Consider the following 115,343-nt stretch of genomic DNA (forward strand, 5'->3'; position numbering starts at 1 on the left):
AGCCGTGGGCCGGGGTGGCCGGTGGCCGCCGGTCAGTTGGTGATGGCGAAGATCCGGCTGAAGCCGCTGACCGCGCCGTCGGCGGTCGCCACCTCCAGGAAGTAGCGCTTGCCGGGCGGCACCCGGGGCAGCGTCACGAGTGCCTCGCCGGCCCGCCCGGCACCGGCCTTGGTCGCGACCAGCGCCACCCGCTCCGACCGGCCCTGGCCCGTCGCCGTCCGCAGCCAGACGTCCACCTCCTCGCCCGTGCTGTTGTTCCAGGCCACCACGAAACTGCCGTTTGCCTTGTAGTCGACGCCCGGCTCCGGCGCGGTCACCTCGATCCGCCCCGTCGTGGGCGAGGCGAACTCCTCGGGGTCGGCGCTGGCGGCGGGGGCGCCGAGGGCGGAGGTCGCGGCCCGCGCGGCCGAGCCCGCATGGCCGGCCGTGGCGGCCATCGCCCGGCCGGCCGCGGGACCACTCTTCCCGGTGTCCGGGCGCGACGGCGCCAGCGAGATCACCAGCATGCAGCCGACGGCGGTGGTGGCGACGGCGACGGCCAGAGTGGTGGCCATCGAGGTGGCCCTGCACATCGTCTCCTCGTTTCCTCGGGGGAGGGGCGAGCCGAACATCCCCGGCACTCCGAGCATCAAAAACGACGCGCTGAGCGATCACCTGGATGGACAGTTCCGGCGCGACAGCCCCCTGGACGGGAGGGAGAATCCACCGCTCGGGACGGAATTGATCCCGGCTCCGGTGATGTCCTGAAAGTGCGGTTCGGGTAGCGTCGAACACATGAAGACCGCAACTCGTCGTGCGCTGATCGGACCAGTCCTCCTGCTGGTGGCCGCACTGCTGGCGGTGGTCGCCGCGATGGCACCGGGTGCCCGCGCCGCTGGGGGGCTGGACCAGGCCGCGGCGGCCCTGGAGAAGGGCCCGGTCTACGTCGATCCCCGCGCCACGGACCAGTTCTCCCGTGCCCAGGCGGACGCGCTGGCCAAGAAAATCAAGGACGCGGACAAGCCGATCTTTGTCGCCGTGCTGCCCCGGGCCGCCGAGTACCAGCCCGGCACCCTGCTGCGGGACCTGCGCACCAAGGTCGGCATCAGCGGCGTCTACGCCGTCGAGCTCGGCAACGGCTTCAACGCCGGCGCCGACCCGCGGGTGATGACGCGCGACTCGGTGCAGAACCTCGTCGGATCGGTCAAGAGCTCCGACTACCCGACGGTCAACGAGCGCCTGAACAGCTTCGTCGACACGGCCGCACGGTCGGCACACGGCCAGGCCCCCGCCTCCTGGGGCGGCTCGGGCGGCAGCGGCTTCGACACCGGCACGGCGATCGGGCTCGGGGTGCTGGTGGCCGTCGGAGGCGGCGGCGCGTACGCGATCGCCCGCCGCAACCGCAGAAGGCGGATCGAGGCGGAGCGGGCCGCGCTGGAGGATCTGCGGGTCGTCGTCGACGAGGACATCACCGCCTTCGGCGAGGAGCTGGACCGGCTCGACTTCAACCCCGCCGAGCCCGGCGCCGACGACGCGATGCGCGCGGACTACAGCCATGCGCTGGACTCCTACGAGAACGCCAAGTCGGCGATGGCGTCCGCCCAGCACCCCGGCGACGTCCAGGGGGTGACCCAGGCGCTGGAGGACGGCCGGTTCTCGCTGGCCACCCTGGCCGCACGACGGGAGGGCGAGCCGCTGCCCGAGCGCCGGCTGCCCTGCTTCTTCGATCCACGGCACGGTCCGTCCGTCGTGGACGTCCGGTGGGCCCCGGAGGGCGGTGCCGAGCGCACCGTGCCGGTCTGCGCCGCGGACAAGAGCCGGATGGACGACGGGCGGGAGCCGCTGGCCCGTACGGTCAGGACCGCGCACGGCGACCGCCCCTACTGGGACGCCGGCCCGGCCTACGGCCCCTGGGCGGGCGGCTACTTCGGCGGCGGCCTGCTGCCCGGCCTCCTGGTGGGCACGCTGCTCGGCAACATGATGATGTCGTCCGCCGCCTACGGCGCCGACTTCGGCGGTGCGGGCGCCGGCGGCGGTGACTACTCCGGATCGGACTTCAACGGCGACGACTTCGGCGGCGGCTTCGGTGACGGCGGCGGCTTCGGCGACGGTGGGGGCTTCGGTGGCGGCGGCTTCGACGGCGGAGGCTTCTGAGCGCTCAGCACCTCCTGGGCCCGCCCGGAGCGTCCGGCGCCCTTCGGCCGGCCCGGAGCGCTCAGCGCCCCCTCGGCAGCCCTCGTCGGCCCCGGAGCGCTCAGTACCCCTCGGCCCGCCCCGCCCGCTTGACGCCGAGGAAGCGCCCGTAGCGCGGCCGCGCCGCGAAGTCCGCATAGCGCCATACGGCGGGCCGGCCGGCCTCCCGGCACAGGTGCAGGACCTGGTCGGGGCCCAGGTGCACGCCCACGTGCGCGCCGTAGCCCGGTGGCCGGCCCGCCGCCGGGCCGCCGTCGAACAGGACCAGATCCAGCGGCCGGGGACGGTCCACCCGGTGGGTCGCCCGTGCGTCGGCCCAGAGTTCCGCCGAGCGCAACGGCGGGATCAGCAGGCCGAAGTGGCGCAGCACGGCGTAGGCGTAGCGCTGGCAGTTCGCGCCCCCGGCCAGGTCGTCGAAGGGGCCCGGGGCGGGGTGGCCGGGGGCACCGGCTGCCCCGTCCGCCACGTGTGACGGGCATTCAGGTGTCGTCGCTCCCGGATGGCGGGCACCCGAGTAGGTCACATTGCGCAGCGCCTCGGGAAGCTGCACGAACGCCACCGCGCCGTGGACGGTGGGGACTTGACGGCCGGGTTCACGGAACACCGGGACATGATGCCGGGGACCGCCCTCATGCCGCACACCGCGGTGTCGAGCACGCTCACCACATCGGATCCGACGTGCACTCGACACCGCGAGGAGATCCCCGATGGAACGCCGCTTTCGCAAGGCAGCCCTCTGGGGCGCGGCCGTCGCCACCGTCGTGGCGGCGGCCGGCCCGTTCGGCCCGGCGCACGGCGTGCCCCGGCCCGACCCCTCGCCCCAGCCCACACCGCGCGGCATGCTCGACGCGATGCGCCGGGACCTCGGGCTGAACGCGGTGCAGGTGCGGACCCGGCTCGCGCAGGAGACCGATGCGCACCGTGCCGCGGCGGCCGTGCGCCGGACGCTGAGCAGCCCGCCCGCCGGGATGTGGTTCGACCGGACCACCGGCAAACTCGTCGTCGCGGTCACCGGCGCCGCCGACGCCCAACGGGTGCGCGCCGCCGGGGCGGTCCCCAAGACGGTGCCGCACAGCCGCACCGCGCTCACGACCCTGGTGGGGCGGATCACCGACCGGGCCGGCGACGGGGTCCCCGGCATCACCGGCTGGGGCGTCGACGAGCGCGCCAACGGTGTGGTGGTCCGCATGGACCGCACCCGGCGCACCGCCCGGACCGCCGCCTTCGAGACGTCCGTGCGCGCGCTGGGGGCCCGGTCGCGGATCCCCGTCACCGTCGAGCGCAGCGACCAGACGCCGCGTCAGCAGGGCGGCACGGTGGTGGGCGGTGAGCGCTGGATGCCCGGCAGCGACGGCATCTGTTCCATCGGCTTCTCGGTGACCGGACCGGGCGATTTCCAGGGCTTTCTGACGGCCGGTCACTGCACGCTCACCGCCGATCAGGCCGCGTTCGGCAAGGACGGCAGCCGGATGGGGACCTCCAACCCCGGCGGCGGGTACAGCGTCAACGACCGCGAGGGGGACTTCGGGCTGGTCGAGGTCGACCGGCCGGACTGGACGGTCAGCGCGGACGTGGCCGGGCAGGGCGGTACGCCGGTCACCGTCACCGGTGCGCAGGAGGGCCTGGCCGGCATGTCGCTGTGCCACTCCGGGCAGAGCAGCGGCTGGCACTGCGGGGAGATCACCCGGGTCGACCAGACCGTGGACTACGGCAACACGGTCATCGAGGGCCTGTCGTTCACCAACGCCTGCTCGGCGCCCGGCGATTCGGGCGGTTCGTATGTCACCCAGCCCAGCGCGCCGAAGGCCCTGGGCGTGCACTCGGGCGGTGGCGCCGCCGGCTGCGGCAACTTCGGCGGTGCCACCCTCACCATCTTCCAGCCGGTGGGCGAGATCCTGGACAAGTGGAACCTGCGGCTGAAGACGGGCAGCCCCTGACGCGCCCGCCCCTGCCGTCAGCGTCCGGTCCCCGGCCGCCGCACACGGGCCGGGGACCGGTCCCGGGAAAGACCCCCGGCCCCGTGACCGCCACACCTACGATGTGAAGCCAGTGGCCAATGAGGCCCCGGGGGCCCACGTGGCGGACCGGCGCCGATGGGGGAGCGGGGAGAGCGCGCATGACAGAAGCAGCGGAGCCGGCAGCCGGTACGGACGCGGCGGAGCCGTTCGCCGTCGGGATCACGGTGCGCGGCTACGAGACGGACACCCAGGGCCATCTCAACCAGAGCGTCTACCTTCAGTACGCCGAGCACGCCCGCTGGTCGCTGCTCCAGGCGAGCGGCATCCGCCAGAGCACCATGGTGGACCGCCGCGTCGGCCCGGTGACCGTCGAGACCACCATCCGCTACCGGCGCGAGCTGCGGGCCGGTGACGAGGTCGAGGTCAGCTGTGCGTTCGTCTGGGGCGAGGGCAAGACCTTCCGGATCGAGCAGACCGTCCGCACGACGGACGGCACGGTGGCCGCCGAGGTGAGCGCCGTCTGCGGGCTGCTCGACCTCACCGAGCGCAAGCTGCTCCAGGACCCGCGGGCGGCCTTCCGCGACCTGGCCGACAAGCCCGCGCTGCTGGGGCTCGCCGACGACTGACGAGGGCGGTCCGCGGCGCGGCGCCCGCTGCGTACGGCGGCAGCGGGCCGGGCCGCCGACACGAAAGGGTGAACCCGTTCATCCATTGCGATGCCTGGAGGTCACGGCGGGCACCGGGCTGATCCACGTTTGAGCCGTCGGGGGGCAGCACACCCGCCCAGCGAAAGGCTCCTCGATGGACACGCAGATAGTCCAGGTCAAGATCCATCCCGCCATAGGCATAGCCCGGGTCGGCAACAGCGACAAACCGCCCTTCATCGGCCCGGAATCCCCGGACCAGCCGCCGCTGCCGCCCGGCTCGTACAAGGACAGCTCGGGGAAGGTCATCCGGCAGGCCGCCCGCTTCCGGGTCTACGGCTACAACCAGGCCGGGGAGGCCGTCCGGGAACTCAAACTGGGCGAGGACGGCGTCACCGAGATCAAGTGGTCGGTGCACCTGGCCAACAAGAAGGCCGCCTGGTACCAGTTCCACCTCCCGCTCGACATCCCCGAGGCGCTCAGCCTGCCGGAGGCCCAGCGGCGCCGGCGGAACTTCGACGTCCGGGGCGCCGACCGGAAGAAGCTCGTCATCGACGCCGGCCGCAAGCAGATCCGCGCCTCCCTGCACGAGACCGCCGCCTTCGCCGGGAAGATCATGAACAAGCCGGTCTCCCTGGGATCGATCTCCGCCCAGGAGGACGGCCGCCTGGTGGTCGTCGGCGGCGTCGGCAAGTCGGCCTCCTACGCCAGTCCCGAGAAGCCGATCTCCGGCGTCGCGAACAATGACACCTGGTACGACGACGTGTCCGACGGTCCGGTCACGGCGGAGGTCACCATCGGCGGCGTCACGAAGACCGCGAGCCCGGCCTGGGCCGTGATCGCCCCGCCGCACTACGCGCCCGGTGTGAAGACCGTCCGCACCCTCTACGACCTGCTCTACGACGTGTTCGTCACCGAGCAGACCCTGCCCGCCGTGCAGCAGATCTCCTACCCGGAACACATCGAACCGCTGCTGAGCCGCTTCTGTGAGCTCCAGTGGACCAACCACGGCTTCGCCACCCAGTTCGGCTGGGCAGGCCCGCACGACTTCCTGGACCCGGCCATGCGCAAGCGGCTCGCCGACCCGGGCCCGGCCAGCCGGGAACTCCGCCGCCAGGTCTATATCCACATGCGTGACTACGAGCGGGACGGGACGTCCCCGCTGCCCTGGCCGTGGCTCTACGGCGACAACATGTCCAGCAGCACACCCACCTCCGTCCGGCAGCACATCAAGATCTCCTCCGAGCAGGACCGGATGCTGGCCCAATGGGCCGACGGCCGCTTCACCACCGGCCCGCCCCGTAAGGGCCACCCGGACGTGGACGCGGCGCCCGTCGCCCTGCGACCGGGTCTGCTGGACCGGGCCGCGCTGGACAACTGCGCCGCCGACGCGTTCCACCCGGGCTGCGAGGTCACCTGGCCGATGCGGCACAAGACCATGTACGCCGAGCCCTTCCGCATCCTGCACCGCACACCGGAGAACCCGGAACCCGACTACGGAGACGCGCTCAGCGTCCAGGAGGCCCTGGGCAAGAACGGCCCGCTGCACGCACAGGGACCGGGCGACCTCACCCGCTGGATGGCCGCCCCCTGGCAGTGCGACACCGCGAGCTGCCGCTCCGGCTATCAGGTACGGTCCGGGCTCGGCCCCCGCTACAGCCCCTACCTGCCCACCTTCTGGCCCGCCCAGATGCCCAACCACGTGCTCAAGCAGTCCGACTTCGCGACCGTCAACACCCCGCCCAGCGGCTCCGACGACAGCGCCAGGGAGAAGGCGTTCGAGCACCGGGCGGTCTGGCTGCGCGGCCTGAAGGGCACTGACTTCAACAAGCAGCGCCGGCAGATGATCGACGACTGGTACAAGTTCGGCATCGTCGAGCCGCACGAATACACCGTGGGCGACAACAAGTTCCCCCGGTACATCCAGGTCGAGTCCGAGCCCGGCTACCCGCCGGCCCCCGACGACGCCAACCTCTTCAACATCCAGGTGCCCGAGGCGGGCGTGCCCCAACTGGCGGGCGCGGCCGAGATCTGGACCGGCAAGATCGCGGCCGAGACCGTCGAAGCCATGCTCGTCCAACAGGCCATCCAGGAGGTCATGGAGACAACCGGCCGGGACGAGTCGTCGATCGCCGCCGGATACCTGGAGAAGCTCGACCCCTTCCACGGCACCCCGTGACCCCCGCCCCCGCCTACGACGTCGTGGTCGCGGGCGGTGGCCCGGCCGGCTGTGCCGCCGCGCTCACCCTCGCCCACGCCGGCCGGACGGTCCTGCTGGCCGACGCGGGCACCGGCCCGCCCAAGGCCGGTGAGGCGCTGGTGTCCATGGGCCGGCTGCTGCTCGCCGACCTCGGTGTCGCCGAACCGGTCCTGGGCAGCGGCCATCTGCCCTGCCACGGCAACCTGTCCGCCTGGGGCTCGCCGGAGCTGCACGCCGTGGACTTCCTCCACGACCCCTACGGCCACGGCTGGCACCTGGACCGTCCGCTCTTCGACCGCCGGCTGCGCGCCGCCGCCGGTGCGGCGGGCGCCGAGGTCGCCGAGCACACCGCCGTACGGAGCCCCTCCCGGCAGTCGGACGGCACCTGGCGGCTCGCCCTGCGCGACCGGGCCGGCCGGGCCGGGGAACGTACGGTGCGCTGCCGCTGGGTGGTGGACGCCACCGGGCGCGGCGCCGCGATCGCCGTCCGCTCCGGCGCCCGGCGGCGCACCGGCGACCAGTTGACCGCCCTCCACCTCACCCTCGACCCGGCCCCGCAGACCCCCCTCGACGGCCGTTCGCTGGTCGAGTCCGACCAGGACGGCTGGTGGTACACCGCGCTGCTGCCCTCCCGGCAGCGGCTGGTCGCCTACTTCACCGACCCCGACCTGCCGGTCGCCGCCGGGCGCGGCGCCGAGCGGTTCCGTCAACGGCTGCTGGCCACCCGGCACATCTCCCGCCGGGCCCGCCCGCACGGGCTCACCACCCTGCGCCCGCCCCGCCGGGCCGCCGCCCACAGCGCGCATCTGGACCGGGTGCACGGCGACGGCTGGACGGCCGCCGGGGACGCGGCGGCCGCCTTCGACCCGCTCAGCTCCCAGGGCATCCTCACCGCCCTCTACACCGGGTTGAGCGCCGGCCAGGCCGTCGACGCCCGGCTGCACGGCGAGCGGGGGGCCCTGGCCGACTACGCGGCCAAGGTCAGCACGGCCCGTACCGCCTACCAGCACGGCCACCGCGCCGTGCACGCGCAGGAAGCCCGCTGGCCCGACCGGCCCTTCTGGTCCCGGCGGCAGCGGAGCTTCCACCACAACCCCCCACCCACGAAAGGCGAGAACTCATCATGACCCCCACCCCCGCATCCGACTCCACGGCAGCACACGAGCACATCCACCGCTTCCTGCTGCTGGGCAAGAAGAACCTGTTCTTCTACCACCTGGCGCTGTACAACCCCCAGTCCGGCCACAACTTCCAGGCGGTCTTCAACTTCTCCATCAAGGACAACGGCGAACTGCGGGACAGGTACCTGAAGGATCTGGCCCAGCACGAGAACGAGCGGGTCTTCTACTCCCTGCGCTGCCCGCACCACTTCGAACTCCCCGAGCTCCAGCAGGGCAAGGAGTTCGGGGTCCATCTGGAGCGGGTCGTCGTGAAGCCGGACGGCAGCCGTGACTTCCAGCAGATGACCACGGCGGAGACCATGGTGGACTGCAAGCCGGAGAACGTGCTCTCCTTCCGCAAGCTGGGCAATCTGCCCTACCCCGAATACCTCACCTACCTGGTGTTCGGCGCAGGCGACGAGGTCCACATGGCCCACCAGCTCGCGGAGCGCCCCAACTGGGACGAGGCCATCACCGTCACCCCCAGGCAGCCGATCGATCCGGCGCTGCTGAAGAAGGTCCCGACCCTCGTCATCGACTCGATCAGGGACGCCCACGACAAGCTGATCGAGAGCCCGCTGAAGAAGGGGCAGCAGTACCAGGGCAAGATCGACGGGTCCGGCCCGGCCGTCGACTTCACCGTCGGCCGCCAGGGCTGGTGGAACCACACCAGCCTCAACGGCTGAGCCGCCGGGGCCTGTTGGCGTCCTGACCCGGCCCGGCCCGCGACCTCGTCGCGGGCCGGGCCGACCGAAGGGCAAGCCCTGGTTCTAGCCGGTGGCGCGACCCCTACCGCTCGAACCGGCCTGCTGCGACGGCGCTCCGGAAGGCGGTCCAGGTGTCCGGGGCCAGCTGGAGTATGGGGCCTGCGGGGTTCTTGGAGTCGCGTATGGCGATTGTGCCCGGGATGTTGGTGGCCACCTCCACGCACTCTTCCTTGTGATCGCTGTAGCTGGACTTGCGGTAGCTGTAATCGGTCATGGCTCACAGTTCTTTGCTGAGGCTGCTGATGAACGCTCGCGAATCACCCTCCCTGAGGGCATGCTGTGCGATTCTCTCGAACAGTTCATCATGTTGAGCAGCCCCTTCTCCGCCTTCGAGCCACAGCGGATGAAGCGGGACATCCTTGTAGAGCACGTCCATCGCTCCGGGTTCGGCAAATGAGATGACGCTGAAGCCGCAACCCATACCAAGTTGGGCTCCTGTGCTGAACGGGAGTACGCGGACACTGACATTCGGGAGCTGGGAGACGGCAGTGAGGTCTTCGAGCTGCCCGCGCATCACGTCCGCGCCGCCGACGAGAGTCCGGAGCGCGCCCTCGTGGAGGACCGCCGATAGACGGAGCGGAGGGTTGTCGACGAGGCGGCGCTGTCGTGCCAATCGTGCGGTCACGAAGTGATCGTCCGAGTTCAGCGCGCGCACGTAATCGGAGGTTTGCAGCAACCCCGGGATGAAGGCGAGCTGCCACGTCCTGATGGCCGTCGCCGCGCTCTCCAAGATTGCGTATTCCTTCATCGTGGGAGAGAAGGGCGCATCGTTCCACCAGCCCTTGGCCTTACGCCGCTCGCGATCGACGCGCGCCACCTCAAGCAGCCCGCCCACGGCAGCTGGTTCGTCCACGCCGTACAGCGCACACAAGGCGCGGATGTCCGGGTCGCGCATGGGGACCCAACCGCCCTCCATCTTCGCGACCTTGTTGGTGGAAGCGCTGAGCGTCTTGGCGGCCTGAGTTTGCGTCAGACCAGCTGCTGTCCTCAGGCGAGTGAGTTCCCCACCCAGCCTGCGACCCAGGACAGTTGACGTGCTGTTTCCCTGCATTGGCTGGCTTGCTGTCACGCGAGCAGTCTGGCGCCGGCCGTACGGAGCTCGCAACTCGCGCGGGTTAATTACCCCAAGGTGAATTGAAACGATCTCGCTCGAATGCCTACCTTGCGTAGTGAACCGCTCGCGCAGCGAGACCAGTCGGTGACGGCTGCCTCCTGCCCTGAACCGGAGGTGGCCAAAGATGATCGCCCCACATCCCAACCCGGCAGAAGTGGTCCTCCATGAGGACGTGCTCGACTACACCCCACGCCCCAAAAGCATCGCCCTGGCGCGTAACCGCGCCGCCCGCCTCATCGCCGAATGGGGCCACGACCAACTGGCCGACGACGCAAAACTCCTGGTCTCCGAACTGGCGACCAACGCTCTGCGCCACGCCCGCGTCCGCGGCCGCCTCTTCCGCGTACGCCTCACCCACACCGACTCCGTACTCCGCATCGCCGTAACCGACGCCCGCGGCGAATGCCTCCCTTGCGTCAGCGAGCTCCCGCCGTACGCGTCGCACGGCCGCGGCTTACTGATCGTCCGCACGCTCTCGGCCCGCTGGGGCATCCACGTACTCGGCGTCGGCAAGACGGTCTGGTGCGAGCTGGAGCTCAAGCAAAATCAGCTCGCATAGCGCGCTCGCACACTGTCCCCGGGGTGCTGCGGGCGGGTTGAGGGACCGGGGGGCGGGTTTCGGTCGCCGACGCGGCGGCGGAGCGGCCCGGCGGGCCCGGTACGGCGGCGGCGCGGGGCAGTAAAGCGCAGGTCAGTGCGGGGGCGGCGGGGGCACGGGGTGGTCCGGGGGCCGCCGTCGTGACCTTGGCGCATTCAACAACTGCCTGTTGCAGTTGCGTTGACAGTGCACGGGGGTGGCCTCACGATGCAACGCGGCATCAGCGGTGGCTACCGCTGGTTACCGCAGGTGGCAGTGGTCAGCGTGTTCGCCCCCGGCAGAAGGAGCGCCCGTGGTCCCCCGGCCCCCGTTCCCCGGCACCCCCCTTTCCAGAACTACCGGCCCGGACGCTCCGCCCGACGGTCCGGAGTCCGGCGGGCCTTCCGGCTCCGGGCCCGCCGCTGCCGCCCGGACCGCCGGTGCCGCACACCCGGGGACCGCTCCCGCCGGGCCCGAGGCCGCCGGCCGCGATCTCGTCGTGGCGCTCTCGCCGTTCGAGGAACCGGGCGAGCGGATCGTCCTCGCGGCCGCCCGCGCGGGCGCGCTGGGCCTGCTGGACCTCGGCCGGGACCCCGGCCCGGCGCACGCCGCGCTCGCCCGGCTCGACGGGCTGTCCCACGGCGTACGGATACCGGTGGGGTGCCCGCTGACGCCCGCCGATCTGCCCGTGACGGTCGACACCGTGCTGCTCGCCGACCCACGGGCCTGGGCCGCCGCCGAGCCGGAGGCCGCCCACGGCCCGGCACCCGGGCGGCCGGCGGACTGGGCCGACGGTGGGCGGCGCCGCGTCTGGGCCGAGGTCACCACCCCTGAGGAGGCCGCCGCAGCGTGTGCCGCCGGGGCCACCGCGCTCGTCGCCCGCGGCCATGAGTCGGGCGGCAGGGTCGGCGAACTCACCACCTGTGTCCTGCTCCAGCGCCTGCTGGCCGACCCGTCCGTGACCGTCCCCGTCCTCGCAGCCGGGGGCATCGGCCCGCACACCGCCGCCGCGGCCGTGGCCGGCGGGGCGGCCGGTGTGCTGCTCGACTCCCAGCTCGCGCTCACCACCGAGGGCGAGGAGCGGCTGCCCCGGGCGGTCGCCGCCGCGATCCGCGCCATGGACGGCAGCGAGACCACCCTCGTCGCGGGCCACCGGGTCCTCTCCCGCCCGGACCTCCGCCCGCCCGTGGTGGGCGGCGAAGCCGGGGAGGCGCAGGACGGGGGAGCGGACGGCGGGGGAGCGGAGGCCGGAACCACCGGCCCCGCCACCGACCCCGGCCCCGCCGCCGGCCATGGCCCCGCCACCGACGCCGATCCCGCCCGGATCGCCGCCCGCCTCGGTGCCCGGGACCTGCGCACCCAGCTGCTCCCCATCGGCCAGGACGGTGCGTTCGCCGCCCGGCTTGCCGCCCGCCACCGCACCACCGGCGGCATCGTGCAGGCCGTACGGGCCGCTCTCACCGGTCATCTCGACGCCGCGGCGCGCCTGCGCCCGCTCGCCCCCCGCCCCGGCGCCCGCCATCTCCCGGTGGCCCAGGGGCCGATGACCCGGGTCAGCGACGAGGCCGCGTTCGCCGCGGCCGTGGCCGACGAGGGCGGGCTGCCCTTTCTCGCGCTCGCCGTCATGGACGGCACACAGGTCCGCCGGCTGCTGGCCGAGACCGCCGAGCGGCTGGGCGAACGGCCCTGGGGCGTCGGCCTGCTCGGCTTCACCCCGCCCGGACTGCGACGCGAACAGCTCGCCGCGGTGGCCGAGTTCGCCCCCGAGTACGCCCTGATCGCCGGGGGCCGGCCCGCCCAGGCCGCGCCCCTCGAAGCGGCCGGGACCCGGACCTACCTCCATGTCCCGGCGCCCGGACTGCTGGAGCGCTACCTCGCCGAAGGCGCCCGCCGGTTCGTCTTCGAAGGACAGGAGTGCGGCGGACACATCGGCCCCCGGGCCAGCTTCCCCCTGTGGGACGAGCAGATCGAGCGGCTGACCGTACATGCCCGTACGCACGGCGGGACGGCCGAAGGGCTGGACGTGCTGTTCGCGGGCGGTATCCACGACGCCCGCTCGGCCGCCATGGCCGCGGCCGCCGCCGCCCCGCTCGCCGAACTCGGCGCCCGTATCGGCGTCCTGATGGGTACCGCCTACCTCTTCACGGAGGAGGCCGTGGCCACCGGCGCCGTCCTCCCCGGCTTCCAGGACACCGCCCTGGCCTGCGACCGGACCGTACTGCTGCGGACTGCCCCGGGACACGCCACTCGCTGCGCCGACACCGCCTATACCGAGGACTTCGCCGCGGCCGACCGGCGCCTGGCCGCTCACGGCACCGACCCCCGGGCCCGCTGGGAGGAGCTGGAGCGGCGCAACCTCGGACGGCTGCGGATCGCGAGCAAGGGCCTGCGGCACACCGACGGCGGGCCGCCCGCGCCCGTGGGGGAACGCGACCAGCGCCGGGAGGGCCTGTACATGCTGGGCCAGGCCGCCACCGCCCGCCGCGCCACCACCACCGTCGCCGCGCTGCACACCGCCGTGACCGACGGCGCCACCGCACAACTCGCCGAGCAGGCCCGGGAGTTCCGGCCACCGGCCGGACAGCCGGAGCGGGACGCGGCGCCGCTGGACATCGCCATCGTCGGCATGGCCTGCTGCTATCCCGGCGCGCCCGACGCGGCCCGCTACTGGTCCAATGTGGTCACCGGTGTCGACTCCGTCACCGAGGTGCCCGCCGACCGCTGGGACGCCGCCACCTACCACGACCCGGACCCCGCACGGGCGGGCGAGCGCACCCCGTCGCGCTGGGGCGGCTTCCTGCCCCCGCTCCCCTTCGACGCCCTCGCCCACGGCATCCCCCCGGCCTCCCTCACCGGCATCGAACCGGTGCAGCTGCTCGCCCTCGACGCCGCCGCCAAGGCCCTGGCGGACGCCGGATACGCCGGCCGGGACTTCGACCGCGCCCGTACCAGCGTGGTGTTCGGCGCCGAGGCGGGCACCGAACTGGCCGGCGCCTACGGGCTGCGCGCCCTGCACCCGGCCTACCTCGGCGACCTGCCGCCCGCCCTCGACGCCGAGCTGCCCCGGCTGACCGAGGACTCCTTCCCCGGCGTGCTCGCCAATGTCATCGCCGGACGCATCGCGAGCCGCCTCGACCTGGGCGGCGCCAACTGCACCGTGGACGCCGCCTGCGCCTCCTCACTCGCCGCACTCGACCTGGCCTGCCGCCAACTGCGCGACCACGACGCCGATATGGCGCTGTGCGGCGGCGCCGATCTGCACAACGGCATCAACGACTACCTGATGTTCGCCTCCGTACAGGCACTGTCCCCCACCGGCCGCTGCCGGCCCTTCGACGCGGCGGCCGACGGGATCGCGCTCGGCGAGGGCGTCGGCTGTCTGGTCCTCAGACGCCTCGCGGACGCCGAACGGGACGGCGACCGGATCTACGCCGTCGTCAAAGCGGTCGGCACCTCCAGCGACGGCCGGTCCCTCGGGCTGACCGCCCCACGGCCCGAGGGCCAGCGACGGGCCCTGGAACGCGCCTACGACCGGGCCGGGATCAGCCCCGCGCACGTCGGCCTCCTCGAAGCCCACGGCACCGGAACCGTCGTCGGCGACACCACCGAACTCGCCGTCCTCACCGAGCTGTTCGAGGCCGCGGGCGCGGCACCGGGCAGCTGTACCCTCGGCTCGGTCAAGTCGCAGATCGGGCACACCAAATGCGCCGCCGGCCTGGCCGGACTGATCAAGGCAGCGCGGGCGGTGCACGCCGGAGTGCGGCCGCCGACCCTCCATCTGACGCGGCCCGCCGAGGCGAACACCGGCCCGTTCCGCTTCGACACCGGACGCGCCCGGCCATGGCCGGTCCCCGTGGCACGCCGTATCGCGGGAGTGAGCGCCTTCGGCTTCGGCGGCACCAACTACCACGCCGTGCTCGCCGGTTACGACGGCGCCCCGGAACCCGCGCACGCCCTCACGGACTGGCCCGCCGAGCTCTTCTGCTTCCGTGGCGCCGACCGGTCCGCCGCCGTACGCGCCATGGACCGTCTCGCCGCGCGGCTGGCGGCGAACGACCAGGCCGGACGCCCGTGGCCGCTGCGCGACCTGGCCGCCGAGACCGCGGCGGCGGACGGGCCGGTCCAGGTCTGCGTGGTGGCCGAGGATCTCGACGATCTCGCCGCCAAGCTGGTCCCCGCCCGCCGGTTCACCGCCACCGACGGCGTCCACCCGCGCCTCCGCGACGCCGACCCCGGGCTGCTCGCCTTCCTCTTCCCCGGCCAGGGCAGCCAGCGCACCGGAATGCTCGGCGAGCTGTTCCTCGCCTTCCCGGCGCTGCGCGGCCTGCTGGACGCCGCCGATCCGGACTGCGTCGCGGCCATGTTCCCGCCCGCCGCCTTCACCCCCGAGGACCGGGCCGCCCAGCAGACCGCCCTCACCGACACCCGGGTCGCCCAGCCGGCGCTCGGCCTGGCCTCCGCCGCCGCACACCGGCTGCTCACCAGCCTCGGAGTACGCCCCGACTGCACGGCGGGACACTCGTACGGCGAGCTGACCGCCCTGTGGGCCGCGGGCGCCTATGACACCGCGGCGCTGCTCCGGCTCAGTGCGCGCCGCGGCGAGGCGATCCTCTCGGCCGCCGGCGACGACCCCGGCGCGATGGCCGCCGTCGTGGCCGCACCGGACCGGGTACAGGAGCTGACCCGCGACACCGGTGTCGTCGTCGCCAACCACAACGCACCCGAACAGAGCGTGATTTCCGGCCCCACGGACACCGTGGAAGCGGCCGTGGCGGCGCTGCGCACGGCCGGCACCGAGGCGCGCCGGCTGCCCGTCGCCTGCGCGTTCCACAGCCCGCAACTCACCGCCGCCCGCGACACACTCGCCGCCGAACTGGCCGCGACCGAGGTCACCGCGCCCGCCCTCCCGGTGTGGTCCGGTGCCACCGCGCGCCCCTACGCCCGCGAGGCGTCCGCGGTGCGGGACACCCTGGCGGGCCAGGTCGCCGCGCCGGTGCGCTTCGTCGCGCAGATCGAGGACATGTACGCCGCCGGGGTGCGCACCTTCGTGGAGGCCGGTCCCGGCCGGGTGCTCACCGGTCTGGTCGGGCAGATCCTGGGCGAACGTGCGCACACCGCCCTCGCGCTGGACGTACCGGGCGAGTCCGGGCTGGCCCGGCTGCCACACGTCCTGGCCCGGCTCGCCGCGGCCGGGGTTCCGGTCGACCCGGAGGCGCTGTTCCGCGGCCGCGCGCAACTCCTGCCCGACGCGCCGCCCCGCCGCCCGGGGTGGCTGGTGAACGGCCACACGGTGCGCACCGCCGACGGCGCCTGCCTGCCTGGCGGACTGCGCCCGGCCCGGCGGGTGGACACCGGGCGGGTGGACACCCGGCGGAGCGAGGAGGGCGTGGTGCGGATGGTGGGCGGGGAGAGCGCAGCGGTCGGCGGTGGTGGTGCGGCTGCCGGTGGCGGTGTGGCCCCCGGTGGCAGTGCGGCTGCCGGTGGCGGTGCGGCTGCCGGGGACGCCGCCCGGCGCGACGCCGTGCTGGAGTATCTGCGTACGACGCGGGAGCTGGTGGCATCCCAACGGGATGTGGTGTTGCGGTACTTGGGGGAGGCTCCTGCGCCCGTCCGGCCGGTCGAGTCGGCTTCCGTGCAGGAGTGGGGCGGCCCGCCGTATACCGAGGCTGCCGGGGCCGGGGCCGGGGCCGGGGCCGGGGCCGAGGTCGGAGATGGGGTCGGAGCTGGGGGCGGGCCCGTGATTGCCGCCGACACCGCCGCCGCCCAGCCTCCCGCCACCGGCCCACGGCCACTAAGCCCCGCCGAACTCCTCGATGCCGTAAGGGAGATCATCCACCAGCGGACCGGCTACCCCCACGAGATGCTCGACGCCGGGCTCGACCTGGAGGCGGACCTTTCGGTGGACTCCATCAAGCGCGTGGAGATCGTCGGCGCGCTGGCCGACCGGATCGGACTGCCGCAGGACGCGGACGGGGCCATGGAGTCGGCCGTGGAACAGCTCGCCCGCGTCAAGACCATCAGCGGCATCGTCGACTGGATCGCCGCCGCCCGCCCGGAGCCTCCGCCGACGCCGGCCGAAAGCGTGCCCGGGCCGGCCGAAGCCGGGCCCGCCCCGGTCGCTCAGGTAGCTCCGGCCGCGCCGGTGCAGCCCGCAGCGTCCGCGCCCGCCACCGGAGCACCCTTCGCCCCGGAGGAGGCATCTGACGTCGGCCCGGTGCCGCTGCGCCCCACCCGTTCCCTGGTCCGGGTCACCCCGCTCGGCCCGCCCGCGGCAAGGCCGCCCGCCGAGGTGGTGGCGGGCAGCGACTTCGTCGTGGTGGAGGACGGTCAGGGCGTGGCGCTGGCCCTCACGGCCCTGCTGGAGAGCCATGGCGCACGGGTACGCACCGTCCCCGCCGAGCGGTTGGAAGGGTGCGCCGCCGACGGGACCGGCGGAGTGGTGGACCTGAGCGCCCTGCGGGCGGGCCGCGGCGCCGCATTGCCCGGACAGTTCGCGGCATGGCGCGCCGCCCTGACCGGTGGGGCCCGCCGTCTGCTGCTGGCCACCGCGGCCGGTGGCACCTTCGGCCAGGACGCCACCGCGGACGCTCCCGACCCGCTGCCCGGTGCCGGGCTGCGCGGCTTCGCCCGTACGGCCGCCCTCGAATACCCCGACGTCCTGATCCGCGCCGTGGACCTCGACCCCAAGGACCGCCCGGAACGCATTGCCGCCCACCTCCTCGCCGAACTCTGCGCCCCCGGGGAGCCGGTCGTCATCGGCCGTACCAACGGCACCCGCACCACCCTGCGCACCGTCCCCACGCCCCTGCCGGACGACCGGACCGACCCCGGCCGGCCGTCGCTCGGCGCCGGTTCCGTGGTGCTGCTGACCGGCGGGGCGCGCGGCATCACCGCCCGTACGGCCCTCGCCCTGGCCCGCGCGCACGGGTGCCACATCGAACTCCTCGGCCGGACGCCCCTGATGGAGACCCCTGAGGACCCGGCCCTCGCCCATGCCCATGACCGCATCGCGCTGCGTGCCGCGCTGCTCGCCCAAGGGCTGCGCAGACCCGCCGAGATCGAGGCGGCCGCCGGCGCAGTGCTGGCCCGCCGCGAGATCACCGCCACCCTCGCCGCCCTGGCCCCGTTCGCCGCCTCGGTGCGTTACCACGCGGCGGATGTCAGCGACGAAGCCGCCGTACACGCCGTGGTGCGGGACATCCGGGCCCGGCACGGCCGCCTCGACGGGATCGTGCACGGCGCCGGCACCCTGGCGGACAAGCTGCTGCGCGACAAGGACCCGGCCTCGTTCGCCCGGGTCTTCGCCACCAAGGTCGACGGTGCCCGCCATCTGCTGTCCGCAGTCGGTGACGACCCCGGGTTCCTCGTCCTCTTCGGCAGCGTCGCCGGGGTCTTCGGCAACCGCGGCCAGGCCGACTACGCCGCCGCCAACGACGCCCTGGACACCCTCGCCACGGCCTGGTCGGCCCGCTCGTCCCGGCGCGTCCTGGCCGTGGACTGGGGCCCGTGGGCGGCCGAGGGCGGCGGCATGGTCACCCCCGAACTGGCGCGCGCCTACGCCCGACGGGGCATCCCGCTCCTGGATCCCGACGCCGCGGCCGACGCCCTCCTGGACGAACTGGCCCACGGTACGGCGGCCCAGGTCGTGCTGGCGGCGGAGGCCGGCGGGGAGAGGACGGGCGATGAGTGAGGGGCCCGCCCGGCAGACCGGGCCCCGGCCCACGGACGCCGCGATCGTCGGCATGGGGGCGCTGTTCCCCGGCGCCGAGGACCTCGCCGCGTACTGGCGCAACCTGGTGGCCGGTACCGACTGCATCACCGATGTGCCGCCCGGCCGCTGGGACCCGGAGATCTACTACGACCCGCGGGCCGCCCAGGGCCCCGCCCGCAGCGACCGCTTCTACTGCCGCCGGGGCGGCTTCCTGGACGGGCCGGCCGCCTTCGATCCCACCCGCTTCGGCATCATGCCCGCCGCCGTCCGGGGCGCCGAGCCCGATCAGCTGCTCGCCCTGCGCACCATCACCGACGCCATCGCCGACGCGGGCGGTGAAGAGCGGCTGCCCGCCGACCGCTCCCGTATCGGCGTCATCCTCGGCCGCGGCGGCTTCATGGGCGTCGCCACCGCCCGGCTCGACCAGCGGGTCCGTACGGCCCATCAGCTCGCCGTGACCCTGCGCGAACTCGCTCCGGAATTGGACGAGTCGAGGATCGCGGCCGTACGGGAGGCATTCCAGGCGAGCCTCGGCCCCGAACAGCCCGAGGCCTCCATCGGCCTGGTCCCCAGCTTCACCGCCGCCCGCACCGCCAACCGACTGGACTTCCGCGGCCCCGCCTACACCCTCGACGCGGCCTGCGCCTCCTCCCTGCTGGCCGTGGCACAGGCCGTCGATCTGCTGGCCGCCGGCCGCTGTGACCTCATGGTCGCCGGAGCCGTGCACCACTGCCATATCGCCACGCTGTGGAGCGTCTTCACCCAGCTGCGGGCGCTCAGCCCCACCCAGCACATCCGTCCCTTCGACCGCCGGGCCGACGGCACCCTGCTCTCCGAAGGCACCGGTGTCGTCCTCCTCAAGCGCCTGGCCGACGCCGAGCGCGACGGCGACCGGGTGTACGCGGTCATCCGCGGCACGGGAGTGGCGGGGGACGGCCGCGCCGCCGGCCTGATGAGCCCGCGGCCGGAAGGCCAGATCAGCGCGCTGTCGCAGGCTTGGTCCGGCGCCGGGCTCGACCCCGCACACCCCGCGGCGCTCGGCCTGCTGGAGGCCCACGGCACCGGGACCCCGGTCGGCGACGGCATCGAACTCGACACCCTGGCCCGGGTGTTCGGCACACCCCGCGCCGGCCTTCCGCCGGTCGGCCTGGGCTCGGTGAAGTCGATGCTCGGCCACACCATGCAGGCCGCCGGGATCGCCGGACTGATCAAGGCGGCACTCGCCGTCCACCACCGGACGCTGCCGCCGACCCTGCATCTGGACGAACCGCACGAGGGCCTGGCACGGACCCGAATGCGTCCGGTCACCGAGGCCGAGCCGTGGGACGCCGGCCGGACACCGCTGCGCGCGGCCGTCAACGCCTTCGGCTTCGGCGGCATCAACGCCCACACCGTCCTGGAAGAGGCCCCGGGCCGACGGACCCCGGCGGCGCCGGCCCCACACGGGACGCCTCCGCTGTGGGCGGCCGAGCGGGCGGTGCGGGGGGCGGCTCAGCTTCGTACGGCCGAGCGGGCGGCTCAGCTCGGTACGGCCGAGCGGGCGGTGCAGGGGGCGGCTCAGCTCCGCACCGCCGAGCGGACGCCTCGGCTCCGCACCGCCGAGCCGGAGCGCGCCATCCTGCTCGCTGCGGACACCCCCGCCCAACTAGCCGACGCTTTACGGGACATGGAGGTGCGCGGCACCACCGAGGACACCACCGGGGCCCCCGCGCACGACGACGGCCCCTGCCGGCTCGCCCTCCTCGACCCCACCCCGCAGCGCCGCGCCCTCGCCGCCAAGATCCTCGCCCGTGGCCTGCCCTGGCGGGGCCGGGGCGAGGTGTGGTTCACCCCGGCCCCGTTCTTCGGCCCGTACGCCCGGCAGGAGGGCGCGCGGCTCGCCTTCCTGTTCCCGGGGCTGGAGGCGGAGCCGCCGCCCCGGGTGGACGACCTCGCAGACCGGCTGGCCCTGCCCCGGCCCGCGGTCTCCGGCGGCACCGGTCTGGTCGAACGCGCCGTGGACAGTCTCGCCGTCGGCCGCCTGCTCGCCCGCGCCCTGGACGAACTGGGCCTCGCCCCCGACCTGTTGACCGGCCACAGCCTCGGCGAGTGGACCGCCATGGTGGTCGCCGGAATGTATCCGCCCGAGGCCGTGGACGCCTTCCTCGACTCGCTGCGGCCCGGCTCGCTCGCCGTACCCGACCTGGTCTACGCGGCCCTGGGCTGCGGCGCCCCGCAGGCGGCCGCCGCGCTCGCGGGCCTGGAGCGGATCGCGGTCAGCCATGACAACTGCCCGCACCAGTCGGTGATCTGCGGAGCGCCGGAGCCGCTGGCCGAGGCCGTCCGCAGGCTCACCGGCCAGGGCGTACGGGCCCAGGAGATGCCCTTCCGCTCCGGCTTCCACACCCCGATGTGGGCGCCCTACCTCCATCAGACCGGCACCGCCTTCGATGCCCTGCCGCTACGGGACCAGCGGCTCCCCGTATGGTCGGCGACGACCGCCGCCCCCTTCCCGGACGGCCCTTCCGCGATCCGCCGGCTGGTACTGCGGCACCTCCTGGAACCGGTCCGCTTCCAGGAGCTGACCAGGCGGCTCTACGAATCGGGCGTCCGCGCCTTCGTCCAGGCAGGCGCCGGCAGCCTCACCGGCTTCGTCTCCGACACCCTCCACGGCCAGGACCATCTCGCCGTCGCGGCAGCCGACCCCCGCCGCGACGGCCCCGCCCAACTCCGCAGACTGGCGGCCGCGTTGTGGACCGAGGGGCTGAACCCACGGTGGGACCGGCTGGCACCGTCGCGAGGCCCCGCCCCGGCCGGTGACAGCCGCCCCACGGCCCGGGCGCGGGACCACGCGGGGAACCGGGTCACCGGCCCCGCAGCGGTTCCGGCGGGAGCCGGTGCGGCGGTACGGCTCGACCTCGACTCGCCGCTGGTCCGCCTCGGCGGAGGGACGCCCGGCGGCCTGGCGCTCGTGCCTGCCGACTCGCCCCCACCCCCCGCCCCCACCCCCGCCCCCTCCCCCGAAGGGGGAGGAGGGGGAGGGGGCGGGGGAGCGCTACCGCACCTCCGAGGCGGAGGGAGCGAGGAGGCGCTACCGCACCTCCAAGGGGGCGAGGAAGCCCTGCCGCACCCCCGCCCCACCGCCGCCGAACCGCTCCAACAGGCCCTGGACGCGGTCCTCGCCGAAGCCCGGGCCGCCGCCCGGACCGTGGCTGCCGCTGCTGCCACCACGTCCCTCCCCTCACCCCCCACCCCACCCACCGCCCATGCGGCACCCACACCCGCTCCACCCCCCACCCCCCACCACACCCACCGCCCCCTCTCCCTCGAGACCCTCCCCTACGTCCGTGACCACTGCGTCTACCTTCAGCCCGAGGGCTGGCCCGAGCCCGCTGACCGGTTCCCCGTCGTCCCCATGACCACGTTGCTGGAGCTGGCGGCCGAGGCGGCCCGGGAGGTGTGCCCCGGGGGCCTGGTCACCGGCTACTCCGACGTACGGGCCCTGCGCTGGCTGGCCGTTGCGCCGCCCGTCGACCTGCCGGTGAGCGCCACCCCCGACGGGGACGGCCGGGTGCGGGTGAGTCTGGGGGACTACGCCGCCGTCACCGTCCACCTGGCGGCGCGGCACCCGGCTCCGCCGCCCCCCGACCCCGCGGGCCTGACGGCGGGGCGGCCGGCGCCGGTGAGTGCGGAGGCGCTCTACCGGGACCGGTGGATGTTCCACGGGCCCGCGTTCGCCGGGGTCCACGAGGTCAGTACGCTCGCCGCCGACGGCATCCGCGGCACGCTGCGCGCCCTGCCCGCCCCGGGTGCCCTGCTGGACGCCGCGGGGCAGCTCCTCGGCCACTGGATGCAGCTGAAACTGAGCGGCGACCGGCTGGTGTTCCCCGCGTCCCTGGAACGCGTACGGCTCTACGGCCCGCCGCCCCGGGCGGGCGCGCTGCTGGCGGCCACCGCCCGGATCCGTGAGGTCAGGGGCGGTTCGGTGCGCGGCGAGGTGGAGTTGTGCGGCGCCGACGGCCGTGTGTGGGCGCGTCTGGAGGGCTGGACGTACCGGCGCTTCGGTGCCGATGAGCGGGTGTGGCCGATGAAGTTCACCCCGGAGGTGTGCGGTATCGGGGAGCCCCGTCCGGGCGGTTGGTGTCTGGCCCGGCGCCGCTGGTCGGACCCGGCCTCGCAGGAGCTGGTGATGCGCCGCTATCTGGGCGCGGCCGAGCGGGCCCGCTACGAAGGGTGTGCGCCGCGCGCCCGCGCGCCCTGGCTGCTGGGCCGGATCGCGGCCAAGGACGCGGTGCGGGAACTGTTGTGGGAGTCGGGTGCGGGGCCCGTCTTCCCGGCCGAGATCCGGATCGGCACCGACGGGCACGGCCGCCCCTGCCCGGAGGGCCCGCTTGCCCACGGCCTCCATCTCACGCTCGCGCACAAGGACCGGCTCGCCGTCGCCCTCGCCCACCGGTCGGGCCCGGTCGGCATCGACATCGAGCGGGTCACCGACGATCCGCAGGCCCTCGAACGGATCGCCCTCTCCCCGGCCGAACGCCGCCTGGCGGACGACCTCCACGCACGGCATGCGCCCGGGCACACCGGCCGCGCCTACTGGCTCACCGCACTCTGGTGCGCCAAGCAGGCCGCGGCGAAGGCGGCCGGCGGCGGCCCCGGCCGGCGGCCGCTGGAGTGGGCCGTGACGCCCGCACCGGGCGGCGCGCTCCGGGTGGTCTCCCCGGACGGCCGGCCCCACCTCGTCCACCTCGACTCGGTCGATGACCTGTCCGGGCGCCATGTCGTCGCCTGGACCGGGCCGCGGCCCGAGGACCGTACGGGCACCGACACCCTCACTCCCACGGAGGCCACCCATGGCAGCTGATCCGCTCCCCGAGCGCACCCGGACGATCCTGGCCGAGATCACCGACATGCTGGTGAGCGTCGTCGGCGACGAACTTCTCGTCGTGGGCGAGATCACCTGCGCCACCACCTTCAATGACGATCTGGCCCTGGAGAGCATCGAGTTCGTCGCGCTGGCCGAACTGCTCCAGCAGCGCTACGGCACCTCGGTGGACCTTCTCGGCCTGCTCGCGGAGAAGGACATCGACCAGATCCTGGCCATGACGGTCGGCGAACTCGCCGCCCATATCGACCGGGTCACCGTCGCCGACCCGGCCTGCGCGAGCTGACCGCGCCATGGCCCTCACACCCGCGGGCGGGCTGCGCCTGCACACCCAGCGGCTGCCGGGCCACGGCGGCCCCCGGCCCGACGGCTCCACCGTCGTCTTCGTCCACGGGCTGGTGATGGACAACCTGTCGAGCTTCTACTGCACCCTCGCGGGCCCCGTTTCCCGCGCCGGTCACGACGTGCTCCTGTACGACCAGCGGGGGCACGGCCGCAGCGACCGCCCGCTGACCGGCTACGACCGGGCCACCTCGGTGGCCGATCTCGTCGCCCTGCTCGGTTCCCTGGGGCTCGACCGCCGCCCGGTCCATCTCGTCGGCAACAGCTACGGCGGCGCGCTGGCGCTGCACACCGCCCTCGTCCGGCCCGATCTCGTCGCCTCCGTCGTCCTGATCGAGGCCCATCTGACCGGGGACTGGATCGAGGACATGACCGACACCCTCTCCGTCGCGGCTCTCGGCCTCGAACACCGTTCACTGGCAGGGGAGTTGGCCGCACTCGGGCGGCGCAAGGAGGCCCGGCTGACCGCCGCCGCCGACGCCCTGCTCAACCACACCACCCTCATCGAGGACATCGCGGCCGATGCGCCCTTCACCTCCCGTGACTTCGCCCGGCTGCGTTGCCCGGTCCTCGCCGTCTACGGGCAGCATTCCGAACTCGTCCCAGGAGCACGCGAGTTGGCGTTGAGTGCGGCGGACTGTGAGCTGTGTGTGCTGCCCGGGGTGGGGCACACCGTGCTCAACGAGGCCACCGAGGGGCTGTGTGACGCGCTGCTGGGCCGGCTCGGCGCACCGGCCGGGGCGGTGGCCCGATGAGAGTGCTGTTCGTCGTCCCGCCGCTGGCCGGGCACGTCAACCCCACCCTCGCCGTCGCCGCCGAACTCACCGCGCGCGGCCACCAGGTCGCCTGGACCGGCCCCGCCGCGGCCGTGACGCCCCTGCTCCCCACGGGATCCCGGCTCTACCCGGCGGGAGACCGGAACGCGGCCGGCGGCCAGGAGCTGGGCGGCGCGCGATGGCGCGATCTGCGGGGCATCGCCGCCCTGCGCTTCCTCTGGGCGGAGGCCCTCATCCCGCTCGCCCGCGCCATGCTGCCCGGAGTGCACGCCGCCGTGGAAGCCTTCCGCCCCGACATCCTGGTGACCGACCAACAGGCCCTCGCCGGGCCGGTGGTGGCGCGCCGGCACGGCCTGCCCTGGGCGACCTCGGCGACCACCTCGGCGGAGATCGTCCGGCCGTTCGACGACTTCCCGAAGGTGGGGGAGTGGGTGAGCCAGCGCATTGCGGCACTGCTCGCCGAGTGCGGTGCCCCCGGCGGCTGGGACCCGCGCTTCTCCCCGCACCTCGTCCTGGTCTTCTCCACCCCCGCGCTCATCGGTGACGACGGCCCGGAGCGCACCCAGGACGCCGGGCCCGTCGGCGCCGCCGGGCGGTACCCGCCGCACTACGCGTTCGTCGGCCCCGCCTTCGGCGCCCGCCCGGCCGGCGGCGACTTCCCGTGGCGCCGGCTCGACCCCGGCCGCGCCCGGGTGCTCGTCTCGCTGGGCACCCTCAACCGCGCGGCGGGCGCCCGCTTCTACCCCGCGGTCCTGCGCGCCGCGGACGCCCTCGCGGACCGGGCACAGCTGATCCTGGCCGCCCCGGGCGACCTCGCCGGCGACATCCCGCCGCACCTGCTGCACCAGGAGTACGTCCCCCAGCTCCAGCTGCTGCCGCACCTCGACGCGGTGCTGTGCCACGGCGGCCACAACACCGTGTGCGAGGCGCTCGCCTACGGGCTGCCGCTGGTGGTGGCACCCGTACGCGACGACCAGCCGATCGTCGCCCGCCAGGTGGCCGAGGCCGGAGCGGGGGTACGGGTGCGCTTCGGCCGCGCACGTGCGGACGAGCTGCACCAGGCCCTGTCCGCCGTGCTGGACGACCCCGCCCACCGCCGTGCGGCCCGCCGTATCCAGGCGTCCTTCGCCGCGGCGGGCGGCGCCGCCACCGCCGCCGACCGCCTGGAGAAGCTGCGGCCCGGACCGCGCCCCGGCCCGGCCGCACCCGGCACCGCCCCGACCGACAACGAGAAGGGACCGTGAGCCAGATGACGCGAGCGCACCGTTCGGGACACCGCACGCGATGGGCGGCGGCCGTCGCCGTGACGGCCCTGGGGGCGGGCACCGTACGCGCCCGCCGCAGGCTCGCCGCGCTGCCGGTGCTCGACCCCGCCGGGCCGCACGACACCGCCCGGCCCCCGCTGTCCGGCTGGCAGCTGATCACCGCGCCCGGCGTCGTGGCCGACGAGGCGACCCTGCGCGCCGCGGTCGCCCACGCCACCCGCGAAGGACTGCGCGTCGTGGACCTGATCCCGGCCCACCTGGACGCCGAGAGCGTCCTCGGCCTGCTCCGGCTGCTCGACCCGGCCGCCCACCGCACGGACCGCTGCGCGCCGGGCCACGGCGCGGGCCACGCCCTGCTGGTGGCCGACGACATCCACCAACGTGCCGGGCTCGGCACCGAGGCGCCGCCGCAGTCGGTGGCCGGCCTGATCCGCCTCCTGCGCACCCTCAAGGAGTACGCCCCGGACGCCACCGGCTGGGCCATCGCCCCCGGCCTGCGGTCACCGCACCCCGACCCCACCCGGCGCGCCGAGGAGCTCCGCGCCCGGGGCCTGCCGCCGGCCCTGATGTCCGCCGCCCAGCTGGCCGGGCTAGCCCTGCTGGTGAAGTGCGCGCTGTCGGCGCCACGTTGGGGCACGGCGGCGGCCGCCCTGTACTGGCTCCAGCCCGCCGCCGTACTGAGCCCGGCCCGCGGCCTGCGCCCGGCCGGCCTGGCCCGCGCCACCGCGTCCCGTCCGCTGCGCTCCCTGTCCGCCGCGCTGCGCACCCTGGCCACCCCGCCCGCCGAGCAGCCCCGTGTCGCCGGCGCCCCGGCGCGCCACGCCGCGTACACCGCCGACCTCGCCGCCGGCACCGACCGGTTCTTCGAACCCCGCCGCGCCGACTGCCCCTGGTGCGCGGCCCCCGACCCCGTCGTACGGGTCCGGATGCCCGACCTGCTCCAGGGCAAGCCAGGCCGCTTCACCCTGGAGGAGTGCCGCCACTGCGGCCATGTCTTCCAGAACCCCCGGCTCACCCCGGACGGACTCGACTTCTACTACCGCGACTTCTACGAGGGCCTCGGCGGCGAGGGCGCCGCCCTGGTGCTTGGCCGGATGACCGCCACCTACCGCGACCGCGCCGAGCTGCTCCGGCCCTTCACCACCCCCAGGGACTGGCTCGACGTGGGCACCGCCGGGGCGCACTTCTGCAACGTCGCCCGCGGCGTCTGGCCCGACACCCGCTTCGACGGGCTGGACATGGGCGAAGGGGTCCACGAGGCCGAACGGCGCGGCTGGATCGACACCGCCTACCAGGGCCAGTTCCCCGACCTCGCCGACCGCCTCGCCGGCCGCTACGACACCGTGAGCATGCACCACTACCTCGAACACACCCGGGACCCGCGCGCCGAACTCGACGCCGCCGTCAAGGTCCTGGCCCCCGGCGGCCATCTGCTGATCGAACTCCCCGACCCCGAGTCCCGGATCGCCCGGCTGCTCGGCCGCTACTGGCTGCCCTGGTTCCAGCCCCAGCACCAGCACCTGATGCCGGCCGGCAACCTCAAACAGGCCCTGGAGGCCCGGGGCTTCACCGTCCTCGCCGAGCAGCACGGCCCCGCCCACCAGAACAACGCGGACTTCCTCGGCGCCGTCGCCCTCGCCGCGAACGGGATCGTCCCCGACCCCCTCGCCCCCTGGGCCACCGTCCCCGCCACCCGCACCCGCCTGGCCGCCCGAAGCGCCATACAGGCCATGGCCGTTCCCTGCTACGCCGCCGCCCTCGCCGTCGACAACCTGCGCACCGCGATCGCCCGGGCCACCGACGGCGGCAACGCCTACCGGCTGCTCGCCCGCAAAGAGCTGGGATGAACACGGTGGACCTGGCCCGCCGCGCGACCGCGGACCCCCTGGTACGGCTGCTCGCCCACGGCTTCGCGACGGCGTACCACCGCCCGCCCGAAGCGGTGTGGCGGGCACCGTACGCCTTCCGGCTCACCCCGCCCGCCGCTCCGCCCGGCACCGGTACGGCGCCCCGCACCGGCTGGGTCGCGGCGGCCAACTGGCATGTCGCCGCGGCCGTCGCCTCGCGCGAGGACGGCATGCTGCGCTGCGGCTCGCTCCACCACCCGGCGGAGACCACCGAACTCCCGCTCACCGGACCGGCCGGCCACGCCCCCGGCTGGGCGGCCCGCCCGTACGCCGCGCTGCGCACGCTCGCCGCCGCCGGCATCGGCCGGGACGGCGCCGATCTCTGCCTGAACGCCACCCTGCCGGAGGCCGTGGGACTGTCCGGCGCCGAGCCGCTGGAGTGCGCGGCCGCGCTGGCGGTGGCGTCCGTGCACGCCGACCGGGGCGGCTGCCCGCCGGCCCGCGCACAGCTGGCGCGGCTGCTGGCGGCCGGAGTGCCCGGCGATGACGCGCTGCGCCGGGCCGTGCTCTTCGCCCGTCCCGGCCGGCTGCTCGCGCCGGACGGCAGCTGCCGGCCGCTGCGCGCCCCGGACGGCGGCCCGCAGCCGAGCCTGCTGCTGGTGACCGCCCGCCGCTCCACCGGCGGCGCCACGGCCACCGCCACCGCGCTCGCCACCGCGGTCCACGACGCCCTGCGCGCCGGTGCCTGGTCCGCCTCGTGGCCCGGACAGCGGCCGGGCCGCAGCGTGTTGCTGCTGATGCCGCCCGACCGGCGCGCGGCGGTCCGGGCCGCGGTGGCCGACGCCTGCCGCCGCTGCGACCTGCCCGTACCGCGCTTTCTGCGGATCGCCGTCGCGGACGCGGCCCGACGCGAGGACTGAAGCCCCCTATCCGTCCCTCCCCCCCCCCGGACACGGAGCTGAGAACCTGATGAGACGCACAGCGATCCGCCTGCGCAGGGCGGTCGTGGCGACACTCGGCACGCTCGGTCTGCTCGCCGTCGCCTCCGCGGCGGACGCCCGTACCGTCCGGTCCGCGCTGCCGTCCTACGACCATGTCGTGATCGTGGTCTTCGAGAACAAGCAGTACGGCGAGATCACGGGTAACGCCCAGGCGCCCTACCTCAACCAACTCGCCCAGGACGGCGCCGAGCTGACCGGCATGAAGGCCCTCACCCACCCCAGCCAGCCGAACTACTTCAACCTCTTCTCCGGCGCCACCCAGGGCGTCACCGGCGACGGCTGCTACACCGCGCAGTCGATGTCCGCCGCCAACCTCGGCCAGGAGCTGATCGCGGCCGGCAAGACCTTCGCCAGCTACAACGAGGGACTGCCGAACGAGGGCTCCACCACCTGCTCCAGCGGCCGCTACGCGCAGAAGCACAACCCCTGGTTCGCCTTCAAGAACGTCCCGGTGGCCTCCGGCAAGACCTTCGCCCAGTTCCCCAAGGACGACTTCACGCAGCTGCCGACGCTGTCCTTCGTCATCCCGGACATGTGCAACGACATGCACGACTGCGCGGTCGGCAGCGGCGACACCTGGCTCAGGAACAACCTCGACTCCTACGCCCGATGGGCCAAGGACCACAACAGCCTGCTGATGGTGACCTGGGACGAGGACAACTACCTCGGCTCCAACCGGATCGCGACCGTCTTCCACGGAGCCCAGGTCAAACGGGGCGCGGTGAGCGGCGACTACAACCACTTCAGCCTGCTGCGGACCTTCGAGGACATGTACGGCACCGGCCACGCGGGCAACGCCGCCACCGCCACCCCCGTCACCGGGGTGTTCGACACCGGCGGCACCGAACCGCCCGGCGACGACCTCACCCTCACCACCCCCGGCCCGCAGACCTGCCGCTTCGGCCGGACCTGCACCGTCCAGCTGACCGCCACCGGCGGCACAGCCCCGCTGACCTACCGCGCCACCGGCCTGCCCCTGGGTCTGACCCTTGACGCCGCGGGCGGCCGTATCACCGGCAGACCCTGGCAGACCGGCACCCTCCCGGTCACCGTCACCGCCACCGACGCCCGGGGCGCCACCGCCACCGCCGACTTCCCGCTCACCGTCAACTGGTTCTGAACGTCCCCCCATTGGGCCCGGTCCGCCGCGGAATCACCCGCGGGGCACCGCGGAAGCCGCGCCGGGAACTGGAGGTGTAGCGAAGATCGACTCCTGCGCGGAGAGAAGCGGAAGGAGCCGGTACGTTCTGGTGGCAACCAAAGCCGGGCGGACGATCGTCGCTGTGCGATCGGCGCCCGGTTCGTCATTGTCACCGTAAGAAGGCAAGTTCTTGGCTCCTCACCGCCTCCACCGCCTCATACCGGCGTCCCTCGCCCTGACGGCCGTGTGCGCGGGGCTTCCGGCCTCGACGGCATACGCCGCGGACACACCGCCCACCCCGCATCTGGACGCCATCGAACGGTCGCTTCACGACACCTCCCCCGGCCTCGAAGGCTCCGTGTGGGAGCGCACCGACGGCAACCGGCTCGACGCCCCGGACGGCGACCCGGCCGGCTGGCTGCTCCAGACGCCCGGCTGCTGGGGCGACGCCCACTGCAAGGACCGCGCGGGCACCCGGCGGCTGCTCGACAAGATGACCCGCAACATCGCCGCCGCGCGGCACACCGTGGACATCTCCTCGCTGGCTCCGTTCCCCAACGGCGGCTTCGAGGACGCCGTCGTCGCCGGCCTCAAGGCGTCCGTCGAGGCGGGGCACTCCCCGCGGGTGCGCATCCTGGTCGGCGCCGCCCCGGTCTACCACCTCAATGTGGTGCCGTCCCGCTACCGCGACGACCTGATCGACAAGCTCGGGCCGGCGGCCGGCAAGGTCACGCTGAACGTCGCCTCGATGACCACGTCCAAGACGTCGCTCTCCTGGAATCACTCCAAGCTCCTTGTGGTCGACGGGAAGACGGCCATCACGGGCGGGATCAACGGCTGGAAGGACGACTACCTCGACACCGACCACCCGGTGTCGGACGTCGACATGGCGCTCAGCGGGCCGGCCGCCCGCTCGGCCGGGAAGTACCTCGACACGCTGTGGGACTGGACCTGCCGCAACGCCGCCGACCCCGCCAAGGTCTGGCTCGCCACCTCGAACGGTGCCTCCTGCATGCCGTCCCTGGAGAAGGACCGCGCCGCCGACCCCGCCGAACCGGCCGGTGACGTCCCCGTCATCGCCGTCGGCGGTCTCGGCGTGGGCATCAAGGAGTCCGACCCCTCCTCGGGCTACCACCCCGACCTGCCCACGGCCCCCGACACCAAGTGCACCGTCGGACTGCCCGACCACACCAACCACGACCGCGACTACGACACGGTCAACCCCGAGGAGAACGCGCTGCGTTCGCTCATCGGCAGCGCCCGGGAGCACATCGAGATCTCCCAGCAGGATCTCAACGGCACCTGCCCGCCGCTGCCGCGCTACGACATCCGGACCTACGACACCCTCGCGGGCAAGCTGGCCGCCGGGGTGAAGGTCCGCATCGTCGTCAGCGACCCCGCCAACCGCGGAGCCGTCGGCAGCGGGGGCTACTCGCAGATCAAGTCCCTGGACGAGATCAGCGACATTCTGCGCAAGCGGCTCGTCGTCCGCACCGGCGACAACGAGAAGGCGTCCCGGGCGATGTGCGAAAACCTCCAGCTCGCCTCGTTCCGCAGCTCGGACCGGGCCACCTGGGCCGACGGCAAGCCCTACGCACTGCACCACAAGCTCGTGTCGGTGGACGACTCGGCGTTCTACATCGGCTCCAAGAACCTCTACCCGGCCTGGCTCCAGGACTTCGGCTACATCGTCGAGAGCCCGGCCGCGGCCAAGCAGCTCAAGACCGAACTGCTCGACCCGGAGTGGAAGTACTCGCAGGCGGCGGCATCGACCCCGGCCGGCTGCTCCGGCGGCGGGACGGGCTGACCCGCGGGCGGCAAGGACCGGCAGGACCCGCCCGGATGACCCCGGGTACCGCCCCTGACCGGCGCCCGTGAACGGCTGAGGCCACCCCCGTGACATGGGGGTGGCCTCAGCCGTCCGGTGCCCGCCGTGGCCGGGCCCGGATGCCGTCAGCGGCGCCGCACCAGCGGGAACGGCAGCGTCTCGCGGATCGACAGTCCGGTCAGGAACATCACCAGCCGGTCCACGCCGATGCCCAGACCACCGGTCGGCGGCATCGCGTACTCCAGAGCCTGGAGGAAGTCCTCGTCCAGCTCCATCGCCTCCGGGTCACCGCCGGCCGCCAGCAGCGACTGCGCGGTGAGCCGCCGGCGCTGCTCGACCGGGTCGGTCAGCTCCGAGTAGGCGGTGCCCAGCTCGGTGCCGAACGCGACCAGGTCCCAGCGCTCGGCGAGCCGCGGGTCCTTGCGGTGCTGCCGGGTCAGCGGCGACACATCGGTCGGGAAGTCCTTGTAGAACGTGGGGAGCTGGGTCTTCTCCTCCACCAGGCGCTCATACATCTCCAGCACGATGTCGCCGCGGCCCATCTCCGGCTTCACCGGCACCGCCGAGGCATGGCACAGCCGGCGCAGCCGGTCCGGCGCGGTGTCCGCGTCGACCACCTCACCGAGCGCCTCGGAGATCGCGCCGTACACGGTCTTGACCGGCCAGATCCCCGAGATGTCGTGCTCGACGAGCTTGCCGTTCCCGTCCGCCTTACGGGCGGTGGCGCTGCCGAACGCGGCGATCGCCGCACCCTGGATCAGCTCCCGGGTCAGGTCCAGCATCACGCCGTAGTCGGCGAACGCCTGGTACGCCTCCAGCATCGTGAACTCGGGGTTGTGCTTGTAGGAGATGCCCTCGTTACGGAACGTCCGCCCCATCTCGAAGACCTTCTCCATACCGCCCACACACAGCCGCTTGAGATACAGCTCCGGCGCGATCCGCAGATACAGATCGAGGTCGTAGGCGTTGATATGGGTGTGGAACGGACGGGCGTTGGCGCCGCCGTGGATCTGCTGGAGCATCGGCGTCTCGACCTCGAGATAGCCGCGGTCGATCAGCCCCTGGCGCAGCGCCTGCACGGCCGTGCTGCGCGCCCGCAGGTTGTCCCGCGCGTCCGTCGAGACCACCAGGTCCACATACCGCTGGCGGACCTTGGCCTCCGGGTCGGACAGCCCGCGCCGCTTGTCGGGCAGCGGCCGCAGACACTTGGCCGTCAGCCGCCACCCGGTGACGAACACGGTCAGCTCACCGCGGTCACTGGTGCCGACCTCGCCCTCCGCCTCGACATGGTCACCGAGGTCGATGTCCGAGCCGAAGCCGTCCAGCAGTTCCTTGCCGCTGCCGTCCCGGGTCAGCGCGATCTGGAGATCGCCCGACCAGTCGCGCAGCACCGCGAAGAGCACCCCGCCGTGGTCCCGGGTGAGCAGCACCCGCCCGGCGACGCTGACGGACGTGCCGGTCCGCGCAGCGGGCGTGAGGTCCGGGTACGCGTCGCGGACCTCGCCCAGGGTGTGCGTACGCACCACGCCCACCGGATACGGGTCGGTGCCGGCCTCGCGCAGCCGCTCCAGCTTGAGGTGGCGCACCCGCACCTGCTCGGGCAGCGCGGCCAGCTCCTGTGCGTGCAACTCCTCATCGGTGGCCGGCGCCGCCTTGACCAGCCCGAGCTCGTCCAGCGAGGGCAGACCGGCGGTGCTCGCCGGGGCCAGCACCCGCTTCTTGTGGCCCTTGCCCCACAGCGCGCCCAGGCTCGGTACGTCCACGAAGCCCTCGGCGATACCCGAACCCAGGGCGATCCGGGCCAGCGCACCGGCGTCCGCGTAGCACAGGAACCGCGGATACCACTCCGGGTTGTACTTCGCGTTGGAGCGGTAGAGCGCCTCCAGCTGCCACCACTTGGAGAAGAACAGCAACAGCCGGCGCCAGACCTTCAGCACCGGGCCGGCCCCGATCCGGGCGCCCTCCTCGAAGGCGGAGCGGAACACCGCGAAGTTCAGCGAGATCCGGCGCACGCCCATCGCCCCGGCCTGGGCGCACAGCTGGGCGACCATGAACTCCATGACGCCGTTGGGCGCGGAGCGGTCGCGGCGCATCACGTCCAGCGAGATGCCGTCCGTGCCCCAGGGGACGAACGACAGCAGCGCGATCATGTTGCCGTCACCGTCGAACGCCTCGGCCAGCAGGCACTCCCCGTCGGCGGGGTCGCCCAGCCGGTCCAGCGCCATGGAGAAGCCGCGCTCGGTCTCGGTGTCCCGCCAGGCGTCCGCCCGGTGGATGACCTCCTGCATCTCCTCGTCGGTCAGCGCGGAGTGGCGCCGTACGCGGAAGGTCGCACCGGTCCGCTCGACGCGGTTGACGGCCTGGCGGGTCACCCGCATCTCCCGGCCGGCCAGGTCGAAGTCCTTGACGTGCAGGATCGCCTCGTCGCCGAGCTGGAGCGCGTTCAGACCGCTGCGGGCGAACGCCTTGGCGCCGTCCTCGCTCGCGCCCATGACGGCCGGCTGCCAGCCGTACCGTCCGGCGACCTCCAGCCATGCCTCGATGGCCTGGGTCCATGCCTCGCGGTCACCGACCGGGTCACCGCTGGCCAGACAGACCCCGGCCTCGACGCGGTAGGTGACGGCGGCCTTGCCGCTGGGGGAGAAGACCACGGCCTTGTCGCGGCGGGTGGCGAAGTAACCGAGCGAGTCCTGGCTGCCGTAGCGGTCCAGCAGCGCCCGGATGCGGTCCTCCTCGTCACCGTGCAGCGCGGCCTCCATCCGCTGCGAACGGAACAGCGTGGCGGCCGCGTTCAGCAGCGCCAGCGCACCGAGCAGACCGAGGACGGCGCTGATCCAGTGCGGCGGATGGCCCTCGACGAGATGGCCGCCGACCAGCCCGCCGCAGACGCGGTTGGCCGTCCACAGCAGCCGGTTGGCGGCGCCCGCCTCCAGCGTGCCCGGGGCCAGCGACACCATGCCCCAGCCGATCAGCACCGCCGCCACGAGCCCGCCGGCCAGCACCAGGATGGCGCGCAGGAACGCACCGCGCCGGGTGATCGCGTAGAACTCGCGGTGCGAGACGAGCAGCAGCACCAGCGCCCCGGCACACAGCACCAGGGAGAACGCGAACTCCCAGTACCCGGCGGCCAGGAACAGCGCGTCGGCCAGGGTGACCAGCACCATGTAGGCCACCACGAACCACAGCGCCACCCGTTTCCGGGCGGTCATCGCCGCGCCCAGAAGGAAGAGGAAGGCCGCATAGGCGAAGTTCGGCGCCACCGGGATGGTGAGGGTGTCCAGCCAGTAGATCACCGGGTGGAGTCCGCGCCGGAGCGGCCCGATCAGCGCCGTCAGGGCACAAAAGAGCCCCAATACGCTGAAGATGATGGCGAAGCCATTGGGGACGCGGCGCCGGAAGCGCCGCCACCCCGTGAGTTGATCCTGGTCCTGCACGGTGCTCATTCCGTCACACTAGGCTCTGAAAGGGGTCAGCTGCTCGACGCGAGGGCGCTGTTTCGCCCGCCATGGGGATCGCCGCTCGTGCCAGTCTCCGATCCCGGTGGTGTGGTCGTCTTTCCCTCGTACGGAGGACGGGGTGATCCCGGCGGGGTCACCCACGTGGACCTTGCCACAAACCCGCCCCAGGTCCGAGTCGGTGCAACTCCGGCTGATGGTGAAGTTCAGGTCATAGTCGCCGGAAAAGTAGCGGCCGCCGCCGGAATCCACCCCGTCGAGCTCCGCCCGCAGCCGGACCTCGGTGCCAGGTTTCCAGCGCTGTGCGGGCCGCCAGGTCACCTGGTCCTTGCCGTCGCGGTTCTTCGTCCAGTCCCAGGAACCGGTCGTCCGGTCGTCGGTGGTGACGCGCAGCCGGCGCTCCACCGCGGCCCGGTCGGTCACCGGGTGGTCGAAGGTGAGGGTGAGCAGCCGGTCGACGGCGACCACGGTGTCCTGGGTGCCGGGATCGACCACCAGCGTGTTGAGCCGGGCCGGCTGCGCGGTGGTGAGAGACTCGTTGGCCGCCCCGACGCCGCCCCGGTCGCTCTTGGTCCTGGCGACGACGGAGTACTTGGTGGCCGGGGCGATCTCGGCGCTGGAGGTCCAGAAGGTGCCATCGGCCCCGAACCCGCCGGGCAGCCGCCGGCCCCTGGGGTCGGTGACCGTCACCTCGGTCAGCACGCCGCCCTCCGCGGTCACCTTCAGCTTGTCCCCGGCCTGCACGGTCCTGGTGCCGCCGGCCGCCCCCAGCGCCACCTTCACCGGGTCGGCCACCGGCGCCGGCGCCGAGAGGCCCGCACACGCGCTGAGCGTGCCCGCGCCGACGGCCGTGACCAGGGCGAGTGCGGGGCACCGCCGCCGGAACGTCCGGTGGCGGAAGGAAAGGGGCTGGCTCATCTCGGGGCTTTCCGTCGGCAGGGGGGAGGGCGGCGATGTCGGCCGCTAAGACGACCGATCGCCACACTTCGTTGCAGGGAGTGAGGTGATCCACGCCACGCCGGCGGTGTGCCGCCCGGCCCGCGCCGCCGCCGTGTCCCGGCATCCCGCCGCTCCGTGACCCGTAGTGATCCACCCGATCGGAGCACCCGGACAAGAACCGGACATACCCTGAAATACGCCAAACTGGCCACCCCTTGCCGTCCGTTCGGGCGGCGGTTGAGGAGGTGTGCGTCCCGTGGCGATTTCCATCTCGGTCGTCCTGCTGCTGGTGGTCCTGGCCGTGATCTTCCTGCGCAGCGGCAAGCTCAAGTTCTCGCACGCCCTGGTGTGCGCGCTGCTCGGCTTCTATCTGGCGAGCAGCAGCCTCGCCCCGGACATCCACCAAGGGCTCTCCGGCGCCGCCGACGTGGTGAGCAGCCTGCGTCCGTGACGAGGGCGGCCCGCCGGCGCCCGGGACGCGGCGCCGGCGTCGCGGCACCGTCCGCTCACCCGGCGGAGAACACCCCGAGCGCATTGGGCACCGGCCGCTCCGCGCCCCCCGAGGGATGGTTGCGGACCGTGGCCCCGTATTGGTCGCCGGTGACCAGGGTCGAGGACCCGCCGCCGTCCAGGTCCATCGCGTCCCGCGCACCCAACTGCGCCATCAGCTCCGCCAGTTCGTGCACCGTCAGGCCGGTCTGGCCCGGCGCCCCGTCCAGCGCCATGAGGTACAGCACCCGTCCGCCGGACCCGATCCCCGCGGACGTACGCACCGCCACGGCGGCGGTGTCCAGGCCGGCCAGCGGCGCGCCGTCCCGCACGATCGGGAAGCCGCCCACCGCACAGCGCAGCCGGCCGTGCCCCTGGCCGACGAGGTACGAGCTGACGTTCACCGGGTCACCGAGGCGCAGCCCGCGCAGCTGCCGCGCCCCTTCCTCCCGGCCCACCAGCACCACACTGCCCACGGCCACCCCGCCGGCGCCCGGCACCTCTCCGAGGGCCGTCACCCGGCCGTGCCGGACGGTCACCTCCGCGGTCTCCGTACTGCACGGCGCCGCCCGGTCGGTGTCCGTCCCGCAGGTGGCGCGCACCCGGGACGCCGGACCCCACTGCGCGGTGTACGCGCCGATCCCGCCGACCGGCAGCGCGTACTGGTTCAGCCCGCGCAGCGGCAGGGCCCCCTGGCCGGTCAGCACCGCACCGCGCAGTGTGAGCCGGTCCAGCCGGGCGCGGCGGTCATAGCCGACGCCGATCACGTCCTCGGTGGTCGCACCGGGCGGCATCGCCGGACCGAACCGCTGCCCCTCGGGCACCGCGCCCTTCAGCCGCCGCCCGGAGGCCACCGCCGGGCCGACCGACGCGCCGGTCGGCTGCACCCCCGGGTGCTGGGTCTCGGTGATGTTGAAGAAGTCGCCGTTGACGGCTCCCACCGCCCGGCGCTCCGCGGCCAGTTGGGAGACCGGCGACCGTGCGCCGACCGCCCCCGGGTACAGCAGATCCACGGTGACCCGCGGATCGGCCAGATCGACGGTCAGCAGATGCCCGTGCACGGTGCCGCGCGGCAGCGTCATCCGGAACTCGCCGTAGGCCACCCCGGGTGCCACCGACACGGCGCCGGAGCGGCGGAGATCCGTCGCCGCGGCCGCGGCCGGCGCCCCGCCCGCCACCCCTCCGCCGGCCAGCACACCCCATGCCACCAGCACCGTCAGCATCGCGCGAACCCGACCGAATCGCCGCTTCACGATCCCCCCTGACCTCACGTCAACTGTCCCAGGCGCCGGAGACGCTCACTATGACCCGGAGGTGTCAGGAATGCGTAGACCCGCGGAACGTCCGTCGTGTCGCCGGACCGGGTCGTCCGGTGTGTGCCAGGAGACGTCGTTGACCAGCTGGAGATAGCGCGCCCAGTCCCAGAACTCACCGGGGTCGGTGTGGTCGGTGCCGGGGACCTCGACATGGCCGATGATGTGCTCCCGGTCCTTGGGGATCCGGTACCGGTCACAGATGGCGGCGGTGAGCAGAGCGGACTGCTCGTAGAGCGGGTCGGTGAACCATGTCGGGTCGTCGATCCAGCCCTCGTGCTCGATGCCGATGGTGCGGGTGTTGTAGCCCCAGTTCCCGGCGTGCCAGGCGACGTCCCGCTCGCGTACGCACTGGGCGAGATAGCCGTCGGCGGACCGTACGACATAGTGCGCGGCCGCCTTGTGCGCCGGGTCCTTGAACAGCTTGAGGGTGTCCCGGTAGGTCTCCTGGGTCACATGCACCACGACCCGCTCGACCGGATACTGCCCGGGGCGGTCGGCGGCGGTGAAGTTGGCCGGGTTCGCCGGAACCCAGTGGACCGGGGGGTAGGCGCCGCCGTGCGGCGTCCGCCGGTGCGGGGCGGCGGTGGCGCCCGCCGTGCGGGGGGTGAGTGCGGCGGACGCGGCGAGCGCGGCCGCACCGGTCAGCAGGCGCCGGCGGGCCGGGCGGCGGGGGGCGGGCTCCATGTGAACTCCTGACAAGGACCGAGGGGTGGTCGCGTACATGTCACGCACATGCGGTGCGTTCATGATGCGCAACAGGGCACGCCCTGCCAAGGGAATGGCCGTTCTGCCAATGGCTCGACCAAAGGCAGAACGGCGCAGGTCAGGAGGGATACGGGATACCTGATCGGACGTCACCCGGGTGCCACGCCGACGGCGCTGACGGCCGCGCGCGGACGCGGCACCCGGGTGCGGGGACCCGCCGGTTCAGTGACCGATCTCGACGTCCTCCAGAATGCCCAGGGCATCCGGCACCAGCACCGCCGCCGAATAGTAGGCACTGACCAGGTAATTGATGACCGCCTGGTCGTTGATGCCCATGAAGCGCACCGACAGGCCGGGCCGGTACTCGTCCGGGATGCCGGTCTGGTGCAGCCCGACCACGCCCTGGTTCTCCTCGCCGACCCGCAGCGCCAGAATCGAGCTGGTCCGGTCCGGGGTGACCGGGATCTTGTTGCAGGGCAGCAGCGGAATGCCCCGCCAGGCACGGACCGTGGTGCCCTCGACCTCCGCGGTGGTGGGGTAGATACCCCGGGCGTTCCACTCCCGCCCGATCGCCGCGATCGTCCGCGGATGCGCCAGCAGGAACTGCGTCTTACGGCGCCGGGAGATCAGCTCGTCCAGGTCGTCCGGTGTGGGCGGACCGCTGCGGGTGTGGATGCGCTGCTTGAGATCGGCGTTGTGCAGCAGCCCGAACCCGGGGTTGTTGACCATCTCGTGCTCCTGGCGCTCCCGCAGCGCCTCCACGGTCAGCCGCAGCTGCTGGTCCAGCTGGTTCATCGGGTCGTTGTAGAGATCGGCGACCCGCGAATGCACCTTCAACACCGTCTGGGCCACGCTGAGTTCGTACTCCCGCGGGGACAGCTCGTAGTCGGCGAAGGTGCCCGGCAGCATCGGCTCGCCGACATGGCCGGCGGCCAGCTCGATGGCCGCCTCACCGTGCTTGTTCTGCGCCGGCACCAGGGCGGCACCGATGTCCGCGAGGTGGGTGCGCAGCGACTCCGACCGGCCCAGCAGCTCCTCCAGGTCGCTGCGGTACAGGGTCAGCGCGGTCACCCGGGTCACCGCCCGTACGGAGTGCTCCCACTCCGCGTCCGCGGTCAGCAGCGCCGCCGCACCGATCGCGTCACCGTCGGCCAGCACCCCCAGCACGGTCTCGTCGCCGTACTTGCCGGTGCCGACACGGTCGAGCTTGCCGTGGGCGATCAGCACGATCCGGTCGGTCGGCCCGCCCGCCCGGGCCAGCACATCACCGGGCGCGAACTCCCGCTGGACGAACCGGTCCGCCAGCGCCTCCAGCGTCGCGGTGTCGGCGAAGCCGCGCAGCGGCGCCAGCTCGCGCAACTCCGCCGGAATCACCCGGACTTCGGACCCGGTCGAGACGAACTCCACCCGTCCGTCACCGAGGGTGTGGGTAAGCCGGCGGTTGACGCGGTACGCACCGCCGGAGACCTGCGTCCAGGGCAGGATGCGCAGCAGCCAGCGGGAGGAGATCCCCTGCATCTGCGGCACGGTCTTGGTCGTGGTCGCCAGCTTGCGCGCCGCCGCGGTGTCCAGGCTGGAGCGGGTCTGCTCGGGCGCGGACGTCTGCGGGCCGGACGTCGGGTCCACCGATGTGGTCATGAGGAAGGCTCACCTGTTCTTGTCTGTGCTGTGCGTAGATCGGTGCGGTGCGTAGATCGGTGCCGTGCACGGAAATAGTCCGCGCGCCAGGAACGGCGGGAAGGGCCGCTGCCGGGCGCGGCTGCCTTTCCGCCGGAGGTCGTTCAGTGGCCGATCTGTACGTCGTCGAGAACACCCAGCGCATCGGGCACCAGAATGGCCGCCGAATAATAGGCGCTGACCAGATACTTGATGACCGCCCGGTCGTCCAGTCCCATATAACGCACCGAGAGGCCCGGCTCGTATTCATCGGGAATTCCGGTCTGATGCAGACCGACGACGCCCTGTTGCTCCTCGCCGGTGCGCAGCAGCAGCACCGAACTCGTCCGTTCCTTCGTCACCGGAATCTTGTTGCACGGGAAAATCGGCACCCCGCGCCAGGAGGGCAGCGAATGCCCCATGAAATCGACCGCGGTCGGATAGAGCCCGCGGGCGCTGCACTCCCGCCCGATGGCGGCGATCGTCAGGGGATGGGCGAGCAGGAAGCCCGGGTCCTTCCAGACCGTCGCGAGCAGATCGTCGAGGTCGTCGGGGGTGGGCGGGCCGGTGCGGGTGTGGATGCGCTGCTTGAGGTCGGCGTTGTGCAGCAGCCCGAACTCGGGGTTGTTGATCATCTCGTGTTCCTGACGCTCCCGCAGCGCCTGGATGGTCAGCTTGAGCTGCTCCTCCACCTGGTTCATCGGATCGCTGTAGAGGTCGCCGACCCGGCTGTGGGTGCGCAGCACGGTCTGCGCGACGCTGAGTTCGTACTCCCGGGGTGTGACGTCGTAGTCGACGAAGGTGCCGGGGAGGGCGGGCTCGCCCTGGTGTCCCGAGGCGACGGAGACCGCCGATTCCCCGCTCGTGTTCGTCGGCTGCGCGGTGCCCTGACCGGCCGCCGCCAGATGCTCGCGCAGCCCGGGGGAGCGGTCGATGATCTCCTGCGCGGCCTGCCAAGACAGCGTCATGACGGTCACCCGGGTCACCGCGCGATAGCTGAACTGCCAGGTCCCGTCGGGGTCGGTGAGCGGCCCGTCGCCGAGGTGATCCCCGCCGGCCAGCGCTTCGAGCACCGTGTCCTCGCCGTATTTGCCGGTGCCGATCCGGTCCACCCGGCCGTGCACGAGCAACACCAGCCGGTCGCCCGGCCCGCCGGCCTCCCCGATGAGTTCACCGGGCGCGTATTCGTGCTGGGTGAAGCGGTCGCCGAGCGCCGCCAGCACCTCGGTATCGGTGAACTCCCGCAGGGCGGGCAGCTCGCGTAGCTCCTCGGGGATGATCGCCACATCGCTGCCACTGGTGTCGAAATCGATGCGCCCGTCGCCGAGGGTGTAGGTCAGCCGGCGGTTCACGCGATAGGTGCCACCGGAAACCTGTACCCAGGGCAGCAGTCGCAGCAGCCATCGGGAAGTGATGCCCTGCATCTGTGGTGCGGTTTTGGTGGTGGTCGCCAAATTCCGCGCCGCGGTGGTACTCAGGCTGGAATTCTGGGCGTCTTCCGTGGTGCCGTGCAGCGATTCATCGGCAATGGTCACAGTGCCACCTGTCTCCTCGAACGGTGCGATGCGGCCCGCCCCGAAACTCCGTTTCAAGGCAGTTCCGCGGCAGCCCGCCGAACCGAAGGTAGTGGTGCTGTTTTTATCGGCACAATCGCTCGATGGGGTGGCATGGAATTCCCGCTCCCTGGAAAGGTTTAGCGGGTTCAATTCCGGGGAGAGTGTGCCGGGGCGCAGGAATGGAGAGGGTCGTCCAGGACGCCTTGGAGTGCCGCGTGTGCCGCTCCGAGCAGCGGTCCGTCGGCGCCCAGCCGGGACACCGTCACCACGGGTCCGCCGGCCCGCCCGCTCTCCGCCGTGACGGCCGTCCGCAGCGCCAACTCCCGCTCCAGGGAAGGCAGGACCCAGGGCGCCAGCCCGGCCAGCGCACCCCCGAGGACCACCGCTTGCGGATCGAGCAGATTCACCGCCCCGGCGACCGCGATGCCCAGCGCCGTCCCCGCCTCGTGCAGGGCGCGGACGACGGCGGCGTCCCCGTCGGCGGCCCGGCGCGCCAGCAGAGCGATACGGGCACCCGGCCCCGGATGCGCCGCCGCCCGCTCGGGGCTGAGCCCCCCCGCCCGCAGCACGGCCGGTTCGCCCGCGTACTGCTCCAGACAGCCACGGCCGCCGCAGTCGCACGGAGGCCCGTCCGGATACACCGGCACATGCCCCAGCTCCCCCGCGAACCCCCGTGCGCCCCGCAGGAGTTGGCCGTCCACGACGACCGCGGCGCCGATCCCGGCCTCGGCCGACACATGCACGAAGTCCGGCGGCGGGGCGGGCCGGCCGGTGCCCCCGCCCAGCCACAGTTCGGCCAGCGCACCGAGGTTGGCCTCGTTCTCCACAGTGAGCGGGACGGCGAACGAGCCGCCCTCCGGGGCCGTCGCCCCGGCCAGCCCCGGCGCGAGATCGGCCGCCCGCCAGCCGAGGTTGGGGGCGTGCACCACGGTCGTCGCGTCACGGGCCACCAGACCCGGCACCGCGACCGTCAGCCCGGCCGGCCGCAGTCCCTCGGCGGCTATCTCCCCGGTCACCTCGGAGAGCAGACCGGACAGCTGCCGCAGCACGGGCCCGGGAGCGCGGTGCCGGTTCGGGGCATCGGCCGCCACCCGGGCCCGGACCCGGCCGCGCAGATCGACCGCGCACACCGCCAGGTGGTCGACGCCTATCTCGGCCCCTATCCCGGCCGGGCCACGGTCGCTGACCGCGAGTTCACTGCCCGGCCGGCCCCGGCCGCCGGTCGCCGCCCGCCCCGTCTCGACCAGCAGCCCGGCCCGTAGCAGCTCGTCGACGAGCGGCGCCACCCCCGCCCGGGTCAGTCCGATCCGTGCCGCGACCGCCGGCCGGGAGACCGGGCCCTGCGCGGCCACGGTCCGCAGCACCCGGGCCAGATTGCGCCGCCGGATGCCGTGCTGGGTGTCGCCGCCGGGCGCGGTCATGAGCTCTCCAAAGGGTGCGGACTTGAGCCGGGCCACGGCTGCACGGGCGCGGTCATGGCCGCAGCAGCGGCCCGCCGTCGGCGAGCGTCGCCGTCAGCCGCTCCCAGGCGGCGTCGTCCCGCGGCCGCGCCTCGTACTCCGCGCCGCGCGCCGTCCCCCAGCGGCGCGCCACCGCCGCCGGATCCTCCTCCAGCAGCAGCCCGGCCGCCTGCGCCGCCGCCCCGAGCGCCACCAGCTCCTGCGCCTCGGGCACCACCACCGGGCGGCCCGACAGCCGGCGCACGGTCTCCCGCCAGGCCCGGCCCCGGGCGCCGCCGCCGATCAGCAGCAGCGGCGCATCGGGCGCGGCGTCCGCGTCCAGCACCCGGTCCAGGGCCTCCAGCAGGGTGAACACCGCGCCGTCGTAGGCGGCCTGGAGCAGCTGACCGGCCGTGGTCTCGTGCCGCAGTCCGTGCACCAGGCCCGAGGCGCCGGGCAGATTCGGGGTGCGCTCACCGTCGAGGAACGGCAGCATCACCACCCCGCCGCCCTCCTCCACGGCCTCCCGGTCGCGGCCCAGCAGCGCCGCCACCCGGTCCACGGCGAGCGTGCAGTTCAGGGTGCAGGCCAGCGGCAGCCAGTCGCCGCGGGCGTCGGCGAAGCCCGCCACAGTGCCGGACGGATCCGCGGGCCGGTGGGTGGAGACCGCGTAGACCGTCCCCGAGGTGCCCAGGCTCAGCACCGGCAGACCGGGACGCAGGCCCAGGCCGAGCGCGGCCGCCATGTTGTCGCCGGTGCCGGCGGCCACCAACGCGCCCTTGGGCAGCGGCAGATGACCGGCGTGTACGGTTCCGGCGGCCTCGCCCGGCAGCGCCACCCGGGGGAGCAGCGCGGGGTCCAGACCGATGTGCGCCAGGATGTCCGCGTCATAGGACCCGGTGGACGAGGCCCACCAGCCGGTCCCGGACGCATCGCCGCGATCGGTGACGGCCTCGCCCGTCAGCCGCTCGGTGAGGTAGTCGTGCGGTAGCCGTACCGCGGCGGTGGCGGCGGCCGCGGCCGGCTCGTGCTCGCGCAGCCAGGCCCACTTGGCCACCGTGAACGCCGGTCCTGGCACGCTCCCGACCCGGTCCGCCCAGGCTTTCGCGCCACCCCGCTCCGCGATCAGCCGCTCGCTCTGCGGCGCCGGCCGGACGTCGTTCCACAGCAGGGCCGGACGCACCGGCTCGCCGGCCGCGTCCAGCGTGACCAGCCCGTGCTGCTGTCCGCCGACGGACACCGCGGAAGCCTGCCGCGCCGCGTCGCCGCACTGGTCCAGCGCCTCACCCAGCGCCTGCCACCACTGCCGTGGGTCGCTCTCCTTGCCGGCGCCGCCGCTGACCGTGTGCGGCGCCTGGCCGCGGGCGAGGACCGCACCGGTCACCGCGTCCACGACCAGTGCCTTGGTGGACTGGGTGGAGCTGTCCACCCCGACGACCAGCGGTCCCGCTGCCTGTGCGGCCATCGTGCACTCTCCCTCGGGCGGCCCGTCATCCATGGTCTCGGTCCAGGGGGTTCCCCGGCGTGCTGTCGCATATTAGTTTGGCCGCGGCAGAATTTGTAAAGTGCCTTGACTAAATGATCGAGGGAGTCGCGATGAGTCGCCGGCCCACGCCCGCGGACAAGTTCAGCTTCGGCCTGTGGACCGTCGGCTGGCAGGGCCGTGACCCCTTCGGGGACGCCACCCGCCGCGCCCTGGACCCGGTGGAATCCGTGCACCGCCTCGCCGACCTCGGCGCGTACGGCGTCACCTTCCACGACGACGATCTGATCCCGTTCGGCGCCGGCGGCATCGAGCGCGAGGCGGCTGTCAAACGCTTCCGGCAGGCACTGGACGCCACCGGCCTGATCGTCCCGATGGCCACCACCAACCTCTTCACCCACCCCGTCTTCAAGGACGGCGCCTTCACCGCCAACGACCGCGACATCCGCCGCTACGCCCTGCGCAAGACGCTCCGCAACATCGACCTCGCCGCCGAGCTGGGTGCCCGCACCTATGTCGCATGGGGCGGACGGGAAGGCGCGGAATCCGGCGCGGCCAAGGACGTACGGACCGCCCTGGACCGACTGAAGGAGGCCTTCGACCTCCTCGGCCAGTACGTCATCGAGCAGGGCTACGACCTGAAGTTCGCCCTGGAACCCAAGCCCAACGAGCCGCGCGGCGACATCCTCCTGCCCACCGTCGGCCACGCCCTCGCCTTCATCGAGCGGCTGGAACACCCCGAGCGCTTCGGCGTCAACCCCGAGGTCGGACACGAGCAGATGGCCGGGCTGAACTTCCCGCACGGCATCGCCCAGGCGCTGTGGGCGGACAAGCTCTTCCACATCGACCTCAACGGCCAGAGCGGGGTCAAGTACGACCAGGACCTCCGCTTCGGCGCGGGTGATCTGCGTGCCGCCTTCTGGCTCGTCGACCTGCTGGAGGTGGCCGGCTACGACGGGCCGCGGCACTTCGACTTCAAACCGCCGCGCACCGAGGACCTGGACGGCGTCTGGACCTCGGCGGCCGGCTGTATGCGCAACTATCTGATCCTCAAGGAGCGCGCGGCGGCCTTCCGGTCCGACCCGGCCGTCCAGGACGCGCTGCGCGCCGCCCGCCTGGACCAGCTGGGCCGCCCCACCGCCGAGGACGGCCTGGCCGGACTGCTCGCCGACGCCACCGCCTACGAGACCTTCGACATCGAGGCGGCGGCCGCCCGCGGGATGGCCTTCGAGCATCTGGACCAGCTGGCGCTGGAGCATCTGCTCGGGGCGGTCTGAGGGGCCGCGCCCGGGCCCGGCCCGCTCACCCGAGCAGGCAGCGCAGAAAGGCTATTTCGGCCGCCCGCTGCGCACCGCCGCCGCTCTCATGGGCGTTGAACCGCCACACCTTCAATTCCTTCTCGCCCGCGTAGTGATGGAAGGCGGCGAAACCGGTGGACGGCGGGGTCACCTCGTCGCGCAGAGCGGTGCCGAAGAGCGCCGGGGCGGTGGCGCGGGCGGCGAAGTTCAGGCCGTCGAAGTGGTCCAGGGTGTGCAGCGCGGTGTCGATCCGGTCGCGCGCCCCCGCGAAGTAGCGGGTGAGTTCGCCGTACGGGCCCACGTCCGTGACCTCCACCGCGCGGCGGATGTGCGCCAGGAACGGCGCATCGATCAAGGCCCCCGCAAGGCCGGGGACCAGGCCCGCCACCGCCAGGGCCGCGCCGCCGCCCTGGCTGTGGCCGGCGACCACGACCCGGTCGGCGTCCACCGCGTCATGGCCGCGCGCCGCCTCCACGGCCCGTACCGCGTCGGTGAACAGCCGCCGGTAGTAGTAGCCGTGCGGATCGAGCAGCCCCTGGGTCAGCTTGCCGGGGACGCCAGGGTTGTCGGAGCCGACCGGATCGGGGGTGTCGCCCGGCCGGTTGGGGCCGCTCTGCCCACGGGTGTCCATGACCAGGGTGGCGTATCCCGCGGACGGCCACAGCAGCCAGTCGTGCGGCAGCAGCCGCCCGCCCCCGTAGCCGAGGTACTGCACGACGCACGGCAGCGGTCCGGCGGCCGCGCGCGGGAACAGGAACCAGCCGCGGACGGGCTGCCCGCCGAAGCCCGCGAACGTCACGTCATGGGTGCGGAGCAGGGCGAGCCCCGCATCGATTTCGGTGAAGCGCGCGTCGAGGGCATGGGTGCGGGCCTCGACGAGGGTGCGCCGCCAGAACGCATCGAAGCCGGCCGGCTCGGGACGCGGCGGACAGTAGGTGCGCAGCGTGTCCAGGGGAAGGTCGGTGAACACGGAAAACCTCCGAGCCGTAGGCTGGCTTGCTGTCTGTCGCCAACGGTGCCCAGGGTCCGGACATTTCAGACGTGAATTGTTCCAGGTTGGTCACCGAGTCCCGTAAAACCGAGTAAAGAAGCGATCATTTCCGCCATGAGCTTTCCTCCGCCCCCGCCGAATCAGCCGAACCAGCCGCCCAACGCCCCGCCGGGCGGCTTCGGTCCGCCGGCCGGCGGCTACGGGCCGAGCGGTCAGGGCCAGGGCGGATACGGCCCGGGTGGCTACGGCACGCCCCCCGGCGGCCCCCAGGCCCCCGGTGGCTACGGCCCGCCCGGGGGCGGCTACGGCCCGCCGGGACCGGGTGGCCCCGGCGGCTGGCAGCAGCCGCCCGGCCCGCCCGGCGGTGGCGGCAACGGCAAGACCATCGCGGCGATCATCGCCGGTGGCGTGGTCGTGCTGGCCGCCGTCATCACCGTCATCGTGGTGAACAACAGCGATGACAACAACAACCACCGTGCCCAGCCGTCCAGTTCGAGCACGAGCGCCACCCCGTCCGAGAGCGCGTCCCCGACGCCCTACGAGGAGCCCACGCCCACCGCGACGCCCACCGGCAGCGACTTCGAGAAGTCCCTGCCGACGCCCTCCAACGGCAAGATCCCCTTCTATCTGCTGAAGGTCGGTGACTGCTACGACCGCCCCGCGGACGGCGGCGGCAACAACGACGAGGCCTCCTGCAACGGCCCGCACGACGCCGAGGTCGTCGCCACGCACCGGCTGGGGTCCGGGCTCACCACCGAATCGGGCATCCAGAAGAAGGCGGCCTCGCTGTGCCGCAACGAGCTGGAGCGCAGGGCCGCCCAGCAGCCCGCCGGCACCGCCGAGGGCACCTACGTCCAGTACCCCAGCCTCAGCGGCTACCGGCTCGGCATCAAGACCATCAGCTGTAGCCTGACCGGCAACCGCTCGCTCACCAAGAAGCTCACCAAGCCGCTGTCCTGACCGCCGCCGCGGAGGACAGCGGACCACCACGGGGCGAGGGCAGAACCACCACGGGGCGGGGGCGGAACCCGGACAATCCGGCGTTCCGCCCCCGCCCCGTCGGCTCGCACCGCGGGTGCCCGATGGCTCAGCCCGCGCTCAGCGGTCCACCCGCTTGCCTGCCGCGCCGGTGTCCGCGACCTCGCCGACCTCGGCGGCCGCCGGATCCAGCACCCGCGCCAGAAACGTCCTGGTCCGCTCGTGCTGCGGGGCCCCCACCACCTGCTCCGGGGTGCCCTGCTCGACGATCACGCCGCCGTCCATGAACACCACCCGGTCGGCGACCTCCCGGGCGAAGCTCATCTCATGGGTGACGACGAGCATCGTCATCCCCTCCTGCGCCAGCCCCCGCATCACCGCCAGCACGTCACCGACCAGCTCCGGGTCCAGCGCCGAGGTCGGCTCGTCGAAGAGCATCAGCTCCGGGTCCATCGACAGCGCACGGGCGATGGCCACCCGCTGCTGCTGCCCGCCCGACAGCTGCGCCGGATAGGCGGCCGCCTTGTCGCTCAGCCCGACCCGTTCGAGGTTGGCACGGGCGACCCGCGCCGCCTCCGTGCGGTCGCGGCGCAGCACCCGCCGCTGGGAGATCGTGAGATTCTCCAGCACGGTCAGATGCGGAAAGAGGTTGAAGGACTGGAAGACCATCCCGATCCGCCGGCGGACCCGGTCGATGTCCACGTCCGGGTCGGTGACCTCGGTGCCGGCCACCACCACCCGGCCAGCGCTCGGCTCCTCCAGCAGATTCACACAGCGCAGCAGCGTCGACTTCCCGGAGCCCGAGGGCCCGATGACACACACCACCTCACCGCGCGCCACCGAGAAGTCGATCCCGCGCAGCACCTCCAGCTCCCCGAAGTCCTTGCGCAGCCCCTGCACATCGATGGCCTTCGCGTCCACCGTCTCCGGTGCCGCCTGCTCGGTCGTCACGCCGCTCACCTGGCCTTCGCCGTACGGGCCTCCAGCCGACGGACCAGCTGGCCGAGGGGGAGGGTGATCACGAGATAGAGCAGCCCGGCGATCAGGATCGGGGTCAGGCTCTTGTGCTCATTGAGCGCGTCCCGGCCGAAGTTGGCCAGTTCGAACTGGGTGAGGGAAAGACCCAGCAGATACACCAGCGAGGAGTCCTTGGTCAGCAGAATCAGTTCATTCGTCAGCGGCGGCAGCACGATACGGAACGCCTGCGGAATGACGATCGAGGCCATCGCCCGCCCCTGCGACATTCCCAGTGAACGCGCCGCCTCCGTCTGCCCCTTGGGAACGGCCTGAATGCCGGCCCGGATCGTCTCCGCCATATATGCAGCGCCCACCAGCCCGAGCGACAGCATCACGGTGACGTTCATATCGAGCGCGACCTCGAAGGCCAGCGGCACACCGAAGCCGAGCGCGATGAACACCAGCAGACAGGGGATACCGCGGAAGAACTCGATATAGGTGACCGCGATCCAGCGGTAGGGCGGCACCGACGAGAGCCGCATCAGCGCCAGCACCAGACCCAGCGCCAGACCGAAGCCGAATCCCAGCAGGGTGTAGAGGACGGTGTTCACCAGCGCCGTGGTGATGATCTCCGGGAACAGCGCCTTCGCGACCTCGACATCGAAGAACGCCATCCGCAGCTGGTGCCAGTCGGCGATCAGCGCGAAGACCACCACGGCGGCGACCAGCACGCCGTACTGCACGCCGCGGGTGATCCGCGCGCGCTGTCTTTTGGACACAGACATAACAGGCGGCCTCAGCTCTGCGGGGTGGTGCCGAACCACTTCTTGTAGATCCGGTCGTAACTCCCGTCGGATTTCGCCTTCTTCAGCACCGCGTTGATCTTCTTGCGCAGCGCGTCATTGCCGGTGCGGACGCCGATGCCGTAGTGCTCACCCGTGTTGAATTCCGCGGTGACCTTGGTGTCCGGGTTCTGCTTCACATAGTCGAAGAGCACCCCGTTGTCATTGATGCCGGCATCGACCTGGCCGGACTTCACCGCGGTCAGCAACAGCCCCAGATCCTCGAACTCCACCAGTTCGACGCCCTTGCCGTGATCCTTGGCGTAGATCCCGCCGGTGGTGGCCTTCTGATAGCCGAGCTTCTTGCCCTTGAGGTCCTCGACCTTCTTGACGGGCTTGCTCTTCTTCGTCAGCAGCGCCTGGGTGGCATTGAAATAAGGGTCGGAGAAATCCATGACCTTGTCCCGCGCGTCCGTGATCGTCATGCCGGCGGCGGCCAGATCACATTTGCGGATGGTGAAGTCCTGGCCGGTCTCAATGCCTTCGAAGGGCGTGTTGACGATCTCCTGCTTGACGCCGAGATCCTTGGCGACCAGATCCACTAGGTCCACATCGAACCCGACGACCTTACCGTCCTTCTTCACCTGGAACGGTGCGTACGGCAGGTGGGTGCAGGTCTTCAGGGTCCCGGAGGAGACCAGTTCCAGGCCGCCGGAACCCTTCTTCCCGTCGGACTTGGTGCTGCTGCACCCCGCCAGGACGACGACGGCCGTGGCAATGGCTATGACAGGCAACGCGGAGCGAGCGGACACTGGTCCTCCAGAGCGGATACAGATCATCCAAGCGGTGCATGCTGCGATGTGGCTGCATACTGCCATCGGCCCGGGGCTCTGTCTCCGCCGCTTCGGTTGCGTCTGTGTAACGCCTTCGGCCCGCGTCCGGGGCGGCGCGCGCCGCCGGTCCCGCTCCCGGCGCCCGTCAGCGGCCGAGCCCGGCCGCCAGCTCCGCGATCGCCTCCGGCCCCACCCGGCAGCAGCCACCGATGAGCCGGGCACCGTCCGCGGCCCAGGCGGCGACCCGGTCCGCGCGGAACTCCGGGCTGCCGCACCACGCCCGCGCCGCCGCGTCCCAGCGCTCCCCGCTGTTGGGATAGACCACCACCGGCCTGCCGGTGACCCGCGCCGCCAGCCGCACCGCCCGGTCCGCATCGTCCGGCGCGCAGCAGTTCACCCCCACCGCGATCACCTCGTCGGCCTCCGCCGCCACCGCGAACGCCTCCGCCAGCGGCTGCCCGGCCCGGGTCCGGTCCCCGGCGACGCTGTACGACAGATAGGCCGGGACCCCCAGCCCTCGCACCGCCCGTAGCAGCGCCCGGGCCTCCTCGGCGTCCGGCACCGTCTCCAGCGCCAGCACATCGGGCCGGGCCGCGGCCAGCACCTCCAGCCGCGGCCGGTGGAACCGCTCCAGCTCCGCCACCGACAGCCCGTAGCGGCCGCGGTACTCGGAGCCGTCGGCCAGCATCGCGCCGTACGGGCCCGCGGAGGCGGCCACATACAGCGGCCCGGCGACGCCGCCGTTCGTGGCCCGCGCGGCCGCCTCACGGGCCAGTTCCACGCTCCGGGCCAGCAGCTCCGCCGCCTGCTCCGCACCGATGCCGCGCCGCGCGAACCCCTCGAACGTCGCCTGATAGCTGGCGGTGATCGCGACCTGAGCCCCGGCCTCGTAATACGCCAGATGCGCCCGCACCACGGCCTCCGGCTCCTCGGCCAGCAGCCGCGCCGACCACAGGGCGTCGCTGAGGTCGTGCCCGGCGGCCTCCAGCTGGTTCGACAGCCCGCCGTCGAGGACGACCGGCCCCGCGGCCATGGCGTCGGCGAGCGGCGGGAACGTGCTGACCATGGTGTGCGAAGCCTCTCGATGCTGCGGGACGCGCGGGTACCCACGCCTCACCCAAGATCGTAGTGCCGGGCGGTGCGCACGGCCCTCGCGCTCGCCCCCGGTCGGCGCCCTTGCGCAGGGGCGTGCGCCGGCCCGGGACAACGAGGCCGGCGCACGGTGCGGCTCGGGGCCTCAGCCCAGCGGCGAGAACACGAACGAGAAGCGCGCCGGAGCCACCTCCAGCCGGTGCTGCGGCAGCACCCCCGGCCCGCACGACTGGCTGCCGATGCCGTGCTGCGCATGGTCGAGATGGACCCACAGGTCCTCGCCGGGCCGCAGATCCGTGGTGTGGCGGGCCGCGGTCAGCTCCTCGGCCGGCCACCGGCGGGCGGCGAAGAAGAAGTCCGGATCACCCTCGATCCGCAGGCCCGAGCCGTCCGTACGGGTCAGCTCCGCCCAGCGCACACCGGGCCGCGCCCCGTTCTCCTGCGGCCGGACATACGGCGTCTGGAGCGCGTCCACCGGCATCGACCAGCGGCCGACCCGGGCGGCGGCCCGGGTGTCCGGATAGCCCTCGCCGGGCCCGCCGCCGAACCACGTGGCGAGACCCAGGCTCCCGCACAACCGCATTCGCACCCCCAGCCGCGGCAGCGGAACCGGCCAGTCGCCCTCCGGGTCGACGCTCAACTCCAGCCGCAGCAAGCCGGGTTGTGCCGTCCAGCGGTAGACCGTGCGCAGCGCCACCGGAGTGCCGGCCGGGGCGACCCGGGTGCGCACCACCAAGCAGTCCGGGCCGGTCTCCACGGCATCGACCCGGTGCCGCATCCGGTGCAGACCGAGCCGCCGCCACTCGGCGGCCGGCCGTGGCCCCGGCTGCCAGGGCGCGGCCTCGTCGTTGTCGGTCGGCGCCCGCCACACGTCCAGCCGGGGCCCGCCGAGCCGTACGCCGCCCAGATAATCGAGGGTCCCCGTGGTGGCGTCGAAGATCCCCGGACCGAGGACGAGCACATTGCCCTCGCCGCGGCGCGGGGTGGCGGTGGCCGCCGGGGGAGTGGCGGCGGGGCGCGGCGCGGCCGGGAGCTGACCCCAGGCGACCTCGTGCCCGGCGGGCGCCCAAGCGGTGTCCCGCTCCAGTACGGCCTGGACCGTCCAGATCGCCTCTCCCTCGTCACCCGGCTCGCCCGGCGGCGCCGGCAGCTCCACCACGGCCGACGCACCGGGCGCCAACGGCGGCACCACCAGCCGGCCGTGCCCGCGCGGCTCGCCCGCCACCTCATGGACGTAGCGGAAGGCGAGATGGTCCAGGCCGGCGAAGTCATACCGATTGGTGATCCGGACCGGGCCCGCCCCGCCGTCGTCGCTCACGGCCTCGATCCGCACCGGTTCGATGACCTTCTTCAACTCCAGCAGACCGGGGGAGGGCACCCGGTCGGGCAGGACCAGCCCGTCGCAGACGAAGTTCCCGTCGTGCAGCTCCTCGCCGAAGTCACCGCCGTAGGCGTGGAAGACCTCACCGCCGGCCGTCTGCTGCCGCAGCCCGTGGTCGATCCACTCCCAGACGAAACCGCCCTGGCAGCGCTCATGCCGCTCGAACAGCCGCTGGTACTCGCTCAGTCCGCCGGGACCGTTGCCCATGGCATGCGCGTACTCGCACAGCAGGAAGGGGAGCGCCCGCCGCCGGGCGTCCAGCTCCGGGTCGGGCAGCGGAGCCTCCGCGCGCCGTCCGATGCGCTCCACCTCGGCGTGGTCGGCGTACATCCGGGAGTAGACATCGGTGTCGGCGCAGCTGTGGTCGCCCTCGTAGTGCAGCGGGCGGCACGGGTCGCGCTCGCGCATCCAGGCGGCCATCGCGGACAGCCCGCGCCCCGTGCCGCACTCGTTGCCCAGCGACCACAGCACGATGGCGGGGTGGTTCTTGTCCCGCTCGACCATCCGCCGGGCCCGGTCGAGCAGCGCCGGCTCCCAGCGCGCGTCATCGACCGGATTGTCCCGCCAGCCCTGCCGGCCGAAACCGTGCGTCTCCAGATCGCACTCGTCGACCACCCACAGGCCCAGCTCGTCGCACAGATCCAGGAAGGCGGGGTGCGGCGGATAGTGGCTGGTGCGCACCGCGTTGATGTTGTGCTGTTTCATCAGCAGCAGATCACGGCGCATCGTCCCGGGATCGAGCGTCCGTCCGGAACGCGGATGGAACTCATGGCGGTTGACGCCGCGCAGCAGGATCCGGCGGCCGTTGACGGTCAGCAGCCCGCCCTCGACGCGGACCGTACGGAAACCGATCCGCAGCGGGATCCGCTCGCCCGGGGTGACCAGCTCCCCGTCGTAGAGGTGCGGTTCCTCGGCCGTCCAGGGACGCACCGGCACCGTGGCGCTCTCCCCGGTCGCCAGATCGAGACCGAGCGCGGGGACGGTCACCCGGCCGACCGGTTCGCACTCCACCCGCAAGGTGCCGTGGCCCGTGACGTGATCGAATTCGGCGTGCACGAAGTGGTCGGCGACCGAGCCCTCGGGACGGCGGTGGAGCGAGACGTTCCGGAAGATACCGGGGAGCCACCACTGGTCCTGGTCCTCCAGATAACTGCCCGACGACCACTGGTGGACCCGCACCGCCAGCACATTGCCGCGCGGCCGCAGCAGCTGCCCGACCTCGAACTCGTGCGGCAGCCGGCTGCCCTTGAAGTGCCCCAGCTCCGTCCCGTTGAGCCAGACCCGGGCGCAGGACTCCACCCCGCCGAAGTGCAGCACCGCGGGCCCCTCGCCCCACCCCTCGGGCAGATCGAAGCGGCGCCGATGATCACCCGTCGGGTTCTCGTCCGGGACCCGCGGCGGATCGACCGGGAAGGGGTAGGCGGTGTTGGTGTAGACGGGCGCCCCGCCGAGCTGCGGCCGGTCACCGCCCCCGTACGAGCCCTCGGCGGCGAAGCGCCCCTGGAGCGGCCAGTGGCCGGGCACCCGCAGCTCCTGCCACTGCGCGTCGTCGAAGTCCGGCCGGGCGAAGGTGTCGTCCTCGGCGGTGGCACGTGCCGAGAGCCGGAACCGCCAGGTGCCGTGCAGCGAGATCCGGGCGGCATCCGAGCGCGCGTACCAGGCGCGGGGCGGCAGGGCCCCGCTGCCCGGCGAGCGGTCCTCGTAGTACGGCGGGTGGTGGGGGCGGTGCGGTGCGCCGGCCGCTTCGTCGGGGGGCAGCGCGGGCGATGCGGACGATGTGGGGTGCGGCGCGTGCGGCGAAGTGCCGGTCACTGGTCCTCCTGCTGCGGGCGAGGTGCCGGGCGGTGGGGGATCGGTTCAGCGAAGCACGAGCGGCGTCCCGGCGCAGGCGGATGAGGGGATTGGACCGGACCGGCCTACGGGGCGCCCGGTCAGCGGCCCAGGCGCCCCGGCCAGTGGACGAGGCGCCCCCCGGTCAGCGGCTGAAGTGCCCCCGGTCAGCGGCCGGCCCGCCGCCGAGCCGCCCGCGAGACCGTCCCCCGGCCGACGGCCGCCCCGCCGCCGAGCCGCCCGCGAGACCGCCCCCGGCCGACGGCCGCCCCGCCGCACCCCGCCCTTCCGCGCCCCCTCCTCACCTGCCCCTCCTCACCCGTCCCTCCTCACCCCTCCGCCAACACCCCCGCCAGCGCGCCCGCCGGATCGTCCGTGGCCGGACCCGCGGGCACCCACCGCCCGCCCTCCCGGCGATACGGCCACCACCGGCCGTCCCGTCCGTAGCGCAACTGAGCCGCCCCGCCCACCACGGTCCAGCGGTTACCCGTGACCCGCAGGCGCGGCCGGTCCTCGTCGTCCTCCCACGCGGCCGCCAGCCGGCTCGTGGCCCGCGCCAGCGCCTCGGGCTCCGGTGTCCAGTCCTCCTCCAGGACCGCGAGCCCCGCCGCGCCGCCCAGCTCCCAGGCCCGTACGGCCGCAGCCAGAGCCCGCGCATCACGCCCCGAACCGGCCGCCAGCCGCGCCGATATGCCCGCCCCGGGTGCGGCCGCCGCCAGCCGCACCGCATCCTGGGCGGGCGTCAGGACCGGCGGCGGCATACCGTCCGGATGCCGCGCGGACAGCGCCTCCGCCAGCAGCCGCTGGGCCCGCGCCGCCGCGTCCCCGATCAGGAACTCCAGCGCGCCCACGTCCACCCCGGGCGCCGGCGGGGTGCCGCCACCGAGCACCGGCGGGGCACCCGGTGCGGCGACCGGCGGCGGGGGCGCGGGCAGCGGCGGCAGAATGTCGCGCGCCGCGTACGCCTCGACCGCCGGGACCCCCGCACCGGAAGGCTCCGCCACGCCCGTGCCCGCCGGTCCCTCCGCCCGCGACGCGCTGCGCGCCTGCAACTCGTCCAGCAGTTCCCGCTCACCCCGCCCGCGCATCAGCAGCAGCACGAACGGATCCTGGTCCAGCAGCCGCGCCAACTGGTAGCACAGCGCGGTCGAATGCGCGCAGTGGTCCCATGCCTCACAGCTGCACTCCGGCTCCAGGTCGCCGATGCCCGGCAGGAGTTCGATCCCGGCCGCGGCGGCGTCCTCGACGAGCACCGGCGGCATGTCACGGTCCAGGAGCGCCGCGATGTGCCCGGCCCGGTCCGCGACCAGGTCCAGGAAGCGGTCCCAGTCCGCCGCGCTCAACTGCTGGAGCAGGACATCGGACCGGTGCCGGGTGTGGTCCCGGTCCTGCACCACCGCGGTGATCCGGCCGGGACGCACCGACACCGCACCGACCGCCCCGGCCCGCGCATGCCGCCGCCCCAGCTTCACCTGCGCGGTGTCCAGCGCGGTGTCCTCCAGCGCCTTGAGCCACGCCTGCCCCCACCAGCTCCGGGCAAAGGCCCGCCCGGGCACTGCTGGCAACGCCTCGAACGTCCGCTCAGCGGCAGCGGAAGCCCCCTCGTCCAGATACATCGGTCCCTCATCTCCCGGCATGTTCATCGCTCGTTCCCCCGCAGGGCGACCAGATCCGCCAGCTGGGCGTCGGTGAGTTCGGTCAGCGCGGCCTCGCCGGACCCCAGCACCGCATCGGCCAACTGCTGCTTACGGGCGAGCATGTCGGCGATCCGGTCCTCGATCGTGCCCTCCGTGATGATCCGGTGGACCTGCACCGGCTGGGTCTGCCCGATGCGGTAGGCGCGGTCGGTGGCCTGCGCCTCGACGGCCGGATTCCACCAGCGGTCGAAGTGCACGACATGCGCCGCCCTGGTGAGGTTCAGACCGGTACCCGCCGCCTTCAACGACAGCAGGAACACCGGCGCCGCCCCCTCCTGGAAGCGCCGCACCATCTCCTCCCGGCGGACCACCGGCGTCCCGCCGTGCAACAACTGCGTGGGCACCCCGCGCGCCGCCAGATGCCCCTCCAGCAGCCGCGCCATCTGCACGTACTGCGTGAACACCAGCACGCTGGCACCCTCGGCGAGGATGCTGTCCAGCAGTTCGTCCAGCAGCTCGACCTTTCCCGAACGCCCCGTGATCCGCACCGCCTCCGCCGCACGCCCGTCCGCCGCCGGGCCGCTCTCCTTCAAGTACTGCGCGGGGTGGTTGCAGATCTGCTTGAGCGAGGTGAGCAGCTTGACCACCAGCCCGCGGCGGGCGAACCCGTCCGTCCCGGCGATCTCGTCCAGCCCCTCGCGCACCACGGCCTCGTACAGCCCGGCCTGCTCCTTGGTCAGCGCCACCGCACGGTCGGTCTCCGTCTTGGGCGGCAGCTCCGGCGCGATCCCCGGATCGGACTTACGGCGGCGCAGCAGGAACGGCCGCACCAGCCGGGCCAGTCGCTCGGCCGCCGCCCCCGCCTCCGGGGACGCCGCCGCACCGCCCTCGATGGCCTGCGCATAGCGCGTACGGAACCGGCCCAGCGGCCCCAGCAGTCCCGGCGTCGTCCAGTCCAGGATCGCCCACAGCTCCGACAGATTGTTCTCCACCGGGGTACCGGTCAGTGCCACCCGGGCCTTGGCGGGCAGGGTCCGCAGCGCCTTGGCGGTCGCGGAGAACGGGTTCTTGATGTGCTGGGCCTCATCGGCCACGACCAGCCCCCAGCCCACCTCCGCCAGCTTCCCGGCATCGAGCCGCATCGTCCCGTACGTGGTCAGCACGACCTCACCGTCCGCCAGCTCCGCCAGACTGCGCCGCCCCGCATGGAAACGGCGTACCGGTGTGCCGGGTGCGAACTTCTCGATCTCCCGCTGCCAGTTGCCCATGAGGGAGGTGGGACAGACGACCAGGGTGGGGCCGGCCGACTCGGCAGCGGTCTGCCGGTGCAGATGCAGGGCGATGAGCGTGATCGTCTTTCCCAGCCCCATGTCGTCGGCGAGACAGGCGCCCAGCCCCAGCGACGTCATCCGGTGCAGCCAGCCGAGCCCGCGCACCTGGTAGTCGCGCAGTGTCGCGGTGAGCGCCGCCGGCTGCCCGACGGGTGCGGTGTCGCCCTCCGGGTCGGCGATCCGGTCGCGCAGCCGGGCCAGCCAGCCGGCCGCCGCCACCGCCACCCGGCCGCCGTCCCCGTCCTCGGCACTGCCGGTGAGCGCGGCGCCGAGCGCGTCGAGCGGGGTGACCTTCCGTTCCTGCCGGTCCCGGGCGGCCCGCACCGCCGCCGGATCGATCAGCACCCACTGACCGCGCAGCCGCACCAGTGGCCGTCCCGCTTCGGCCAGCCGGTCCAGCTCTGCCTTGTCGACCTCCTGGTCCCCCACCGCGAACCGCCAGCTGAACGACAACAGAGCATCCGCCGACAGCAACGACGGCAGCGCCCCCCGTCCCTCGTCCCCGTCACCATCGCCCCCACCGGGCGGCCCCACCACGGCCCGCGCGGTCAGCGTGCGGGCCAGCTCCTTCGGCCAGTGCACCGCCACCCCCGCGGCGGCCAGCGCACCGGCGGCCGGCCCCAGCAGCTCGGCGATCTCCTCATCAGCGAGCTCCAGCGCATCGGGCACCGCCGCGGACAACAACGGGGTGAGCGGCGCCCAGGCGGCCGCCGCCCGCCGCAACGTCAGCAGCGTGTCCATCCGCGCCCCCGCCCCGAACGCCTGCCCCGCCGCCGAGGCCCCCGCCCACACCTCCGCGGCATCCGCGACCAGCGCCGGATCGCTGAGACTGTGCAACTGCACCACGGCGGCGAACGAGAACGCCGCCCCGCCGGGACCCCCTTCGTCCTCCCCACCCACACTCACGCGCAGCCGGCTTGCATACACATCCGCATCCGCCTCACCGGCCTGCTCCCCACCCTGCACCTCCACGCGCAGGGAGATCCGTACGCCCGCGTCATGCCCCGCGGCGACCTCCGCGGCCCAGGCGCGCTGTTCGGGGATGTGCTGCGGCGCGCTCACCGCGAAGGCCGGCGCCCCCGTGGCCAGCGCGGCGCCCGGGGAACGCGGCAGCCCGTCCGCCACCGCGTCGAGAAAGGCCCGCACATGCTGTTCGGGATCCGGCAGCTCCAACGGGTCGGTGTCCGCAAGCGGGCTCGCGTGCGCGTACGGCGGCATCGCGGCGGCGAGATCACGCAGCCGCGCCAGATCCGCCGGATCGAACGGCCCCAGCCGCCAGGCGTCGTATCCCGCCGGACTGACCCCCGGCAGCATCCGCCCACGGGCCGCGAGCTGGAGCGCCAATACGGACGCGGCCCCCCAGAAGGCGGCGGCCGGATGAGCGTCCCCATCGGCCCGCGCACGGGTGAGCACCGGCACCGCCTCAGCCACCGTCAGCACGAGAGCAGGGACCTCGCACATCGAGACCCCGCCGTCGTCATCCGGCAGCGCAACACCCAGCGACGCGTCCCCCACAGGTCCACCATCAGGCCGCCAGAACGCGATCCGCCCGGCCCGCGGCGGATCCGACGGCAGAAAAACCGCTGCGCAGCGCGCGAGTGCGGAGAACTGAGCGGGGGTGACCGCAGGAGGGGATGTCACGGGGTTCCGAGCTCCTCAAGTTTGACTAGTCGCGCCTGGAGCGCCCGAGAGTACAGGACTGCGTGCCCCCCGCAGGAACCTGCGGCGCGAAAACGGCGTTCAATGGAGTACACAGAGCGCGGCATGCGCCGCGGAAGGGGCGTGAAGATGTCCACTCAAGCGAAGGTCGCGGTCGGCGGCGTCGCGGTGGGAGTGATCCTGCTGTGGCTGCTGCCCTTCTGGGCGGCCCTCTTGGTCATGGTCGGAATCCCGGCCGTCGCGTATCTGACCCTCGACTCCTCCCAACGCCGCCGCCTACGCCGAGTCAGCCGCAAACAACTCGGCCGCTGAGGGTTTGCCGGTGGCTGTTCGCCGTTCGCCTGCGGCGGGTGGGTGGCGGGTCGGAGGGGACGCCCGGTACCCCGTCCTCGGCGCGGGCGACGCGGGTCCCGGAGGTAAGGCACCCCGGTGTTTGCTCCGGTCCTGCGGGCGGGGCACCGGACATCCCCTCCGACCACCGTTCGTACGCGACCGCCCCGCCGTACCGATGACCGTTACGGCAAGGCAGCGGCACCTCTTGGCAGGCACCTGGTCCGCCCCGGCAGCTTGGGCGCGGGCCGAGGTGGTCTGTGACGGACGGTGTCACCGTCCGGCTGTCGGCAACGGGGGACGGTCGGAGGGGATGTACCGGGGCCCGCCCGCAGGACCGGAGCAAACGCCGGGGTAATCAATCGCTCGTAGCCGCGTCGCCCGCGCCGAGGACGGGTCCCGGTGCGTCCCCTCCGACCCCCGCGGCATCCACAAACGCCACAACGGCGCCAGCCACAACGGCCCCGCACCAAACGACGTACGGCACACAAACAGGGGCGCGGGGAACGGCGCGCCCAGCCACACCCCACCCGCAGCCAAAAACGAGCCGCAGCCAACCATCGCCCCAAGCGGAGGGCACCGATTTTTCAGACGGGCCGCGCCGCCAATTCCTCAAGCGCCGCCAACAGCCCCGGCAGTTCGGGCCCCCGCCCCACCGGATGCACTTCACCCGGCTCGTCATCCAGCAGCACGAACGCAATGTCATCGGTACGGGCAACCATGCTCCACCCGGGCCCATCCACCCGCAGCGTCCGAGCCTCCCCCGCCGCGAACGACGACCGCACCCGCCCGGGCGGCGGCGGCTCGTTCACATAGCCGCGCGCCTCCTTCAGCACCCGCCGCACTCCCTCATGCGCCTCATCCCCCGGCTCGGCAAAGCTGACATCGCCCTCGACCTGCTCCCGCCACGCGGCCCATTGCATGGCGATCTCGTCCGCGCCGAGCCGCCGTTGCGCCGGCCCCCACGCCTCGGCGTCCGGAGGGGCGAGCGGCGCCGGGTCGCCCTCCTGCGGCTCGGGATCGTGCGGCTTCGGCACACCGGGTGCCGCCACGGCGAGCGCGAGCGGCCATCCGGGCAGCGCCCCGACGATGCTGTTCTCGCCGGGCGAGAGGTCGTACTCCATGCCGCAGTCCCAGGCCGCGATCGCGCAGGCGACGAGTGATACATCCTCCGTCACCACGGTCCAGCGCCCGCCGTCACCGTCCTGACCGAGGACCAGCCCGTAGCCCTCCGCGTACGGTTCGAGCCCCAGGCCCGCGCACACCTCGGGGTAGTCGTCGCCGAGCACGCTCGGGAACTGCGCGGGCGTCAGCAGCACCGCCGTCAGCACGAACAACTGATCGTTGTCGGCGCTCTCGGTCGTGGGCACGCGGGCCTCCCCATCGGGTCCATTGCGGAGTACGTCGGCGCACCCTAATTCGCTTGGTACGGGCTTGTCACCAGCCGTACGCTGCGCGGATGTGTTTTTACAGCCGCCGGATGCACTTCGTGTGCCTGGTTTGCCGGGCCGCGTGGAAGAACACGCCGACCTCGCGGGGACCGGGCCACTGCCCGCAGTGCCGTGGTGAGCTGATCAACGCGGGCGCGGACCTGGCGGTGCCCAAGCGGCGCGACGTGGCCGGGTGGCGCGCGCTGGAGGCGGTGTTGCGCGCGGGGCTGACCTTCCACGGCGGGTGCTGCGGTACGGGACCGGGCTACCGCCCGCGCACACCACGCGAGGTCCAGGAGCGGCTGGCGCTCGCCGGCCGCACCGGCATGCCGGTCAAGGCGGCGCTGGCCGTAGTGGATGCCACGCTCACCGACCGCTACGGCGCCGACGCCCGGCTTCCGGGGCGCGGCACCCGCAGCGCCCGTCAGCCGGCCGGTGTGCCGATGCACTCACGGGAGACCGCCCGGCGCGGCTGATTCCGGCCACCGCGCGGCGCGATCTGACACCCCGCCGCACCATTCAAGTGCCGCTCACACCCGTAAAATTGGCGCTTCGCGAACGAAGGGACGGTTGTCAGGTGCGGCGCTACGACTGGTTGAGGGAGATCCGGCGGCTCGACCCGGAGCGCGACTTCCTGCGGATCTACCGCATCATCGCGAACCACGAATTCCCCTGGGACATCACCAGGGCGCTGGAGCTGGCGCTCTACCGCACCTACGCCGTGCCGAGCATCGGCCGGCTGCTCGCCGAGACGGCGGAGCTGACGGACCGTACCCAAAAGCGCTATGACGACACCGCCCTCCTCCTGGACGCCGTCGTCGAGCACGGCTTCGACGGCGAGGACGGCCGGACGGCGATCCGGCGCATCAACCAGATGCACCGCAGCTATGACATCAGCAACGAGGACATGCGCTATGTCCTGTGCACCTTCGTGGTGGTGCCCAGGCGCTGGCTCGACGAGTACGGCTGGCGGCGGCTGACCGCACCCGAGCAGCATGCCGTGGCCACCTATTACCGCACCCTCGGCCGCCACATGGGCATCACCGATCTCCCGCAGACCTACGAGGACTTCGAGCAGTGTCTCGACGCCTACGAGGAGGCGCACTTCGGCTGGGACGAGGGCGCGCGACGGGTTTCGGACGCGACCTTGGACCTGATGGCGGGGTGGTACGGCCCCCTCGCCCCGGTGGTGCGCGGCGCCAGCATGGCCCTCCTGGACGACTCACTGCTGGACGCCTTCCGGTACGAGCGGCCCAAGCCGGCGGTCCAGAAGGCGGTACGCACCGCCCTGAAGCTCCGCGCCAAGGCCGTACGCCTGCTGCCGCCCCGCCGCAGCCCGCACTACGCCCGCCAGAACCCCGAGATCAAGGGCTATCCCAACGGTTTCCGGGTGGCCGAGCTCGGCACCTTTCCCACCTCCCGCCCCACTGGCACCTGCCCGGTTCCGCACGGGGAGGGCCCGGCGGCCTGAGACACCGGTCACGTCGGCGCGGGCGTCACCCCTGGCGGACCGCCAGCGCCAGGTAGCGGGAGTCCTCGTCCTCGTACCGGACGAGGTCCCAGCCGCAGTCCGCGAGGAGGGGCCGCAGATTCGGCTCGGCCCGCAGATCATCGGGCGTGATCGGGCGGCCCTTGCGTGCGGCGAGGGCGGCCCGCCCGATGGGATGGAAGAGGGCGAGCCGGCCACCGGGGCGTACGGTCCTGGCGAGCTCGCTGAGGCCGCCGGCCGAGTCCGGCAGATGCGACAGCAGCCCCGCGGCGAACACGGCGTCCAGTGCGGCGTCGGGCAGCGGCAGCCGGGCCACGTCCGCGAGCAGCAGCGCCGCGTCCCGGTCGCGCCCGGCCCGTACGGCGGCTTGCAGCATCTCGGGCGTGAGATCGGCGCCCAGCACCGTTCCGAGCGGTCCCACGGCCGCCCGGAGCGCGGGCAGCGCGCGTCCGGTACCGCAGCCGGCGTCCAGAACCCGTTCGCCTTCCTGGAGGCCCAGTTCGGCGACGCCGGCCGCATAGGCGGGGCCGTCGTCGGGGAACTTCGTGTCCCAGGTGGCGGCGCGGGACGCGAAGAACGCACGGACTTCCTGCGGACGGTCGGCGTGGTGGTCGGTCATCGGGCTCCTCCGGAAGGGCGACGGGCAGCGGGGGCGGCGATGCCGTGGCACTTGACGGCACCGGGTGAGACGGGCGTCACGGACGGGATCCGTGCCGCTCCGGTGCCTGCTGCCGCCTCATGAGCCCATGATCCCGCACCGCCCGGCCTGCCACCCGGCGATCGTCGCCGAGGACGGACCGGACTCCGGCGGCGGATGCCTCGCCCCGGCTCAACTATCACGAATCCGGAGGTTGATGGGCTTCTTGATCGGAAGACGTGACGGCTTTGGCAATTCCGCGAAAAACCCTGTCAGCGGGCGGTACGGTCCCAGCCATGGATTTCGGGCGGCCCTCTGCCGCCGAAGGCTCCCCCCGTCGAGCCATGGATCCGCACACCTTGTGACACGCAGGACCCTGCATCCTGGAGGAGACGGCCGATGAACGCCGCACAAGGGGCCCCGGAGGGCGCAGCCCCGGGCCTCGACGCCGAGTTGACCCTGAAGATCTTAGTCGCGGGCGGCTTCGGCGTGGGCAAGACAACACTGGTGGGCTCGGTCAGTGAGATCCACCCGCTGCGTACGGAGGAACGGCTCAGCGAGGTGGGTGAGACGGTCGACGACACCGGGGGAGTGGACCTCAAGGGCACGACCACCGTGGCGATGGACTTCGGCCGCATCACCATCCGGCAGGGCCTGTCTCTCTATCTCTTCGGCACCCCGGGGCAGGACCGCTTCTGGTTCCTGTGGGACGACCTGTCGGAGGGCGCGCTGGGCGCCGTCGTCCTGGCCGACACCCGGCGGCTCCAGGACTGCTTCCCGGCGGTCGACTACTTCGAGCGCCGCGCGATCCCGTTCCTGGTGGCCGTCAACTGCTTCGCGGAGTCCCGGTCCTACGGCGCCGACGAGGTGGCCCGCGCGCTGGACCTGGACCGCGGCACCCCTGTCGTGCTCTGCGATGCGAGGGACCGCGACTCCGGCAAGGAAGTGCTGGTACGGCTCGTCGAGCACGCGGGGCGGCGGCACTCAGGCAGGGTGCTGGATTCGGTGGGATGACCGCGGCGGCACGTGGCGCGGCGCGGGGGGCCGCGCCACGTGCGCCCTCAGTCCGCCACGTCCGCCAGGGCGATGACCTTGTCGACCCTGACCCGCACCACCAGCTCGCCCGGCACGCCGTTGCGGGCGCCGAACTCCTCCGCCCGCTCCTCGCCCATGTAGCGGGCCGCGATCCGGGCCGCCCAGTGACGGACCTCCGTCAGATCTCTGCTGATCGCTGCCGTGCCGTGCACCACCACGAAGGAAAACGGTGGCCGGTCATCATCGACGCACAGTGCCACCCTGCCGTCGCGGGCGAGGTTGCGGCCCTTGACCGTCTCCTCCCCGGTGTTGAACACCAGCTCGTCACCGTCCATGAGGAACCACACCGGAGCGAGGTGCGGGCCGCCGTCGTCCCGAACGGTCGCCAGCTTGCCGGTCCGGGTCCCCTCGGAAAGGAACCTCTGCCACTCGTCCTTCGTCATCTTGTGTGCCATGCCGACATCCTCGGCCATCCGGCACGAACCGGTGTCCCCTGGCACGCCGGACCGAGGGGCCGCTTGCCGAGACGGCCGAGGTGGGACAGGCTGGCACGGCGGCCTTCGAACGGACCACGGGCTGCGGTCCGGCCACGAGTGCGGGCAATGACACGGGGAGGAAGCAGCAATGGCATTGAGCAGCGGACTCGACTGGCTGCTGGACGACCTGACCAAGCGGGTGGAGAAGGTACGGCACGTGCTGGTGCTCTCCAACGACGGCCTGGTGACGGGGTCGAGCGAAGGGCTCCAGCGGGACGACGCCGAGCATCTCGCGGCGGTCGCCTCGGGACTGCACAGCCTCGCGAAGGGGTCGGCGCTCCACTTCGGTATCGGGCGGGTGCGGCAGACCATGGTCGAGTTCGACGACGGGGTGTTGTTCGTGACGGCGGCGGGCGACGGCAGCTGCCTGTGCGTGCTGGCCGGGGCCGACGCTGACCTGGGTCAGGTCGCCTACGAAATGACGCTGCTGGTCAACCGCGTCGGTGAACATCTGGGCGTCGCGGCCCGCCAGCCGGAAAGTTATCCACAGGTCTGAGGCGTGGGTTGACCCGCTGTCATCGCCTGCGGCTACAGTCGTCACTGTCAGTGATCGACTGAGTTGCGGGGGAAACGACATGACAGTGATGTGCGACGGGCGGCAGACGCTCACGATGGGACGAGCGGCCCGTGAACTGGAGCTGAGGAACGGCGAGTTCGAGCTCGCCACCCAGCTCGGAAAGGTACGGACGGTCCCGGCCGGGACCGACGTCCGGCCCGGAGCCGCCGGATCGCTCGGCCGACGCCGGGTCCCGGCGGAGGAGATCACCCGCCTCCAGGCCGAGCCCGGCTTCCCGGACGCGCTCCGCGAACGGATCCGCACGGTCAGCACCAACGAGGCCGCCGCGCTGATGGGCATCGGCCCCGGACGCGTCCTGCGCCTGACCCGGGCCGGCTGCTTCGGCCCCGTCAGGTTCTATGTGAACCGCTTCGGCGCGGTGGTCTGGCTCTATCTCGCGGCCGAGGTGTCCGACTTCGCCGACCGTGAACCCGACCTGATGCGGGGCAACACCCCCGCGGCGATGCGGGTGATGCTCGACAGCGGACAGGACTGGCGGGCCCGCCAGTGGCGCAGCCGACGGGTCGCCCAGCTCATGGGCCAGACCGACGACCCCTGGGAAGCGGCCGCGGTGATCGCCGCCGTACTGCCCCCGGAGGAACTCGCCTCGGTGGCCGAGGATCCGCGGGAGCGGGCCCTGCTGCGCCGGCTCAGGCCCGTTCTGGCATCCGTGATCACGGTGACCCCGGCCGCCCGGGAATCCTACGAGCGCGTGCTGACGGCGGACGACTTCGACGAGGTGATGTGGTACCGCGTCAACCTCTCCCGCGAACTCGAAGCGGCCCGCAGGGAAGCCCCGGGACGCCTGCGGACACCCGCCGCCGCGACCTCCGCCGCCCGCCCCGGTCAGCCGCCGAGTTTCCTGAACAACCCCTCTTGGACGACCGATACCAACAGCCTGCCCTCGCGGTCGTAGATCCGCCCGCGGGCCAGGCCCCGGCCGCCGGTGGCGATCGGCGACTCCTGGTCGTAGAGGAACCACTCGTCCGCGCGGAACGGGCGGTGAAACCACATCGCGTGGTCGAGCGAGGCCATGTCGAACCCGCGCGGCCCCCAGAGCGGTTCGACGGGGATGCGGACGGCGTCCAGCAGCGTCATATCGCTGGCGTAGGTCAGCGCGCAGGTGTGGACGAGCGGATCGTCGCCCAGCGGCCCGACCGCGCGCATCCACACCGCGCTGCGCGCCTCCGCGCCCTCGATCTCGTCCGGTGTCCAGCGCAGCCGGTCGACATACCGGATCTCGAACGGCATCCGGCGCGCCATCCGCTCCAGACCCTCGGGCAGATCGCGTAGGCGCTCGCGGACCTCGTCCGCGACCGTCGGCAGTTCCTCCGGGTCGGGCACCGCCCGGCGCATCGGCAACTGATGATCGAAGCCGGGCTCCGGCTTGTGAAAGGAGGCGGTCAGATTGAAGATCGTGCGTCCCTGCTGGACGGCCACGACCCGGCGGGTGGTGAAGGACCGCCCGTCGCGGACCCGCTCGACCTGGTACACGATCGGCACCCCCGGGCGGCCGGGCCGCAGAAAGTACGCATGGAGCGAGTGGACCGGGCGGTCCCCTTCCGTGGTCCGCCCGGCCGCCACCAACGCCTGGCCCGCGACCTGCCCGCCGAAGACCCGCTGTAGCGATTCCTGGGGACTGCGGCCCCGGAAGATGTTCACCTCGATCTGCTCGAGATCCAGCAGATCGACCAGCCTCTCGGCAGGATTGGTCATGACCGGTGGCCCTCCGTCACATCGTCCGGCGGCTTCGGCCGAAGCCGCCGCCTTACAACTGACCCACGTCCGTGACCCGCACGACCGCGCGTCCCTCCTCGTCGGAGGCGGCCAGATCCACCTCCGCGGAGATGCCCCAGTCGTGATCACCGTTCGGGTCGGCGAAAGTCTGCCGCACCTTCCACAGCCCGTGCGCGGCATCCTCCTCGATCTGAAGCAGCTTCGGGCCGCGCGCATCCGGACCGGTGCCCAGCTCGTCGTATTCGTCCCAGTAGGCATCCATCGCCTCGCCCCAGGCGTCCACGTCCCAGCCGGACTCGGCATCCATCTCGCCGAGCTCCTTGACCTTGTCCAGCGCCGCCAGCTCCACCCGCCGGAACATCGCATTGCGCACCAGCACCCGGAATGCCCGCGCGTTGGACGTGACCGGCCGGACCTGATCCGCCCGCTCCGCGGCCTGCTCCGCCGTCTCCACCTCCGGATTGGCGAGCTGCTCCCACTCGTCCAGCAGACTGGAGTCCACCTGCCGCACCATCTCGCCCAGCCAGGCGATGATGTCCTCGAAGTCCTCGGACTTCAGATCGTCCGGCACGGTGTGATCCAGCGCCTTGAACGCACTCGCCAGGTAGCGCAGCACGATCCCCTCGGTACGCGCCAGCTCGTAGAAGGACGTGAACTCCGTGAACGTCATGGCGCGTTCGTACATATCGCGGATGACCGACTTCGGCGACAGCGGGTGGTCGCCGACCCACGGGTGGCTCTTGCGGTAGAGCCCGTAGGCGTGGAAGAGCAGCTCTTCCAGCGGCTTGGGGTACTCGACGTCCATGAGCCGTTCCATGCGCTCTTCGTACTCGACGCCATCGGCCTTCATCTGGGCGACCGCCTCGCCCCGCGCCTTGTTCTGCTGCGCGGCCAGGATCTGTCGCGGATCGTCCAGCGTGGACTCCACCACCGAGACCATGTCCAGCGCGTAGGACGGCGACTCGGGGTCCAGCAGGTCGAACGCGGCCAGGGCGAACGTCGACAGCGGCTGGTTGAGCGCGAAGTCCTGCTGAAGGTCGACGGTCAGCCGGACGATCCGGCCCTCCGCGTCCGGCTCCGCCAGCCGTTCCACGATCCCGCCGTCCACCAGCGAGCGATAGATCGCGATGGCCCGCCGGATGTGCCTGAGCTGGTTCCTGCGCGGCTCATGATTGTCCTCGAGAAGCTTGCGCATCGCCTCGAAGGCATTTCCCGGCCGGGCGATCACGGACAACAGCATCGTGTGCGTCACCCGGAAACGGGAGTTCAGCGGCTCGGGGTCGGAAGCGATCAACTTCTCGAAGGTGTTCTCGCCCCAGTTGACGAAGCCCTCCGGAGCCTTCTTGCGCACCACCTTCCGGCGCTTCTTGGGGTCGTCGCCCGCCTTCGCCAGCGCCTTCTCGTTCTCCACGACATGCTCGGGAGCCTGCCCGACCACAAAGCCCGCCGTGTCGAAGCCCGCCCGCCCGGCGCGGCCGGCGATCTGATGGAACTCCCGCGCCCGCAGCGTCCGCACCCGCGAGCCGTCGTACTTGGTCAGCGCGGTGAACAACACCGTACGGATAGGCACATTGACGCCCACGCCGAGCGTGTCCGTACCGCAGATGACCTTCAGCAAACCCGCCTGCGCCAGCTTCTCGACGAGCCGGCGGTACTTCGGCAGCATGCCGGCGTGGTGCACGCCGATGCCATGGCGGACATACCGCGACAGGTTGCGGCCGAACTTCGTGGTGAACCGGAAGTTCCCGATGAGCTGAGCGATCTCGTCCTTCTCGGCACGCGTACACATATTGATGCTCATCAGTGCCTGCGCCCGCTCCACGGCGGCGGCCTGAGTGAAGTGCACGATGTAGACCGGAGACTGGCGGGTCTCCAGCAGTTCGGTGAGCGTCTCCGTCAGCGCCGTCGTGCGGTACTCGTACGACAGCGGCACCGGCCGGGTGGCCGAGCGCACCACCGACGTCGGCTTCCCCGTGCGCCGGGTCAGATCCTCCTCGAAGCGCGACATGTCGCCGAGCGTCGCCGACATCAGAATGAACTGCGCCTGCGGCAGTTCGAGCAGCGGAATCTGCCATGCCCAGCCGCGGTCCGGCTCGGCATAGAAGTGGAACTCGTCCATCACGACCTGGCCGATGTCAGCGTCCTTGCCGTCCCGCAGCGCTATCGAGGCGAGCACCTCGGCGGTGCAGCAGATGACCGGCGCGTCGGCGTTGACCGATGCGTCACCGGTGAGCATGCCGACGTTCTCGGTGCCGAACAGCTTGCATAGATCGAAGAACTTCTCCGAGACCAGCGCCTTGATGGGCGCGGTGTAGAAGGTGACCTGATCATTGGCGAGAGCGGTGAAGTGCGCGCCGGCCGCCACCAGGCTCTTACCGGAGCCGGTGGGGGTGGACAGGATGAGGTTCGCTCCGGAGACCACCTCGATCAGCGCCTCCTCCTGGGCAGGGTAGAGCGAGATGCCCTGCTGCTCGGCCCAGCTCGAAAAGGCTTCGAAGAGGGCATCGGGGTCGGCGTCATTCGGAAGATGATCGATGAGGGTCACGCCCCCCATACTGCCTGTCTTCGCCCCAGATCAGGGAACCGGCGGCCAAAGGGAAACCCAACCAAAGATCGACGGCGCCGCATATGGGTCGCTCTGCGGTCCGGCCCTTTCCTTGGAGGTCGCGGTGGTGGCCCTGCGAACTCTCACGGCACCCGCCCTGACCTGCGGAAACGTGGGTCACTACGCCCGGGGGTCGGCTGCCCCTCGCCGGGGTGAGCGGACCTGCGACGCAGAGGGCGGTGAGACCGGGGCGGTGCCTTGCTGCTCTGGGTGGCCTCGGCATCGAGGGAGGCTTCCGTGCAAGGTCTTTACAACCCGTACACGATTGGGAACGCACTGTCGTGGCTGAGGCGTGCTGGCGCGGCAGCGTGCGCGGTGCGTGGCGGAGATCACCCGCGGTTGGCGGGTGCAGAGGCGGGGGAGCGGTGCCCCTTCGGCGGCGGGGGACGTGGGGCTGGGTGACGTGCGACCGGGGCGTGACGCGATCGAGGCGTCGGGGGATGGGGGTGCCTGGCCGTGAGAGCGAGCGGGGGCGGTGGTGGTGGCGGAGGGGTGGGGAGAGGGGGGAGGGGGAGCCCCCCGGAGCCCGCCCCGTCCCACCTCACCCACCCTCTGTCACTGGCCCCCATAGTCGTCCTGTCGCCGGCTGCGTATCCTCCACGCCGCGCCCGCCCCCCCACCCCCCAGTTCCCCCACCCCCCAGTTCCCCCACCCCCCAGTTCCCTCACCTCGCTCACCTCACCCCCGCCGCCCCTCGCCCTCCCCCGTGCACGCGCGCCCTCTTCGTCCTGCGGCCTTTGCTCGCCCTTCTGGTTTCATCCGCCCACGTCTGCTCGTCCCCGTCGCTCCACCCCTGCTCGCCCCTTTGGCCGCCGTTTCCGCCTTCCTTGTCCCTTCGCCCTCGCCCCAGCAACGCGCTGTAGCCGTCCCCCCGCAGAGAAGCTGACGTTGCGTCAGGACTGCATCAGGGCTGCGTCATAGACAACCAGCGCTCCTCGGGCACCCCATGCCTCCGCCCAGCCACAGCGGGCTGGCCCGGCCGGGTGGGAAGGAATAGGTTTACCCGCTCCTCGGGCGGAGATCATCTGGCGCTACGCTGAGTCGCCGACCGGGCGTCAGTGGCGCGGCTCAGCGGTGCGGGAGCGAAGTGCCGCGCAGGTGGACATGCGCAAGAGAAACAAGGGGTGGGAAGAACCATGATGGGACCGGCGCACTCGCTGTCCGGGGCCGCGGCCTGGCTGGGGGTGGGTGCGGCGGCGGCTGCCGCTGGACATCCGATGCCCTGGCCGGTGCTCGTCTGTGGGGCTCTGATCTGTGCCGGAGCGGCGCTTGCCCCGGACCTCGACCACAAGTCCGCGACCATTTCCCGGGCGTTCGGGCCGCTGTCGCGGATGTTGTGCGAGGTGGTCGACGCCATCTCGCACGCGGTCTACAAGGCGACAAAGATGCGTGGCGACTCGAACCGCAACGGAGGCCACCGCACTCTCACCCACACCTGGGTGTGGGCCGTGCTGGTCGGCGGCGGGATGTCGCTGCTGGCGATGCAGGGCGGGCGCTGGGCGGTACTCGGCATCCTCTTCGTCCATATGGTGCTCGCCATCGAGGGGTTGCTGTGGCGGGCGGCACGGGTCTCCAGCGACGTACTGGTGTGGCTGCTGGGCGCGGCCTCGGCGTGGATCCTGGCCGGCATTCTCGACCAGCCGGGCAATGGCGCGAGCTGGCTGTTCACCGAGCCGGGGCAGCAGTACCTCTGGCTGGGCCTGCCGGTCGTCCTCGGCGCGCTGGTCCATGACATCGGCGACGCCCTGACCGTTTCCGGCTGCCCCGTCCTGTGGCCCATCCCGATAGGCCGCAAGCGCTGGTACCCCGTCGGCCCGCCCAAGGGCATGCGCTTCAAGGCCGGCAGCTGGGTGGAGCTGAAGGTGCTGATGCCGCTGTTCATGGTGCTCGGCGGCCTCAGCGGTCTGGGCGCGCTCGGCTATATCTGACTCGGCTATATCTGACCTCTCGCGCTCGGCCCGCTACGTTGCCGTCTGCCAAGCAGTAGATGCCTCCGAGCCGGCGCCCCTTCTCCGGTGTACGCAGGTCACGGCAGGGCACGGCGGGTCACCAATGCGGTGGTGTCGCGGCTGGTTCATGGATGGCGAACTCGTCCTCGACGTCGACGATCCGTTCCTCGGCGAGCACGGCCGCTACCTGCTGACCGTCCGGGACAGCAAGGCCGACTGCGTTCCGACGGACCGGGAGCCCGACCTGTCCATGGACGTGAGCGACCTCGGCTCGGTCTACCTAGGCGGCACCGCCCCGAGCACGCTCATACGTGCCGGACACGTCCGGGCCCACCGGCCGGGCGCGGCCACCCTCGCCGACGCCCTCTTCCGCGCCGACCGCTCCCCGCACTGCCTGCACTGGTTCTGACCACGCGTTCGCTGACCCTGCTCAAGTCTTGTTAGTCGGGCTACATGGGGCTTCAGGGTGCTTCACGGTGCTTGTTCCTGCGCCCCGCCGCAGACCTCGTTACCGGTCACCCAGCCGGCCCGGTGCCTGGTGTCCAGGAACCGTTCGATCGTTACTCAGGCCGGTTTCGTCAGTCCCGGACGAGACAGAATGGGTGTCCTGCGGGATCCGCGAAGATGCGCCAACTCCGCTTTCCGTTGCCCTCATCGAGCAGTGTGGCGCCCAGATTGAGGACGTCTTTCTGAGCTTGTTCCAGGTCCTTGACCCCCAGGTCGAGGTGGAATTGCTGGGGCCTAACAGGATCCGGCCACCGTGGTGGCTGATGGTCTTCCGCCCGCTGGAAGGCCAGCACGAGCCCACCGTCGGTGTGGAGTGTCGCCCAATTGTCGTCGAGCGACCAGCGCGGATCCGGCTGGTTCACCACGCCGCCGAGAAGCGACTGGTAGAACCGGGACAGCTCATCGACATCGGCACAGTCCAACACCACACACTGCAACTGGGCGATCATGAAGAGCAGCGTAGAGCAGCACCGCGCACCGGCCTCAAGCGAGCCTGATCGCGAGCTACAGCTGGAGTATGAAGCCGGCCTGCCGACGTACTGACCTACCGCAAGAGAGTGCGGCGGAGGAAAAAGAAAAGGAAAGGAGATCCCCCGCTCCTTTCCACTCTCAAGATATAGCGCACTGGGGGGCTTGCGGCAAGGCCCCCGTTGTGCCGCAGAATCACCGGCCTGAGCCGGAATGCAGGAAAATGGGGGAGACGAAATGCGTGTGGTGTTGTCCACGTATGGGTCGCGCGGGGACGTTGAACCGCTGGTGGGGCTCGCGGTGCAGTTGCGGGCGCTCGGTGCGGAGGTGCGGGTGTGTGCGCCGCCGGATGAGGAGTTCGGGGACCTGCTGGCCGGGGTCGGCGTGCCGCTGGTGCCTGTTGGGCCGTCGGCGCGTGAGCTGACGGCTGCGGCGCCGCCGCCGTCGGCCCTGCCCCGTTACGCGGCCGAGTTGATCGCCGAGCAGCTCGGTGCGGTCACCGCGGCGGCCGAGGGATGCGATGTGCTGGTGGCGACCGGCATGCTGCCGGCCGTGGCCGGGGCGCTGTCGGTGGCCGAGAAGCTGGGCATCCGCTCCGTGTCCGTGACCTTCCAGCAGCTCGGTCTGCCGTCGCCGCACCACCCGCCGCTGGCGTATCCGGGCCGGCCGTTCCCGCCGGGGGTGACCGACAACCGGGTGCTGTGGGACATGGACGCGGAGAGCATCAATGTGCTGTTCGGTGCGGCGCTCAACATCAACCGGGCGTCCATCGGTCTGCCCCCGGTGGACAACGTCCGCGCCTATGTCGTCGGCGACCGGCCGTGGTTGGCGACGGACTCGGTTCTGGACCCGTGGCAGGAGCCGGCGGACCTCGATGTTGTGCAGACCGGTGCGTGGATCCGGCCCGACGGACGTCCCCTCCCGGACGGTCTGGAGGCGTTCCTGGGCGCCGGTGAACCACCGGTGTACGTGGGCTTCGGCAGCATGCCCCTGCACGCCTCCACGGACATCGCCCGGGTGGCCATCGAGGCGGTCCGGGCGCAGGGCCGCCGCGTACTCGTCAGGCGCGGCTGGGCCGGCCTGGACCTGATCGACGGCCGGGACGACTGCTTCGTCGTCGGCGAGGTCAACCAGCAGGCACTCTTCCGCCGGGTGGCCGCCGTAGTGCACCACGGCGGCGCGGGCACCACGATGACGGCTGCCCTGGCCGGCGCGCCTCAGGTAGTGGTGCCCCAGGCGGCGGACCAGCCGTACTGGGCCCGCAGGGTGGCCGAGTTGGGCATCGGCACGGCACACGACGGTCCGACACCGACTCTCAACTCCCTGTCCGCCGCGCTCAGGACGACCCTGACCCCCGAGACCCACGTACGAGCGAAGGCCGTGGCCGGCACGATCCGCACCGACGGGGCGGCGGTGGCCGCGAAGCTGCTGCACGACGCGGTCACCCGAGAGAAGCCGGCGATGTGATGTCCGTGTAACCCGGTCGGATCGTTCAGCCGGACCCGGAACAGCACCACCATCAGCCCCAAACCCTGGCAACAGACCCTGGCAACAGACCCTGGCAACAGACCCAGGCGACCTGAACCGACAACCACAGCGGGCTCAAGCAACAACGCCACGGCCTGGACCAACAACGAACACGGGCCCATACCCGGCGGAGCGCCGCCCGTCGCGAGTCGCGCCCGTCCCGCCCGCCATGCCGTCGCGCCCGCCCTGCCCGTCACTCCCCTCGCCCCCCTCACGGCCACCAGCCCCACCCCGCCGTTCCACAACCCTCACCCCGCCCCACGCCCCCACGCCCCCCAGATCGGAGCCAACACCGTGAACCCGCTGACCACCACCGTGTTTGACCTTCCCGACCGCCTTTCCCCCAAGGCCGACCCGGCGCTGATCGCCGGGGACGAGCAGCACTTCGCGGCCCTCGCGGAGAGCCTTGACCAGACGATCGCCGAACTGTCCGACCGTCTCGAGGCCGAGCGCCGGGCGCCCGGCGGCGTCGGCCGGCAGGCGATGGACCGGGACGCGGAGATCCACCGGCTGACCGCGCGGCTGCGTGCACTGCGCCGCTTCGGACTGGATCTGTGTCTCGGGCACATGGTGAGCGCGGACGACCCCGAGCCGGTGTACGTCGGACGGCTTGGCCTGACGGACAGTGCGGGGCGCCGGCTGCTGCTCGACTGGCGGTCTCCCGCGGCCGAGCCGTTCTTCGGTGCCACCCACGCCAACCCGATGGGGCTGGCCAGCCGCCGCAGGTATCGGTGGACCCGCGGCCGGATCAGCGACTACTGGGACGAGGTGTTCACCTCGGACGGGTTTGCCGGGCATGCCGCGCTCGACGATCAGTCCGCCTTCATCGCGAGCCTGGGCGGCAACAGGTCGGCACGGATGCGCGATGTGCTCGGCACCCTCCAGGCCGATCAGGACGCCATCATCCGTGCGGGATCCCGCGGCGCTCTGGTCGTCGACGGCGGTCCGGGTACGGGGAAGACCGTCGTCGCGCTGCACCGTTCCGCCTACCTCCTCTACTCCGACCCCCGCCTCGGTCACCGCCGGGGCGGCGTGCTGTTCGTCGGTCCGCACCGGCCCTACCTGGCCTATGTCGCCGACGTCCTGCCCAGCCTTGGCGAGGAGGGCGTGCAGACCTGCACCCTGCGGGACCTGGTCGCCGAGGGGGCCACCGCAGCGATCGAGACCGATCCGGACGTGCTGCGCCTGAAGTCGTCGGCGAAGCTGGTGCAGGCGATCGAGGCGGCCGTCAGGCTCTACGAAGAGCCGCCCGCCGAGGGCATGACGGTCACGACCGACTGGGCCGATATCTGGCTGAGCGCCGACGACTGGGCCGAGGCATTCGACGCACCGGAACCAGGCACGCCGCACAACGAGGCGCGCGAGCAGATCTGGGAGGAACTGCTCACGATCCTGCGGGACAAGTACGGCGGTGAGGTCTCGCCGGACGTCTTCCGCAGGTCGCTGCTGCGCGACGAGGAACTGGTGACCACCCTCCACCGCGCCTGGCCGCTGCTGGAAGCGGCCGATCTCGTCGGAGACCTGTGGTCGGTGCCGGCCTATCTGCGGATGTGCGCTCCGTGGCTCAGTCCGGACGAGGTACGCAAGTTGCAGCGCAAGGACGCGCCGCACGCCTGGACGGTGTCCGACCTGCCGCTCCTGGACGCGGCACGGCAGCGGCTCGGCGACCGGGAGACGGCACTGCGACAGCGCCGGCACCGGGCCGCGGTCGCGGCCGAACGTGAGCGGATGGCGGACGTCATCGACAACGTGCTCGCGGCCGATGACGACGGTGAGGGTGCGGTGACGATGCTGCGCGGACAGGACCTGCGGGACACTCTGGTCGATGAGTCCGCCCTGCCCAGCGTCGAACCGGACCTGCTCGCAGGCCCGTTCGCGCATATCGTCGTGGACGAGGCGCAGGAACTGACCGACGCGGAGTGGCAGATGCTGCTGCTCCGCTGCCCGTCCCGGAGCTTCACCATCGTCGGGGACCGTGCTCAGGCCAGGCACGGCTTCACGGAGTCGTGGCAGGAACGGCTGGAGCGGGTCGGTCTCGACCGGGTCGGCCTGGCTTCCCTGAGCATCAACTACCGGACGCCGGAAGAAGTCATGACGGAGGCCGAGCCGGTCATCCGGGCCGTGCTCCCGGACGCCAATGTGCCGGCCTCCATCCGGAGCAGCGGCATCCCCGTCGTCCACGGATCCACCTCGGACCTGGACTCGGTCCTCGACACCTGGCTCGCCGCACAGAGCGAGGGGATCGCCTGCGTCATCGGCGATCCCGCCTTCCGGCCGACCGCCCGCGTCCGGTCGCTGCCCCCGGAGCTGACGAAGGGGCTGGAGTTCGACCTGGTCGTCCTCGTCGACCCGGAGGAGTTCGGCCAGGGCGTCGAAGGAGCGGTCGACCGATATGTCGCGATGACCCGGGCGACCCAGCGACTCGTGATCCTCACGAGTACGTGATGCCGGTTGGACGAGCGTCCGCCACCGGCCGGGTGGGTGGCCGCCCACGGCGTCCCGCACCGGCCCCCTGACGTCGGCGACTTCGAGCGATACGGAAGGATGTCCGGGCTCCTGCAACCGACCAACGACCAACCGACCAACGACCAACCGGCCAACCGACCACCCGACAACGAGGGAATCGACAACTGTGACCCACCAGCCGCCGCAGACACCACCATCCGGATTTGGCGCCCCGCTGCCGTCCTACCCCGGTGCACCGGTTGCGCCGCAGAACGGCACGACACCGCCGACCGGACTGCCGGGCCAGGGTGGCGGCCCGGGCTTCGCGCCGCCGCCTCCGCCGCCTCCCCGGCGCCGCACCGGACTGATCCTCACCGTCGTCCTGGTTGCCGTCGTGCTGCTCGCCGGGGGTGGCTATCTGGCCTGGTCGCAGCTTGGTGGTGGAGACGACACAGAGGCGCGAAAGGGGCAGCGGCAGAGCCAGGGAGGGGAACAGAGCCAGGAGCGGGAACAGAATCAGGGCGAGGGCCAGGGCGAGGACCAGGGCCAGGGGGAGAGCAACCCCAAGGGAGTGAAGCTGACCACCCCCAAGGTGGTGAAGTCGGGCCCGGCGGAACTTCGTTATGACGCGAAGGCCACCGCGCAGATGTACCCGCCGGAGAAGCGGAAGCCCGCGCTGTACCCGGAGTTGAAGGGCCTGATCCAGACCGATGCGGTCTACCGCCCGCAGAACCGGCCCTCGGTCACCCTGGGCGTGCACACCGGTGCCGGTGCGGTGTCCGACCCGGCGCAGCGGGTGACGGCGGCCTTCGGCCCGAACTCGATGGCTGTCGCGCCGAAGGACTTCGACCTCCAGGACCCCGACGCGAAGGGAGCCGTGCTGCGTTGTGGGGTCGCCGAGGGCGGCGGCGACTACGTCCCCCTGTGCGTCTGGGCCGACAGCACCTCGGTCGGTGACGTGCTCGGTGTGGGTGAGGCGTCCACGCGTTCCCTCAAGAAGATCGACCTGAAGACGCTGGCGCAGCAGACGAGGGACCTGCGCAAGGCCATGCGCGGCGGTTCCGCGGGCTGACTCGTTCCGCACATCGAAACGGCGGCGCGGACTTCATGAGGTCCGCGCCGCCGTGCCGTACCGGCTGCTGTGGCGCCAATTCAGGGCCGGGCCCCCACATCAGCCGTGCCAGGACCGCCAGAGCGCCGCGTACGCACCGCCGGCGGCGACCAGTTCGTCGTGGCTGCCCAGTTCGCTGATCCGGCCGTCCTCGACGACCGCGATCACATCGGCGTCATGTGCGGTATGCAGCCGGTGCGCGATGGCCACTACAGTGCGGCCGTCCAGCACTCTTCCCAGCGAGCGCTCCAGGTGGCGGGCCGCCCTCGGGTCGAGCAGGGAGGTCGCCTCGTCCAGTACGAGGGTGTGCGGATCGGCCAGTACCAACCGGGCCAGCGCGATCTGTTGGGCCTGGGCGGGGGTCAGGGCGTGTCCGCCCGAGCCGACCTCGGTGTCCAGCCCCTTGTCCAGGGCCCGCGCCCAGTCGTCGGCGTCCACCGCGCCGAGCGCGGCCCACAGTTCGGCATCGGCCGCTCCGGTGCGCGCCAGCAGGAGGTTGTCGCGGAGCGAGCCGACGAAGACATGGTGTTCCTGGTTGACCAGGGCCACCTGCTCGCGGAGCCGCTCGGCCGGCATCCTGGAGAGCTCGGCGCCGCCCAGGGTGACGCTGCCGACGCGGGGCCCGTAGATGCCGGCCAGCAGCCGGCCCAGCGTCGATTTGCCGGCGCCGGACGGTCCGACCAGCGCCAGCCGGCTCCCCGGGCGCACCCGCAGCGAGACCTCGCGCAGCACATCGACGTCCGCGCGGTAGCCGAAGCTCACCCGGTCGGCGTGGACGTCCCGGCCGTCCGGGTGCCGGTCCGCCTCGGTGGCCTCCGGGGCGATCTCCCGGACGCCGACGAGTCGCGCGATGGACACCTGGGCCTCCTGTAGCTCGTCGTACCAGCGCACGATGATGCCCACCGGGTCGATGATCATCTGCGCCAGCAGCGCCCCCGTCGTCAGCTGCCCGGGACTGATCCAGCCCTCCAGGACGAAGGCGCCGCCGAGCAGCAACACCGAGGCCAGAAGCAGCACATGCGCCATATCGATGACGGGGAAGAGCACCGAGCGCAGAAAGAGTGTGTAGCGCTCCCACTGGGTCCACTCCCGGATGCGGCGCTCCGACAGCGCGATCCGGCGGGCACCCAGCCGGTGGGCCTCGACCGTACGCCCCGCGTCCACGGACTCGGTGAGCACGGCGGACACCGCGGCGTATCCGGCGGCCTCCGAACGATAGGCGCCCGGCGCCCGCTTGAAGTACCAGCGGCAGCCGACGATCAGCAGCGGCAGCGCGACCAGCACGGACAGGGCCAGCGGCGGCGCGGTCACGGTCAGCCCGCCGAGCAGCAGCACCACCCACACCACGCCGATGGCCAGCTGCGGTACGGCCTCGCGCATCGCGCTGGAGAGCCGGTCGATGTCCGTGGTGATCCGCGACAGCAGATCGCCGGTGCCGGCCCGCTCCAGTACGCCCGGCGGCAGCGCCACCGACCGTACGAGGAAGTCCTCCCGCAGATCCGCCAGCATCCGCTCGCCGAGCATCGCCCCGCGCAGCCGGACCGTACGGACGAACACCGTCTGGGCGGCCAGCGCGACGGCGAACACCGCGACCGTGCGCCCCAGTGGGAGGTCGCGGGCGCCCGCGGACAGCTCTTCGACGATGCCGCCGAGCAGATACGGGCCGGCCATGGAGGCGATCACCGCGGCCGCGTTGACGGCGATCAGCACCGTGAACGCCCCGCGGTGACGGCGGATCAGGCCGCGGACGTAGCCGCGGACGGTGGCCGGTGAGCCGACGGGGAGGGTCGTGAGGGTCTGCGGGGCGTCCGGATCGTGTTCCGGGGGCGCCAGGCCGATCATGCGGTCTCCTCGGTCTGGCCGGTCGACAGCGCCGGCTCGGGGTCCGTTTCGCGGGTGACGACGGCGCGGTAGGCGGGGTGGCTGTGCAGCAGTTCGCGGTGGCCGGCCGTGGCGACGGCCTTGCCCTCCTGGAGGAACACCACCTGATCGGCCCGGTCCAGGAGGAGCGGGCTGGAGGTGAACACGACCGTTGTCCGGCCGGTCCTGATCGTCCGCAGACCGTCGGCGATCCGGGCCTCGGTGTGGGCGTCGACGGCGCTGGTCGGCTCGTCGAGGACCAGCACCTCCGGGTCGGTGACCAGCGAGCGGGCCAGGGCCAGCCGCTGTCGCTGCCCGCCGGACAGCGACCGTCCGCGCTCGGTGATGTACGTGTGCATCGGGTCGCCCGAATCGTCGGCCGAGGACTGTGCCAGCGCAGTCAGCACATCGCCGCACTGGGCCGCGGCCAGTGCGTCCGTCGCACCCACCCGCCCGGAGGCCGGGACGTCGAGCAGCTCGCCGAGGGTGCCGGAGAGCAGCATCGGGTCCTTGTCCTGGACGAGTACGGCCCTGCGGGCGGTGTCCCGTGGCAGATCGTCGAGCGGGGTGCCGCCCAGGACGACGGACAGACCGGCTCCGTCTGCTCGGTCCGCGCCGTCCTCGCCGTCCTGCGGCGGGTGTCCGCCGAGGCGTTCGGCGAGCCGGCCCGCGGCGTCGGGGTCGCCGCAGACCACCGCGGTCAGCCGGCCGGCCGGGGCAGTCAGGCCGGTGACCGGGTCGTGCAGTGCGCCGGTGGGCGTCGTGCCCTGGTCCGTGGCCGGGCCGCCGGCCGGCCGGTGCTGGGCCAGGACGCGGGCCGTGCGCTTCGCGGAGGGTTTGGCGAAGGAGTAGGCCTGGGCGATCTCTTCGAAGCGCCGCAGCGGGAAGAGCAGGAAGGTGACCGCGCTGTAGAGGGTGACGAGATCGCCGACGGCGATGGTGCCGTCGAGGGCGAGCCGGGCGCCGTACCAGACCACCGCGATGAGCAGCAGGCCCGGCAGCAGTACTTGGACGGCCGAGATCAGGGCCCACATCCGGGCGCTGCGGACGGCAGCCTTGCGAACCTCTTGGGAGGCGCGGCGGTAGCGGCCGAGGAAGAGTTCCTCGCCGCCGATGCCGCGCAGGACGCGCAGCCCGGCGACGGTGTCGGAGGCCAGCTCGGTGGCCTGGCCGGCCTTCTCGCGCTGGGCGTCGGCGCGCCGGGTGGCGGGCGGCAGCAGCGGCAGGACGGCCAGCGCGAGTACGGGTACCGCGACGGCCACCAGGATGCCCAGTTCCGGCTGGTAGAAGGCCAGGGCGACCGAGACGCCGAGGGTGATCAGGGCCGCCGCGGCGAACCGGGAGAGGGCTTCGACGAACCAGCCGATCTTCTCCAGGTCGCCGGTGCTGACGGTGACGATCTCGCCGGCCGCCACCCGGCGGGTCATGACCGAGCCCAGTTCGGTGGTCTTGCGGGCGAGCAGTTGCTGCATCCGGGCGACGGCGGTGATCCAGTTGGTGACGGCCGCGCGGTGGAGCATGGTGTCGCCGGCCGCGACCAGCGCGCCCAGGGCCAGGATCAGGCCGCCGGCCAGGAGGAGCCGCCCGCCGTCGCGGTCCACCACGGCCTGCACGGCGAGGCCCACCGGCAGCGGCGAGGCGGCGATGGCACCGATGTTCACCAGCCCCCAGGCCAGGGCCTTGAGCTGGCCGCCGAGCTGCTGTCGGCAGAGCCACCGGAGGAAGGCGCCGCCCGTACGGACGTCCGGGACGCCCGGGTCGGGGTGCGGAAGGTCACGAAGGTGCATGGTGTTCCAGCCGGAGTCGTGGTGAGGGGGCGGCAGCAGGCCGTCCCGGCAGGCGAAATGCCCCTCCGCGCATGCTCGTCGTCGGTGGAGGTTCTGGAAGGTTGGCCCGCGGACTGGGCGGATTTCAAACGGTTTTTCCGCTGTGGCCATGTGATTCGGACAATCGTGCGGTGATCAGTGGTCCGCGGGGTGCGAGCATGGGGGCCATGCGGACAGCGGGCAGGGCGATGCGGATGGCGGCGGTGGTCGCGGCGGGGCTGGTTCTTCTGGCGGGCTGCGGCGGCGGTGTGGGTGGCGGCGGCAAGGATGACGGTGCGGCGAAGGGGGAGCGCCCCGGCGGCCCGGCCCGCGGTGGGGCGTCCACCACACACCTCAAGCACATCCCCGAGGTCGGCACGGCCCTGCGGTCACGGATACCGGCCGCTTCCCGGCAGGTGGTGGCGGTCTACGGCGCGGGCGTGAACTCCGCCGACGCCACCGTCGTCCTCTACGACAAGGGCACCAACGGCTGGGACCGCAAGGGGAGTTGGGACGCGCACAACGGCCGGCGTGGCTGGACGGTGAATCATCACGAGGGGGACAAGCGCAGCCCCGTGGGCGTGTTCCCGCTGACCGATGGGGGCGGTGTGCTCCCGGACCCCGGCGCCAAGCTGCCCTACACCCACTCCTCGGCGTTCACCCCGCCGTCGTACTGGTCCAAGAACACCCGTCACGACTTCGACTATGTCGTCGCGATCAACTACAACCGCGTCAAGGGGACCTCCCCGCTGGACCCGGCCCGGCCGGAGGGGCAGTCCAAGGGCGGCGGAGTCTGGCTGCATCTGGACCACGGAAGCGGCACCTCTGCCTGCGTCAGCGTCCCGAAGGCCGGGATGCGGGCCTTGCTGCGCGCCCTCGATCCGGCGCGGCACCCCGTCGTCGTCATGGGGGACAAGGCGCACCTCGCGGCCTGAGCGGGCTGAGCGCGGCGGCGGCGCCGCGGACGAACGTGACGAGTGCGGTCATCGCCGCCCAAAGCCCTCCGGGGTGCGCGATCCGCGTTGGACCAAGCTCCAAGAATCCGGGGAAGTTGTCCCGCCCTCTTTCGTGGTGAACACCAAGCGGCCATAGTGACGGACCGTGGAAGTCCACTTCCGCATCCCAGAATCCGTCCATGGAGGAGTGCCCGTGCCGCACGCCACCGGAACTCTCGCCCGCCGCGCAGGCCGTCACTTGCGCACCAGCCTGTTCACCCAGGTCCTCATCGCCCTGGCGCTCGGCGTTGTCGTCGGACGCCTGTGGCCGGCGGCGGGTTCGTCGCTCCAGCCGCTCGGAGACGGCTTCGTCCGCCTGATCAAGGCGATGATCGCGCCCCTGGTCTTCTGTGTGGTCGTCGCCGGCATCACCAAGGCGGGCGACCTCAGGGCCTTTGGCCGGATCGGGGTCAAGGCCCTGATCTGGTTCGAGGTGGCGACCAGCATCGCGCTCGTCGTCGGCCTGCTGGCCGCCAATGTCTTCACCCCCGGCGCCGGAATGCATATCGACCCCGCGACCCTGGACAAGGGCGCCGTGGACGCCAAGACGGGCGGCGGACAGCTGCCCTCCGCGGCCCAGTTCGTCCTGGAGTCGCTGCCGCACAGCGCGGTCGGCGCGTTCGCCGAGAACTCGCTGCTCCAGGTCCTGGTGCTGGCCTGCCTGGTGGGCGCCGCGCTGCTGCACCTCGGGCAGAAGAAGGTGCCGCAGCTCCTGCCGCTGATTGAGCAGGCCCAGGACGTGGTGTTCACCGTCGTCGGTTTCATCATGAGGCTCGCCCCGCTCGCGGTCCTCGGTGCCACCGCCCACCTGGTGGGGGAGTACGGCCTGGGCGCGATGTCGACGTACGGCAAGCTGATCGCGGTTTGTTACGGCGTTGCGCTGGCCTTCCTGGTCCTGCTCGCGGGGGCCCTCAAGGCCGTCACCGGGCTGAGCCTGTGGAAGTTCGTCCGCTACACCCGTGAGGAGCTGCTGCTGGCGCTCGGCACCGGCTCCAGCGAGACCGTGATGCCGCGGATGATGCAGAAGCTGCGGGCCGCGGGTTGCCGGGACGACGCGGTGGGCCTGGTGCTGCCGACCGGCTACTCCTTCAACCTCGACGGCGCCTCGATCTACCTCTCCATCGGCACGCTCTTCATCGCGCAGGCCATCGGTGTCGACCTGACGCTCGGTCAGCAGATCACCGTGGTGCTGGTCCTGATGCTGACCAGCAAGGGCATGGCGGGCGTACCGGGTTCGGCGTTCCTCGCGCTGTCCGCGACGGCCTCCGCGCTGGGCGTCATCCCGGCCGCCGCGGTCGCCCTGCTGCTCGGGGTGGACCGGATCATGGACTCGATGCGGGTGGCGACCAATCTGCTCGGCAACTGTGTCGCGGTCTTCGCGGTGTCCCGTTGGGAGGGCGCGCTGGACCGGGTGACGGCGAAGAAGGTCCTGAACGGCGAACATCCAGCCGCCGCCCCGGCCGACGGACCGGCGGAGCAGGACCGGCTGCACCGGCGGGCCGAACCGGTGCCGGACCCGCCGAAGGAGGCCGTGGCCGAACCGGGCACCGCCTCCGCCCCGCCCCGCGACGCCTGAGGCACCGGGCCGGCCCCGCGACACCTGAGGCACCGGGCCCGGCCGGCGCGTCACCACCGCCCGCCGGGCCCCGGAGCGCTTCCTCCTACTCCTCCGGCTTCTGCGAATCCATCCCCGGCCGCGCCTTCTTCCACAGCCCGCGGGTGAAGTCGGGGATCTCCTGCGGCGCGCCCTTCGCCTTGATCGACAGATCGCTCAACGGCACCGGCGCGGTCCAGGTCGCCGCGTCATAGACGTCGAAGTCCGGTACCAGGCCCAGCCGCATGCACTGCATGAGCCGGAAGACCAGCATGTAGTCCATGCCGCCGTGCCCGCCGGGCGGGTTGGCGTGCTCCTTCCACAGCCAGTGGTCCCACTCCGCGTACTTGCTGAAGTCGCCCCACTCGTCGTTGCTCTGGTCCGGCTCGATATAGATCCGCTCCGGATAGTCCTCGAAGACGCCCTTGGTGCCGCCGAGGCTGTTGATCCGGCTGTACGGGTGCGGGGTGGAGACATCGTGCTCCAGCCGGATCACCCGCCCCTTGGCCGTCTGGACGAGGCTGATCGTCCGGTCGCTCTCGATGTACGACTCCTTCCAGCTGGGGTCGTTCGCCGGCATGTGCTCCTTGCGGTAGGCGGCGAGACCGAGGGCGGGGGTGCCGAAGCTGGAGATCCGTACGGCGCGGTCGCCGCGGTTGATGTCCATGTAGTTGGCGACCGGACCGAACCCGTGGTTGGGGTAGAGGTCGCCGCGCAGCCGGGTGTGCCACAGCCGGCGCCAGGGTCCCTCGTAGTACTTGGGGTCGAACATCAGGCCGCGCAGATCGTGGTTGTACGCGCCGGCGCCGTGCAGCAGATCGCCGAACAGGCCCGCATGGGCCATCCGCAGCACCCGCATCTCGTTCTTGCCGTAGCAGCAGTTCTCCAGCTGCATACAGTGTCTGCGGGTGCGCTCGGAGAGGTCGACCAGCTCCCACAGCTGGTCCAGCCGCAGCGCCAGGGGGCATTCCACGCCCACGTGTTTGCCGTTGAGCATCGCGGTCTTCGCCATGTCGAAGTGCCAGTCCCAGGGCGTGGCCGCGTAGACGAAGTCGATGTCGCCCCGCTTGCAGAGGTTCTCGAAGTCATGGTCGCCCTTGGTGTAGACGGCAGGCGCCGGCTGCCCCGCGTCGGTGACCTTCTTGGCGGCCTTGGCGGTCTTCTCCTTCACCGGGTCGCACAGGGCGACGACGCGGACGCCCGGCACCGCGAGGAACAGATCGATCATGCTGCCGCCCCGGTTGCCGAGGCCGATGATGCCGACGCGTACGGTGCCGCGCCGCTCGAAGGGCACTCCGATCATCGTCCTGCCGGTGGCGCGGGGGGCCGCGGCGGTGGCCGCCGCGCCGGGTGCGGCCGCCGCGGCCGGTCCGGCCGAGAGGCCGCCGAGCCCCAGTCCGGCGCCCGCCGCACCGGCGGTCCACAGGACCGAACGGCGGCTCGGACCGGGCTCGTTGGGGTTGTGGTTCTGCGATGGTGCCTCGTTCATCGGTCCTCCAGGAGCGGTGGGGTGCCGGGGCATACGTGAACCTCGGTCAGGACCCTGTCGGCCGTTGGCCTGAGGCACAAGAGGGCCGATTGGACTCTTGTTACGGCACACTTGGACTCTTTGCCGCAAGAGCGGATCCATCACGGCAAGGCCGGACGCACCGCCGTCAGCACCTTTCGCAAGGCACTGAAAAGCCTTGCAGAAAGCCTTGACGTGTCCACAAGGCAAACGGCAGGCTCCGGTACGGACATCCCCCCATGGCGGCCGGCGCGTGGCTGCTCTCGTGGGCGCGGTGCGCGCTGCCGCGCCCCATGACCAAGGAGCCGCAAGATGCAGCAACGTTCCCGTCTGGTGGGCGGGGCGCTGGCCGGTGTGCTGGCCGCGGCCGGCCTCGCCACCTTCGCGCCGTGGGCCTCCCAGGCCGCCCCGCCCGGCGAAAAGACCGTCACCGCCACGCTGTTCGAGTGGAAGTACGCGGACGTCGCCAGGGCCTGCACCGGCCAGCTCGGCCCGGCCGGCTACGGCTATGTCGAGGTCTCACCCGCCTCCGAGCACATCCAGGGCGACCAGTGGTGGACGTCCTACCAGCCCGTCAGCTACAAGATTGCCGGACGGCTGGGCGACCGGGCCGCGTTCGCCTCGATGGTCAGCGCCTGCCACGGCGCGGGCGTCAAGGTCATCGCCGACGCCGTCATCAACCACATGGCGGCCGGCGCAGGTACGGGCACCGGCGGCACCCGGTACACCAAGTACGACTACCCCGGCACCTACCAGGACCAGGACTTCCACGGCTGCCGCAAGAGCATCTCGGACTACGGCGACCGCAATGACGTCCAGACCTGCGAACTGGTGGGCCTCGCCGACCTCGACACCGGCCGTGACCAGGTCCGTACCACCATCGCCAAGTACCTCGACGACCTGCGGTCACTGGGCGTGGACGGCTTCCGGGTGGACGCCGCCAAGCACATCTCCGCCGCCGATCTCGCCGCCATCAAGGGCAAGATGCGCGACCCCGGTTACTGGGTGCAGGAGGTCATCCACGGCGCCGGTGAGGCGGTGCAGCCCGAGGAGTACACCGGCAACGGCGACGTCGATGAATTCCGTTACGGCAGCCATCTCAAGAGCGCCTTCCAGGGCGGCAACCTCGCCCAGCTCAAGTCCATCGCGGACGGCAAGCTCGGCAGCGACCGGGCCCGTACCTTCGTCGACAACTGGGACACCGAGCGCAACGGTTCGACGCTCACCTACAAGGACGGCGCGTCCTACACGCTCGCCAATGTCTTCATGCTCGCTTCGCCCTACGGGTCGCCGAATGTCTACTCCGGCTACGAGTGGTCCGACAAGGACGCCGGACCGCCCAGCGGCGGCGACGGCTGGACCCGTCAGCACGCCAAGCAGGCGATCACCGGGATGGTCGGCTTCCGCAACGCGGTGGGCTCGGCGGAGCTGACCGACTGGTGGGACAACGGCGGCAGCGCGATCGCCTTCGGCCGGGGCGGCAAGGGGTTCGTCGCCCTCAACAACGGTGACGGGGAGCTGAAGCAGACCTTCGCCACCTCGCTGCCCGCCGGCACCTACTGCAATGTCGTGGCCGCCGCGCCGTCCGCGTGCGACGGTCACACGGTCACCGTGGGCGACGACGGCAAGGCCCAGCTCACGGTCCCCGCCAAGGGAGCGGTGGCGCTGCACCGCGCGCGCTGACCCGCACTCCGCATCCGCCGGGCGGACCTGCCGCTCCCGGCGGATGCGGGCCGCCCGCCGCCCGGCAACGCGCTCAAGAGGGCCGGGTGGCCAGCTCCAGCGCCTGAAGGACCGAGTGATAGCCTCGCCCCGCCGTCGCATGGTCCATCCCGGCCTCGCACATCCGGTTCGCCGACAGATGCGCATCGAAGTGCCGGGCGGTCACCTCGGCCGCCTCCTTCGCGGTGGCCGACTCGGTCAGCTCCCGGTGCAGCATCCCGCGGTCCCCGGCGAACGCGCAGCAGCCCACCTCGTCCGGCACCACGACCTCCCGCGCACACGCCTCGGCCACCCGGCGCAGCTGTGGCGCGTCGCCCAAGTGCTCCATGGCGCAGGTCGGATGGAGCACCGCCGAGCCGACCGTGCGCACCGTCTCCAGACGGGGCAGCAGCTCCTCGGCGGCCCAGACGACCGAGTCGATGACGGTCAGCTCCTCGTGCAGCGCGCGATGACCGGGCGTCAGATACGGCACGACCTCATGGGCGAGGCCCAGCGTGCACGAGGAGGCGTCCACCACCAAGGGCAGCCGCCCGCCCGCGGTCCACCCCCAGGCCGCCTCGACGATGCGGTTGGCCATCACCTCGGTGCCGCGCCGGTACCCCTTGGAGTGCCAGATCGTGGCGCAGCAGGTGCCGGTCACGTCCGGCGGGATCCACACCGGCCGGCCCGCCCGCCGCGACACCGCCACCACCGCCTCGGGCAGCGACAGTCCGGGGAACCCGGCGGGCGGCCCGAAGATCCGGTTCACACAGGCCGGGTAGTAGACCGCGGCCGCGCCCACCCGCCGGGTCACGGGCCGCGTACGGGGCGCCGGGCCGGGCATCCGCGGCAGCCACTCGGGCACCAGGTCGGGGCGTACGGCCTTACGGGCGGCGCCGGTCACCGGCCGCAGCAGCCGGTCGCCGATCCGGTCGGCGGCGGCCACCGCCAGCCGCGCCGCCCGCTCGACGGCCGTGAACCGCCGGGCGGAGAGCGCGGCGATCCGCTCCTCGCGCGCCGTGTGCCGCAGGTGCCGGAAGTCCTTCATCAGCGCCCCGGTGTCGATCCCCACCGGGCAGGCGAGTTGGCAGACCGAGTCGCCGGCGCAGGTGTCCACCGCGGCATAGCCGTAGGCGTCCAGCAGCGCGGTGGCGACGGGGGAGCCGACCGGCTGGCGCAGCATCTCGCGGCGCAGCACGATCCGCTGGCGGGGTGTGGTGGTCAGGTCCCCGCTGGGGCAGGCCGGTTCGCAGAAGCCGCATTCGATGCACGGGTCGGCGCGGGCCTCGACCCGGGGGAGGGTCTTCAGCCCGCGCAGATGCGCCCGCGGGTCACGGTCGAGCAGGACGCGCGGCGCCAGGATGCCGTGCGGGTCCACGGTCTCCTTGATCCGCCACATCAACTCCGTTGCCCGCTGGCCCCATTCGAGCGCCAGGAACGGCGCGATGTTCCGGCCGGTGGCGTGCTCGGCCTTCAGGGAGCCGTCGAAGCGCTCGACGGTCAGCCGGCAGAACTCGTCCATGAACGCCTCGTAGCGCGCCACGTCGGCCGGCTTCGCTGCGTCGAAGGCGAGCAGGAAGTGCAGATTGCCGTGTGCGGCGTGGCCCGCCACGGCCGCGTCGAAGCCGTGCCGGGACTGGAGCTTCAGCAGGGCCGTACCGGCCTCGGCGAGCCGGGCCGGCGGCACCGCGAAGTCCTCGGTGATCAGCGTCGTCCCGGGCGGCCGGGAGCCGCCCACCGCCGTCACGAACGCCTTGCGGGCCTTCCAGTAGCCGCCGATCGCCGCCGCGTCCCGGGTGAAGGCATTGGTGACGGACGGGACCGGCGCGACCAGCTCCAGTTCCGTCAGCACCCGCGCCGCGGCCCGTTCGTACGCCTCCTGGCCCGCCTCGTCGGGCGCCCGGAACTCCACCAGTAGTGCGGTGGTCTCCTTGGGCAGCGCCGCCCAGTCGGCGGGCACCCCGGCCACCCGCACCGAGGCGCGCAGCGTGTTGCCGTCCATCAGCTCCACGGCCCGGGCGCCCGCCGCGTTGAACCGCGGTACGGCCGCGGCCGCGGCCCCCAGCGTCGGGAAGAACAGCAGCGCACTGGAGGTGTACCGGTCCAGCGGCAGGGTGTCGAAGACGGTCTCGGCCAGGAAACCGAGGGTGCCCTCGGAGCCGACGATCAGGCCGCGCAGGATCTCCACGGGTGTCGTGCCGTCGAGGAAGGCGTCCAGGCGGTAGCCGTTGGTGTTCTTGATCTCGTACTTGGCGCGGATCCTGGCCACCAGTTCCGGATCCGCCTCGATCTCCGCCTTCAGTGCCAGCAGGCCCGCGCACAGCGCCGGTTCGGCGTGCGCCAGCTCCGTATCGGCGTCCGGTTCCGCGGTGTCGACGATCGTGCCCGAGGGCAGCACGAGGGTGACCGAGGCCAGCGTCCGGTACGAGTTACGGGTGGTGCCGGCGGTCATCCCGGAGGCGTTGTTGGCGACCACGCCGCCCAGCGTGCAGGCGACGGCGCTGGCCGGATCGGGCCCGAGCAGCCGGCCGTACCGGGCCAGCGTGGTGTTGGCGCGCAGTACGGTGGTGCCCGGCCGGATGCGGGCGCGGGCCCCGCCGTCGAGCACCTCGATGCCGGTCCAGTGCCGGCGTACGTCGACGAGGATGTCCTCGCCCTGCGCCTGCCCGTTGAGCGAGGTTCCGGCGGCCCGGAAGACGACCTTGCGGCCCTTGCCGTGCGCGTAGGAGAAGACCGCGGAGATGTCGTCGAGGTCCTCGGCCACCACCACGACCTGCGGTACAAAGCGGTACGGGCTGGCGTCGGAGGCATAGCGGACCAGGTCGGAGAGGGAGTGGAGCACCTTGTCCGGGCCGAGCAGCGCGATCAGGTCACCGCGCAGCGGCTCGGGGGTGCCGGCCGCCCGCGGGCCGGCCACCCGGTCAGGGGCCGGGCCGCCGGGGGCGGTGGGCCGCAGGGTCTGGGGGTCCGGCTCCAGCAGGGGCATGGCGGCACTCCTCCGGTTGACTGGGTGTCAGGGCCGGCCCGATGGACGGGCGTGCACCACCGGCCCACCGGACCGGCCCTGGCTCAATGCGGGGCACCCGGCCCGTCGACCAGGGTGGACAGCAGTCCGCCGAGCACCTCGCGCTGCTCGGCGGTGAGGGGTGCCAGGATCTCCTCCGCCGCGGCCCGCCGCGCACTGCGCAACGCCCGCAGAGTGGAACGGCCGGTGTCGGTCAGCTCGATCCGGATCACCCGCCGGTTGGCCGGATCGGGTACCCGGCGCACCGCGCCACGGTCCTCCAGCGCGTCCACCAGCGTGGTCACCGCGCGCGGGACGACCTCCAGCCGCTCGGCGAGGTCGGCCATCCGTGGCGGGGTGTCGCCGTAGTGGCCGACGATCCGCAGCAGCCGGGACTGCGCGGGGGTGAAGGCGAGGTCCAGGTGCTCCAGATGGTGCTTCTGGGCGCGGTGCATCCGGCGGGTCAGCCGTACCAGCTGCTCGGCGAGGTTGGTGGTGCTGACCGTCGGCTCGGGGGAGGGCATACGGCGAGGATAGCGGACAGCAGGACCTAATTCATTGTGAGCTTAGGTAACAATGAGCTAAGCTCCACGATGCTTGTGCGCCCGTGCGCACCCAACCTGTCTTCCGCACCCCCTCGAAGGAGCCCATGCGCAGCGACGAACCCCAGTGGACCCCACCGCCCAAGGACCCGGAGAAGCCGGTCCAGCTGCGGCGGATCCTCGCGCTCTTCCGCCCCTACCGCGCCCGGCTCGCCCTCGTCGGCCTGCTCGTCGGCGCCTCCTCGCTGGTCTCGGTCGCCTCCCCCTTCCTCCTCCGCGAGATCCTGGACGTGGCGATCCCCGGCCGGCGCACCGGACTGCTCACCCTGCTCGCCCTCGGCATGATCGTCACCGCCGTCACCACCAGCGTGTTCGGTGTGCTCCAGACCCTGCTGTCCACCACCGTCGGCCAGCGGGTGATGCACGATCTGCGCACCGCGGTCTACGCCAAGCTCCAGCGGATGCCGCTGGCGTTCTTCACCCGCACCCGGACCGGCGAGGTCCAGTCCCGGATCGCCAACGACATCGGCGGGATGCAGGCGACGGTCACCTCCACCGCCACCTCCCTGGTCTCCAACCTGACCTCCGTCCTCGCCACCGTCTGCGCCATGCTCGCCCTCGACTGGCGGCTGACCGTGGTCTCGCTGCTGCTGCTTCCGCTCTTCGTCTGCATCAGCCGCCGGGTCGGCAACGAACGCAAGAAGATCACCACCCAGCGGCAGAAGCAGATGGCCGCCATGTCGGCGATGGTCACCGAGTCCCTTTCGGTCAGCGGCATCCTGCTCGGCCGCACGATGGGCCGCGCCGACTCCCTCACCCGGACCTTCGCCGGTGAATCCGAGCGACTGGTCGACCTGGAGGTCCGCGCCAACATGGCCGGCCGCTGGCGGATGGCCACCATCGGGATCGTCATGGCCGCCATGCCCGCGCTGATCTACTGGGCGGCCGGTCTGGTCCTCCAGTTCGGCGGCCCGGTCTTCTCCCTCGGCACCCTGGTCGCCTTCGTCTCGCTCCAGCAGGGCCTGCTGCGTCCCACCGTCTCGCTGCTGTCCACCGGCGTACAAATACAGACCTCACTCGCGCTCTTCCAGCGCATCTTCGAGTACCTCGATCTGCCGGTCGCCATCACCGAGCCCGCCGAGCCGGTCCGTATCGCGGCCCCTCGGGGCGAAGTCCGCTTCGAGAACGTGACGTTCCGCTACGACCCCGAGGCCGCCGCCACCCTCGACGGCATCGAACTGACCGTCCCCGCCGGAGGCAGCCTCGCCATCGTCGGCCCGACCGGCAGCGGCAAGAGCACCCTGAGCTATCTCGTGCCACGGCTCTACGACGTGACCGGGGGCCGGGTCACCCTCGACGGCGCGGACGTCCGCGACCTCGACTTCGACACCCTCGCGCGCTCGGTCGGCGTGGTCTCCCAGGAGACCTACCTCTTCCACGCCTCGGTCGCCGACAACCTCCGCTTCGCCAAGCCGGACGCCACCGACGAGGAGATCGAACGCGCCGCCCGGGCCGCCCAGATCCACGACCACATCGCCGCCCTCCCCGACGGCTATGACACCCTCGTCGGCGAGCGCGGCTACCGCTTCTCCGGCGGCGAGAAACAGCGCCTCGCGATCGCCCGCACCATCCTGCGCGACCCGCCGGTCCTCGTCCTGGACGAGGCGACCAGCGCCCTGGACACCCGCACCGAACACGCCGTGCAGCAGGCCATCGACGAGCTGTCCGCGGGCCGCACCACCCTCACCATCGCGCACCGCCTGTCCACGGTCCGCGACGCCGACCAGATCGTGGTGCTGGACGCCGGCCGGATCGCCGAGCGCGGCACCCATGACGAGCTGCTCGCCGCCGACGGGCGCTATGCGGCGCTGGTACGGCGTGACGCATACCTCACCCCGGTCGTCGATCAGGTGATGACCCCGTAAGTGACCCACGGGTAAGGTCGGAGGCGCGGCGGCCAGTTCATTGGTCGGGGTGGCCGCCGCACTCCTTCCTCGGCTGCCCGCCGCCCCGGCTCGTGCCGGTGGCGGCGTCCCGCTGCGGGGCACCGGGACGGCCGGCCCTCCTCAGTCCCGGTCCGCGCCGTCTCCCGTGTGGGGGAGCAGCGGGAAGAGCCGCGTAATGAGGGCCACCGGCAGAGCGCCGTCGGGCCGGGCCAGCGGGCGCTGTTCGCGGTCCTGGTAGGGCGCGAGCGCCCGCCGGATCACATCCGCGACCCGGCTCATCTCCTCGGGTGTCAGGTAGGCGACGCCGCTGAAGGCTTCGTCATGGCGCCATGCGGACGGCGCCTCCTCCCGCTGGGTCAGCCATCGCTGCCAGCTCTCGTCCTCCAGCCCCCGGGCCAAGTCGCCGAACTGCTCCGCCATGGGACTGTCGGCAGCGGGGGTGCGCTGTCGCAGACGCCAGGGGCGTGCGCGGCCCCCACGGTGCGGGGCCTCTTCGAGATATCCGTGCCGTGCGAGCTGCCGCAGGTGAAAAGAGCAGAGACCGGAGCTGTAGCCCAGCCGGGCGGCGGCTTCGGTCGCCGTGACGGTGCCGAGGAGGTGCTGAGCCGCCGGTGCCGGGAGGTGACCGCGTTCGGAACTCCGGAGCTGTCGGCGTTGATCGACGACATGTTCCGGACCATGTATGTGGCCGACGGCGCGGGCCTGGCGGCCAACCAAGTCGGCGTCGATCTGCGGCTGTTCGTGTATGACTGCCCGGACGACGACGGGATCCGTCATGTCGGCCACCTCGTCAACCCAGTGCTGGAGCTGCCCGATCCAGGCAGTCGCCGGCTCCTTGACGACTTCGAGGGCTGTCTGTCCGTGCCCGGTGCCACCATGGCGGTTCCCCGCACCGACCGCGCTGTCGTCCGCGGCTTCGACGAGGACGGCAGCCCTCTCGTCATCGAGGGGACGGGCTACTTCGCCCGGTGCCTCCAGCACGAAACGGACCACCTCAACGGCCAGACCTACCTTGACCGGCTCTCCAAGCGGGACCGCAAGGACGCCTTGCGGCAGATGGAGGACCGCCGCGCGGACGTCTTCGCCCGCCGCGCGCTCAAGGCCGCCGAATTGGGCCGGTGAGCCGTGGCGATTCCCGGCACCTCGACGGCTATCCGGCAGCCGGCCGGTCAATGAGGGTGTGTGTCAGCCGCATCAGGCGCTCCCTGGCGTCGATGTCGTAGGACTGCGCGTGTGCCCGGGTGTCGGTGAACTGGTCGAAGTAGCGGCCCGTGGTGGTGGCCAGTTCCGGATCGAGCAGCAGCCGGACGGTCGGGCGCACCCCCTCCTCGATGCCGGTGACCGGAGTCAGCCCGTACGCGCGCACTCCGTCGGTGTCCATCAGGTGGGCCGGATGCAGCGTGTTGACCGTGACGCCGGTGCCCGCCAGCTCGGCGGCCAGGTGGAAGGTCGCCATGATCAGCGCGAGCTTGCTCCGGCAGTAGGCGCGCAGCCCCTCGTAGTCCCGCTCCAGCATGAGGTTGTCGAAGTCGATGGCCTCCTGCCCGATCGAGGCCACGTTGACCACGCGGGCCGGCGCCGAGGCGGTCAGCAGCGGCAGCAGTGCACGGGTGAGGGCGTACGGGGCGAGGTGGTTCACGGCGAACCGCAGCTCATGGCCCTGCCGGCTCACCTCGCGCCGGAGCGGCTCGGTGCCGCCGCCCGCGACGGCGTTGTTGATCACGCCGTCGAGCCGGGGTTCCGCCGCCCGGATCCGGTCGGCCATCGCATACACCTGGTCGAGGTCGGCCAGATCCGCGAGGTAGGTACGGACGGTGGCGTCAGGGGCGGCGGCGCGCACCTCGGCCGCCACCTTCCCGAGTCGGGCGGGGTCGCGGCCGTGCAGCAGGAGGGTGCCCCCGTGGGCGGCGAGATCGAGGGCCAGGCCGCGGCCCATGCCCTGGGTGGCGCCTGTGATCAAGGTGGTACGTCGCGTCATGGCAACCAGCCTGCGGGCAGGGCGCGATGACCGGCAGTGTGTGCTGAACCTGGTGTCGCCACCACCAGCAAAAGTCGCCCCCTGCTATTCAACTTTGACTAGACTCCGGGTCGTGACCGAGAAGACCATTCCGATGCTGCCGTGCCGGACCCTTCAGCCCGTTCTCGACTTCTACACCGTCCTCGGGTTCGAGGTGACCTTCCAGCAGAAGAGCCCCAATCCGTACGCGGTCGTGGCGCGCGGCGGCATCCAGCTGCACTTCTTCGGGATGAAGCGGTACGACCCCGCGGAGTCCTACAGCACCTGCTACATCCGTACCGATGACGTCGATGGGCTGTACGAGGACTTCCGGACCGGGCTCAAGGCGGCGTACGGAAGAGTCCCGGCCCGCGGGCTGCCGCGCATGGGGCCGCTGAAGGACACCTCGCACGGCGTACGGCAGTTCCTCGTGAGCGATCCGGGCGGCAACTGCCTGCGCATCGGGCAGCAGACCAGCCAGGACCACCGGCACCGGCCCGCGCCCGAGGAGACCTTTTCCCGGGCTCTGCATCAGGCGTCCCTCTTCGCGGACTCGAGGGACGACCCGGCGGGGGCCGCGAAGATCATCGACCGGGTGCTGCGGATGGCGGACGAGCGGCCCACGCCCGTGCAGCTGCTCCGCCTCCTCGTGCTCCGTGCGGAGGTCGCCGGGCGCCTCGGTGGCGACGCGACCGCGACGTCCCTCCTCGCCGAGGCCGCCGCGGTCCACCTCACCGCACAGGAGCGGGAGTTGGCACGCGAGGACCTCGAACGTCTGGAGGAGTTGCGGGGGTAGGGGCTGGTGCCGCCGCTCGGCTGGTCCGCCGCTCTGCCACTCTGCCGCTCCGCCGGGAGCCCGGATGTCAGGTGCTCCGGAACCGGTCCGTCGGTGATTCATCGCCGGTACGGTGGACGTCCGCCACGGGCCTGAGGCCCGTCTCTTCGGATTGCGAGAAGTCCGATGAACCAGATTGCAGCCGACACTTATCTGGCCGCGGCGGTGGTGGTGCACCACGCCCGTGTGCTGATCGTGCGCCGTAGTTACCGCGAGCGATTTCTGCCCGGCGCCTGGGGGGTGCCGTGCGGGAAGCTCGATCGTGGGGAGTCCGCCGAGAGCGGTGCCCTACGGGAGTTGAAGGAAGAGACCGGGCTGCTCGGCACCATCGTCGCGCACACCGGCTCGACCAGCTTCCTGAGCGACTACCAGGGCCGCCGCGTCCACAACCATCAGGAGAACTTCGTCGTCCGCCCGCTGACGCTGGACGTCGTCCTGCCCAGCCCGGACCAGGCCCACCGCTGGGTCCGGCCCGCCGAGCTGGCCGGGGCCGGGGTGGACGCCTACAACCTCACGGTGATCCGGCAGGCGCTCGGCGGCCGGCTGGACGCCGCCGGGCTCCGCACCATGACGGCCCGCTTCGGGCACCCTGGCCCGCCCCCTTTCAATAGCCCAAAGATGCTGCCAGAGCGTCGAGTTCAGCAAGGTAGACGGCCGGCGGCAGTGGAGTCTTGGGCGGCGGATCCGCGCGTTCGGCGCCGCCGGGGCTGATCTCGTCGCCGGCCCTGACCTCGCCGGTCCGGCCGGTGCTGCCGGACCGGCCCGTGCCGCCGCTCCGGCGCGGGGCATCGCCGCAGGTCATGACGGAGCCGCTGCCCCCGCCGCGGCCGCGGCTCCTGACATAGACATCGGTCACCGACCGCTGGGGTGCGGTCTCCAGGAACAGCGTCACCGTCGGCTCCTCGCTCACCACCCGGTGCAGCGTACGGGCGGCCAGGCCATAGCTCCGCCCGGCGCCGTACTGCTCGGTGTACAGCAGCCGCAGCCGTGCGTCGCCGACCCGCCGCAGGCGCCAGGCCCCGCCGGGGCCGTCGATGGTCTCCCGGTAGGCGACCGCGGGCACACCGTTCGCGGCCGGCTCGTAGCACTCCATCCGCACCCGGCCGCGGACCACCGCCGAGGCGATCGCACAGCGGTGATTGTGGATGTCCTCGGAGACGGCGCCGGCCGCGCCGTGCCAGAAATGGACCCGGAGCATGAAGAGGGGTGCTCCGGGCAGCAGCAACAGCTTGTCGAAGCCCAGCACATGGCGGTACGACAGCCGGACGCACTCCGCGAGCTCCAGATCGCCGACGGATAATCGGCGCGCCAGCGGACCGAGCGTGCCGGGGTGCGCCAGCTGGGCGGTCACCTGCCGCGCCGACTCGGCCGACGGCGGCTCCGGCCCCGCGCCCAGCCCTTCCACCAGCAGCCGCCGGGCCTCCTCGATCTGCATCTCCGTCTCCCCTTCACCGACCCCCTGGACCGCACCGATCCCTTGGCCCGCGCCGGGCCCGCCTCACGGCCGGTAGACCATCAAGGCGTAGCGCCGCAGCACCGACAGGCCCTGATACGCCATCCACACCGGGTGGCCCATGGGCCCGTCGTCCCACCGCCACACCCCGCCCCGCTGCATACCGTGCACCCGCGCCACGGCAGCGGTCAGCTGTGCCTCCCACACCGGCAGCCCCACCTCCTCGGCCGCCACCTGCCGGGCGCCGTCCGTCATCAGCGCACGGGCCACCCACGCGGCCGCGAAGTGCCGTACGGACAGCAGCTCCTGATGCAGCGGATCCTCCTGGACCGGTCGCCGTACCTCCTCCTGGCAGTTCAGCAGATCGGACGCGCCGCCCCCTGACGCCGCCGGGCCGGCCAGCAGCCAGCGCAACCCCTCCTCGCGCACGGCCCGCTGCCGCTCGTCCTCGCCGAGGACCCGGGCGGCCCGGTCCAGCGCCACCACCGCCCGCGCGGTGTGCACCGCGGACGGCGCCGGATTGCCGTGGCCGGTGGCCAGCGCCGCGCCCCAGCAGCGGTGATGGCCGCGCGCCGGATCGGCCGTGGCGCCATTGACCAGCACCTCCCGCAGTCCGTCCAGCGCGCTGGCCCCGGGCGCCGCCCGCAGCAGCCCGCGCAGCACATTGGTGACCACGTAGGTGTTCGCCAGCCCCGACGCATCGTGGTCCGGGTCCCACAGCACCTCGCAGGAGCGTATTTCGGCCTCCAGCAGCCGTGGATCGGCACCGGCCCGCGCCAGCGCACCCAGCACGATCGCGGACACCTCGGGGCGCGCCCCGCTGCCCTGGGAACGCGCGGCCCACCCGCCACCGGGCAGCCGCAGCCGCCACAGCGTCTCGGCCACCTCACCGGCCCGTATTCGGCCGTCGCACGGCGCGATGTCGAGCAGCAGATGGAGCCCGTACGCCGTGCCGAACGCCGTGGGATGCACCGGTGGTTCGCTCTCCGCGAGGGAGTGCGGCCAGCCGGTGAGCGGTCCGCGGCCGGGCACCTCGATCACCGTGAGGCCGCGCCGCAGCGCCTGGTACGTGCCGTCCGCCAGCTCGGGCAGCGACCCGGCGGGCGCCGGCACGGGGGCGGGCGGCGGTGCGGCGGAGGCGGCCGCGGCGCGGGCCCGCAGCAGGGCCGCCGCCAGCCACACCACGGCGCCGACACCGGCCCCGGCGGTCGCCGCCACGCAGTAGCGCGCCGCCTCACCCGCGAGATTCTGCGGCAGGATCCCCAACAGCGCCTGGAACACGGCGAATGCGGCGGCCGGCGCACCCAGCCGCCCCAGCCACGGCAGCAGCCGGGACGGCGCCAGGGCCCGCGGGGCGGCGGCGGACGGCGGGCCGGGATCCGGCGCCGGCGAGCGGTCGGCCGCACCGGAACGCCGTGGTGGTAAGTCCTGCCGCAGCACCATCTGCTGCTCCCTCCCCCCGGGCGCGCGCCCCCGCACCGCCTGTGCGAAGGGCATCCCGATCAGTGTAGGAATCCCCACTGACAGCGGGGTCGCACACCTGTCGCAGCCCATCCCGGCCGGTACGCCCGGCCCGTACGCCCGGCCGGCGCACCCGGCCAGGACTTCGGCCCCGGGCGCGAGGCCGCGGGGCCGACAGGGCAGGTCCTTCCGATGTGAGGTCGGTCAGGCTGCGGCCATCGCGCACTGGCCGCGGTCGGCCTTCATCGGGCCGGCGGCGGTCGGGCGGACGTCGAAGTCGAACATGGCGGTGGGCACGTACAGCGAGCAGCAGGCGTTGGGGATGTCGACGATGCCGCTGATGCGTCCCTCTATGGGGGAGGAGCCGAGCAGCAGGTAGGCCTGCTCTCCGCTGTAGCCGAACTTCTTGAAGTACTCGACGGCGTTGAGGCAGGCCCGGCGGTAGGCCAGCGTCGCGTCCAGGTAGTAGTTGGTGTCCGTGTCGTGGTCGACGGAGACACCGATGAAGGTGAGGAACTCCGTGTACCGGGGCTCGACGTTGCCCGGTATGAAGACGGGGTTGGTGGTGATGCCGTACGTCTCCATGCCGCCCTTGATCAGATCGACGTGGAAGTCGATGAAGCCGCCCATCTCGATGGCGCCGCAGAAGGTGATCTCTCCGTCGCCCTGGCTGAAGTGGAGATCGCCGCCCGAGAGCTTGGCGTCCTTGACGTACACGGGGTAGTAGACCCGTGAACCGCGGGTGAAGTTCTTGATGTCGTGGTTGCCTCCGTTCTCGCGGGCCGGCACCGTGCGCGCGCCTTCCGCGGCGATCCGCGTGGCGAGGTCTCCGGTGGCCGTGCCGGCGAGGGCGTTGTTGCTGTCCGGCGGTACGGCGAGCGGCGGGACCCGGTTCGGGTCGGTGTCGATCAGTGCCTTCTCGCGGGTGTTCCAGCGGGCGAGCATCTCGGTGGACGGCGCCGTTCCGAACAGACCGGGGTGGGTGATCCCGGTGAAGCGGATTCCGGGGAGGTGGCGGGAGACCGCCTGCTGCCCGTGGAAGTCCCATATCGCCTTGTAGGCGTCCGGGAAGTAGTCGGTCAGGAAGCCACCGCCGTTCGCCTTGGCGAAGATGCCGGTGTAGCCCCAGCCCTGGCCCGCCGCGCCCCCGGACTGCTGTGGCACGGGGCCGAGGTCGAGTATGTCGACGACGAGCAGGTCGCCGGGTTCGGCGCCCTCCACGCCTATGGGGCCGCTGAGCATGTGAGGGATGGTCAGGTCGATGTCGCGTACGTCGTTGGCGGTGTCGTTGTTGCCCACCTGGCAGTCGGTCCAGTCGCGGCACTCCACGCGGAATTCCGCTCCCGGCTTTACCATGGCGACGGTGGGGACGTCCGGGTGCCACCTGTTGTGCCCGGGGACGTCCTGGTCACGCATCGACTTGCTCTGGTCCACTTTGAAGAGAATTTCGGGCATGACAGTTCCTCATTTCCGATCCGGTCACGTTGCTGCGCCGACGCTTCCGGCCTCCGGGGCCGCCGGGGCCGGTTTCCGCGAATTCCGGGTGAGCGGCCACAGTGCGGCGAACACCACCACGCCGAAGACCGCGAGTGCGATGGCGGTTTCGGTGGGGTGTTTCCAGTAACCGGAGAGCAGCAGCGCCGCGGGAATCGCGCCGGTGACCCAGCCCTCGATGGCCGTGACATAGCCCGTATAGGTGGTAAGGCTGTCCCACTTGAGCCCGAGCAACAGGAAGAACAGGAACCACAGGAATGCCCAGTAGAGCCAGATGACGCCGAAGGGATAGTCCTTCAGGACATGGAAGTTGACGAACGAGTATCCCAGGGCCGCGATTGACACGAACAACGAGTAGTAGCCGACGCCGGTGCTGTCGAGATCGGTGAGCAGTCCGATACCTACGTAGAGGTAGGTGAAGCCGAACAGATAAATGCCGGACACCGCAAGGATCTTGATGGGGTCACCAGCGGCGGCGATGATGAGGTAGGTCGGCGTCAGTACTTGCAGTGCGCCTACGAAGAGGTTGAACACCGCTGCTGCCCGGCCATCGACCTTTCCCAGCAACAGCATTCCGTTGATGAAGAGCACCGCACCGACAAAGAGCAGTCCCACGTTGCCCACGGGGACGCACCTCCTCAGTCCGCGTGGGGGACGGAATCGTTGAATCCCGCCTGTGACGTTCTGCCTGGTCGACCACCGCCCTCAGGGTCGCGGCAACCGCGAGAGCGCGGGATGCGGGCGCCTGGGCACCCTCTTGCCCGGCGGCACTTCGGAGACCACTGCCGGGGCCTCACGGGCCTGCTCCTCCTGGCGATGGAGGGCGGCGACCGCGGGCGAGGTCCGCGCAAGTCCGGGCGAGGAGTACACGCGTCGCGCGGCGGCTGCGCAGACAGGGCAGTCATGCGTCGTGGGCGCCGTCCCGATCGTCAGCTTCACATCGAACGGCCCACAGCGGTTGCACAGGTATTCATAGGTTGCCATCAGCAGCCTCCGGACTCCGGTGACGCCGGTCAACCCGAGTGTGTGCGGCGCCCCGACAGGCGTGCGCCACAGTTCACTTCGTCCCTTCCAGGAGACGTCCGGCAGATCCACGTGTCAAGCCCGGACGGCCGGGCCCGTCCTCGGTCAGAGTCCCCCGACGGCGAGCCCCGCTGCCGCTGCCGCCAGCCCCGCCGCGAGGCTCACTCCGGCGTACAGCAGGGACGTCCTCACCTGGCCTTTCTCGCACAGGTGGACCAGGTCGTAACTGAACGTGGAGAACGTCGTGTAGGCACCGCAGAAACCGGCGCCGACGACGGTCACCACGTGCGCCGGCAGGCCATGTCGTGCGCCCAGGCCCACCACGAGCCCCAGTACGAACGAGCCGGTGATGTTGATCAGCCAGATCCCGCGCGGGAACACGCCCGGCCTTCGGTAGCGCACGTACTGGTCGAGCACGTAACGCGCGACCGCCCCGACCGCGGCCGCCGCGGCGACGGCGAGCAGGGTGATCACCGGACCCACCAGCCGTATCGGCGGGCGCGGCCGTGCCGTGCGGCGCTCCGCGCCCGCCGGGCCAGCGCCAGCCGCCCGGCCGCCAGGCCCAGCACGGTGGCGGCCAGGCCCGCGGCGAGGCTGCCGAAGACGTTGACCGCCGCGGCGGTGCGGTGGCCGTGGGCCAGCAGGCGGTCGGTGTCGACCATCCAGGTCGAGAAGGTGGTGAACGCGCCGAGGAACCCGACACCGGCGAACGCCCGCACGTACCGGGTCGGCGGCCAGATCTGGAGCACGTACACGAGCAGCAGCGCCAGCAGGAACGCCCCGGACACATTGACGGCGAACGTCGTCAGCGGGAAGGTCCCCGCAGGCGTGGGAAAGGCCAGGCCCAGCACATAGCGGGCCGTCCCGCCCAGCAGACCGCCCAGCGCGACCACCGCCAGGACACCCCGATGCAGACAGGCGCGGAACGGCTCGCGCCGTCCGGGCCCACCCGGCTCGATCCCCCGGGTACCTGCCGCAGGTCTCATCGGAATCGCCGTATCCCTCATGCACGGGCACAGCTCCTCCATTATCGCCGGGCATTGCCGCGGCAATGCCCACGCGACTAAAATTTGATCATCGGCGCCGACCGGTTCGAGACGACCGGCTGGTTTGCCGCAGCAATGGCCCGCCACCGACGGAGGACGGCCATGGCAAAGATCCTTGCGGTTCTCTATCCGGACCCCGTGGGCGGATATCCCCCCGATTACGCCCGCGATGCGATTCCCACCATCACCGGCTATCCGGGCGGTCAGACCGCGCCGACCCCACAAGCCATCGATTTCACCCCGGGACAGCTGCTCGGCTGCGTCTCGGGAGAACTGGGCCTGCGCCGCTTCCTGGAGGAACGGGGCCACACCTTCGTCGTCACGTCCGACAAGGAGGGAGCGGACTCCACACTCGACCGTGAGCTGCCCGACTCCGACGTGGTGATCTCACAGCCCTTCTGGCCCGCCTACCTGACCCCCGAGCGCATCGCCGCGGCCCCGCGCCTCAGACTCGCGATCACCGCCGGGATCGGGTCGGACCACGTCGACCTGCCGAGCGCCATCGAGCACGGCATGACGGTGGCCGAGGTGACCTACAGCAACAGCATCAGCGTGTCCGAGCACGCCGTCATGCAGATCCTGACCCTGGTGCGCAACTACCTGCCCTCCCATGAATGGGTGACCGCGAAGAACGGCTGGAACATCGCGGACAGCGCCTCGCGCGCCTACGACCTCGAAGGCATGGACGTGGGCGTGCTCGGCTCCGGCCGGATCGGCCAGGCGGTGCTGCGCCGCCTCAAGCCGTTCGACGTCACCCTGCACTACTGCGATGTGCACCGGCTGCCCGAGGAGGTCGAGCAGGAGCTGGGGCTGACCTATCACCCCGACGCCCGCGCGCTGGCCTCCGCGATCGATGTGCTGTCGATCCACACCCCGCTGCATCCGCAGACGCAGAACCTCTTCGACGACGACCTGATCGGCGCCATGAAGCGCGGCTCGTACATCGTGAACACCGCACGCGCGCTCATCGTCAGCCGGGACGCCGTGGTGCGGGCTCTGAACAGCGGGCAGCTGGCCGGTTACGCCGGTGACGTCTGGTATCCGCAGCCGCCACCGCCCGACCACCCCTGGCGCACCATGCCGTACGAGGCGATGACCCCGCATGTGTCCGGTACGACGCTGTCGGCGCAGGCCCGCTACTCCGCGGGCACCCGGGAGATCCTGGAGAACTGGCTCGACGGCCGCCCGGTCCGCCCGGAGTACCTGATCGTCGACGGCGGCGGGCTCGCCGGGGCGGGCGCACACTCGTACACGGTCGCCGGATGACGAACGACGGCTGTGACGGACCAGGGAACACCGGAGAATTCCAGGAGTCCTTGAAAGATCCAGAATTCCAGGAGAAATATCCCGCAGAAGATCCACCATCCCGCCTGTGAGCCGACTCACGCCTAAATTCCTGGACGGGCGCGAGGTGCGGCCCTTAGCGTCCGTAAATAGATTGAATTTTCCTTATGCGAAGGCACCGGCGCCGCGCATACTGTTTCGCAGGAAAACCAAGGTGAACACCGGGAAGGTGGATCAGTGAGCAGTATCGACGCCGTGTGGGTACGGGGCGTGAACGGCATCCAGATGCATCACGTGACCGACCTCCAGGACGCCGGCAGATTTCTGGGCAACGCAGCCATGGCGCTGCGGTCCGCACACGTGCGGACCGGCTCCGACCGGTACTCCAGCATCGCCGCCGAGCTCAGGAGCCTGGTGGAGCGGGTGCGGGAGCTGGAGGACGAGGCCCGGTCGAGCATGCACGACCTGCACTCCACCGACCCCGAGCGGTTCCTCCGCTGCCGGGACGGCCATGAGCCGTGGCCCGGCGAAATCCCGGCCGGCTTCATCCCGCGCCACACCTGCAAGGACGAGTGCCTCTACCACGACCGCGAGGTGCTTGAAGCGATCATGCAGTGCACGTGCGGCCGCCCGCCGTGCCAGGCGTGCGAGATCGGCGGCAAGCTCTGACGGGCCCGCACCACAACGCGTACTGAGGGAGCCTCTGCATCAGGGGCTCCCTCAGTGCTGCTCGGCCGGCAGCGCACCGGGCAGCCGCAGGCGGTCCTCCGGCGACAGCCCCGTGACGGCGGCTGACCGGCTGCTCGGTTGCGGGTGGGACCGGCGGTGGTCATGACCTCGGAGGTAATTGCCCGGGTGAGGCCGGGCGCGCACGATCTGACGTGTTCGTGACCGTCGGATAGGGGTGGGGTTCATGGGGCAGCAGGCGAGGCGCGGGACACTGGACGGCCGGGTGGCGATCGTGACCGGGTCGACAAGCGGCATCGGAGCCGCGATCGCGGAGGGCTTCGCGCGAGAGGGCGCACGCGTCGTGGTGACTGGCCGACGCATCGCTGAGGGGGAGGCGGTCGCCGGACGGCTCGGTCCGGACACGAGGTTCGTACCCGCCGATCTCCTCGATGACGGCGCGGCAGCCGAGTTGGTGGCGCGGACCGCTGAGTGGTTCGGCCGTATCGACATCCTGGTAAACAATGCGGGCACGCCGGGGAAAGCCGTGTCGGTGGCCGAGCTCGACCTCGCCGATTTCGACCGGGCCGTTGCGGTACATGTGCGTGCACCGTTGCTGCTGATCCAGCAGGTGGCGCGGCACATGATGCCGAGGCGGTCGGGAAGCGTCCTCAACGTGGCGAGCGTGTCAGGGCAGCGCGCTGGATTTTCGGGGCCCGACTATTCGATCGCCAAAGCCGCGATGGTGCATCTGACGCGCTGTGCGGCCGTGGATCTGGGACAGTCGGGGATCCGGGTGAACACGATTTCCCCGGGCCCGGTGGCCACCGGTATTCACGCCAAGGCGGCGGGAGTGGCAGGGGCGGCAGCCGATGAACTGCCGGACGTGCCGCTGTTCGCACGGTTCCTGCCGCAGTTCCAGCCGGACCCGCACATCGGCCGGCCCGCGGACATCGCTGCGACCGCGGTCTTCCTCGCCAGTGATGGAGCGCGGTTCGTCAACGGGCAGAACATCGTTGTCGACGGCGCGCTCACAGCGGGGCGCCCGTGGTCGGTTGCCGAGGCCGAGTGCGCGGCCATGGAACAGGCGGCCCGGGCAACAGGCGGATAACTCCGCCCGCCTGCAAGGGCGTTCATGCGGCGGGCACTCGGCCCGTGCATTCCCCTGGACCATCCCCGCTTCCGCGGTACATGATCACCTGTCGGCTCATCCTGTCCAGCAGCCGGCCGAGGAGCAGAACCGGTAGCGGAGGAGGACCATGGCCAACGCCGAGCACATCGCCGAGGACCGGGCGCCCGGCGGCGCCCGCCCGCCGTCACGGCTGCGGCAGCTCGCCGCCGCCTCCATCGGCAACGCCGTCGAGTGGTACGACTGGTACGCGTACTCCTTCCTCGCGGTCTACTTCGCCGAGCAGGTCTTCCCGAAGGGCGTCGGCAACTCCCTGGTACCGCTGCTCTCGACCTTCGCGGTCTTCGCGGTCGGCTTCTTCATGCGGCCGGTCGGCGGACTGCTGATGGGCGCGATCGCCGACCGCCGCGGCCGGCGGACCGCACTGACCCTCACCATCCTGCTGATGGGCGGCGGCAGCCTGCTGGTCGCGCTCACCCCCACCTACGCGGCCACCGGAATCCTCGCCCCGCTTGTGCTGGTCCTCGCCCGCCTGGTCCAGGGCCTGTCGGTGGGCGGCGAGTTCGCGGCCTCCACGACCTTCCTCGTCGAATCGGCGGGGCCCGGCCGGCGCGGGCTGTTCTCCAGCTTCCAGTATGTGTCCACCACCGCCGGGCAGTTGCTGGCGTCCGGGACCGCGGCGCTGCTCGCGGCGCTGCTCACCGAGCAGCAGATGGGGCAGTGGGGCTGGCGGGTGGCGTTCCTCATCGGTGCGCTGCTGAGCCTGCTGGGACTGTGGATCCGGCGCGGCGCCCAGGAGACCCTCCGGGAGACCCCCGACGGGCAGCAGGCGGCCGACCGCCCCGGCCTCTTCGAGGCGTTGCGCCGCCACCCCCGCCAGTCGCTGCTGATCTGCGGCATCACCGCGGGCGGCACCATCGCCTACTACACCTGGACGACCTACCTGCCCACCTACGCGCAGGTCAATGCGGGCTTCGACAAGGGTGAGGCGCTCACCGTCGGAACCCTCTCCCTCGCCTTCTTCGCCCTGCTCCAGCCGCTCGGCGGGATGCTCTCGGACCGCATCGGCCGCAAACCGCTGCTGCTCGGCTTCTCCCTGGGCTTCGCCGTCCTGGCCGTTCCGCTGCTGCACCTGGTCACCGACGCGTTCCTCTCGCTGCTGCTGGTGCAGTGCGCGGGCATGGTGCTGCTCACCGGATACACCGCGGTCGCCGCGGCCGTGAACGCCGAGGTGTTCCCCGCGCGGGTGCGCGCCGCCGGTATCGGCTTCCCGTACTCGCTCACCGTCGCCCTCTTCGGCGGCACCGCTCCGTACGTCGGCACCTGGTTCAAGCAGGCCGGCCACGCCGACCTCTTCCCCTGGTACGTGGCCGCGCTGTGCCTGGTGTCGTTCCTCGTCTATCTGACGCTGCCGGAGACGGCCCGCCAGGAGCTGGACAGGTAGTCCGGCGGACACGAAGGCGCCGCCCGCCCCGGGACGGGGACGGGCGGCGCCTTGGGGGGTGAAGCCGGTCAGACGAGCCAACCCACGAAGTGCAGGATGTTGGCCAGCAGATGGGTGAGGATGTCCATGGGGATTCGTCTCCTTGAAGTTGCGGGACTCAACTCTCCGGACCAGCAAGGGATTTCGACCGGAGGCGCCGTAACGGTCTGCAGCACGTCGCTCGCGCCCCGTCATCATGGCTCGTCGCTACGAGTCAATTGAAGGCCCTCCCTTTTCGATCATGCTTTCCGGCGAACACTCGCCCACAGGTGTGCTTGTTCGCATCGTGTGGAGTCTTCGCGATGCCCCATATGGCGCTCCTGCCGCCCTTTAAGAGGGCATGGCGGAGCTTGTGCGGGCATGGCGGTCGCGTGGTGCGTGACCTTTCTCATTGCCGATCTCATTGCCGAAATGAGCCGGGCGGTGTTCGCCCGGAATTGACGTGCAATCAGAAGTCCCGGACGCCCGGGCAATGATGGACATATACCCGGAAGTGGGCTCACTGAACTCGCCGGTAGCAAAACGGTGTGTCAGGATCTCCGCTTTCCCGTCGGAATCTCTCGGCGCCGGTGTCCGAGTTTCACAAGACGATCACGTGTTAGCGTCCGTCGCCGCGAACCGAATACGCGAAAGGAAACTCCGTGGGCCACCTGCACCACTTCAGCGCGGGCTGGATTTCTCCGGTCCTCGCCTATGCCATGGCATGCGTGGGATCCGCCCTCGGGCTGCGTTGCACGGTAAGGGCGCGGGCGGCCGACGGCCCTTCACGCCGCAATTGGCTGCTGACCGCCGCCATCGCCATCGGCTCCGGCATCTGGACCATGCACTTCATCGCCATGCTCGGCTTCGGGGTCACCGGCAGCCCGGTCCACTACGACGTCCCGCTCACCGTGCTCAGCCTGCTGATCGCCATGGTGGTCGTCGGCGCCGGCATCTTCACCGTCGGCTACGGCGCCGCCGGCCTGCGCTCGCTGCTGCTCGGCGGCCTGGGCACCGGCGTCGGCGTGGCCGCCATGCACTACCTGGGCATGGTGGCGATGCGGCTGCACGGGCACGTCCGCTTCGCCCCGGGGCTGGTCGCGCTCTCGGTCGTCATCGCCGCCGGTGCCGCCACCGCCGCCCTGTGGGCCGCGCTCACCGTGCGGGGCACCCTGGGCGCGGTCCTCGCCTCCCTCGTCATGGGGCTCGCGGTCAGCAGCATGCACTACACCGGAATGGCTGCCGTACGCATCGAATTGACGCCCAGCCGCGCCCCGTTGGCAGGTGTCAACGCAATGGAATTCATCTTTCCGCTGGCCGTCGCCCTCGGTTCATTTCTCTTCCTCACAGCGGCCTTTGTCGCATTGTCCCCGACCGCCCGCGAGCGTGCCGCGGCCGCCTCCGTCGATTCACTGCCCGAGCACTGAACTCCGCGCCTCGTCAGACCTGTTGAGGAATTCATGCACATACGACAGACCCCGGACCGATCCGGGCCCGCAGGGGAGGCCCAGCCGCCCGGGAACAGCCGCCCCCGGCATGCGCTGCCCGCAGTCGGCAAATCCTGGAAATTCGCCACGGATTACCGCGTTGGCCTGATGCCCCGCTCGGTGCGCGCGAAGATCGTCGCGCTGCTCATGGTGCCCGTGGTGTCCCTGATCGCCCTCTGGGCATTCGCCACCCTCACCACCGCGCGGAATGTCTCCGACCTCCAGCAGCTCAAGGACATCAACGCCACCCTCGTCGCCCCGGTCGGGGACTTCGTCTCCGCCGTACAGGAAGAGCGCAGCGCCGCGGCCCGCACCCTCGCTGCCCCCGATCCCGGACGTCAGCAGACGCTGCGGGAACGGCAGCGAGCCACCGACTCCGCCGCGGTCGCCCTCCGAAACGGCATCGACGCCGGCAGCGCGGACGCGGAGGCCACCGACGCCCAGCTGCCCGGCCGTATCGACCGGCTGCTGCACGACGCCGACGGCCTGACCGCGCTGCGCGAACGCGTCGACGGCGACAAGCCCGACCGGGACCGCCTGGTCGCCGACTACACCGGCGTCGTCGAGGACGGCTTCGCCACCGTCGGCGCGCTGACCGGCCTGGAGAAGACGGCGGTCTCCTCGGAGACGCGCGTCGTCCTGGAACTCGCCCGGGCCCGCGAGGCGCTCGCCCATGAGGACGCGGTCCTCGGCGCCGCCCAGCTCTCCGGCCGGATGTCGGCGGAGCAGTTCGACACGTTCACCGGCGCGGTGCACACCCAGCGCGCACTGCTCACCGCCGCGGTCGACGATCTGCGGCCCCGGGACGCCGCGGCCTACCACCGGATCCTGGACGGCTCCGCCTACCGCGACCTGCGCGCCGCGGAGAACGCCGTACGGGACGCCGGCGCGGGCACCCGGGCCGCCACCGCCGTCCCCGCCGTGCGCTGGACCGATGTCAGCGACACCGTCCTGCACGACCTGCGCACCGCACAGCGCGCCGCGAGCACCGGGGCGGCGCAGAACGCCGACCCGCTGTCCGCCGGCACCCTCGGCGGACCCGGCATGGCCGTCGTCCTGGGCCTGGCCGGTGTCCTGCTCTCGCTCCTCATCTCGGTCAAGATCGGCCGTCGGCTGGTCGTCGAGCTGGAGGAGCTGCGCAACTCGGCGCTGCGGGTCGCCCGCCGGGATCTGCCCGCCTCCATGCGGCTGCTGCACGCGGGCAAGAAGGTGGACATCGACGCCGTCGCGCCGCTCGGCGACCGCGGCACCGGCCGCGACGAGGTGGGGCAGGTCGGCGAGGCCCTGGTGGCGGTGCACCGTGCCGCGCTCCAGGCGGCGGCCGGCCGCGCCGAGGCGCTCAGCGGTATCTCCGGTGTCTATGTGAGCCTCGCGCGGCGCAGCCAGCTGCTGCTGCACCGCCAGCTCGCCCTGCTGGACACCATGGAACGCCGCACCGAGGACCCGGTGGAACTGGAGGACCTCTTCCGGCTCGACCACCTCACCACGCGGATGCGGCGGCACGCCGAGAGCCTGATCATCCTCTCCGGCGCCGCCCCCGGCCGGGGCTGGCGCCACCCCGTACCGCTGCTCGACGTGGTACGCGCGGCCGTCGCCGAGGTGGAGGACTTCCCGCGGGTCGAGGTGCACTCCGTCGTCGACGCCCGGCTGGCCGGCGGCGCGGTGGCCGACGTCACCCATCTGCTGGCCGAACTCGTCGAGAACGCGGTGATGTTCTCGCCCCCGCAGACCAAGGTGCAGGTACGCGCCGAACGGGTCGGCGCCGGTATCGCCGTGGAGATCCACGACCGCGGCCTCGGGATGGGCAAGGAGGCACTCGACGAGGCCAACCGCCGGATCCAGAACGCCGAAGAGATCGACCTGCTGGACACCGAACAGCTCGGCCTCTTCGTCGTCAACCGGCTCGCCCACCGCCGGCACGTCAAGGTGGGCCTCCAGCCCTCGGTGTACGGCGGCATCACCGCCGTGGTGCTGGTGCCCGACGCCCTGTTCGCCGCGGGAGCGGACGAGGCGCCGGCGGACGCGCGGAGCACCGAGCCGTCCGAGGCGGGTGCCTCGCTCTTCCACCGGCGTTGGACGGCCGCCAACCGGATGCCGGTGGCCGCGGCGCCCCTCCGGAAGGCGCTCCCGCCCGCCGCGGCCGACACCGCGGCGGCGCCGCCCGCGGCCGAGCACCGACCGCCCGCCACCTCCGCCTCCGCCCAGCCGTCCGAAGCGGCGGCCGACCAGGACGCCGCTCTGCCGCGCCGGGTGCGCCAGGCCCACCTCGCGCCCGAGCTGCGGACGAGTCCGGACCAGCAGCCCGAGTGGGTGCCGCGTAGCGAGGGCACGCCCGCACCGCGCCGTTCCCCGGAACAGGCCCGCGCCACCATGGCGTCGCTGCGCGCCGGCTGGGCGCGCGGCCGCGGCGACACCCCTGCGCCGCAGCACCCGCAGCCGGCGCCGCGGCGCGAGCCGACCGAGCAGCCGCACCCGCCGGGCCCGCGGCAACCGAACGGGGCGAACGACAATCCGTCACGAGGAGAAGACACACCATGACCGGCGACCAGCAGCTTTCCGGCGAACTCAACTGGCTTCTCGACGACTTGGTCTCCCGTGTGCTGGAGATCCGCTCCGCCGTGGTGCTCTCCGGCGACGGACTGGCCGTCGGTACCTCCAGCGGCCTCACCCGTGACGACAGCGAGCGCTTCGCGGCGATCGCCTCCGGCTTCCACAGTCTCGCCAAGGGAGCCGGCCGGCACTTCGCGGCCGGCCAGGTCATCCAGACCATGGTCGAGCTGGAGGGCGGCTTCCTCTTCGTGGTGGCGGCCGGCGACGGCTCGTGTCTGGCGGTGTTCGGCGACGCCGAGGCCGATATCGGTCTGGTCGCCTACGAGATGGCCCGGCTCGTCAAGCGGGTCGGCGCCCACCTCGGTACCCCCGTGCGCGCCGGGACGGAGTGACCGGCCGCCCATGACCGACTCCACCCCGCACTGGTACGACGACGAAGCGGGGCCGATGGTCCGGCTCTATGCGATGACCGCCGGGCGGGCCCGGCCGAGCAGTGCGGCCTTCGAGCTGATGGCCGTCGTGCAGGCCGAGCCCCGGCCCGACGAGGACCCCACGCTGTCGCCCGAGCAGCAGGAGATTTACCGGCTGTGCGACGAACGCCCCCGCCCGGTCGCCGAGGTCGCCTCCGACTCCGGGCTGCCCCTGGGGGTGGTCCGGGTGCTGCTGAGCGATCTCCTGGCCGAGGGACTGATTCGCGTCAACCGTCCCGTACCGCCGGCCCAGTTGCCCGACGCGCACATACTCAGGGAAGTGATCGATGGACTCCGCGCGCTCTGACTCGTTCATGGCCCTCAAGATCCTGGTGGCCGGAGGGTTCGGCGTGGGCAAGACGACCCTCGTCGGCTCCGTCAGCGAGATCCGCCCGCTCAATACGGAGGAACGGCTGACCGAGGCCGGGCGCCCCGTCGACCGGCTCGACGGGGTCCAGCAGAAGACCACCACGACCGTGGCCATGGACTTCGGACGGATCACCATCCACGACGACCTGGCGCTGTATCTGTTCGGCACGCCGGGGCAGAACCGGTTCTGGTTCCTGTGGGACGAGCTGGCGCAGGGGGCGCTCGGCGCGGTGGTGCTCGCCGACACCCGGCGGCTCGCCGACAGCTTCGCGGCCATCGACTACTTCGAGCACCGCAGCATCCCGTTCGTCGTCGCCGTCAACTGCTTCGACGGCGTCCGCGCCCACCGGGCGCAGGAGGTGGCACGGGCCCTGGACCTCGATCCGGCGACCCCGGTGCTGCTGTGCGACGCCCGGGAGCGCGCGTCCTGCAAGGAGGTGCTGATCGGGCTGGTCGAGCACGCGGCCTCGGCCTACGAGGCCAGGCTCCCCGCCAACTCCGGGCCCTTGTAGGCAGGTTGCGGGTCCTCCGTCAGCAGTCTGCGGATGCCGACGGCCGCGGCCCGGCCCGCGCGGTTGGCGCCGATGGTGCTCGCCGATGGTCCGTAACCGACGAGATGGACCCGCGCGTCACGGAGCGTGCGGGTGCCGTCCAGCCGGATGCCGCCGCCCGGCTCGCGCAGCCGCAGCGGGGCGAGATGGTCGAGGGCGGGGCGGAAGCCCGTCGCGTAGAGGATCGCGTCGGCCTCGACCGTGCGCCCGTCGTCCCAGACCGCACCCGTGGGCGTGAGGCGGTCGAAGAGCGGCAGCCGCTCCAGTACGCCGCTCTCCCGGCCCTGCCGGATCGCCTCGGTCATCGGCAGTCCGGTCACGCTCACCACGCTCCGCGGCGGCAGCCCCTGCCGGACCCGGTCCGCCACCAGGGCGACCGCGGCCCGGCCCTGCTCCTCGCCGAACGGCCCCGCGCGGAACACCGGCGGCCGACGGGTCACCCAGGTCGTGGCGGCCGCCACCGGGGCGATCTCCAGCAGCTGCTGCACGGCCGAGGTCCCGCCGCCGACCACCACCACGCGCAACGCACGGAAGTCCTCCGGGCCCCGGTACTGCGCACTGTGCAGCTGACGGCCGCCGAAGATCTCCTGCCCGGGGAACCGCGGCCAGAACGGCCGGTCCCAGGTCCCGGTCGCATTGATCAGCGCCCGTGCCGCATAGTTCCCCTCCGACGTCTCGACCAGCAGCCGCCCGCGCCCCAGGGCTCCGGCGGGCTCCGTCCAGGAGGGGTCCGCACCGCCCTCGCACACCGACAGCACGCTCACCGGCCGGTGCACCCGCAGCCCGAAGGTCCGCTCGTAGCTGTCGAAGTACCCGCCGATCACCTCGGACGACGGCCGCCGCGGATCCGCGCCGGTCAGCTCCAGGCCCGGCAGCGCGTGCATCCCGTGCACCTTGTCGTACGTCAGCGTGGGCCACCGGAACTGCCAGGCACCGCCCGGACGTGGCGAGTGATCGAGCACCACGAAGTCCCGGTCGGGCCGATAGCCGATCCGCCGCAGATGAAAGGCGGCGGCCAGACCGGCCTGCCCGGCACCGACCACCACGACCTCGACCGCCCGCACCCCGATGTTGTTCATGCTTCTACTAACCGGGGGAGGGGGTCAGGTCTTCCCGCCGGGGCCACCGGCTTTTCGCTCCCTGCCGACCGGGGCCGGACCGCGGCGGCAGCACTGCGCCCCAGCGGCCCGGCCACCCTGCCCCGACCCGCGGTCAGCGACCGCCGGCGATCAGCAGAGGTGCCCCACCCGGTGCGGACGCCGGCCGGCCACGGGCCGCCGGCACACCGGCCAGTGGAGCGGGGCCCTTATCCAGCAGCCCCCGGGCGGCCAGCTCCGGCCGTACGCCCTCCCCGAACCAGTACGCCTCCTCCAGATGCGGATAGCCGGAGAGCACGAAGTGCTCGATGCCCAGGGAGTGGTACTCCTCGATCCGGTCGGCCACCTCCGCATGGCTTCCGACCAGCGCGGTCCCCGCACCACCCCGCACCAGACCGATCCCCGCCCACAGATTGGGCGAGATCTCCAGCTTGTCGCGCGAGCCGCCGTGCAGCGCCAGCATCCGCTGCTGGCCCACCGACTCGCTCTTGCCCAGCGCCTGCTGTGCGGCAGCCACGGTCTCCGGATCGAGGTCGTCCAGCAGCCGGCCGGCGGTCGCCCAGGCGTCCTTCGACGAGTCCCGCGTGAGGGTGTGCAGGCGGATGCCGAACCGGACCGTCCGCCCCTCCTTCTCCGCCAGCCCGCGAATCCAGTCGATCTTCTGCCGGACCTCCTCGGGCGGCTCGCCCCAGGTCAGGTACACATCCACATTGCGGGCGGCGACCGGTCCCGCGGCCGCCGATGAGCCGCCGAAGAAGATCTGCGGCAGCGGGTCCGGCGGCAGCGCCGTCAGCCCGCCCGTCACCTGGTAGTGCTCGCCGTGGAAGTCGAACGGCCGGCCACCCCAGACGCCCCGCACGATCCGCAGGAACTCATCGGTACGGGCATACCGCCGGTCATGGCCGAGATGATCGCCGAACCGCTGCTGCTCGGTCGAGTCGCCGCCGGTCACCACATTCAGCAGCAGCCGCCCACGCGAGATCCGCTGATAGGTCGCGGCCATCTGCGCCGCCAGCACCGGCGAGATCACCCCGGGCCGGAACGCGACCAGGAACTTCAGCCGCTCGGTGACCTGAGTGAGCGCCACCGTCGTCAGCCAGGCGTCCTCACACCACGTACCCGTCGGCGTGAGCACCGCCTCGAACCCCAACTGCTCTGCCGCCTTGGCGATTTGGGCCAGATACTCGATATCCGGAGCCCGTACCCCGCTCACCGGGGTGAGGCGGTCCCGCCGAATCCCGCCGTCGGTGTAGGCATGCCGGTCGACGAGGGTCCGGCCGTCGCCGCCGGTCGGCAGAAACCAGTGCAGGTGTACGGACATCTCAGTGGCCCTTTCCATAGGTACGCGGCGCCGTGCCCGAGGGCGGCAGGTCACCGTTGAAACGGGGGTCGACGAACGCGCCGAAGTCGAAGGACCGGGGGATCAGCTTCAGCGCCGCGAACGCGTCGACGATCCGCTGCTCGGAGGCGACGGCCGCCTTGTCCACGGCCACCGCGACCGCCGTCCCCCGGGTGCGTTTGACGGCGTCCAGCGCCACCTTGTCCGGCAGTCCGGTCTCCTTCGCCCATGCCTCGGCCCAGGCATCGGGATGCTTGAACACCCAGTCCTGCGCCCGCCGCAGCCGGTCGGTGTAGTCCTTGAGCGCCGCCGACTTCTTCTTGTCGTCCAGCGCGGCCGGTGCGGCAACCTGGAAGCTGAGTCCGTTGACGACGCCCTGCCCGGTGGTCAGCACCCGGGCATCCGCCTGATTCAGGGCCTGTGAGGTGTACGGGTCCCAGACCGCCCAGGCAGCCACCTTCCCCCGGGTGAACGCGGCGAGGGCGTCGGCCGGCTGAAGGTAGGTGAGCGTGACATCCTTCGGCGTCAGCCCGGCCTTCTTCAGCGAGGCGATGAGCTGGTAGTGCGCGGAGCTGCCCTGGGCCACGGCGATCGACTTGCCCTTGAGCTGCCCCGGCCGCTTCAGCGGGGAGCCCTTCTTCACCAGAATCGTCTCGCCGTCCGACCTGCTGTGGGACCCGGCAATCACCTTGATCTTCGACTTCGCCGCGGCCGCGAACACAGGCGGGGTGTTGCCGACCGCACCGATATCCACCGCCCCGGCATTGATCGCCTCCAGCAGCGGCGGCCCCGAGGTGAACGTCGACCACTTGATCTTGTACGGCAGGTCGTCCAACTCTCCAGCGGCCCGCAACAAGGCCTCCGAACCACCCTTCTGATCACCGACGTTGAGCGTCAGCGACCCCTTGCCATCGGTCCCGCTCCCGGTACCCCCACCGGCCCCCTCGGCACCCGACGCACCACCGCAGGCGGCCAGCAGCAGGGCCAACGGAAACAGCAGGGCGGCTGGGGCGAGGCGGCGTGCTCTCATGGGGTGTCCATTCCATTCTCTGTCCGGTGTGGCGATCGGTGTTCGTGTGCCGGGGGAGCGGCGACCCGGCTCCGGCGCCTGATCAGGCAGCAGCGACGGTGCCGTCATCCG

Annotated in this window: 89 protein-coding genes and 1 pseudogene (1 of these 90 running past the window's edge); 46 read left to right on the top strand and 44 right to left on the bottom strand. The window is 72.2% G+C overall.

What is annotated here, in order from left to right:
- Positions 1–32: 32 nt before the first annotated feature.
- Positions 33–572, bottom strand: a complete 540-nt coding sequence (locus AC3EUV_RS25190) for a hypothetical protein (RefSeq protein WP_432143711.1) — start codon at positions 570–572, stop codon at positions 33–35.
- Between the two features lie 202 nt (positions 573–774).
- Here AC3EUV_RS25190 and AC3EUV_RS25195 point away from each other — a divergent pair, with 202 nt between their 5' ends.
- The gene (locus tag AC3EUV_RS25195; protein ID WP_432143712.1) at positions 775–2,133 is read left to right on the top strand and encodes a hypothetical protein; all 1,359 of its coding nucleotides are present in this window, start codon (positions 775–777) and stop codon (positions 2,131–2,133) included.
- Between the two features lie 100 nt (positions 2,134–2,233).
- Here AC3EUV_RS25195 and AC3EUV_RS25200 read toward each other — a convergent pair whose 3' ends face one another.
- Positions 2,234–2,776, bottom strand: coding sequence for a cell wall hydrolase (locus AC3EUV_RS25200; protein ID WP_432143713.1), 543 nt, complete (start codon positions 2,774–2,776; stop codon positions 2,234–2,236).
- 103 nt (positions 2,777–2,879) lie between these two features.
- On the opposite strand from AC3EUV_RS25200, the gene AC3EUV_RS25205 reads away from it, so the two are divergent.
- From AC3EUV_RS25205 to AC3EUV_RS25225, 5 genes are all read left to right on the top strand, one after another.
- Positions 2,880–4,109 carry a S1 family peptidase gene (locus tag AC3EUV_RS25205; RefSeq protein ID WP_435603956.1) on the top strand — a complete coding sequence of 410 codons (1,230 nt, stop codon included), beginning with the start codon at positions 2,880–2,882 and terminating at the stop codon, positions 4,107–4,109.
- A gap of 179 nt (positions 4,110–4,288) precedes the next feature.
- The gene (locus AC3EUV_RS25210; RefSeq protein ID WP_435603957.1) at positions 4,289–4,756 is read left to right on the top strand and encodes an acyl-CoA thioesterase; all 468 of its coding nucleotides are present in this window, start codon (positions 4,289–4,291) and stop codon (positions 4,754–4,756) included.
- 175 nt (positions 4,757–4,931) lie between these two features.
- Entirely contained in the window at positions 4,932–6,953 is a 2,022-nt protein-coding gene (locus tag AC3EUV_RS25215; RefSeq protein WP_435603958.1) for a LodA/GoxA family CTQ-dependent oxidase, read from the top strand.
- Complete coding sequence (locus AC3EUV_RS25220) at positions 6,950–8,101, top strand: FAD-dependent monooxygenase (protein WP_432143717.1); 1,152 nt, start codon at positions 6,950–6,952, stop codon at positions 8,099–8,101. Before AC3EUV_RS25215 ends, AC3EUV_RS25220 begins: the two co-directional genes overlap by 4 nt.
- The gene (locus tag AC3EUV_RS25225; protein WP_435603959.1) at positions 8,098–8,820 is read left to right on the top strand and encodes a hypothetical protein; all 723 of its coding nucleotides are present in this window, start codon (positions 8,098–8,100) and stop codon (positions 8,818–8,820) included. The genes AC3EUV_RS25220 and AC3EUV_RS25225 overlap by 4 nt, the downstream gene beginning before the upstream one ends.
- A gap of 103 nt (positions 8,821–8,923) precedes the next feature.
- Here the strand turns inward: AC3EUV_RS25225 and AC3EUV_RS25230 are convergent, their stop codons facing one another.
- Both AC3EUV_RS25230 and AC3EUV_RS25235 read right to left on the bottom strand, forming a co-directional pair.
- Complete coding sequence (locus AC3EUV_RS25230) at positions 8,924–9,115, bottom strand: DUF397 domain-containing protein (RefSeq protein ID WP_432143719.1); 192 nt, start codon at positions 9,113–9,115, stop codon at positions 8,924–8,926.
- A 3-nt stretch (positions 9,116–9,118) separates the two neighbouring features.
- A complete protein-coding gene (locus AC3EUV_RS25235; RefSeq protein WP_432143720.1) occupies positions 9,119–9,970 on the bottom strand; it encodes a helix-turn-helix domain-containing protein in 852 nt (283 codons plus the stop codon).
- A 169-nt stretch (positions 9,971–10,139) separates the two neighbouring features.
- Between AC3EUV_RS25235 and AC3EUV_RS25240 the strand changes: the two genes are divergently transcribed.
- The 10 genes from AC3EUV_RS25240 to AC3EUV_RS25285 all read left to right on the top strand — a co-directional run bounded on the left by AC3EUV_RS25240 (position 10,140) and on the right by AC3EUV_RS25285 (position 31,346).
- Positions 10,140–10,574 (top strand): ATP-binding protein, encoded by a 435-nt coding sequence (locus AC3EUV_RS25240; RefSeq protein WP_432143721.1) that lies wholly within the window; start codon positions 10,140–10,142, stop codon positions 10,572–10,574.
- Positions 10,575–11,091: 517 nt separating this feature from the next.
- A complete protein-coding gene (locus AC3EUV_RS25245; protein WP_435603993.1) occupies positions 11,092–18,282 on the top strand; it encodes an SDR family NAD(P)-dependent oxidoreductase in 7,191 nt (2,396 codons plus the stop codon).
- Positions 18,275–23,146, top strand: a complete 4,872-nt coding sequence (locus AC3EUV_RS25250; RefSeq protein ID WP_435603960.1) for a type I polyketide synthase — start codon at positions 18,275–18,277, stop codon at positions 23,144–23,146. Before AC3EUV_RS25245 ends, AC3EUV_RS25250 begins: the two co-directional genes overlap by 8 nt.
- Positions 23,136–23,453 (top strand): phosphopantetheine-binding protein, encoded by a 318-nt coding sequence (locus tag AC3EUV_RS25255; protein ID WP_432143723.1) that lies wholly within the window; start codon positions 23,136–23,138, stop codon positions 23,451–23,453. Before AC3EUV_RS25250 ends, AC3EUV_RS25255 begins: the two co-directional genes overlap by 11 nt.
- 7 nt (positions 23,454–23,460) lie before the next feature.
- Positions 23,461–24,264 (top strand): alpha/beta fold hydrolase, encoded by an 804-nt coding sequence (locus AC3EUV_RS25260; protein WP_435603961.1) that lies wholly within the window; start codon positions 23,461–23,463, stop codon positions 24,262–24,264.
- Positions 24,265–24,266: 2 nt separating this feature from the next.
- Positions 24,267–25,529 carry a glycosyltransferase gene (locus AC3EUV_RS25265; RefSeq protein WP_432143809.1) on the top strand — a complete coding sequence of 421 codons (1,263 nt, stop codon included), beginning with the start codon at positions 24,267–24,269 and terminating at the stop codon, positions 25,527–25,529.
- A 5-nt stretch (positions 25,530–25,534) separates the two neighbouring features.
- The gene (locus tag AC3EUV_RS25270) at positions 25,535–27,397 is read left to right on the top strand and encodes a class I SAM-dependent methyltransferase (RefSeq protein WP_432143725.1); all 1,863 of its coding nucleotides are present in this window, start codon (positions 25,535–25,537) and stop codon (positions 27,395–27,397) included.
- Positions 27,394–28,317, top strand: a complete 924-nt coding sequence (locus AC3EUV_RS25275) for a galactokinase (RefSeq protein WP_432143726.1) — start codon at positions 27,394–27,396, stop codon at positions 28,315–28,317. The genes AC3EUV_RS25270 and AC3EUV_RS25275 overlap by 4 nt, the downstream gene beginning before the upstream one ends.
- Before the next feature lie 49 nt (positions 28,318–28,366).
- The gene (locus tag AC3EUV_RS25280; RefSeq protein WP_435603962.1) at positions 28,367–29,518 is read left to right on the top strand and encodes an alkaline phosphatase family protein; all 1,152 of its coding nucleotides are present in this window, start codon (positions 28,367–28,369) and stop codon (positions 29,516–29,518) included.
- A 211-nt stretch (positions 29,519–29,729) separates the two neighbouring features.
- Positions 29,730–31,346, top strand: a complete 1,617-nt coding sequence (locus tag AC3EUV_RS25285) for a phospholipase D-like domain-containing protein (protein WP_432143728.1) — start codon at positions 29,730–29,732, stop codon at positions 31,344–31,346.
- Between the two features lie 146 nt (positions 31,347–31,492).
- Here AC3EUV_RS25285 and lysX read toward each other — a convergent pair whose 3' ends face one another.
- Both lysX and AC3EUV_RS25295 read right to left on the bottom strand, forming a co-directional pair.
- Positions 31,493–34,810: a bifunctional lysylphosphatidylglycerol synthetase/lysine--tRNA ligase LysX gene (lysX, locus tag AC3EUV_RS25290; protein WP_435603963.1), complete on the bottom strand. Its 3,318-nt coding sequence runs from the start codon at positions 34,808–34,810 to the stop codon at positions 31,493–31,495.
- 9 nt (positions 34,811–34,819) lie between these two features.
- A complete protein-coding gene (locus AC3EUV_RS25295) occupies positions 34,820–35,740 on the bottom strand; it encodes an Ig-like domain-containing protein (protein ID WP_432143730.1) in 921 nt (306 codons plus the stop codon).
- A gap of 277 nt (positions 35,741–36,017) precedes the next feature.
- Between AC3EUV_RS25295 and AC3EUV_RS25300 the strand changes: the two genes are divergently transcribed.
- The gene (locus AC3EUV_RS25300) at positions 36,018–36,212 is read left to right on the top strand and encodes a hypothetical protein (protein WP_387236296.1); all 195 of its coding nucleotides are present in this window, start codon (positions 36,018–36,020) and stop codon (positions 36,210–36,212) included.
- Positions 36,213–36,267: 55 nt separating this feature from the next.
- Here the strand turns inward: AC3EUV_RS25300 and AC3EUV_RS25305 are convergent, their stop codons facing one another.
- The 6 genes from AC3EUV_RS25305 to xylB form a co-directional block, all read right to left on the bottom strand.
- Positions 36,268–37,473: a phosphodiester glycosidase family protein gene (locus AC3EUV_RS25305; protein WP_432143810.1), complete on the bottom strand. Its 1,206-nt coding sequence runs from the start codon at positions 37,471–37,473 to the stop codon at positions 36,268–36,270.
- Positions 37,474–37,551: 78 nt separating this feature from the next.
- The gene (locus AC3EUV_RS25310; RefSeq protein ID WP_432143731.1) at positions 37,552–38,250 is read right to left on the bottom strand and encodes an N-acetylmuramoyl-L-alanine amidase; all 699 of its coding nucleotides are present in this window, start codon (positions 38,248–38,250) and stop codon (positions 37,552–37,554) included.
- A gap of 243 nt (positions 38,251–38,493) precedes the next feature.
- Positions 38,494–39,909 carry a family 2B encapsulin nanocompartment shell protein gene (locus tag AC3EUV_RS25315; protein ID WP_435603964.1) on the bottom strand — a complete coding sequence of 472 codons (1,416 nt, stop codon included), beginning with the start codon at positions 39,907–39,909 and terminating at the stop codon, positions 38,494–38,496.
- 143 nt (positions 39,910–40,052) lie between these two features.
- Entirely contained in the window at positions 40,053–41,462 is a 1,410-nt protein-coding gene (locus AC3EUV_RS25320) for a family 2B encapsulin nanocompartment shell protein (RefSeq protein ID WP_435603965.1), read from the bottom strand.
- A 167-nt stretch (positions 41,463–41,629) separates the two neighbouring features.
- Entirely contained in the window at positions 41,630–42,904 is a 1,275-nt protein-coding gene (locus AC3EUV_RS25325; protein ID WP_432143734.1) for an ROK family protein, read from the bottom strand.
- A gap of 52 nt (positions 42,905–42,956) precedes the next feature.
- Positions 42,957–44,387 carry a xylulokinase gene (gene xylB, locus AC3EUV_RS25330; RefSeq protein WP_432143735.1) on the bottom strand — a complete coding sequence of 477 codons (1,431 nt, stop codon included), beginning with the start codon at positions 44,385–44,387 and terminating at the stop codon, positions 42,957–42,959.
- A gap of 131 nt (positions 44,388–44,518) precedes the next feature.
- On the opposite strand from xylB, the gene xylA reads away from it, so the two are divergent.
- Complete coding sequence (gene xylA / locus AC3EUV_RS25335) at positions 44,519–45,682, top strand: xylose isomerase (RefSeq protein ID WP_435603966.1); 1,164 nt, start codon at positions 44,519–44,521, stop codon at positions 45,680–45,682.
- Positions 45,683–45,707: 25 nt separating this feature from the next.
- Here xylA and AC3EUV_RS25340 read toward each other — a convergent pair whose 3' ends face one another.
- Complete coding sequence (locus AC3EUV_RS25340) at positions 45,708–46,673, bottom strand: acetylxylan esterase (protein ID WP_435603967.1); 966 nt, start codon at positions 46,671–46,673, stop codon at positions 45,708–45,710.
- Between the two features lie 135 nt (positions 46,674–46,808).
- On the opposite strand from AC3EUV_RS25340, the gene AC3EUV_RS25345 reads away from it, so the two are divergent.
- Positions 46,809–47,654 carry a hypothetical protein gene (locus AC3EUV_RS25345; protein WP_435603968.1) on the top strand — a complete coding sequence of 282 codons (846 nt, stop codon included), beginning with the start codon at positions 46,809–46,811 and terminating at the stop codon, positions 47,652–47,654.
- A gap of 138 nt (positions 47,655–47,792) precedes the next feature.
- Here AC3EUV_RS25345 and AC3EUV_RS25350 read toward each other — a convergent pair whose 3' ends face one another.
- From AC3EUV_RS25350 to AC3EUV_RS25380, 7 genes are all read right to left on the bottom strand, one after another.
- Entirely contained in the window at positions 47,793–48,623 is an 831-nt protein-coding gene (locus tag AC3EUV_RS25350; protein ID WP_432143739.1) for an amino acid ABC transporter ATP-binding protein, read from the bottom strand.
- Between the two features lie 5 nt (positions 48,624–48,628).
- Entirely contained in the window at positions 48,629–49,414 is a 786-nt protein-coding gene (locus AC3EUV_RS25355) for an amino acid ABC transporter permease (protein ID WP_042160743.1), read from the bottom strand.
- Between the two features lie 11 nt (positions 49,415–49,425).
- On the bottom strand, positions 49,426–50,223 hold the full coding sequence (locus tag AC3EUV_RS25360; RefSeq protein ID WP_432143740.1) for a basic amino acid ABC transporter substrate-binding protein: 798 nt from the start codon (positions 50,221–50,223) through the stop codon (positions 49,426–49,428).
- Positions 50,224–50,389: 166 nt separating this feature from the next.
- Entirely contained in the window at positions 50,390–51,310 is a 921-nt protein-coding gene (gene mmuM / locus AC3EUV_RS25365; protein ID WP_432143741.1) for a homocysteine S-methyltransferase, read from the bottom strand.
- A 171-nt stretch (positions 51,311–51,481) separates the two neighbouring features.
- The gene (locus AC3EUV_RS25370) at positions 51,482–54,529 is read right to left on the bottom strand and encodes a glycoside hydrolase family 2 TIM barrel-domain containing protein (protein ID WP_435603969.1); all 3,048 of its coding nucleotides are present in this window, start codon (positions 54,527–54,529) and stop codon (positions 51,482–51,484) included.
- Between the two features lie 347 nt (positions 54,530–54,876).
- On the bottom strand, positions 54,877–56,190 hold the full coding sequence (locus AC3EUV_RS25375) for an SWIM zinc finger family protein (protein WP_435603970.1): 1,314 nt from the start codon (positions 56,188–56,190) through the stop codon (positions 54,877–54,879).
- On the bottom strand, positions 56,187–59,156 hold the full coding sequence (locus AC3EUV_RS25380; RefSeq protein ID WP_435603971.1) for a DEAD/DEAH box helicase: 2,970 nt from the start codon (positions 59,154–59,156) through the stop codon (positions 56,187–56,189). Before AC3EUV_RS25380 ends, AC3EUV_RS25375 begins: the two co-directional genes overlap by 4 nt.
- A gap of 147 nt (positions 59,157–59,303) precedes the next feature.
- On the opposite strand from AC3EUV_RS25380, the gene AC3EUV_RS25385 reads away from it, so the two are divergent.
- Positions 59,304–59,486, top strand: a complete 183-nt coding sequence (locus tag AC3EUV_RS25385; protein ID WP_042161392.1) for a hypothetical protein — start codon at positions 59,304–59,306, stop codon at positions 59,484–59,486.
- Positions 59,487–60,091: 605 nt separating this feature from the next.
- Here AC3EUV_RS25385 and AC3EUV_RS25390 read toward each other — a convergent pair.
- Positions 60,092–60,874, bottom strand: a complete 783-nt coding sequence (locus AC3EUV_RS25390) for a hypothetical protein (protein ID WP_432143745.1) — start codon at positions 60,872–60,874, stop codon at positions 60,092–60,094.
- Positions 60,875–60,963: 89 nt separating this feature from the next.
- Between AC3EUV_RS25390 and AC3EUV_RS25395 the strand changes: the two genes are divergently transcribed.
- A complete protein-coding gene (locus AC3EUV_RS25395; protein WP_432143746.1) occupies positions 60,964–61,410 on the top strand; it encodes a hypothetical protein in 447 nt (148 codons plus the stop codon).
- Positions 61,411–61,511: 101 nt separating this feature from the next.
- Positions 61,512–62,405, top strand: coding sequence for an oxygenase MpaB family protein (locus AC3EUV_RS25400; protein WP_435603972.1), 894 nt, complete (start codon positions 61,512–61,514; stop codon positions 62,403–62,405).
- Positions 62,406–62,430: 25 nt separating this feature from the next.
- On the opposite strand, the gene AC3EUV_RS25405 is transcribed toward AC3EUV_RS25400, so the two are convergent.
- Positions 62,431–63,042 (bottom strand): class I SAM-dependent methyltransferase, encoded by a 612-nt coding sequence (locus AC3EUV_RS25405; protein WP_435603973.1) that lies wholly within the window; start codon positions 63,040–63,042, stop codon positions 62,431–62,433.
- 417 nt (positions 63,043–63,459) lie between these two features.
- Here AC3EUV_RS25405 and AC3EUV_RS25410 point away from each other — a divergent pair, with 417 nt between their 5' ends.
- Positions 63,460–64,074, top strand: coding sequence for a GTP-binding protein (locus AC3EUV_RS25410; protein WP_435603974.1), 615 nt, complete (start codon positions 63,460–63,462; stop codon positions 64,072–64,074).
- A 47-nt stretch (positions 64,075–64,121) separates the two neighbouring features.
- On the opposite strand, the gene AC3EUV_RS25415 is transcribed toward AC3EUV_RS25410, so the two are convergent.
- Positions 64,122–64,550: a PPOX class F420-dependent oxidoreductase gene (locus AC3EUV_RS25415; protein ID WP_435603975.1), complete on the bottom strand. Its 429-nt coding sequence runs from the start codon at positions 64,548–64,550 to the stop codon at positions 64,122–64,124.
- A gap of 169 nt (positions 64,551–64,719) precedes the next feature.
- Between AC3EUV_RS25415 and AC3EUV_RS25420 the strand changes: the two genes are divergently transcribed.
- On the top strand, positions 64,720–65,127 hold the full coding sequence (locus AC3EUV_RS25420; RefSeq protein WP_432143751.1) for a roadblock/LC7 domain-containing protein: 408 nt from the start codon (positions 64,720–64,722) through the stop codon (positions 65,125–65,127).
- Positions 65,128–65,206: 79 nt separating this feature from the next.
- Positions 65,207–66,103, top strand: a complete 897-nt coding sequence (locus AC3EUV_RS25425; protein ID WP_432143752.1) for a DUF6397 family protein — start codon at positions 65,207–65,209, stop codon at positions 66,101–66,103.
- Here AC3EUV_RS25425 and AC3EUV_RS25430 read toward each other — a convergent pair.
- The gene (locus tag AC3EUV_RS25430) at positions 66,034–66,903 is read right to left on the bottom strand and encodes an acyl-CoA thioesterase (RefSeq protein WP_432143753.1); all 870 of its coding nucleotides are present in this window, start codon (positions 66,901–66,903) and stop codon (positions 66,034–66,036) included. The two genes, AC3EUV_RS25425 and AC3EUV_RS25430, sit on opposite strands and share 70 nt — an antisense overlap.
- 52 nt (positions 66,904–66,955) lie before the next feature.
- Positions 66,956–69,469 carry a DEAD/DEAH box helicase gene (locus AC3EUV_RS25435; protein WP_432143754.1) on the bottom strand — a complete coding sequence of 838 codons (2,514 nt, stop codon included), beginning with the start codon at positions 69,467–69,469 and terminating at the stop codon, positions 66,956–66,958.
- Between the two features lie 1,196 nt (positions 69,470–70,665).
- Here AC3EUV_RS25435 and AC3EUV_RS25440 point away from each other — a divergent pair.
- A complete protein-coding gene (locus tag AC3EUV_RS25440; protein WP_127154154.1) occupies positions 70,666–71,457 on the top strand; it encodes a metal-dependent hydrolase in 792 nt (263 codons plus the stop codon).
- 136 nt (positions 71,458–71,593) lie between these two features.
- Positions 71,594–71,887 (top strand): annotated as a pseudogene (locus AC3EUV_RS25445) (sterol carrier protein domain-containing protein); the annotation flags it as partial.
- A 169-nt stretch (positions 71,888–72,056) separates the two neighbouring features.
- On the opposite strand, the gene AC3EUV_RS25450 reads toward AC3EUV_RS25445, so the two are convergent.
- Positions 72,057–72,434, bottom strand: coding sequence for a VOC family protein (locus AC3EUV_RS25450; protein ID WP_432143755.1), 378 nt, complete (start codon positions 72,432–72,434; stop codon positions 72,057–72,059).
- Between the two features lie 256 nt (positions 72,435–72,690).
- Here AC3EUV_RS25450 and AC3EUV_RS25455 point away from each other — a divergent pair, with 256 nt between their 5' ends.
- The 3 genes from AC3EUV_RS25455 (at position 72,691) to AC3EUV_RS25465 (ending at position 77,497) form a co-directional block, all read left to right on the top strand.
- Positions 72,691–73,920: a glycosyltransferase gene (locus AC3EUV_RS25455; RefSeq protein ID WP_435603976.1), complete on the top strand. Its 1,230-nt coding sequence runs from the start codon at positions 72,691–72,693 to the stop codon at positions 73,918–73,920.
- Between the two features lie 354 nt (positions 73,921–74,274).
- Positions 74,275–76,425, top strand: coding sequence for an RNA polymerase recycling motor ATPase HelR (gene helR, locus AC3EUV_RS25460; protein WP_435603977.1), 2,151 nt, complete (start codon positions 74,275–74,277; stop codon positions 76,423–76,425).
- Between the two features lie 187 nt (positions 76,426–76,612).
- Entirely contained in the window at positions 76,613–77,497 is an 885-nt protein-coding gene (locus tag AC3EUV_RS25465) for a hypothetical protein (protein ID WP_432143758.1), read from the top strand.
- Between the two features lie 99 nt (positions 77,498–77,596).
- Here the strand turns inward: AC3EUV_RS25465 and AC3EUV_RS25470 are convergent, their stop codons facing one another.
- Together AC3EUV_RS25470 and AC3EUV_RS25475 are read right to left on the bottom strand one after the other, a co-directional pair.
- A complete protein-coding gene (locus tag AC3EUV_RS25470; RefSeq protein WP_435603978.1) occupies positions 77,597–79,378 on the bottom strand; it encodes an ABC transporter ATP-binding protein in 1,782 nt (593 codons plus the stop codon).
- Positions 79,375–81,183 (bottom strand): ABC transporter transmembrane domain-containing protein, encoded by a 1,809-nt coding sequence (locus AC3EUV_RS25475; protein WP_435603979.1) that lies wholly within the window; start codon positions 81,181–81,183, stop codon positions 79,375–79,377. Before AC3EUV_RS25475 ends, AC3EUV_RS25470 begins: the two co-directional genes overlap by 4 nt.
- Before the next feature lie 206 nt (positions 81,184–81,389).
- Between AC3EUV_RS25475 and AC3EUV_RS25480 the strand changes: the two genes are divergently transcribed.
- Positions 81,390–82,136 carry a hypothetical protein gene (locus AC3EUV_RS25480; RefSeq protein WP_435603980.1) on the top strand — a complete coding sequence of 249 codons (747 nt, stop codon included), beginning with the start codon at positions 81,390–81,392 and terminating at the stop codon, positions 82,134–82,136.
- Positions 82,137–82,350: 214 nt separating this feature from the next.
- Positions 82,351–83,772 (top strand): cation:dicarboxylate symporter family transporter, encoded by a 1,422-nt coding sequence (locus AC3EUV_RS25485; protein WP_432143762.1) that lies wholly within the window; start codon positions 82,351–82,353, stop codon positions 83,770–83,772.
- Positions 83,773–83,857: 85 nt separating this feature from the next.
- Here the strand turns inward: AC3EUV_RS25485 and AC3EUV_RS25490 are convergent, their stop codons facing one another.
- The gene (locus AC3EUV_RS25490; protein ID WP_432143763.1) at positions 83,858–85,279 is read right to left on the bottom strand and encodes a Gfo/Idh/MocA family protein; all 1,422 of its coding nucleotides are present in this window, start codon (positions 85,277–85,279) and stop codon (positions 83,858–83,860) included.
- 330 nt (positions 85,280–85,609) lie between these two features.
- On the opposite strand from AC3EUV_RS25490, the gene AC3EUV_RS25495 reads away from it, so the two are divergent.
- On the top strand, positions 85,610–86,980 hold the full coding sequence (locus AC3EUV_RS25495) for an alpha-amylase (RefSeq protein ID WP_432143764.1): 1,371 nt from the start codon (positions 85,610–85,612) through the stop codon (positions 86,978–86,980).
- Positions 86,981–87,053: 73 nt separating this feature from the next.
- Here the strand turns inward: AC3EUV_RS25495 and AC3EUV_RS25500 are convergent, their stop codons facing one another.
- Positions 87,054–89,984, bottom strand: a complete 2,931-nt coding sequence (locus AC3EUV_RS25500; RefSeq protein WP_435603981.1) for an FAD-binding and (Fe-S)-binding domain-containing protein — start codon at positions 89,982–89,984, stop codon at positions 87,054–87,056.
- An 83-nt stretch (positions 89,985–90,067) separates the two neighbouring features.
- Positions 90,068–90,526 (bottom strand): MarR family winged helix-turn-helix transcriptional regulator, encoded by a 459-nt coding sequence (locus AC3EUV_RS25505; RefSeq protein ID WP_432143766.1) that lies wholly within the window; start codon positions 90,524–90,526, stop codon positions 90,068–90,070.
- A 125-nt stretch (positions 90,527–90,651) separates the two neighbouring features.
- Between AC3EUV_RS25505 and AC3EUV_RS25510 the strand changes: the two genes are divergently transcribed.
- Positions 90,652–92,469: an ABC transporter ATP-binding protein gene (locus AC3EUV_RS25510; protein ID WP_432143767.1), complete on the top strand. Its 1,818-nt coding sequence runs from the start codon at positions 90,652–90,654 to the stop codon at positions 92,467–92,469.
- 141 nt (positions 92,470–92,610) lie between these two features.
- Here the strand turns inward: AC3EUV_RS25510 and AC3EUV_RS25515 are convergent, their stop codons facing one another.
- Entirely contained in the window at positions 92,611–93,048 is a 438-nt protein-coding gene (locus AC3EUV_RS25515) for an ArsR family transcriptional regulator (RefSeq protein ID WP_435603994.1), read from the bottom strand.
- Positions 93,049–93,087: 39 nt separating this feature from the next.
- Here AC3EUV_RS25515 and def point away from each other — a divergent pair, with 39 nt between their 5' ends.
- Positions 93,088–93,612 carry a peptide deformylase gene (gene def, locus AC3EUV_RS25520; RefSeq protein ID WP_435603982.1) on the top strand — a complete coding sequence of 175 codons (525 nt, stop codon included), beginning with the start codon at positions 93,088–93,090 and terminating at the stop codon, positions 93,610–93,612.
- Positions 93,613–93,640: 28 nt separating this feature from the next.
- Here the strand turns inward: def and AC3EUV_RS25525 are convergent, their stop codons facing one another.
- Positions 93,641–94,468, bottom strand: a complete 828-nt coding sequence (locus tag AC3EUV_RS25525) for an SDR family NAD(P)-dependent oxidoreductase (RefSeq protein ID WP_432143770.1) — start codon at positions 94,466–94,468, stop codon at positions 93,641–93,643.
- 112 nt (positions 94,469–94,580) lie between these two features.
- On the opposite strand from AC3EUV_RS25525, the gene AC3EUV_RS25530 reads away from it, so the two are divergent.
- The gene (locus AC3EUV_RS25530; protein WP_435603983.1) at positions 94,581–95,282 is read left to right on the top strand and encodes a bleomycin resistance protein; all 702 of its coding nucleotides are present in this window, start codon (positions 94,581–94,583) and stop codon (positions 95,280–95,282) included.
- A 165-nt stretch (positions 95,283–95,447) separates the two neighbouring features.
- A complete protein-coding gene (locus AC3EUV_RS25535; protein WP_435603984.1) occupies positions 95,448–96,032 on the top strand; it encodes an NUDIX hydrolase in 585 nt (194 codons plus the stop codon).
- Here AC3EUV_RS25535 and AC3EUV_RS25540 read toward each other — a convergent pair.
- The 7 genes from AC3EUV_RS25540 to AC3EUV_RS25570 all read right to left on the bottom strand — a co-directional run bounded on the left by AC3EUV_RS25540 (position 95,926) and on the right by AC3EUV_RS25570 (position 101,738).
- A complete protein-coding gene (locus AC3EUV_RS25540) occupies positions 95,926–96,756 on the bottom strand; it encodes a hypothetical protein (RefSeq protein WP_432143773.1) in 831 nt (276 codons plus the stop codon). The genes AC3EUV_RS25535 and AC3EUV_RS25540 overlap by 107 nt on opposite strands.
- 63 nt (positions 96,757–96,819) lie before the next feature.
- Positions 96,820–98,271, bottom strand: coding sequence for a hypothetical protein (locus AC3EUV_RS25545; RefSeq protein WP_435603985.1), 1,452 nt, complete (start codon positions 98,269–98,271; stop codon positions 96,820–96,822).
- Positions 98,272–98,439: 168 nt separating this feature from the next.
- The gene (gene fmdA / locus AC3EUV_RS25550) at positions 98,440–99,690 is read right to left on the bottom strand and encodes a formamidase (protein ID WP_432143775.1); all 1,251 of its coding nucleotides are present in this window, start codon (positions 99,688–99,690) and stop codon (positions 98,440–98,442) included.
- Between the two features lie 24 nt (positions 99,691–99,714).
- Complete coding sequence (locus AC3EUV_RS25555) at positions 99,715–100,353, bottom strand: AmiS/UreI family transporter (protein ID WP_432143776.1); 639 nt, start codon at positions 100,351–100,353, stop codon at positions 99,715–99,717.
- Between the two features lie 81 nt (positions 100,354–100,434).
- Complete coding sequence (locus tag AC3EUV_RS25560) at positions 100,435–100,713, bottom strand: FmdB family zinc ribbon protein (RefSeq protein WP_432143777.1); 279 nt, start codon at positions 100,711–100,713, stop codon at positions 100,435–100,437.
- Positions 100,714–100,857: 144 nt separating this feature from the next.
- A complete protein-coding gene (crcB, locus tag AC3EUV_RS25565) occupies positions 100,858–101,226 on the bottom strand; it encodes a fluoride efflux transporter CrcB (RefSeq protein ID WP_432143778.1) in 369 nt (122 codons plus the stop codon).
- Positions 101,223–101,738 (bottom strand): fluoride efflux transporter FluC, encoded by a 516-nt coding sequence (locus AC3EUV_RS25570; RefSeq protein WP_432143779.1) that lies wholly within the window; start codon positions 101,736–101,738, stop codon positions 101,223–101,225. Before AC3EUV_RS25570 ends, crcB begins: the two co-directional genes overlap by 4 nt.
- Before the next feature lie 162 nt (positions 101,739–101,900).
- Between AC3EUV_RS25570 and AC3EUV_RS25575 the strand changes: the two genes are divergently transcribed.
- The 9 genes from AC3EUV_RS25575 to AC3EUV_RS25615 all read left to right on the top strand — a co-directional run bounded on the left by AC3EUV_RS25575 (position 101,901) and on the right by AC3EUV_RS25615 (position 111,727).
- On the top strand, positions 101,901–103,064 hold the full coding sequence (locus AC3EUV_RS25575; protein WP_432143780.1) for an NAD-dependent formate dehydrogenase: 1,164 nt from the start codon (positions 101,901–101,903) through the stop codon (positions 103,062–103,064).
- 264 nt (positions 103,065–103,328) lie between these two features.
- Entirely contained in the window at positions 103,329–103,751 is a 423-nt protein-coding gene (locus tag AC3EUV_RS25580; protein WP_432143811.1) for a hypothetical protein, read from the top strand.
- Positions 103,752–103,995: 244 nt separating this feature from the next.
- The gene (locus tag AC3EUV_RS25585; protein WP_432143781.1) at positions 103,996–104,859 is read left to right on the top strand and encodes an SDR family NAD(P)-dependent oxidoreductase; all 864 of its coding nucleotides are present in this window, start codon (positions 103,996–103,998) and stop codon (positions 104,857–104,859) included.
- Positions 104,860–105,007: 148 nt separating this feature from the next.
- On the top strand, positions 105,008–106,321 hold the full coding sequence (locus AC3EUV_RS25590; RefSeq protein ID WP_432143782.1) for an MFS transporter: 1,314 nt from the start codon (positions 105,008–105,010) through the stop codon (positions 106,319–106,321).
- 680 nt (positions 106,322–107,001) lie between these two features.
- Entirely contained in the window at positions 107,002–107,766 is a 765-nt protein-coding gene (locus AC3EUV_RS25595; protein ID WP_435603986.1) for an MHYT domain-containing protein, read from the top strand.
- Positions 107,767–107,934: 168 nt separating this feature from the next.
- Positions 107,935–110,364: a sensor histidine kinase gene (locus AC3EUV_RS25600; protein WP_435603987.1), complete on the top strand. Its 2,430-nt coding sequence runs from the start codon at positions 107,935–107,937 to the stop codon at positions 110,362–110,364.
- Positions 110,361–110,768: a roadblock/LC7 domain-containing protein gene (locus AC3EUV_RS25605; protein WP_432143785.1), complete on the top strand. Its 408-nt coding sequence runs from the start codon at positions 110,361–110,363 to the stop codon at positions 110,766–110,768. Before AC3EUV_RS25600 ends, AC3EUV_RS25605 begins: the two co-directional genes overlap by 4 nt.
- Positions 110,769–110,778: 10 nt before the next feature.
- Positions 110,779–111,153, top strand: coding sequence for a DUF742 domain-containing protein (locus AC3EUV_RS25610; protein WP_432143786.1), 375 nt, complete (start codon positions 110,779–110,781; stop codon positions 111,151–111,153).
- Entirely contained in the window at positions 111,134–111,727 is a 594-nt protein-coding gene (locus tag AC3EUV_RS25615) for a GTP-binding protein (protein WP_432143787.1), read from the top strand. Before AC3EUV_RS25610 ends, AC3EUV_RS25615 begins: the two co-directional genes overlap by 20 nt.
- Here AC3EUV_RS25615 and AC3EUV_RS25620 read toward each other — a convergent pair.
- From AC3EUV_RS25620 to AC3EUV_RS25635, 4 genes are all read right to left on the bottom strand, one after another.
- Entirely contained in the window at positions 111,688–112,845 is a 1,158-nt protein-coding gene (locus AC3EUV_RS25620) for an NAD(P)-binding domain-containing protein (protein ID WP_435603988.1), read from the bottom strand. The genes AC3EUV_RS25615 and AC3EUV_RS25620 overlap by 40 nt on opposite strands.
- Positions 112,846–112,978: 133 nt before the next feature.
- On the bottom strand, positions 112,979–114,184 hold the full coding sequence (locus AC3EUV_RS25625; protein ID WP_435603989.1) for an LLM class flavin-dependent oxidoreductase: 1,206 nt from the start codon (positions 114,182–114,184) through the stop codon (positions 112,979–112,981).
- Between the two features lies 1 nt (position 114,185).
- Entirely contained in the window at positions 114,186–115,232 is a 1,047-nt protein-coding gene (locus AC3EUV_RS25630) for an ABC transporter substrate-binding protein (RefSeq protein ID WP_432143789.1), read from the bottom strand.
- Positions 115,233–115,314: 82 nt separating this feature from the next.
- Positions 115,315–115,343, bottom strand: partial view of an ABC transporter ATP-binding protein gene (locus AC3EUV_RS25635; RefSeq protein ID WP_435603990.1) — the 3' portion only. Its footprint extends 850 nt past the window's final position; only the last 29 of its 879 coding nucleotides appear in the window; its start codon lies beyond the right edge, outside the window; its stop codon occupies positions 115,315–115,317.

The sequence above is a fragment of the Streptomyces sp. bgisy130 genome (assembly GCF_057708345.1).

Excerpts from the sequence above, each read along its gene's own strand:
- AC3EUV_RS25190 (WP_432143711.1), bottom strand. The coding sequence starts at position 572 with ATGTGCAGGGCCACCTCGATGGCCACCACTCTGGCCGTCGCCGTCGCC.
- AC3EUV_RS25195 (WP_432143712.1), top strand. The coding sequence starts at position 775 with ATGAAGACCGCAACTCGTCGTGCGCTGATCGGACCAGTCCTCCTGCTG.
- AC3EUV_RS25205 (WP_435603956.1), top strand. The coding sequence starts at position 2,880 with ATGGAACGCCGCTTTCGCAAGGCAGCCCTCTGGGGCGCGGCCGTCGCC.
- AC3EUV_RS25210 (WP_435603957.1), top strand. The coding sequence starts at position 4,289 with ATGACAGAAGCAGCGGAGCCGGCAGCCGGTACGGACGCGGCGGAGCCG.
- AC3EUV_RS25215 (WP_435603958.1), top strand. The coding sequence starts at position 4,932 with ATGGACACGCAGATAGTCCAGGTCAAGATCCATCCCGCCATAGGCATA.
- AC3EUV_RS25225 (WP_435603959.1), top strand. The coding sequence starts at position 8,098 with ATGACCCCCACCCCCGCATCCGACTCCACGGCAGCACACGAGCACATC.
- AC3EUV_RS25230 (WP_432143719.1), bottom strand. The coding sequence starts at position 9,115 with ATGACCGATTACAGCTACCGCAAGTCCAGCTACAGCGATCACAAGGAA.
- AC3EUV_RS25240 (WP_432143721.1), top strand. The coding sequence starts at position 10,140 with ATGATCGCCCCACATCCCAACCCGGCAGAAGTGGTCCTCCATGAGGAC.
- AC3EUV_RS25250 (WP_435603960.1), top strand. The coding sequence starts at position 18,275 with ATGAGTGAGGGGCCCGCCCGGCAGACCGGGCCCCGGCCCACGGACGCC.
- AC3EUV_RS25255 (WP_432143723.1), top strand. The coding sequence starts at position 23,136 with ATGGCAGCTGATCCGCTCCCCGAGCGCACCCGGACGATCCTGGCCGAG.
- AC3EUV_RS25260 (WP_435603961.1), top strand. The coding sequence starts at position 23,461 with ATGGCCCTCACACCCGCGGGCGGGCTGCGCCTGCACACCCAGCGGCTG.
- AC3EUV_RS25270 (WP_432143725.1), top strand. The coding sequence starts at position 25,535 with ATGACGCGAGCGCACCGTTCGGGACACCGCACGCGATGGGCGGCGGCC.
- AC3EUV_RS25275 (WP_432143726.1), top strand. The coding sequence starts at position 27,394 with ATGAACACGGTGGACCTGGCCCGCCGCGCGACCGCGGACCCCCTGGTA.
- AC3EUV_RS25280 (WP_435603962.1), top strand. The coding sequence starts at position 28,367 with ATGAGACGCACAGCGATCCGCCTGCGCAGGGCGGTCGTGGCGACACTC.
- lysX (WP_435603963.1), bottom strand. The coding sequence starts at position 34,810 with ATGAGCACCGTGCAGGACCAGGATCAACTCACGGGGTGGCGGCGCTTC.
- AC3EUV_RS25295 (WP_432143730.1), bottom strand. The coding sequence starts at position 35,740 with ATGAGCCAGCCCCTTTCCTTCCGCCACCGGACGTTCCGGCGGCGGTGC.
- AC3EUV_RS25305 (WP_432143810.1), bottom strand. The coding sequence starts at position 37,473 with ATGCTGACGGTGCTGGTGGCATGGGGTGTGCTGGCCGGCGGAGGGGTG.
- AC3EUV_RS25310 (WP_432143731.1), bottom strand. The coding sequence starts at position 38,250 with ATGGAGCCCGCCCCCCGCCGCCCGGCCCGCCGGCGCCTGCTGACCGGT.
- AC3EUV_RS25315 (WP_435603964.1), bottom strand. The coding sequence starts at position 39,909 with ATGACCACATCGGTGGACCCGACGTCCGGCCCGCAGACGTCCGCGCCC.
- AC3EUV_RS25325 (WP_432143734.1), bottom strand. The coding sequence starts at position 42,904 with ATGACCGCGCCCGGCGGCGACACCCAGCACGGCATCCGGCGGCGCAAT.
- xylB (WP_432143735.1), bottom strand. The coding sequence starts at position 44,387 with ATGGCCGCACAGGCAGCGGGACCGCTGGTCGTCGGGGTGGACAGCTCC.
- xylA (WP_435603966.1), top strand. The coding sequence starts at position 44,519 with ATGAGTCGCCGGCCCACGCCCGCGGACAAGTTCAGCTTCGGCCTGTGG.
- AC3EUV_RS25345 (WP_435603968.1), top strand. The coding sequence starts at position 46,809 with ATGAGCTTTCCTCCGCCCCCGCCGAATCAGCCGAACCAGCCGCCCAAC.
- AC3EUV_RS25355 (WP_042160743.1), bottom strand. The coding sequence starts at position 49,414 with ATGTCTGTGTCCAAAAGACAGCGCGCGCGGATCACCCGCGGCGTGCAG.
- mmuM (WP_432143741.1), bottom strand. The coding sequence starts at position 51,310 with ATGGTCAGCACGTTCCCGCCGCTCGCCGACGCCATGGCCGCGGGGCCG.
- AC3EUV_RS25375 (WP_435603970.1), bottom strand. The coding sequence starts at position 56,190 with ATGAACATGCCGGGAGATGAGGGACCGATGTATCTGGACGAGGGGGCT.
- AC3EUV_RS25385 (WP_042161392.1), top strand. The coding sequence starts at position 59,304 with ATGTCCACTCAAGCGAAGGTCGCGGTCGGCGGCGTCGCGGTGGGAGTG.
- AC3EUV_RS25395 (WP_432143746.1), top strand. The coding sequence starts at position 60,964 with ATGTGTTTTTACAGCCGCCGGATGCACTTCGTGTGCCTGGTTTGCCGG.
- AC3EUV_RS25405 (WP_435603973.1), bottom strand. The coding sequence starts at position 63,042 with ATGACCGACCACCACGCCGACCGTCCGCAGGAAGTCCGTGCGTTCTTC.
- AC3EUV_RS25410 (WP_435603974.1), top strand. The coding sequence starts at position 63,460 with ATGAACGCCGCACAAGGGGCCCCGGAGGGCGCAGCCCCGGGCCTCGAC.
- AC3EUV_RS25415 (WP_435603975.1), bottom strand. The coding sequence starts at position 64,550 with ATGGCACACAAGATGACGAAGGACGAGTGGCAGAGGTTCCTTTCCGAG.
- AC3EUV_RS25420 (WP_432143751.1), top strand. The coding sequence starts at position 64,720 with ATGGCATTGAGCAGCGGACTCGACTGGCTGCTGGACGACCTGACCAAG.
- AC3EUV_RS25425 (WP_432143752.1), top strand. The coding sequence starts at position 65,207 with ATGACAGTGATGTGCGACGGGCGGCAGACGCTCACGATGGGACGAGCG.
- AC3EUV_RS25430 (WP_432143753.1), bottom strand. The coding sequence starts at position 66,903 with ATGACCAATCCTGCCGAGAGGCTGGTCGATCTGCTGGATCTCGAGCAG.
- AC3EUV_RS25440 (WP_127154154.1), top strand. The coding sequence starts at position 70,666 with ATGATGGGACCGGCGCACTCGCTGTCCGGGGCCGCGGCCTGGCTGGGG.
- AC3EUV_RS25450 (WP_432143755.1), bottom strand. The coding sequence starts at position 72,434 with ATGATCGCCCAGTTGCAGTGTGTGGTGTTGGACTGTGCCGATGTCGAT.
- AC3EUV_RS25455 (WP_435603976.1), top strand. The coding sequence starts at position 72,691 with ATGCGTGTGGTGTTGTCCACGTATGGGTCGCGCGGGGACGTTGAACCG.
- AC3EUV_RS25470 (WP_435603978.1), bottom strand. The coding sequence starts at position 79,378 with ATGATCGGCCTGGCGCCCCCGGAACACGATCCGGACGCCCCGCAGACC.
- AC3EUV_RS25475 (WP_435603979.1), bottom strand. The coding sequence starts at position 81,183 with ATGCACCTTCGTGACCTTCCGCACCCCGACCCGGGCGTCCCGGACGTC.
- AC3EUV_RS25480 (WP_435603980.1), top strand. The coding sequence starts at position 81,390 with ATGCGGACAGCGGGCAGGGCGATGCGGATGGCGGCGGTGGTCGCGGCG.
- AC3EUV_RS25490 (WP_432143763.1), bottom strand. The coding sequence starts at position 85,279 with ATGAACGAGGCACCATCGCAGAACCACAACCCCAACGAGCCCGGTCCG.
- AC3EUV_RS25495 (WP_432143764.1), top strand. The coding sequence starts at position 85,610 with ATGCAGCAACGTTCCCGTCTGGTGGGCGGGGCGCTGGCCGGTGTGCTG.
- AC3EUV_RS25500 (WP_435603981.1), bottom strand. The coding sequence starts at position 89,984 with ATGCCCCTGCTGGAGCCGGACCCCCAGACCCTGCGGCCCACCGCCCCC.
- AC3EUV_RS25505 (WP_432143766.1), bottom strand. The coding sequence starts at position 90,526 with ATGCCCTCCCCCGAGCCGACGGTCAGCACCACCAACCTCGCCGAGCAG.
- AC3EUV_RS25510 (WP_432143767.1), top strand. The coding sequence starts at position 90,652 with ATGCGCAGCGACGAACCCCAGTGGACCCCACCGCCCAAGGACCCGGAG.
- AC3EUV_RS25525 (WP_432143770.1), bottom strand. The coding sequence starts at position 94,468 with ATGACGCGACGTACCACCTTGATCACAGGCGCCACCCAGGGCATGGGC.
- AC3EUV_RS25535 (WP_435603984.1), top strand. The coding sequence starts at position 95,448 with ATGAACCAGATTGCAGCCGACACTTATCTGGCCGCGGCGGTGGTGGTG.
- AC3EUV_RS25540 (WP_432143773.1), bottom strand. The coding sequence starts at position 96,756 with ATGCAGATCGAGGAGGCCCGGCGGCTGCTGGTGGAAGGGCTGGGCGCG.
- AC3EUV_RS25545 (WP_435603985.1), bottom strand. The coding sequence starts at position 98,271 with ATGCCCTTCGCACAGGCGGTGCGGGGGCGCGCGCCCGGGGGGAGGGAG.
- fmdA (WP_432143775.1), bottom strand. The coding sequence starts at position 99,690 with ATGCCCGAAATTCTCTTCAAAGTGGACCAGAGCAAGTCGATGCGTGAC.
- AC3EUV_RS25560 (WP_432143777.1), bottom strand. The coding sequence starts at position 100,713 with ATGGCAACCTATGAATACCTGTGCAACCGCTGTGGGCCGTTCGATGTG.
- AC3EUV_RS25570 (WP_432143779.1), bottom strand. The coding sequence starts at position 101,738 with ATGAGACCTGCGGCAGGTACCCGGGGGATCGAGCCGGGTGGGCCCGGA.
- AC3EUV_RS25575 (WP_432143780.1), top strand. The coding sequence starts at position 101,901 with ATGGCAAAGATCCTTGCGGTTCTCTATCCGGACCCCGTGGGCGGATAT.
- AC3EUV_RS25585 (WP_432143781.1), top strand. The coding sequence starts at position 103,996 with ATGGGGCAGCAGGCGAGGCGCGGGACACTGGACGGCCGGGTGGCGATC.
- AC3EUV_RS25590 (WP_432143782.1), top strand. The coding sequence starts at position 105,008 with ATGGCCAACGCCGAGCACATCGCCGAGGACCGGGCGCCCGGCGGCGCC.
- AC3EUV_RS25600 (WP_435603987.1), top strand. The coding sequence starts at position 107,935 with ATGCCCCGCTCGGTGCGCGCGAAGATCGTCGCGCTGCTCATGGTGCCC.
- AC3EUV_RS25605 (WP_432143785.1), top strand. The coding sequence starts at position 110,361 with ATGACCGGCGACCAGCAGCTTTCCGGCGAACTCAACTGGCTTCTCGAC.
- AC3EUV_RS25610 (WP_432143786.1), top strand. The coding sequence starts at position 110,779 with ATGACCGACTCCACCCCGCACTGGTACGACGACGAAGCGGGGCCGATG.
- AC3EUV_RS25615 (WP_432143787.1), top strand. The coding sequence starts at position 111,134 with ATGGACTCCGCGCGCTCTGACTCGTTCATGGCCCTCAAGATCCTGGTG.
- AC3EUV_RS25620 (WP_435603988.1), bottom strand. The coding sequence starts at position 112,845 with ATGAACAACATCGGGGTGCGGGCGGTCGAGGTCGTGGTGGTCGGTGCC.
- AC3EUV_RS25625 (WP_435603989.1), bottom strand. The coding sequence starts at position 114,184 with ATGTCCGTACACCTGCACTGGTTTCTGCCGACCGGCGGCGACGGCCGG.
- AC3EUV_RS25630 (WP_432143789.1), bottom strand. The coding sequence starts at position 115,232 with ATGAGAGCACGCCGCCTCGCCCCAGCCGCCCTGCTGTTTCCGTTGGCC.